83 protein-coding genes and 1 pseudogene (1 of these 84 cut by a window edge) are annotated in these 92850 nt (G+C 35.1%); 60 read left to right on the top strand and 24 right to left on the bottom strand.

Annotation, left to right across the window (positions count from 1 at the left end; genetic code table 11):
• Window positions 1-2917 (bottom strand): Cna B-type domain-containing protein (locus ATN92_RS04480; RefSeq protein WP_158106625.1); only part of this gene is annotated, 2917 nt, incomplete at its 3' end.
• Window positions 2918-3326: 409 nt separating this feature from the next.
• On the opposite strand from ATN92_RS04480, the gene ulaG reads away from it, so the two are divergent.
• From ulaG to ATN92_RS04440, 8 genes are read left to right on the top strand one after another with little or no spacing between them, the layout of a single operon-like run.
• Window positions 3327-4400, top strand: coding sequence for an L-ascorbate 6-phosphate lactonase (gene ulaG / locus ATN92_RS04475; protein WP_056955007.1), 1074 nt, complete (start codon window positions 3327-3329; stop codon window positions 4398-4400).
• A gap of 25 nt (window positions 4401-4425) precedes the next feature.
• Entirely contained in the window at window positions 4426-4875 is a 450-nt protein-coding gene (locus tag ATN92_RS04470) for a PTS sugar transporter subunit IIA (protein WP_056955005.1), read from the top strand.
• Between the two features lie 18 nt (window positions 4876-4893).
• Entirely contained in the window at window positions 4894-6402 is a 1509-nt protein-coding gene (ulaA, locus tag ATN92_RS04465; protein ID WP_056955003.1) for a PTS ascorbate transporter subunit IIC, read from the top strand.
• 24 nt (window positions 6403-6426) lie between these two features.
• Window positions 6427-6720, top strand: a complete 294-nt coding sequence (locus tag ATN92_RS04460) for a PTS sugar transporter subunit IIB (RefSeq protein ID WP_056955001.1) — start codon at window positions 6427-6429, stop codon at window positions 6718-6720.
• 11 nt (window positions 6721-6731) lie between these two features.
• Window positions 6732-7367 (top strand): 3-keto-L-gulonate-6-phosphate decarboxylase UlaD, encoded by a 636-nt coding sequence (locus ATN92_RS04455; RefSeq protein ID WP_056954999.1) that lies wholly within the window; start codon window positions 6732-6734, stop codon window positions 7365-7367.
• A 27-nt stretch (window positions 7368-7394) separates the two neighbouring features.
• Entirely contained in the window at window positions 7395-8186 is a 792-nt protein-coding gene (locus tag ATN92_RS04450) for a DeoR/GlpR family DNA-binding transcription regulator (protein ID WP_056954997.1), read from the top strand.
• A 12-nt stretch (window positions 8187-8198) separates the two neighbouring features.
• Window positions 8199-9065, top strand: a complete 867-nt coding sequence (locus tag ATN92_RS04445; protein ID WP_056954995.1) for an L-ribulose-5-phosphate 3-epimerase — start codon at window positions 8199-8201, stop codon at window positions 9063-9065.
• A complete protein-coding gene (locus ATN92_RS04440) occupies window positions 9065-9763 on the top strand; it encodes an L-ribulose-5-phosphate 4-epimerase (protein WP_056954993.1) in 699 nt (232 codons plus the stop codon). Before ATN92_RS04445 ends, ATN92_RS04440 begins: the two co-directional genes overlap by 1 nt.
• 59 nt (window positions 9764-9822) lie before the next feature.
• On the opposite strand, the gene ATN92_RS04435 is transcribed toward ATN92_RS04440, so the two are convergent.
• Window positions 9823-10416: a KpsF/GutQ family sugar-phosphate isomerase gene (locus ATN92_RS04435; protein WP_056954991.1), complete on the bottom strand. Its 594-nt coding sequence runs from the start codon at window positions 10414-10416 to the stop codon at window positions 9823-9825.
• 291 nt (window positions 10417-10707) lie between these two features.
• Between ATN92_RS04435 and ATN92_RS04430 the strand changes: the two genes are divergently transcribed.
• The 7 genes from ATN92_RS04430 (at window position 10708) to ATN92_RS04400 (ending at window position 17771) form a co-directional block, all read left to right on the top strand.
• A complete protein-coding gene (locus ATN92_RS04430; RefSeq protein ID WP_056954989.1) occupies window positions 10708-11175 on the top strand; it encodes a PTS sugar transporter subunit IIA in 468 nt (155 codons plus the stop codon).
• Between the two features lie 18 nt (window positions 11176-11193).
• Window positions 11194-11481, top strand: a complete 288-nt coding sequence (locus tag ATN92_RS04425) for a PTS sugar transporter subunit IIB (protein WP_056954987.1) — start codon at window positions 11194-11196, stop codon at window positions 11479-11481.
• Window positions 11482-11520: 39 nt separating this feature from the next.
• On the top strand, window positions 11521-12780 hold the full coding sequence (ulaA, locus tag ATN92_RS04420; protein ID WP_056954984.1) for a PTS ascorbate transporter subunit IIC: 1260 nt from the start codon (window positions 11521-11523) through the stop codon (window positions 12778-12780).
• Between the two features lie 12 nt (window positions 12781-12792).
• Window positions 12793-13686 carry a 4-hydroxy-tetrahydrodipicolinate synthase gene (dapA, locus tag ATN92_RS04415; protein ID WP_082604612.1) on the top strand — a complete coding sequence of 298 codons (894 nt, stop codon included), beginning with the start codon at window positions 12793-12795 and terminating at the stop codon, window positions 13684-13686.
• Between the two features lie 9 nt (window positions 13687-13695).
• Window positions 13696-14322, top strand: a complete 627-nt coding sequence (locus ATN92_RS04410) for a beta/alpha barrel domain-containing protein (RefSeq protein WP_056954982.1) — start codon at window positions 13696-13698, stop codon at window positions 14320-14322.
• 73 nt (window positions 14323-14395) lie between these two features.
• Complete coding sequence (locus ATN92_RS04405) at window positions 14396-16438, top strand: BglG family transcription antiterminator (RefSeq protein WP_056954981.1); 2043 nt, start codon at window positions 14396-14398, stop codon at window positions 16436-16438.
• Between the two features lie 193 nt (window positions 16439-16631).
• On the top strand, window positions 16632-17771 hold the full coding sequence (locus ATN92_RS04400; RefSeq protein ID WP_056954979.1) for an SLAP domain-containing protein: 1140 nt from the start codon (window positions 16632-16634) through the stop codon (window positions 17769-17771).
• A gap of 48 nt (window positions 17772-17819) precedes the next feature.
• Here ATN92_RS04400 and ATN92_RS04395 read toward each other — a convergent pair whose 3' ends face one another.
• The 3 genes from ATN92_RS04395 to trpX are packed head-to-tail and all read right to left on the bottom strand — an operon-like array spanning window position 17820 to window position 20460.
• Window positions 17820-18569 carry an ABC transporter ATP-binding protein gene (locus ATN92_RS04395; RefSeq protein ID WP_056954977.1) on the bottom strand — a complete coding sequence of 250 codons (750 nt, stop codon included), beginning with the start codon at window positions 18567-18569 and terminating at the stop codon, window positions 17820-17822.
• Entirely contained in the window at window positions 18566-19456 is an 891-nt protein-coding gene (locus tag ATN92_RS04390; RefSeq protein ID WP_056954975.1) for an ABC transporter permease, read from the bottom strand. Before ATN92_RS04390 ends, ATN92_RS04395 begins: the two co-directional genes overlap by 4 nt.
• Window positions 19453-20460, bottom strand: coding sequence for a tryptophan ABC transporter substrate-binding protein (trpX, locus tag ATN92_RS04385; protein ID WP_056954974.1), 1008 nt, complete (start codon window positions 20458-20460; stop codon window positions 19453-19455). The genes ATN92_RS04390 and trpX overlap by 4 nt, the downstream gene beginning before the upstream one ends.
• 377 nt (window positions 20461-20837) lie before the next feature.
• Between trpX and ATN92_RS04380 the strand changes: the two genes are divergently transcribed.
• From ATN92_RS04380 to ATN92_RS04370, 3 genes are all read left to right on the top strand, one after another.
• Window positions 20838-21908 (top strand): YibE/F family protein, encoded by a 1071-nt coding sequence (locus tag ATN92_RS04380; RefSeq protein WP_056954972.1) that lies wholly within the window; start codon window positions 20838-20840, stop codon window positions 21906-21908.
• A gap of 2 nt (window positions 21909-21910) precedes the next feature.
• Complete coding sequence (locus ATN92_RS04375) at window positions 21911-22672, top strand: YibE/F family protein (RefSeq protein WP_056954970.1); 762 nt, start codon at window positions 21911-21913, stop codon at window positions 22670-22672.
• 153 nt (window positions 22673-22825) lie between these two features.
• Window positions 22826-24496, top strand: coding sequence for a glycoside hydrolase family 13 protein (locus tag ATN92_RS04370; protein ID WP_056954968.1), 1671 nt, complete (start codon window positions 22826-22828; stop codon window positions 24494-24496).
• Between the two features lie 32 nt (window positions 24497-24528).
• Here ATN92_RS04370 and ATN92_RS04365 read toward each other — a convergent pair whose 3' ends face one another.
• From ATN92_RS04365 to ATN92_RS04355, 3 genes are all read right to left on the bottom strand, one after another.
• Window positions 24529-25386: an NFACT RNA binding domain-containing protein gene (locus ATN92_RS04365; RefSeq protein ID WP_056954966.1), complete on the bottom strand. Its 858-nt coding sequence runs from the start codon at window positions 25384-25386 to the stop codon at window positions 24529-24531.
• Between the two features lie 119 nt (window positions 25387-25505).
• Window positions 25506-26147: an FMN-dependent NADH-azoreductase gene (locus ATN92_RS04360; protein ID WP_056954964.1), complete on the bottom strand. Its 642-nt coding sequence runs from the start codon at window positions 26145-26147 to the stop codon at window positions 25506-25508.
• A 168-nt stretch (window positions 26148-26315) separates the two neighbouring features.
• Window positions 26316-27236: an aldo/keto reductase gene (locus tag ATN92_RS04355; protein WP_056954962.1), complete on the bottom strand. Its 921-nt coding sequence runs from the start codon at window positions 27234-27236 to the stop codon at window positions 26316-26318.
• 211 nt (window positions 27237-27447) lie between these two features.
• Here ATN92_RS04355 and ATN92_RS04350 point away from each other — a divergent pair, with 211 nt between their 5' ends.
• From ATN92_RS04350 to ATN92_RS04305, 10 genes are all read left to right on the top strand, one after another.
• Entirely contained in the window at window positions 27448-28341 is an 894-nt protein-coding gene (locus ATN92_RS04350) for an alpha/beta hydrolase (protein WP_056954960.1), read from the top strand.
• A 13-nt stretch (window positions 28342-28354) separates the two neighbouring features.
• Entirely contained in the window at window positions 28355-29800 is a 1446-nt protein-coding gene (locus ATN92_RS04345) for a PTS transporter subunit EIIC (RefSeq protein ID WP_056954958.1), read from the top strand.
• Between the two features lie 11 nt (window positions 29801-29811).
• Window positions 29812-30876 (top strand): MupG family TIM beta-alpha barrel fold protein, encoded by a 1065-nt coding sequence (locus ATN92_RS04340; protein WP_056954956.1) that lies wholly within the window; start codon window positions 29812-29814, stop codon window positions 30874-30876.
• Window positions 30877-30883: 7 nt separating this feature from the next.
• Window positions 30884-31774, top strand: a complete 891-nt coding sequence (gene murQ, locus ATN92_RS04335) for an N-acetylmuramic acid 6-phosphate etherase (protein ID WP_056954954.1) — start codon at window positions 30884-30886, stop codon at window positions 31772-31774.
• A 9-nt stretch (window positions 31775-31783) separates the two neighbouring features.
• Window positions 31784-32647, top strand: coding sequence for a MurR/RpiR family transcriptional regulator (locus ATN92_RS04330; protein WP_056954951.1), 864 nt, complete (start codon window positions 31784-31786; stop codon window positions 32645-32647).
• 163 nt (window positions 32648-32810) lie between these two features.
• Entirely contained in the window at window positions 32811-33854 is a 1044-nt protein-coding gene (locus ATN92_RS04325) for a LacI family DNA-binding transcriptional regulator (protein WP_056954949.1), read from the top strand.
• 129 nt (window positions 33855-33983) lie between these two features.
• Window positions 33984-35297: a PTS sugar transporter subunit IIC gene (locus ATN92_RS04320; RefSeq protein ID WP_056954948.1), complete on the top strand. Its 1314-nt coding sequence runs from the start codon at window positions 33984-33986 to the stop codon at window positions 35295-35297.
• 12 nt (window positions 35298-35309) lie between these two features.
• A complete protein-coding gene (locus ATN92_RS04315; protein WP_056954946.1) occupies window positions 35310-35753 on the top strand; it encodes a DUF3284 domain-containing protein in 444 nt (147 codons plus the stop codon).
• 34 nt (window positions 35754-35787) lie between these two features.
• Window positions 35788-38025: an alpha-galactosidase gene (locus tag ATN92_RS04310; protein ID WP_056954944.1), complete on the top strand. Its 2238-nt coding sequence runs from the start codon at window positions 35788-35790 to the stop codon at window positions 38023-38025.
• A gap of 15 nt (window positions 38026-38040) precedes the next feature.
• Window positions 38041-40080: a beta-galactosidase gene (locus ATN92_RS04305; RefSeq protein ID WP_234032530.1), complete on the top strand. Its 2040-nt coding sequence runs from the start codon at window positions 38041-38043 to the stop codon at window positions 40078-40080.
• Between the two features lie 302 nt (window positions 40081-40382).
• Here ATN92_RS04305 and ATN92_RS04300 read toward each other — a convergent pair whose 3' ends face one another.
• The gene (locus tag ATN92_RS04300) at window positions 40383-43004 is read right to left on the bottom strand and encodes a glycoside hydrolase family 38 N-terminal domain-containing protein (protein WP_056954941.1); all 2622 of its coding nucleotides are present in this window, start codon (window positions 43002-43004) and stop codon (window positions 40383-40385) included.
• A gap of 15 nt (window positions 43005-43019) precedes the next feature.
• Window positions 43020-44366 (bottom strand): PTS sugar transporter subunit IIC, encoded by a 1347-nt coding sequence (locus tag ATN92_RS04295; RefSeq protein ID WP_056954939.1) that lies wholly within the window; start codon window positions 44364-44366, stop codon window positions 43020-43022.
• A 157-nt stretch (window positions 44367-44523) separates the two neighbouring features.
• On the opposite strand from ATN92_RS04295, the gene ATN92_RS04290 reads away from it, so the two are divergent.
• From ATN92_RS04290 to ATN92_RS04280, 3 genes are read left to right on the top strand one after another with little or no spacing between them, the layout of a single operon-like run.
• On the top strand, window positions 44524-45240 hold the full coding sequence (locus ATN92_RS04290; protein WP_056954938.1) for a GntR family transcriptional regulator: 717 nt from the start codon (window positions 44524-44526) through the stop codon (window positions 45238-45240).
• Between the two features lie 24 nt (window positions 45241-45264).
• Window positions 45265-46557, top strand: a complete 1293-nt coding sequence (locus ATN92_RS04285; protein ID WP_411762957.1) for a glycoside hydrolase family 125 protein — start codon at window positions 45265-45267, stop codon at window positions 46555-46557.
• Between the two features lie 12 nt (window positions 46558-46569).
• On the top strand, window positions 46570-47943 hold the full coding sequence (locus ATN92_RS04280; RefSeq protein ID WP_082604611.1) for a glycoside hydrolase family 1 protein: 1374 nt from the start codon (window positions 46570-46572) through the stop codon (window positions 47941-47943).
• Between the two features lie 56 nt (window positions 47944-47999).
• On the opposite strand, the gene ATN92_RS04275 is transcribed toward ATN92_RS04280, so the two are convergent.
• Window positions 48000-48200, bottom strand: coding sequence for a hypothetical protein (locus tag ATN92_RS04275; RefSeq protein WP_056954934.1), 201 nt, complete (start codon window positions 48198-48200; stop codon window positions 48000-48002).
• A 236-nt stretch (window positions 48201-48436) separates the two neighbouring features.
• Here ATN92_RS04275 and ATN92_RS04270 point away from each other — a divergent pair, with 236 nt between their 5' ends.
• The 8 genes from ATN92_RS04270 (at window position 48437) to ATN92_RS04235 (ending at window position 55803) form a co-directional block, all read left to right on the top strand.
• On the top strand, window positions 48437-49132 hold the full coding sequence (locus tag ATN92_RS04270; protein WP_056954931.1) for a GntR family transcriptional regulator: 696 nt from the start codon (window positions 48437-48439) through the stop codon (window positions 49130-49132).
• 71 nt (window positions 49133-49203) lie between these two features.
• The gene (locus tag ATN92_RS04265; RefSeq protein ID WP_056954929.1) at window positions 49204-50481 is read left to right on the top strand and encodes a PTS sugar transporter subunit IIC; all 1278 of its coding nucleotides are present in this window, start codon (window positions 49204-49206) and stop codon (window positions 50479-50481) included.
• Between the two features lie 16 nt (window positions 50482-50497).
• Window positions 50498-50764: a hypothetical protein gene (locus ATN92_RS04260; protein WP_056954927.1), complete on the top strand. Its 267-nt coding sequence runs from the start codon at window positions 50498-50500 to the stop codon at window positions 50762-50764.
• Window positions 50761-51846, top strand: coding sequence for a DUF871 domain-containing protein (locus ATN92_RS04255; RefSeq protein WP_056954925.1), 1086 nt, complete (start codon window positions 50761-50763; stop codon window positions 51844-51846). Before ATN92_RS04260 ends, ATN92_RS04255 begins: the two co-directional genes overlap by 4 nt.
• A gap of 5 nt (window positions 51847-51851) precedes the next feature.
• Window positions 51852-52964: an amidohydrolase/deacetylase family metallohydrolase gene (locus ATN92_RS04250; RefSeq protein ID WP_056954924.1), complete on the top strand. Its 1113-nt coding sequence runs from the start codon at window positions 51852-51854 to the stop codon at window positions 52962-52964.
• A 1-nt stretch (window position 52965) separates the two neighbouring features.
• Window positions 52966-54063, top strand: coding sequence for a DgaE family pyridoxal phosphate-dependent ammonia lyase (locus ATN92_RS04245; RefSeq protein WP_056954922.1), 1098 nt, complete (start codon window positions 52966-52968; stop codon window positions 54061-54063).
• A 1-nt stretch (window position 54064) separates the two neighbouring features.
• Window positions 54065-54799, top strand: a complete 735-nt coding sequence (gene dagF, locus ATN92_RS04240) for a 2-dehydro-3-deoxy-phosphogluconate aldolase (RefSeq protein WP_056954920.1) — start codon at window positions 54065-54067, stop codon at window positions 54797-54799.
• Between the two features lie 11 nt (window positions 54800-54810).
• Window positions 54811-55803, top strand: a complete 993-nt coding sequence (locus ATN92_RS04235) for a sugar kinase (RefSeq protein ID WP_056954918.1) — start codon at window positions 54811-54813, stop codon at window positions 55801-55803.
• A gap of 52 nt (window positions 55804-55855) precedes the next feature.
• Here ATN92_RS04235 and ATN92_RS04230 read toward each other — a convergent pair whose 3' ends face one another.
• Window positions 55856-56275: a CPBP family intramembrane glutamic endopeptidase gene (locus ATN92_RS04230; protein ID WP_158106624.1), complete on the bottom strand. Its 420-nt coding sequence runs from the start codon at window positions 56273-56275 to the stop codon at window positions 55856-55858.
• Window position 56276: 1 nt separating this feature from the next.
• Here ATN92_RS04230 and ATN92_RS04225 point away from each other — a divergent pair, with 1 nt between their 5' ends.
• The 6 genes from ATN92_RS04225 (at window position 56277) to ATN92_RS04200 (ending at window position 63085) form a co-directional block, all read left to right on the top strand.
• Window positions 56277-56531: a hypothetical protein gene (locus ATN92_RS04225; RefSeq protein WP_158106623.1), complete on the top strand. Its 255-nt coding sequence runs from the start codon at window positions 56277-56279 to the stop codon at window positions 56529-56531.
• Window positions 56532-56798: 267 nt separating this feature from the next.
• Window positions 56799-57437 carry a PAQR family membrane homeostasis protein TrhA gene (gene trhA / locus ATN92_RS04220; protein ID WP_056954914.1) on the top strand — a complete coding sequence of 213 codons (639 nt, stop codon included), beginning with the start codon at window positions 56799-56801 and terminating at the stop codon, window positions 57435-57437.
• A 208-nt stretch (window positions 57438-57645) separates the two neighbouring features.
• On the top strand, window positions 57646-59136 hold the full coding sequence (locus tag ATN92_RS04215) for a PTS fructose transporter subunit IIC (RefSeq protein WP_056954912.1): 1491 nt from the start codon (window positions 57646-57648) through the stop codon (window positions 59134-59136).
• Window positions 59137-59149: 13 nt separating this feature from the next.
• Window positions 59150-59596, top strand: coding sequence for a PTS sugar transporter subunit IIA (locus ATN92_RS04210; RefSeq protein ID WP_056955192.1), 447 nt, complete (start codon window positions 59150-59152; stop codon window positions 59594-59596).
• Window positions 59597-59648: 52 nt separating this feature from the next.
• Window positions 59649-62282: a glycoside hydrolase family 38 N-terminal domain-containing protein gene (locus ATN92_RS04205; protein ID WP_056954910.1), complete on the top strand. Its 2634-nt coding sequence runs from the start codon at window positions 59649-59651 to the stop codon at window positions 62280-62282.
• Window positions 62282-63085 carry a MurR/RpiR family transcriptional regulator gene (locus ATN92_RS04200; protein WP_056954908.1) on the top strand — a complete coding sequence of 268 codons (804 nt, stop codon included), beginning with the start codon at window positions 62282-62284 and terminating at the stop codon, window positions 63083-63085. The genes ATN92_RS04205 and ATN92_RS04200 overlap by 1 nt, the downstream gene beginning before the upstream one ends.
• Before the next feature lie 32 nt (window positions 63086-63117).
• Here the strand turns inward: ATN92_RS04200 and ATN92_RS04195 are convergent, their stop codons facing one another.
• The 5 genes from ATN92_RS04195 to ATN92_RS04175 form a co-directional block, all read right to left on the bottom strand.
• The gene (locus ATN92_RS04195; RefSeq protein ID WP_056954906.1) at window positions 63118-64746 is read right to left on the bottom strand and encodes an HTH domain-containing protein; all 1629 of its coding nucleotides are present in this window, start codon (window positions 64744-64746) and stop codon (window positions 63118-63120) included.
• Between the two features lie 5 nt (window positions 64747-64751).
• The gene (locus ATN92_RS04190; protein WP_056954904.1) at window positions 64752-65918 is read right to left on the bottom strand and encodes a MalY/PatB family protein; all 1167 of its coding nucleotides are present in this window, start codon (window positions 65916-65918) and stop codon (window positions 64752-64754) included.
• 111 nt (window positions 65919-66029) lie between these two features.
• On the bottom strand, window positions 66030-67463 hold the full coding sequence (locus tag ATN92_RS04185) for a PTS fructose-like transporter subunit IIBC (RefSeq protein WP_056954902.1): 1434 nt from the start codon (window positions 67461-67463) through the stop codon (window positions 66030-66032).
• A 21-nt stretch (window positions 67464-67484) separates the two neighbouring features.
• Complete coding sequence (locus ATN92_RS04180) at window positions 67485-67931, bottom strand: PTS fructose transporter subunit IIA (protein WP_056954901.1); 447 nt, start codon at window positions 67929-67931, stop codon at window positions 67485-67487.
• A gap of 150 nt (window positions 67932-68081) precedes the next feature.
• On the bottom strand, window positions 68082-69860 hold the full coding sequence (locus ATN92_RS04175; protein ID WP_056954899.1) for a glycerophosphoryl diester phosphodiesterase membrane domain-containing protein: 1779 nt from the start codon (window positions 69858-69860) through the stop codon (window positions 68082-68084).
• 79 nt (window positions 69861-69939) lie between these two features.
• Here ATN92_RS04175 and ATN92_RS04170 point away from each other — a divergent pair, with 79 nt between their 5' ends.
• Entirely contained in the window at window positions 69940-70284 is a 345-nt protein-coding gene (locus ATN92_RS04170) for an ASCH domain-containing protein (protein WP_056954898.1), read from the top strand.
• Between the two features lie 20 nt (window positions 70285-70304).
• On the opposite strand, the gene ATN92_RS04165 is transcribed toward ATN92_RS04170, so the two are convergent.
• Entirely contained in the window at window positions 70305-71027 is a 723-nt protein-coding gene (locus ATN92_RS04165; RefSeq protein ID WP_199250836.1) for a GntR family transcriptional regulator, read from the bottom strand.
• 78 nt (window positions 71028-71105) lie between these two features.
• Window positions 71106-72815, bottom strand: coding sequence for an amylo-alpha-1,6-glucosidase (locus ATN92_RS04160; protein WP_143444191.1), 1710 nt, complete (start codon window positions 72813-72815; stop codon window positions 71106-71108).
• A gap of 156 nt (window positions 72816-72971) precedes the next feature.
• Here ATN92_RS04160 and ATN92_RS04155 point away from each other — a divergent pair, with 156 nt between their 5' ends.
• Window positions 72972-74897, top strand: a complete 1926-nt coding sequence (locus tag ATN92_RS04155; protein WP_082604610.1) for a PTS sugar transporter subunit IIABC family protein — start codon at window positions 72972-72974, stop codon at window positions 74895-74897.
• 45 nt (window positions 74898-74942) lie between these two features.
• Here the strand turns inward: ATN92_RS04155 and ATN92_RS04150 are convergent, their stop codons facing one another.
• Entirely contained in the window at window positions 74943-76097 is a 1155-nt protein-coding gene (locus ATN92_RS04150; protein ID WP_056954892.1) for an ArgE/DapE family deacylase, read from the bottom strand.
• Window positions 76098-76418: 321 nt separating this feature from the next.
• Here ATN92_RS04150 and ATN92_RS04145 point away from each other — a divergent pair, with 321 nt between their 5' ends.
• From ATN92_RS04145 to ATN92_RS04120, 6 genes are all read left to right on the top strand, one after another.
• Window positions 76419-77054: a pentapeptide repeat-containing protein gene (locus tag ATN92_RS04145; RefSeq protein WP_056954890.1), complete on the top strand. Its 636-nt coding sequence runs from the start codon at window positions 76419-76421 to the stop codon at window positions 77052-77054.
• A 292-nt stretch (window positions 77055-77346) separates the two neighbouring features.
• Window positions 77347-79557, top strand: coding sequence for an anaerobic ribonucleoside-triphosphate reductase (nrdD, locus tag ATN92_RS04140; RefSeq protein ID WP_056954888.1), 2211 nt, complete (start codon window positions 77347-77349; stop codon window positions 79555-79557).
• Window positions 79487-80068 (top strand): anaerobic ribonucleoside-triphosphate reductase activating protein, encoded by a 582-nt coding sequence (gene nrdG / locus ATN92_RS04135; protein WP_056954886.1) that lies wholly within the window; start codon window positions 79487-79489, stop codon window positions 80066-80068. The genes nrdD and nrdG overlap by 71 nt, the downstream gene beginning before the upstream one ends.
• A gap of 207 nt (window positions 80069-80275) precedes the next feature.
• Complete coding sequence (locus ATN92_RS04130) at window positions 80276-80647, top strand: cupredoxin domain-containing protein (RefSeq protein ID WP_056954884.1); 372 nt, start codon at window positions 80276-80278, stop codon at window positions 80645-80647.
• 15 nt (window positions 80648-80662) lie between these two features.
• Window positions 80663-80935, top strand: coding sequence for a cupredoxin domain-containing protein (locus ATN92_RS04125; protein ID WP_056954882.1), 273 nt, complete (start codon window positions 80663-80665; stop codon window positions 80933-80935).
• Window positions 80935-82860 carry a copper-translocating P-type ATPase gene (locus ATN92_RS04120; RefSeq protein ID WP_056954880.1) on the top strand — a complete coding sequence of 642 codons (1926 nt, stop codon included), beginning with the start codon at window positions 80935-80937 and terminating at the stop codon, window positions 82858-82860. The genes ATN92_RS04125 and ATN92_RS04120 overlap by 1 nt, the downstream gene beginning before the upstream one ends.
• An 89-nt stretch (window positions 82861-82949) precedes the next feature.
• On the opposite strand, the gene ATN92_RS04115 is transcribed toward ATN92_RS04120, so the two are convergent.
• The gene (locus ATN92_RS04115) at window positions 82950-84125 is read right to left on the bottom strand and encodes an NADH-dependent flavin oxidoreductase (protein ID WP_056954878.1); all 1176 of its coding nucleotides are present in this window, start codon (window positions 84123-84125) and stop codon (window positions 82950-82952) included.
• A gap of 114 nt (window positions 84126-84239) precedes the next feature.
• On the opposite strand from ATN92_RS04115, the gene ATN92_RS04110 reads away from it, so the two are divergent.
• Window positions 84240-84656, top strand: coding sequence for a winged helix-turn-helix transcriptional regulator (locus ATN92_RS04110; RefSeq protein WP_056954876.1), 417 nt, complete (start codon window positions 84240-84242; stop codon window positions 84654-84656).
• Between the two features lie 17 nt (window positions 84657-84673).
• On the opposite strand, the gene ATN92_RS04105 is transcribed toward ATN92_RS04110, so the two are convergent.
• Window positions 84674-85579, bottom strand: a complete 906-nt coding sequence (locus ATN92_RS04105) for a LysR family transcriptional regulator (RefSeq protein ID WP_056954874.1) — start codon at window positions 85577-85579, stop codon at window positions 84674-84676.
• Window positions 85580-85790: 211 nt separating this feature from the next.
• On the opposite strand from ATN92_RS04105, the pseudogene ATN92_RS04100 reads away from it, so the two are divergent.
• The 5 genes and pseudogenes from ATN92_RS04100 to ATN92_RS04080 all read left to right on the top strand — a co-directional run bounded on the left by ATN92_RS04100 (window position 85791) and on the right by ATN92_RS04080 (window position 90571).
• Window positions 85791-86641, top strand: a pseudogene (locus ATN92_RS04100) (sugar phosphate isomerase/epimerase family protein).
• A 24-nt stretch (window positions 86642-86665) separates the two neighbouring features.
• The gene (locus ATN92_RS04095; protein WP_056954872.1) at window positions 86666-87505 is read left to right on the top strand and encodes an SDR family NAD(P)-dependent oxidoreductase; all 840 of its coding nucleotides are present in this window, start codon (window positions 86666-86668) and stop codon (window positions 87503-87505) included.
• Window positions 87506-87561: 56 nt separating this feature from the next.
• Window positions 87562-88455: a shikimate dehydrogenase gene (locus tag ATN92_RS04090; protein ID WP_056954871.1), complete on the top strand. Its 894-nt coding sequence runs from the start codon at window positions 87562-87564 to the stop codon at window positions 88453-88455.
• Between the two features lie 3 nt (window positions 88456-88458).
• A complete protein-coding gene (aroE, locus tag ATN92_RS04085; RefSeq protein ID WP_056954869.1) occupies window positions 88459-89325 on the top strand; it encodes a shikimate dehydrogenase in 867 nt (288 codons plus the stop codon).
• Window positions 89326-89344: 19 nt separating this feature from the next.
• Window positions 89345-90571 (top strand): MFS transporter, encoded by a 1227-nt coding sequence (locus tag ATN92_RS04080; RefSeq protein ID WP_056954867.1) that lies wholly within the window; start codon window positions 89345-89347, stop codon window positions 90569-90571.
• A 72-nt stretch (window positions 90572-90643) separates the two neighbouring features.
• Here the strand turns inward: ATN92_RS04080 and ATN92_RS04075 are convergent, their stop codons facing one another.
• Together ATN92_RS04075 and ATN92_RS04070 are read right to left on the bottom strand one after the other, a co-directional pair.
• Window positions 90644-91147, bottom strand: coding sequence for a GtrA family protein (locus ATN92_RS04075; protein ID WP_056954865.1), 504 nt, complete (start codon window positions 91145-91147; stop codon window positions 90644-90646).
• A 413-nt stretch (window positions 91148-91560) separates the two neighbouring features.
• Entirely contained in the window at window positions 91561-92106 is a 546-nt protein-coding gene (locus tag ATN92_RS04070) for a hypothetical protein (RefSeq protein ID WP_056954863.1), read from the bottom strand.
• Window positions 92107-92298: 192 nt separating this feature from the next.
• On the opposite strand from ATN92_RS04070, the gene ATN92_RS04065 reads away from it, so the two are divergent.
• Window positions 92299-92850, top strand: partial view of a cation:proton antiporter gene (locus ATN92_RS04065; protein ID WP_056954861.1) — the 5' end (the start) only. 1041 nt of this gene lie beyond the right edge of the window; the window shows 552 of its 1593 coding nt (coding positions 1-552); its start codon is at window positions 92299-92301; the stop codon falls past the right edge of the window.

Here is a 92850-nt window from a genome sequence, read left to right as displayed (position 1 = left end):
CAGAAACATCATTTTCTTTAACACTATAAGTTACATCTTTATCGTTATCTTTTTTATCTAGATTTTTAAATGTATCGGTCCAATTATTACCCTTATTTAAGGTAATAGATTTACCGGTATCTTTATCGTTAGCTAGAAGTTTAACGGTGACACTAGAAGGTTGAAGTTTATCCTTATTATCTTCATCGTTCCAGCTCTTTGTAACGGTTAAACTAGTTTTTTCATCAGTAGTTGGTTTAGCAGTATTTGTAATTTGAACACCATCGTTAGTTGTATCAATGTTAGCGACATAACCATCGGGAACAGGATCTTCAATGGCTGAATATTCAATGGCTTTATCATCATTGTTGATTGCTAAATCATTCCAAGTGTAACTCCAATTATTATCTTTATTAAGTGGTACGGGTTCACCAGTTTTAGTACCGTTTTTAGTTAGATAAACTTCAACAGCGTCATGGTTAGTCTTGCCGTCAGCCCAAACTTTTTTAACTGTAAATGAGCGTGTAGTTGGAGTTGTCTGAGTCGGTGTGTTAGTGATCGTGAAATCATTTGTACCATCTGCTTTGCTAATTGCGGAATCATATCCGGTCGGTGTATCTTCCTTAACGGTATATGTAATATCTTTACCATTAGCTTGTTTGTCTAGATTAGTAAAACTATCACTCCATGTATTGCTATCACTCAATTTAACGGTCTTACCAGTATCTTTATCGTCTGCTAGTAAATGAACAGTGATAGGATCATGAGTTGGCTTAGTATTAGTATCCTTCCATACTTTATTAACCTTTACTTGAGTTGTTTCTGGTGTGGTTGATTTATAAGTATTGGTGATAGTTTCAGTTTGATGTGTTGTATCACTATCTTTAATTGAACTCGTAGATGAATATCCTTCTGGAACACTGGTTTCTTTGGCAGTATAAGTAATTTCCTTATCATTGTCATCGAATTTAGGGAGTCTAGAGAAGCTGTGCGTCCAGCCATTGGTAGAGTCTAATGTAACTGGATCACCAGAAGTCTTGTCGTTGGCATAAAGTTGAATCTTAATACTGTCAGGGCGAGCCTTTTTGGTATTGTTATTGTCGTCCCAAACTTTTTTAACAGTAAAGTTAGTGGCTAAGGTATTGGTTATAGTTTTTTCGTACTTATTACCAAGGGCATCTTGTGTTTTGCTGATGATATAAGGAGTATTTGTACTAGATTGATCTGGATCTAGTTCAGAAATGTACCAAATATCAGTGGGATTAGTGAAGCCAGTCCAAGTATGAGACCAGTTATTATCAGTAGCTGTTAAAGTAGCTTCATTACTCTGATTGTTAGCAAGTTTTGTTTGTTTATTATTGCTATCTCCATAGAGTCCGACCTTAATGCTATTTGGACGCATATTATATTTATTATTACCATCATGCCAAATTTTTGTAATTTTAATTGTTGAAGTATCTGGTGTCAAAATATTAGTAATATCGTGGTTACCAGTTGGAAGACCAGTAAAGCCTTTCACAGCATCTTCAGAAACTGTGTATTTAATTTCCGTTCCATTGCTATCGTACTTAGGCAAGTTATTGAATTCATAGAACCAGTCATTATCTTTAGAAACATTTTGGTGTCTAACAACTGTACCATTATTATCTAAAAGATTAATTGTAACTTGGCTAGGAATTACTGTCCCAGCAGGAACACTCCAAATCTTGTGACCTGTAATTGAAGTAATTGCAGAACCGGCTCCAGCATCACTACCAAGTTTATTGGTAGATATGTTAACTGGAACATTTTGGATTTCAGTTTTGTTTGAATACAAATCACCGGTATTACCGTAGTAATTTGAAAGGTTATCGTAATTGTCGACACTTGTGTAATAAACAATCATAACGGTGTGTGTGATAGTACCAAGATCAACTGTAAATCCGTCGTTTGTTTTAGTTATTTCTTTTCCAGCCATTAAATTATTCGAGTCCGCAGTTATTTCACCAGTATCATGATTAGCCGTGGCCGAATAAATTTTAACTGGATGTTCGGCATCATCTAAAAGTGTTTGATTTGGTCCGATAAAATCCTTATAGACAGCATTATCAATTGTATCGCCAGCATAGTTTATTCTGACGGTCCACTGGATTGTCTTATCTATGAAACCACCGTACTTATATAACTCTTCAGTAGCGTCAGGAACGGATGGCTTGATGTTAGCCGTGCCAGTTGAACCAGGATTATTTTGTGCAGATCCTTGATTAGTCCAATCTAAATCGATATCTTTGCCCACAGTCGTGTTGTTGACATCCCAGTTGACATTTACCCAGAATGAACCAGTGACCTCACTATTTTTAGATAAACTAGCGGCAGTATCATTGAAAGTTACAGTAATAGTACGATTATCCTTAGATAGATTAGCTGTTCCTAAGATAGTGGAAGTACCTTTTTGATAGACATTTGCTGAATCATTATTACTTAGAGCAATTTCTTTAGGAACAGAAACTTCCATTGTGTCACCTTTGTTAATAACATTGTTCTTACCATTTTTTGCGGTAGAAAATTCCCAGTAAGCTCGCATATTATCGTTTTGGTGAAATTCAGTCAATGGGTTACCAGTTGAATCTTGTAATTGAACTTCAGTAATCAATTGATTGCCCCAATCAGTTGTGCTGGACTGTTTGGTTGAATCATCGATTTTAGAAGTACTTGAATCTGTATCTGTAGTACTTTCAGTACTAGTAGGTGCAGTATTTGTAATACCTTCAGCATCTGTAGTGCCATTAGTATTTTCAGTGCCTGTAGTACCTGAATCTTTACTTGTAGTAGCAGTAGTCTGTGGAGTTGAAGCCCCAAGAGACGTACTGTCGGCGTTAACAACATTAGATGTACTAGTCATAAAAATGGATAAGATTATGACTAATAAACTAAATATGTTATTTCCCTTTTTAAACATATTTAATTCACCCTCAAAAATAAATTTATTGATATATAGTCATAATACTACTTTTAAAGGTGATTATTCGAACATAGAATAATTTTTTGGTTAAAATTCATATATGAATATAATCTTTTTTGACATTTGATATGCATTAAAGAGTTAAAAGTGATAATCAAAAGAAGTACTTGATTGATTCTTCAATCAAGTACTTCTTTTTTATGAATCACAATAATTGGAATAAATCATAAAAATTGGATGATAATTGATGTTTATGAGTTAAATAATGAGCATGATTCATATAATAAACATAAAAATCATAAAACTATACATAATGAACATAAAGCATCGTTGAAAGCGTATACATATGAACTTATCATAAAAAGTGTAAAGAGAAACAATTAAATTTATCGGAGGCAACAATAAAATGGCAAAAGCTACAAATATTAACGAAGTAACAAAAGAAAGTTGGATTTTAAATACATTCCCAGAATGGGGAACATGGTTGAATGAAGAAATTGAAAATAAGAAAGTTAAACCTAATACATTTTCAATGTGGTGGTTAGGCTGTACAGGAATTTGGTTGAAGACGGCCGAAGATACCAATATCCTAGTGGATATGTGGTGTGGAACGGGTAAGAGAACTCATGGTAATGGAATGATGCGTAAAGGACACCAAATGCAAAGAATGAGTGGTGTTCAAAAGATGCAACCTAATTTGAGAAATCAACCATTCGTTATTGATCCATTCGAAGTTAAAAATGTTGATGCATTGTTTGTAAGTCATATTCATTCAGATCATTTGGATATTAATACAGCTGCAGCAGTTAATAAGAATTGTCCAGATGCTAAATTCTATGGTCCGGAACAAGTAGTTAAAATTTGGCAAGGTTGGGGCGTTCCTGCAGAAAAGACAGTTGTTGTAAAACCAGGAGATACTGTGAAGATTGGTAAAACAACTGTGAAGGTTCTTGAAGGATTTGATAGAACGGCCTTAGTAACAGAAGATAACCCTGATGTAACTCTTAAAGGTAAGATGCCTCAAGATATGAATAAAATTGCTGTAAATTATCTGTTCGAAACAACAGGTGGAAATCTTTATCATGCAGCTGATTCACACTATTCAAATATGTTTGCTAAACACGGTAATGAAAATAAAGTTGACGTTGCCTTGGGTGCATATGGTGAAAATCCAAGAGGTATCACAGATAAATTGACATCTTCAGATATTTTGAGAATGGCCGAATCATTAAAGACAAAAGTTATTATTCCTGTTCACTATGATATTTGGACAAACTTTATGACAGATCCTAAGGAAATTGAAAATTTATGGAAGTTTAGAAAAGATCGTTTGCAATATAAATTCAAACCATTTATTTGGCAAGTAGGTGGGGAATTCACATATCCAGATGACAAAGACAGAATGGAATTTAATTACGATCGTGGCTTCTCAGATGCATTCTCAATTGATAATGACACACCATTCCCTTCATTCCTATAAAACAAAGAAACGCGGTGCAAATAATATGATGTTAAACGAAATGCTAGATAAAGATTTAGTTGAGATTACTGATAAAGAACCCCAAGACTGGAAAGAAGCATTAAAAGTTGCTGCTGGGAAATTAGTTGAACATGGTTACATCAAGGAAGCTTATACCGATGAAATAATAAAGAATGTAGAAGACAACGGTCCATACATTGTTATTGTTCCTGGTGTTGCTATGCCTCATGCTAACGCAAAAAGTGACAATGTTTTGGGTACGGCAATTGGATTCACAAAGTTTAATAAATCAGTAAGTTTCGGTCCAGACTCAAGTGCTAAATTATTCTTTACCCTAGCTGCCCGAGATCCAAATGAACACTTAAAAAATATTGGCGAACTATCTGACATGTTAATGACGGATGGTCTTATAGATAAATTGATGAACGTTGAAAGTATTGATGGTTTGAAAGAATTAATTGGATCTGACAAATAAAGGCAGGTGAGTATAAGAATGGATAATTTTTTTAGCATTCTTATGAAGATTTGGGATTACTTTGCTACAAATATTTTGACCCAACCAGCATATATGATCGGTTTTATCGTTTTATTGGGTTACATTTTGGAAAAGAAACCAATCTATGAATCAATTGCTGGTTTTATGAAAGCTGTTATTGGATACATGATCTTGATGGTAGGTTCTGGAGGATTGGTTAACAGTTTTAGACCAATTCTTACAGGATTAAAGACAAGATTTCATCTGACTGCAACGGTTATTGATCCGTATTTTGGACAAAATGCTGTTACAGACGGTGTTGTAAAGACTTTCGGGAGAACCTTTGGGGATGTAATGCTACTTCTATTGTTTGCCTTTGTCTTTAACATCATATTAGTAAGATTCCAAAAATTTACTAAATTACGTTCAGTATTTACTACTGGTAATGTACAAGTTCAACAAGCAGCTACAGCTTTTTGGCTATTGTTATTCTGTTTCCCTAAAATGGGTAGAATGGAAGTTTTGTTAGTAATGGGAGTTATCTTAGGATTATATTGGGCTGTTGGTTCAAATATGACTATTAGATATACTCAGGATTTAACCGATGGTGGTGGCTTTGCCGTTGCCCATCAACAAATGTTCGGTATTGCTTTGGTTTCTTGGCTGGCCGATAAAATAAAGAAACATGACGAAAAGACACAAAAGAAAGCCAAGAGACTTGAAGATATTGAGTTACCTGGATTTTTGAAGATCTTTAATGAAAATATGGTCGCTACCGGTATTTTAATGTTGTTCTTCTTTGGAATTATTATGTTGGTTTTGGGTCGTCCATATTTCAATGAAATTTATGTAACAAGCAAAGGTGCTTCAGGATTAGCACCTGGTGGTAGTTTCTTATTCTATATTTTGACTACATCATTAGGATTTGCTGTTAATTTGGCAATCTTACAATTAGGTGTTCGTACATTCGTTGGTGAACTAACAGAAAGCTTCAGTGGTATTTCAGATAAGTTATTACCTGGTTCAGTACCTGGTATTGATGTTGCCGCTACATTTGCTTTTGGTGAACCTAACGCCGTAACAATTGGATTTCTATTTGGTGCCTTAGGACAATTTTTGACAATTGGTGCTTTAATTGTTTTACATTCACCAACAATTATTATTGCCGGATTTATTCCATTATTCTTTGATAATGCAGCCTTTGGTGTATATGCTAATAAACGTGCTGGTGCTAAAGCAGCTATGATTCTTCCATTTATTAGTGGAGTGATTCAAGTTCTTGGTGCTGCATTTATCGCTAGTTGGGTTGGTTTAGCCAAATTTGGTGGTTACCTTGGAATGTTTGATTGGGATACATTATGGCCTGTATTCACAGCAATCATGAAGTACTTAGGTATAGCAGGTATCATAATAGTTATTATTATTTTGGTTGTTATTCCACAACTAGAATATAGAAAAGATCCTAAGAACTATTTCTTAATGGTTACTGATTATGATAAATATAAAGAAAGCGTTAGCAAAAAATAATTTATAATATAGTGGAGGCAAATTATGAAGGTTTTAGTATCGTGTGCAAATGGATCAGGAACAAGTTTAATGATGATGAGAAGCGTTAAGAAAGCTTTTGAAAGGTTAAATATCCCTATTACTAATATCGAGCATACAAGTATTGCCGAAGGTACAAGCACGGCTAAGCAATATGATGTTGTATTTACACCTATGAACTTTGTAAGTATGTTTGATGATGCAAAATCAAAAGGCGTTGTAGTCGTTGGCGTAAAAAATGTTTTGAGCGATAAAGAAATTGAACAGAGAGTTAGAGAAGAAACTGATTTTGTTAAATAGGGAGAAAAAACATGAAACCAAATTTACAAGTAGCTTTAGATAATAACACTTTAGAGAGTGCTTTAGCCGATGTTAGAGAAGTTGGAAGTATCGTTGATATTGTTGAGGCAGGAACAATTTTAATCCTTCAGGAAGGAACAAAAGCCGTTAAGTCATTGAAGGCTCTATTCCCTAACAAGATCGTTATTGCTGATACGAAATGTGCTGATGCTGGTGGAACAGTAGCTAAAAACATGGCCGACGCCGGAGCTGATTGGATGACTTGTATCTGTTCAGCAACAATTCCAACTATGAAAGCAGCTAACAAGGAAATTGATGAGATTCAAGTTGAACTATATGGTAACTGGACTAAGGAAGATGCTCAAAAATGGTTAGATGCCGGAATTTCACAAGCAATCTACCATCAAAGCAGAGATGCGCTCCTTTCAGGTGAAACTTGGGGCGAAAAGGATTTAAATAAAGTTAAGATGCTTGTTGATATGGGCTTTAGAGTTTCAGTGACTGGTGGATTAAACGTTGATACACTTAAATTGTTTAAAGGAGTAGACGTCTACACATTTATTGCTGGTAGGGCAATAACCAAGGCAGCCAACCCAGCAAAGGCAGCAACTGATCTCCAAAACGAAATCAAACGCATTTGGAACTAATAAAAAAAACGTTTTGAGGATGATCATATGAAAAATTCAATATCAAATGTACAGGAGAGAAGAAGCAAACTTCTAGAAATAGTTAACAAAAAGGGATCTATGTCAGTAGAAAATTTGGCAGAAAAACTTAATGTTTCTGAGATAACAATTAGAAGAGATTTGAAAGTATTATCAGAAATGGGGGTAATTGGTTGGAGAAGCGGTGTTGCTACATCCACATATGGGAAATCACTTTCTTCAACTTCACTAGATGTGAATGCAGGCAGTAGAGTTGATCAGATTAAAATGAAAATTGCTGCCGCCGTTCCTAGTTTTATATCCGAGTCTAGTACGATATTTGTCAATTCTAGTACCCTTTGTTGGATGGCGATTAATCAATTAGCGTCTAAAAGATTAACTATTATTACCAATAATGCACATGCGACTGAATCAGTACATCATCCTCAAACCATAATTATTTTAACTGGCGGGGAAATTAGGTATCCCAAAGAATCATTGGTCGGTGGAGTAGCAATCCAATTGCTATCTAGTATGCAGTCGGATTATACAATCATAGGGCTTGATGGTGTAAGTATAGATGGCGGGTTAACAACTCAGAATTTGTATGAATCTCAAGTCAATACAACGATGATAAAACGAACTAAAAAGAAGGTAATCTGTTTAGCAGATTATCGGAAAATAGGTGTTACTAGTAATTATCATGTGGCCGACATTGATGATATAGATATTTTAATAACCGATAGTTTTGCAAATGAAAAAGTAATTAAATCATTTCGTAAGCGAGGCATTGAAGTGATTCAAATACAATTGGGTCAATAGGGAGACATAATTATGAATTCATTAGGTATATACGAAAAAGCACTACCAAAAAATTTAAATTGGCATGATAGATTGGAATTAGTTCATGAACTAGGATTCAACTTTTTGGAACTTTCGATTGATGAAAGTGATGAAAGATTAGCTAGATTAGATTGGACTAAAGAACAACGTACAGAAGTTAGAGATGCAATTTGGAGTACTGGAACACGTATACATACTATTATGTTAAGTGGACACCGTAGATTCCCTTTGGGTTCATATGATGAGAAGACAAGAAAGTTATCTGTTGAAATGTTGTATAAGGCCGTTGATTTAGCTGTCGATTTAGGTGTAAGAAATATTCAAATGGCGGGATACGATGTTTATTATGACAAGAAGAGCGTTACTTCAAGAGAATACTTTGTAGAAGATTTAAAGAAATGTGTAGCTTATGCGGCCAGTCATGAAGTGATGCTTGATATAGAAATAATGGATGATCCTTTCTTGAATTCTATTGAAAAAGTTGTACATATGAAAAAAGAGATTCATAGTCCTTGGTTACAAGCTTATCCAGATTTGGGTAATATAAATGCTTGGCCTGAAAATGATATAGGATCAGATTTAGAAAATAATATTGATTCTATTGCGGCAATTCATTTGAAAGATACTTTGCCAGTTACTAATGATTTTGCAGGACAATTTAAGAATGTTTCATTTGGTAAAGGGACAGTCGATTTCAATGGTTGTTTAAAAGAATTAAAGCGATTGAATTATAATGGCGCCTATACGATTGAAATGTGGAGTGAAACCTCTGATGATCCAATTGAACAAGTTAAAGAAGCAAAGAAATTCTTTGATGACATTTTTACGGATGTTGGCATAGAACAGGAGGCTATTTAATGCTTGAATCTTTAAAAAAAGAAGTATATGAAGCAAATATGCAATTGTCCAAATTAGGATTAGTAACATTCACGTGGGGCAATGTATCAGGTATTGATCGGGATAAAGGATTATTCGTTATAAAGCCGTCGGGTGTGGAATATGATAAATTGACTCCTGAAGATATGGTTGTAGTTAATTTAAAAGGTGAAGTCGTTGAAGGAAAATTGAATCCTTCCAGTGATACGCCAACACATACAGTTTTGTATAATAAATTTCCAAATATTGGCGGTATAGTTCATACCCATTCACCATGGGCGGTATCGTTTGCTGAGGCGGGAATTGATTTACCTGCTTTGGGAACGACACATGCTGATACATTTTATGGTAAAGTTCCAGTTTCTGATGCTTTAACTGAAGAAGAAATAAAGACAGCTTATGAAAAAAATACTGGGGATGTTATTGTAAGAACTTTTAAGGAACGTAATATTGACCCAGAAGCTGTTCCTGGAGTTTTAGTAAGACAACATGGACCATTCACTTGGGGTGTTACACCTGATAAAGCTGTTTATAATGCTAAGGTTCTAGAAGTAGTAGCTGAAATGGATTATCATGCTTTGCAATTAACACGTGATAATATTGAAGTTCCACAATACCTATTGGATAAGCATTATTATCGTAAACATGGTGAGAACGCATATTACGGGCAAAAGAATTAATCTTAAATAAGACACAAAAAGAGCGGATGTTATATATATCCGCTCTTTTTGTGTCTTATTTAACTTATTAACTTCTTACCTAATGCTCCACCCGGATGAAAAATTGCAAAATCATCTCTGGTAAATTGTTTAGTTTCGGAAAGCGTACAAGCAATGGCATCCCCAACAACTAAGACCGCCGTTGAGCTATTTGTTGGAGCCAGATTTAATTTATCCGCTTCATTATCAACGTGAATTATAACTTTATAATCACAGGCCTTGGCCAAACTAGAAGACTCGTTACCAGTGAAGGCAATAGTAGTAACTCCGATAATATTTAAAGATTTCAGAGGAGCAAGTATTTCCTTAGTTTCTCCGCTATTAGAAATAAGAATGACGACATCATTTCTTTCGATCATCCCTAAATCACCGTGCACACTTTCAGTAGCATGGACAAAAAATGATGGTGTACCAGTGCTTGAAAATGTGGCTGCCAATTTTCTACCAATTAGTCCTGACTTTCCTACACCCATAAAGATCAGTTTACCTTTGTTATGTAAAAGAACTTCAATTACTGGATCAATTTGTTCAGAAAGATTGTCTCTAACATCTTTTAAAGAATCAATTTCATTTTCCATAAAACCGTAAATCATATTTGAATACGAATTAAGCATAGATAATCGTCCTCCTTAGGAATAATATCTAATGCTATTTTTACTTTGAGACCATATCTTAAGCAATGATAATTGGTTACAGATTATGTTCAAATCCTTATAAATTAGATTAGTAAGCGATTACAAAAATATCTAAAAATATTGATGTATAGGGCATTGGAACCAGTTTTAAGAAGAGCAAATCGTAAATATTGTGCGACTTGTAACAAAAGATGGAATCAATCACTATTGTAGCGCTTACAAACACGAATATATAATAACTCGTGTAAAAGAGATTAGGCGGTGTTGTCATTGATCGAAAAAATTATAAAAGAGAATTTAATAAAATTACATGTTAAATCACACGATTGGAAAGAAGCCATTAAATTGTCAGCTCAACCATTAGTGGACGATGAAATTGTTACCTCCAATTATGTTAATGAAATTATTAATTCTGTAAATGAATATGGACCATATTTTGTGATAGCACCACACGTTGCATTGGCACATGCGCCTGGTAAAGCTGGGGCAAAAGAATTAGCAATGGGAATATCTGTATTGGAGCCGGCTATTGAATTCAACAATGCGGATAATGATCCAGTGTCATACGTATTTACGTTAAGTGCACCTGATAGCAATTCTCATCTTAAGGCAATGCAGGAATTGGTCTATCTATTAACAGATGATAATTTTTATCAAGTATTATCGAATTCTCAAAAACCTAGTGAGATTTTACAGTATATAAAAGATTCAGTAGTAAAACAAAAAATCGGTAAATAATGGAAGGAAGTATTTATTATGGTTAAAGCTTTAGTAGCATGTCGTGCAGGTGTTGGTTCAAGTTTGATGTTAAAGATTAAATTAAATGAGGTCATTAGTGAACATGATCTACCAGTTCAAGTTGAGCACTCATCATTAGATGGTTTACCAAGTTTTGATGGACCAATTGTTATTGCATTAAGTGATGTCGCCGAAGAACTCCAAGAACAGGGAATCGATAAGGTAGTAGTCGGTATAAAGAATATTCTCGATAAAGATGAGATTTATACAAAACTTTCAGATGCATTGAAGCAACTGCAAGCTTAGTGATTTCTATCTATAAAAAAATCCGAGGGGGATAAATTGATGCATTTTACAGTTAGTTTATTATCTAATCCGGCTATCTTATTGGCAATTGTTTCTTTAATAGGTTTAATAGCACAACATAAGAAAACTACGGATGTTTTAAAAGGTACTTTTAGAACTGCGATTGGATTTTTAATCTTTGGCGTTGGTGCCAGTACAATGACTGCCTCACTTCAGAATTTTAACGCAATGTTTCAAAAAGGATTTCATTTAACGGGTGTTATTGCTTCTCCTGAAGCCGCTACAGCCTTGGCTCAAGGTAGATATGGATTTGTAGTATCAGTAACACTAATTGCTGGGTTCATTATGAACCTTGTCTTTGCTCGAATAACTCCATTTAAAAATGTTTTCTTCACAGGTGGTCACAGTTTGTTCTTTGCCTGTGTTCTAGCCCTTGTTTTGAAGGCTCATGGAATTGGTAATACTATGGCTATCATTGTTGGCGGAACAATTTTAGGATTTGTTTCAGCAGCACTTCCACAATTGTGTCAGCCATTCATGAGAAAGATTACAGGTGGAGATTTTCAAGCCATCGCTCATTTTAATATGATTGGATACGCTCTATCCGGTTTCATTGGCAATGTTTTCAAAAGCCATAAAGATGAAACAACAGAAAATATCAAGTTCCCAGAGTGGTTATCTTTCTTTAAGGATTTCCTAATGGGTGTTGCAGTTGTTATGATCATTATTTTTTATGTTGCTGCAATCGCTGCAGGTAAAATTGCCGTTACAAAGTTATCAGGAACAACTGATTGGCTAGTCTTCCCAATGATTCAAGCTTTAACATTTACAGCCGGTATTTCTATTTTGATGACAGGTGTTCGTATGTTCCTTGCTGAAATTACAGCAGCATTCGTTGCCATCTCAGAAAAATTCATTCCAGGTTCACGTCCAGCTTTGGATGTTCCAACAATTTTCCCATTTGCACCTACAGCTGTTTTAGTAGGTTTTCTAAGTTCTTATACAGCCGGTTTATTAGCAATTGTTGTAATGGTCATGTTGAAGTTCCCGATTGTTATCATTCCTGCCGCACATATTTGTTTCTTCTCCGGTGGTACTGCAGGTATCTTTGGTAATTCAACTGGTGGCTGGAGAGGCGCCATTCTAGGTTCATTTATAGTTGGATTATTATTAGCATTTTTACCTTTATTACTTTATCCAACATTTTCATCACTTGGCATTACTGGATCAACATTCCCAAATGTCGATTACAACATTGTAGGATCACTATTAAATTGGTTCTTAGGAATTTTTCATTAAGGAGGATATATTTTGACAGACGTCTCAGGGATTATTGTCGCAATGGTTACGCCATTAGCTGATGATCAAAAAATTAGTTATTCAAGAACAGATAAGTTGTTAGATAAACTTTTAACTTATAACATTAATGGAATCTTTATTTTAGGAACAAACGGTGAGGCGTATTCGTTAACTGAAGATGAAAAGTTTTCATTCGCTAAGCATGTTATTGAATATGTAAATCATAGAACTCAAATTTTTGTTGGAACGGGATTGAATAGTACGTCTGAAACAATTGCTTTTAGTCAGAGAATTGCAACTTTGAATCCGGATGCATTGTCAGTGGTAACGCCTTACTTTGTACCACCTACACAAGAAGAACTAATCAATCACTTTGAAAAATTGGCTAATTCAGTGAATGTTCCAATCATTCTTTATAACATGCCCGGGAAAACCGGCGTGAATATTGATCCTGAAACAGTTGCTGAACTATCAAAGAATCCTAATATTGTCGGAGTAAAAGATAGCTCTGGAAATATTGAGAATATGCGGGGTTATTTGAAACTTCGAGCTAATAAGGAATTTGGTGTATTGTCAGGCTCTGATTCGAAGATTTTGGCCTTATTAGAAGCCGGAGGTGATGGAGCAATTGCTGCAACGGCTAATTTATTAACTCAAAATGATGTGGATATCTACAAATATTATCAAGATGACAATTTGAAGATGGCTGAAAAATGTCAGAGCAGAATTGAACCGTTGAGAAAAATTTTACATACAAGAACGACCCCATCTGCGTTGAAAGCTACGGTAACTGCTAGTGGAATTAACGTTGGACCAGCTAAAGATCCTGTTATGATGCCAAACAGCGATGAACTTGAAGATATCGACAGGATGATCAGTTATTACAGAACTAATAATATTATTTAGAGGTGTCGTATGAAAAAACTTGATTATATGAATCGTATTTATGACAGTGGTGCATTAGCAGTTGTACGTGCAACGACTGATCGTGTTCTTGAAATTGCTGAAGGTATTGTTAAAGGCGGAATTGATGTAATGGAGGTCAGTTACACCATTGATAGTGCGGCTGATTCAATTAAAGCTTTAAAGGAGAAATTTGGGGATAAATTGTTAGTTGGTGCCGGAACTGTATTGGATGGAGAAACCGCAAAGGATGCTATTAAAGCAGGTGCGCAATTTATCTATTCACCAATATTTGATCAAGAGGTTGCCAAATTGTGTAATCAATACCAGATTCCATATGCTCCTGGATGTACTTCCGTCACGGAAGCTGTCAATGCCTTACGAGCAGGAGCTACTTTTGTCAAAATCTTTCCATACGGAGGAATCGTTGGCCCTGACTTAATTAAAACAATGAAGACTCCAATTCCTTATTTACCACTGATCGAATCAGGTGGTGTGACAGTAGATAACATTACAGATTGGTTAGAAGCTGGAACTGATATTGTCGGTATTGGTGGTGCCTTATCTAAAGGAACTGTGGATGATATTGCTCAGAGTGCCCAACAATTTAGAAATAAAATTGATGAATATCGTAAATAAAATCAACAAAACCAAAAGAGTGGAAGTAACGGCTCTTTTGGTTTTATTGCTAGATAATGGAAGGTGATTATACGTGCTAGATAAAAAACAATTGTTGATCATTGATAAGTTGATTCAAAATCCCGTGTTAACAAAGGATGAATTAACAAAAAAATTTTCATTATCAGATAGGCAGATAGAGTATTCCATTGATAAATTGAACCAATACTTAGATGAAAAAGGAAAAAAAGAAATTGATGCCGACGGAGTATATATCACTATTCCTAGTGAGACTTATGATTATTTATTGAATATTCGTGTGTCCGAGAATTTAATGTCTTTAAAAAGGTATGTATTAAGCAATGATGAGAGAAGACTATTCTTAACATTGTTACTTTCAACGAGCAATAAGTATTTATCATTAGTACATTTACAAGAATTGTTACGAGTTAGTCAGTCAACGGTTTCAAAAGACTTAAAACAATTGGAACTGGATTTGTTCTCTCAGCAATTAAAAATAAGTTATGATCGAAAAACAGGTTATAAAATAAATGGACGCGAAGATGCAATTAGAATGTGTTTAATTAAGAACGTTTCTAGTGAATTAATGGAGAACCGCGCTGAACTCTTAAATAACTTTATAGACTCTAACTGCCGTTATGGTCTAAATGAAATTTTTGAATTAGTATCAAACTTAAAAGAACATTATCAAATTAAATTTGTGGAGAACAGATTAAGGGAATTTTGCTACATACTGACAATTATTATTGATCGATTGTATATAAAGCCTAACTATGTTCCAACTAATGTAAAAAAATTCAATATCTGTGAAACTAATGAATATAGATTCTCTGAAGAGTTACTAGATTCTTTAGGAATTGAAAATAAAAATGCGGCTGAGTACATAGCTACAACCGTACTTTGTTTGAGTATTGGTGGAGAGAAAAATTTTGATATTGATAATTATATTTATAATATTACTGAAAAAATTGTTGATAAATTTTCTGATATATCAGGAATAGATTTTACGGATAATAAAAAAGTTATCGGACAAATTTTTACACATTTTAGATCAATGTACTTTAGACTCCAATTTAAATTTCCCATTACTAACCCTTTAACAAGGCAAGTTATGAAGGAATATAGTGAAATTTTTGAATTGTTGTCGCAAACCATAGCTAAATTTGAAAATGAACTAGGTAAGGTTCCTAATGAAGAAATTGCTTATTTAACAATCCATTTGATTGGTTTTATATATGATTCCAATCAGAATAAAAGAAATTATCTATCAGCAGCTATTGTTTGTCCGAATGGTATCGGAAGTTCTGCGTTAGCCTATTTGCAATTGACTAATATCTTTCCGAATATTAAATTTATGATGCCATTTCCTTATTCGGAGCTAAAGAATCATTTGGATGAAATTGATATGATATTCTCTACATTTTATAGAAGCGATTTGTTTACATTGGGTAAGCCGTGTTTTGTAATCAATCCAATTTTGACTGATGATGATAAGTATGCAATTGTGCAAAAGGTTAATAGTAATTTCTCTTCCAATAATTTTGTTGCTCCTACGTTGGATACAGTAATGAAAGTTATAAACAATAATGTTCGTAATACAGATATGTTGAAAAAGATTAGAAAAGATTTATCTGAAGATATATTTAGATCCAAGCCGATATTTAATGTTCATAAACTTTCAATAAAAGATGTAATTAAGCCAGATTATATCCAGTTGCACACTAGTTATCTTGATTATAGGGATGCTGTAGAAGCTAGTTTAATGCCATTTCTTAGGAATAACATTATTACAAAATCATATATTTCTAAAATTTTAAATCAAATCAATAATGGAATTGATTTTGTAATAGCTCCTAATATTGCATTGCCACATACGAATCCACATTTTGGAGCTAATAAAATAGGAATAGGAATTCTATCAGTAAAAGAACCCATTGTATTAACTGAAAATAAACGAGTTAAATATATATTTTCATTAAGTGCTATTAATTCAACTGATCATTTAAATGCATTGAATGATTTAATGAATTTAATCAGTGATGAAAAATTTATGAAGATATTAGATGATGAAAAATGCAGTTCACTAGATGTCATAAATTATATATACAAATATTGAAGCGTCTAAGAAAGTATCCACTTTCTAGACGTTTTTATTTCTTAAGTCATTGTTTGAATAATATGATAGCAGTTAAATAATTGAAGAAAATATTGTAAACGTTTTGATAAAATTACGTAATATAGCTTGAAACATATGTTTGACTAATCTAAGATTTAAAGTGTTTAGTATTAGACAATACGGAGGGGTTATTTTGAAGAAGAGTACATCATTACTACTTAGTGGAATTTTAGTTTCTGGCATGGTTCTAGGAACAATCGTTACTCCTGTAACAGTTAACGCTGCTACTCAAGCAACAACACAAGCAGATCAAACAGTTACAAATTACGTGACATTCGTTGACGCTGATGGTAATACCATTAGTCCAGCAAAAGCATATCAAGGAACAAAGGGTCAAAAGATCACTGTTGCTCCAGATGGCTACACAAGTTCTGACAGCAGTAAGGCTACTTTTGGTAACGATGGAGACAGCAAGTCAGTCGTAGTTACTAAAATGATCTCAGTTAAGGTTAATTACGTTGATCAAAACGGTAAATTGGTTAACTCAGAAACAGTTAACGGTGGTAACGGCAATGATTATAAGTTGACTAACTTACCTGCAGGCTGTACATGGGATAACGATACAGAGCAAACTATCAATTTAGTTGAAGGAAAAGAATATAACGTTCCCGTAACGAAGAAGGTTTCTAATACAGTTATCTTCAAGACAGCCGATGAAACTGAAGTTGGTAGAACCGAAATCTTTGGTGACAAAGCTGGAGTCAAAGTTTCATTAACAGACGCTCAATTGCCAGAAGGTTACACAACAACAAGTAAGGATTTAACTCTACAAAACGAGGGTAATACTCAATTTGTTACTGTAACAAAGAGTGCTGCCGATGGAATTATTCCTATTAAAGGTGTTGTAAAAGTTACTGTTCCTTTAGCTCATTTATATGACAAAGATGGTAAAGTATTGAGCCGTTCATTGAGCAAGGATTCAAGATGGCAAACAAATAATAAGATGGTTCTTAATGGAGTAACTTATTATCAAGTTTCTACAACTGAATGGTTGAAGTTATCAGACATCCTTGTTGAAGGTTCAACTACAACAAACGATAAAGATAACAACAGTTCATCAGCTGATACAACAGCTCAAAAATCTGATGTTAGAGCCGTAACAACTAAGAATACTGGTTTTGCTCAAATCTATGACGATAACGGTAAAGCTATTGTAAATCTTAAATTAGGACCTAACACACCATGGGCAACTGATTTGATGAAGACTCAAAACGGTGTAAAGATGTATCGTGTTGCTACTAACCAATGGATCAAAGTTAGTGAAATTATCTAATTAAATAGTACTCAAAAAGGACAATCCGTAATGGATTGCCCTTTTTCTTTAGAAATATTGAAGTAAATCTTTCTCTTTAATTTTATCCTTTTCAGTTTGATTCAAGTCGAGGATTATTTCACCCTTTTTCAAAACAATCAAGCGATTACCGTATTTCATAGCGTCAGATAAATCGTGAGTGATCATCATACAAGTTAGTTCTTTTTCAAGGATGATTTTATTAGTTAATTCCATCAAATCCTTGCTAGTTTGAGGATCTAAGGCAGCTGTGTGTTCATCTAAGAGCAGTAATTCAGGTCTTTGAATGATTGCCATCAAGAAACTCAAAGTCTGTCTTTGACCACCAGATAGCTTTTCAGTGAAAGTATTGAGACGATTATCCAAAGTAGGTAAGTTGGAAATCAATTTTTGAAATTCATTCATATTTTCTTTTAGATGGCGTAAATGTAATCTTCTAGGTAAACCACGACGTTTGGCTAACAATAAGTTTTCAGCTACGGTCATTCTGGGAGCAGTACCGGATTTAGGATCTTGATAAACACGGCTAATATTACGACTGCGTTTAGCTAAATTTTCGTCGGTAATATCCTTACCATTCAATAAAATTTTTCCAGAGCTTAATTCGTTGGTACCAGTGATGGCATCAAGTAAGGTTGATTTACCAGCACCATTTGTTCCTAAAACGACTAAGAAATCTTTAGGGTTGATTGTTAAATTGATGTGGTTAAGAATGTTTAGATTCTCGTCGTCGTTATAAATAGTTTTGACGGCATCTTTTATTTCTAGTAATGGTTTCATTTTGTTTTAACCCCGTTTCTCATAGTCTTTAGGAACTGTTCGCGAATTGTTGGTAGAGCAAGGCATAATGCCAAAATAATAGCTGAGATTAACTTCAAATCGTTGGTATTGAAACCTAACTGAAGAACAATCATCAAAATCAGGCGGTAGACGATACTACCAATAACGATGGTAATAAGACGGATACTTAATGGAACATCTGGATAAATGACTTCACCAATAATAATGGCTGAAAGTCCGATAACGATAACGCCAATACCCATGTTAACGTCAGCAAATCCGTTTTGTTGTGCGATCAAGCCACCAGTTAAAGCAACGATTCCGTTAGAAACCATCAAACCGATGAATTTCATGACAGTAGTGTTGATACCAAGTGAAGCGGCCATGGTCTCATTGTCACCTGTGGCGATAACGGCTTGACCTTTTTCAGTATTGAGAAAAATGATTAGTAAGAAAATAATCAGTGCAATAATAATAATTCCCAAGATAATACCATTGAAGTTAGTTGGTAGTTTATTTAATCCAAATTCAGTGAAAATATTTCTTGATTTAGTTAAAGACATATTAGCTTTTCCCAATATTCTCAAATTAATGGAATAGAGGGCGGTCATTGTCAAAATACCAGCTAAAAGAATAGGAACATTCAATTTGGCATAAAGAAAGGCAGTGGCAAATCCAGCTAAACATCCGAAGATAAATGCCATTAGTAAGGCAAAGAGTGTTGAGTGACCTTCTTGGATTAAACTGATAGCTGTAACGGCTCCGAGTGGAAAACTTCCCTCAACGGTCATATCAGGAAAATCGAGAATTCGGAATGTGATGAAAAGACCAATGGCCATTATTGACCAGATGAAACCCTGACTTATAGTAGATACGATTAGATTCATTTGATTATTTGTCCTTTCTTTTGAGCTTCTTTAACTAATGAGTCAGGAAATTGGATATTCAATTTCTTGGCCATTTTTTCGTTTAACATTAGATGACCCTTTTGCATAAAAGTAACTGGAGTTGTAGCAGTTTTTTCTTTACCTTGTAAAATTCTAACGACATGCTCACCAGTTTTTTGTCCTAATTCATATTGGCTTAAACCAACTGTAGCTAATCCACCATCTTTAACCATTGTGGTTGCGGCTGGGAAAACAGCGATGTTCTGCTTAGCGGCGATTGATGACAATAATTTCATACCGCTGGCAACAGTGTTATCAGTAGGAACGTAAATAGTTTGAACCTTTTGTGTTAAGGCAGTTGCGACTTGTTGTAAATCATTAACTGAGTTGATACTGGAAACTTCAACTTTCATACCATTTTGTTTAGCCAACTTTTTCATTTTTTTCATTTGACTAGTGGCCGAAGCGTCACTGGAAGTATAGATAATACCGATAGTGTTCAAATCTGGAACTACTTTTTTCATCAATTGTAATTGAGCTTTTAGTGGTGCTTGATCGGATACACCAGTAATATTGCCACCTGGTTTTTTATTATTAGAAATAATACCTGCACCTTCTGGATCAGTAACAGCCCCCATAACGATCGGAATCTTGTTGGTAGCATTCTTCAAGGATTGAACTGAAGGGGTCGCAATACCAACGGCTACGTCAACGTTATCCTGTACAAATTGTTTACTAATGGTTCTTAAATTACTCTGATCACCTTGAGCGTTTTGAAATTCGATTTTGACGTTCTTGCCGTCAATATAACCGTGCTTTTTCAAGGTGTCATCGATTCCTTTATTGATTTGGTCCAAAGCTGGATGTGACATTAATTGTAGAACCCCAACCTTTGGAATAGCATTCTGCTTACGGGCATCAGCGTGTCCGGTATAAAAGAATGCAAAGATTAAAAATGCTGCCAAGGCAACTAGTGTTGCGTAAAGTCTTCTCGTATGTTTCATCGTTAAATTCCCCCAAATTAAAAAGGCAACCCCAGAGTTTGTGGGATTGCCTAAAAAAACAAAATACCCACATGGTTTTTTTTACAAAATTCCATGTGGGCTCTAAAATTATCATAGTTTAATAAGCCGACATGGATACAATCCTTTCAGACTGAATCCATATCGGACCAATCTGAGTTATCGGCTTTGCCAACGAATATTCGCGATGTTGAGAGAGTATGTTTTGTTCATAATGAAATCTCCTAACGAATTTGATGTTTCAAATATATTTCATAACCTTAAAATTGTCAACCACAAATTATTCATAGAAAAGTCACAATTTTTTTTCTGAAAAAAACATATAATGTAGGCATAAGCAGAAATGCGAGGAGATTCCGATGAAAAAAAATATACGTTTACTCGTTATTGTGGGTTTGATTGTCTTATTGGCAACCGGATTAACTTATTTTGATAGTTTCTTATATCATGATCCGGTTGTAAAGGTTGAGAATGTTGCAATAACTAGTAAGCAGACTTCAACAGATGAATACAAGAATACCGATACTGAATATACCCAAAGGGTCAGGGCAAAACTATTGAATACTGATAAAAAAGGGCAGACGATATCGTTTAGAAATACTTATTACAATTCACAATTGACTGATACCAAGTATCGTGTTGGTCAACAGGTAATCTTAACTAAGAGTGGTAAAGGCTATACGGCTAAGAATGTAAAACGTGATACTCCGTTAGTATTTACTTTTGGATTAGTAACGTTCTTGCTGTACTGTATGAAATTTGATCGTCGAAAATTATTTATTAGTGTTTTGATCAATGTAGTAATTTACTTTGGTTATCTTCAAATAATTATTGGAACACACAACAGTATCTTACTTCCACTAACCGTTGTAACGGCGTTACTAATATCTGCAACGGCTCTATTAGTTATTTTAGGACCAACCTATTCAGCGTTAATGGCTTATTCAAGTACGGTCATATCAACAACAGCGGCAATTCTTTTGAGTGTCTTTGTTTTGAGTATGACTGGGTACAGTGGAATGCATTTGGAATTAGATGATTTTGAATTACAACCTTACTTGGGTGTTTTTCTATCACAAGTTTTGTTTGGTGTTTTAGGCGTTATTTTGGATGAAACAATGGATATTTCCTCATCATTAATTGAAATGAAAAAGGAAGTAGTTGATGTTTCAGCTAAAACACTATTTAAATCCGGTATCAATATTGGCCGCGAATTAATTGGTCCATTAATCAATATTTTGCTTTTTATCGTTATAGCGGAGAATTTAAATGTCGTTTTACTCTATTTGAGTAATGGCAATTCAGTTAGTTACACCTTAAATATGACTCTGAGTTTGGGGATAGCCCAATTGTTAATTAGTGCCATTGGTATTGTTCTAACTGTTCCGGTAACTAGTTTTATTTCAAGTAAAGTGATCACAAGGAGGTAGTCATGTTATATTTATTTGCAACTTTCGTTGTTCTATTACTGATGGTGACTGGTACTCGTGGTCTGACTTTGCTGTTTGGATTGGGAATCAACGTCATATCGGTAATAGCATTATTAGTTTTGATAGCCGATGGATTTAATATTTTAGTTACAACGGGTATTATTGCGATTGTGATATTGGTTGTTGCAATTTACATGAATGTCGAAAACGGCAATACCGCCAATACAGCTTTTCAAACCTCATTATTGATTATGGTTTTCATCTTATTGATTACGATACCTTTGGAGTACTGGGCTAGTGCCCAAGGAATGGGTCCTGAAAATCAAGATGAACTCGAATCGTTCTCTTTGGCGGCTGGAATCTCATTTCCACAATTAGCAATTGCCATCATCGTGATTAATAGTTTAGGTGTCATTTCGGAAACTAGTGTTGCTATCACTAGTGGTTTGAATGAAATTGTTTCAAATAAGCCTACGTTAACACCAACAGAAATTTTTAATGATGGTTTTTCAGTTGGAAATAAAATTCTTAACACGCAGACGAATACGTTATTGTTCAATTTCTTTTCAGCAACATTTCCTTTATTTTTTCTAATTCATTCGTTAGGGTATAAATTTACTGATATTTTGAATGATAAATTGGTCGTGGCCGAGATTTTGACTACGTTAATTTGTACAATTGGTGTGATTTTAACGGTTCCTATTACATCTTTTTTGGTCTATCACAAGGCTAATAAGGTTAAATTAAAGAAAACCGATAATTAAATTTTACACATATATGATAAAACGTTGCTATAGCTGGAAAATCATACCTTTGTTGGTATGATTTTTTTGTTTGTAATTGATTGCTGAAAAGCTAATTGTTTTAGTAAAATTCATCCATAATCTAAATGAATAGATAATTGAGGAGTATTTTTCATGGCTTACAGTGATTGGTGGAAAAAGACAGTAGTTTATCAAGTTTATCCGAAGAGCTTTCAGGATAGTAATAATGATGGGATTGGTGATTTGCCTGGTATCACTAGTCGCTTGCCATATATTAAAAAATTGGGCGCTGATGTTATTTGGTTGAATCCAGTTTATAAGTCTCCAGATAAAGATAATGGTTACGATATTAGTGATTATTGTGCAATTCAGCCTAATTATGGAACTATGGCCGATTTTGATGAAATGCTTGAGACAGCGCACTCATTAGGATTAAAGATAATGATGGATTTAGTTGTTAATCATACTTCTGATCAACATAAATGGTTTCAAGAAAGTAGAAAATCTATTGATAATCCTTACCGTGATTATTATATTTGGCGCGATCCAGTTGATGGTCGTGAACCAAATAATTGGGGTTCACGTTTTGATGGATCAGCTTGGGAATTTGATGAGAAAACAGGTCAATACTATTTACACCTTTATACTAAGGAACAGCCTGATTTAAACTGGGAGAATCCGAAAGTCCGCGAAGAAGTTTGGAATTTGATGCGTTTTTGGTTAGACAAAGGTATTGATGGTTTCAGAATGGATGTTATCAATTTGATTTCCAAACCCGAAGGTCTACCTGATGGTAATAAGAAAGCAGGAGCCAAGTATGGTGGAACAGGTTTAGTAGCTAATGGTCATCGACTAAATGAATTTTTAGAGGAAATGAACGATAAAGTTTTGTCTAAATATGATGTGATGACAGTAGGTGAGATGCCAGGTTCGACACCGAAAGAAGCAATTAAATATGCAGGATTAAACGAAAATAAGTTGAATATGGTTTTCCAATTTAACCATATGAATGTTTCTGGTAATCCTGACAAACGTTTAGGGCACTGGAATGATGAACCGATTGACTTAGTTGATTTAAAAAAGGTTTTGAGTAAGTGGGAAATTGCTTTAGATGGGAAAGGTTGGAATAGTCTTTATTGGAGTAATCATGATCAGTCTCGGGCAGTTTCTCGATTTGCAACAGATGATTCAAGGTACCGTGTCTTAGCAGCCAAAATGTTAGGGACAACTCTGCATATGTTGCAGGGAACGCCTTACGTTTATGAAGGTGAAGAAATCGGTATGACGAATGCACACTTCACTGAATTGTCACAGTATGAGGATATACAGTCTTTAAATGCGTATAAAGAACTTGTTGAAGTTGAAAAAATTGTCGATAAGGAAACAATGTTGAAATATTTAGCTTATCGAACACGTGACAATGCTAGAACTCCAATGCAATGGGATAGAGGAACTAATGCTGGATTTACAGAGGGACAACCATGGCTAGCAGTGAATCCAAATTATTCTCAAATCAATGTTGAAGAAAATTTAGAAGATAGCAATTCCGTTTTTTATTATTATCAAAAATTAATTGAGCTGCGTCATAATAGTGATCTAGTGGTTTATGGTGACTATGCGGTTATAGATATGGAAGATGAAGAAGTCTTTACATATCGTCGCCGTTATAACGATGAAACATTGCTAGTTATTAATAATTTCACGTCCCATGATGTAATTAGAGATTATGGACAAGAGAATGGAGCACTCCTAATTGGCAATTATGTGGATGATAAGAATACAAGATTACGACCATATGAAAGTAAAGTTTACCTGTTGAAATAAAAAAATCCGATATCTATGCGATATCGAACTCCTTATTTTGAATTCTTTTCAGATAGTTTTTGAGCTAATTCTTTATCAGGATCAACTGTTAAAGTGTCGGCTTTACCGTTAAACATAACTAATCCTGATTTGGCACCTTCAGGTTTGAATAATTGTCCAACTTTTAAAGCGTCAACAGGTACTTGTTTTAGTCCACGGCCTTTACTGTAATAAGCAGTCAAATTGGCAGCCTCCAATAATGTTTGTTTGCTGGGGTGGGCACTGTGAACGACCACGTGAGAACCAGCCAGTTCACTGACGTGCATCCAATAGTAATCTTTATTGGCGGTCAATGTTAAGTGGTCATTTTGATCGCTATTTTTACCAACTTCAACTAAAACGTGGTCGGTTGTGTAGAAACGACGTGGATGAGCGGGTTCTGGAGCTTTAGATGAATGCAAAATTTTAGTTTTTATAGCATCTTCAGCAATTAATTGTTCTCTGACCAGTTCGATTTGGTGAGGATCTGTTAGGTCGAAATCAGATTGACGTGTCATTTGTTTTTGAAGATTTTTCTCAGCATTATTCAAGTTATCTTGAATAGTTTTCAATCCACGTTGATCACGATGATATTGATGAAAGTAGTTTTCAGCGTTATCAATAATTGATTTCTTAGTATCTAAGTAGATGGTTATTTCCTTTTGGTCTCGGTAATCAGGTAAAATAACATAACCTTTTTTGGTATCAATTTGTGAGGCATAGGTTTTAAGCAGGGTACCTTTTACTTTTAGTTGTTCAACGTCACCGATACGTGTAATAGCTTTATGTAATGATTCAATTTGCTTCTTTGTGTGATGTATTTGCCATTTCATAGCTTCAATAACTTCATTGGCGTCTGATTCAGTTTCCATGGATAAACCTCGATTTGATTATTAATCGTCATAACGACATGCATCAATAATAACACTAACTAAATGTTAACAAAAAGGCTTCTATTTCCCAATTATTGGGCGATAGGAGTCTTTTTTGTCTAGAAGTTTTTACCAGCTTCTTCAGCTTTTTCGAAAGCCTGATTTAGAATCTTTTCAGCGTTTTGTGGATCGTGATCCATACCTTCAGCAAAGACACCTTGATAATCATCAACACCCATAATGTGAAGAATTGTACCAATGTATTGATGACCAAGATCTAAGGAACTTGCATCAGGAGCACCATTTGAACCATGGTAGTTACCACCGTTAGCTTGAATATGAATAGCTTTTTTATTGTGTAAGTTACCTTCAGGGATACCTGCACTAGTGTAATGGAATGTATCAGGAACTTGCATCACAATATCGATGTAACTTTTCATTTCTGCAGGAATAAAGAGATTGTACATTGGATTTACAAAGACATATTTATCAGCTTGAACGAATTCGTCGATCCATTTTTGTCTAGCCTCTTTAAATCTTTCTTCATCGGCATTGAAAGATTGGCGAGCCATCGATTTGTTATAAATGGAGATAGCAATTTTATTCAGAGGGAAAGGCATGTATTCTGAAACGTTGTGTTCAATAATTTTATCGTTAGGATGACTGGTTTTATAGGCATTAATGAAGTGATTGTATAGAGCTTTAGTAGATGATTCTTTGTCTGATTGGGGATGTGCGTAGATAACTAATACTGTTGACATAGAGAGGAACCTCTTTTCTTTCTTGATTATTACCATTATATAATTAAGCGGTTACAAAAGATGAAATCACACAAAGATATATAGAAAAATTTAGTAAATAAAACAAAAGATCGTCAATTCCCATAAGAGAGTCGGCGATCTTTTGTTTTATCTTAAAGTTATTTTATTTTAAGGCAAATCATTACCAGCGGCGAAGTAGATGTCATACCACTCTTGTTTAGTAAGATCGATATCTCCACCTTTAGCACTGTCAGCGATATGTTCGGGATTCATTGTTCCGATAATAACTTGAATATCAGCGGGATGTCTAAGAATCCAGGCTGCAGCAATAGCATTCTTACTTACACCGTATTTATCTGCTAATTCTTGTAGTTTCTTATTTAATTTAGGGAACTTGTCATTGTTAATGAATGTTCCGGCAAATGTGCCATATTGGAATGGTGACCAAGCTTGGAGAGTTACTCCCATACGTCTGGAGAATTCTAGAAGTCCACCATCATGATTGATTGAACGTGTATCTGTCATATTAGTATGTAAACCAAAATCAATCATTCCAGAATGCATGATACTGAATTGTAATTGACTGATAAGAAGTCTTTGATCAAGATTCTCTTGTAAGAACATAAATTGTTCAGGATTAAAGTTAGAAACACCGAAATGACGGACTTTACCTGATGTCTGTAATTCGTCAAATGCTTCAGCAACTTCATCTGGTTCCATTAATGGATCAGGTCTGTGAAGTAGGAATGAATCTAAATAATCGACACCTAAACGTTCCAAACAGCCATCAACGGCATCAATTAAATGTTTTTTAGAGAAGTCATATCTTTTTCCAGGTACGATTCCACCTTTGGATTGAATAAATAAATCTTCTCTTTTAACACTACTTTGTTTCAATGCTTGACCAAAAACCTTTTCAGAATCGCCACCGCCGTAGATGTCAGCGGAGTCAATGTAGTTAATTCCACTATCATAAGCGGTGTCGATAGCCTTAGCAGCTTGTTCAGGACTTAAACTATTCATACGCATAATACCTAGAGCAACTGCAGATGTTTGCCAGTTGGTTTCACCAATATAACGTTGTTTCATATGATTGCCTCCAATATTAAGTATCACTTCAATTATTGTTGGGACTTAGGTAGAAGTCAATAAAAAAAGATAACGTTTACAAAAAATATACTTTTTGTATTATGAAATATTATTTTATAATTTTAAAAATATTGATGAATATCTTGAAATTTTATTTTAACGAGGTATTATTTATCTGTAAGCGGTAACAAAATATTTGGGGGTAATTATTATGAAATCATGTGTTAAAAGATTTTTAGTTATTTTATCCGGCGTAATTGCAATGCTGGGAATAGCTACTTTTACCGGTTCTACTGCTCAAGCTGCTACTAAAGTTTCACCAATTAGTACAGTAACTACAACAACGATGTATTCCAAGAAATTGCATCTTGATTGGAATTACGACGTTTATCTACCAGGTGGATATAACCCTAGTAGTAATAAGAAATATCCAGTCGTTTATATGATGCATGGATTATATGGAAATCATAGAAATTTATTAGAAAGATTTAATTCTCAACAAATGCTCGATGGAGCTATGAAGAGAAATAATCAAAAGGCAATTGTGGTCTTTATCGATGGTTTTAACAGTTTCTATGTTAACCAAAAAGGTGGCATGCAAATGGAAAGTGCCATCATGAAAGATTTAGTACCAAAAATTGATTCAACATATAAAGTATCTTCATCAAGAAATGATCACGCTATTGGTGGTATTTCGATGGGTGGTTATGCTGCTGCAAGATTATCATTGAAATATTCTAAGTACTTCTCTAAAGCATTATTGATTTCACCATCTGTTTGGTACAGTTTACCAAAAGATAATCCTATCAGAATGAACATGCATGCATTTACTAATGGTAAGACTAATTGGTCTGACAAAGTTTATGACGGTTTGTTCCCAACAAAGTATATCAATAAAGATACAAAACCAGTTAAATTCTATGTTGAAACAACATCAGATGATACAACTGTTCCAATTAAGAATGTTAATAGATTCGTTAAGACTTTGAAGAAAGATAAATATTCAGTTAAATATGTTAAGGATACTGGGGATAACCACAATTGGACATATTGGACTAAAGCTACTCCAAAATCATATAACTGGTTGATGAAAGAATTCAAATAGGGGGTAAAAAAACATGGACGCAAAGAATACAGCTAAAGAAATTCTTAAAAATGTCGGTGGTAAAGAAAACGTCAGTGCTAACGTTGCATGTATGACTAGATTAAGACTAGGCATTAAAGACAACGATAAAGTTGATGTTGATGCTTTGAAACGTATTGATGGTGTCTTGGCCGTTGTTCAAGCTGATACGCTCCAAGTTGTCTTGGGACCAGGTAAAGTCAACAAGGTTGCAGAACCATTTGCTGAACTTACTGGAGTTGCTCTAGGTAGTGACAGTGACGATGGGGATACTTCATCTGATTCACAACTAGATCAAGTAAAGGATATCGCTAAAGAAAACAAAAAAGAGAATAAGGCTAAGCACGATAAACCTTTGCAACGTGGGTTGCAACATATCGCTAACGTCTTTATTCCATTGCTACCAGGTATTATTGCTGCTGGATTAATTAATGGCCTTGCTAATGTTATCGACTATCAAACTGGACAAGCTTTTGTTACTGATTGGTGGTACATGACTATTAAGACAATTGGTTGGGGATTATTTACCTTTCTACCAATCTTCGTTGGTATGAATGCTGCTCGTGAATTTAAAGGCAGTGCCATCCTTGGTGGTATCGGTGGTACTCTTTGCTTAGGCGTTACAATTACAGGTTCACCATTAAGTACACAAGCTATTTCAATGCCATTTACACATGCACCATATACAGTTGGTGTCGGTGGTTTGATTACTGCTTTACTAATGGGTATTTTCTTCGCATTCTTGGAAAAGAATCTTCGTAAGATTATGCCTAGTGTTCTGGATACATTCTTTACACCTTTACTAACAGTTATTATTGGTTCATTACTTGCCGTTGTCTTCCTACAACCAGTCGGTGCATGGCTAACAACAGCTATCTATCTTGTTATGGACTTCATCTACACAAAGTTGAGTGTCTTTGGTGGATTCCTTCTATCATCAACATTTTTAGCTTTAGTATCTGTTGGTTTGCATCAAGCTTTAACACCAATTCATGTTCTATTGAATGATCCTACAGGTCCAACAAAAGGTATTAACTACTTACTACCAATTTTGATGATGGCCGGTGGTGGTCAAGTTGGTGCTGGATTTGCACTTTACTTCAAGTCAAAGAATAAGAGATTCAAGAAAATGGTTATGAGTTCAATTCCTGTTGCTATCTTAGGTGTCGGTGAACCATTAATGTACGCTGTTACATTACCGCTTGGTAGAGCCTTCATTACAGCAAGTATCGGAGCTGGTTTTGGTGGAGTTGTTGCTTCACTATTCCATTTAGGTGCTGTATCGCAAGGTGTTTCAGGTTTGTTTGGACTATTGATCATGCAACCTGGACAACAATGGGTATATTTGTTAGCACTATTAGTAGCTTACGCTGGAGGCTTTATCGTAACTTGGTTCTTCGGTGTTGACGAAGATAGAATTAACGAAATCTATCCAGAATAAAGGAGAATAATATGCTAGGATTTTCAGCTTACTTACACAGTTCATTGACTAAAAAAGATATAGATATGTTCAATCGATTTGTCGAAGCCGGATTTAAAGGTGTCTTTACTTCTATTAACTTACCGGAAGATGATCCTAAAGTTTTATTGAAGAACTTAAAGACTTTGGGTGAGTTGTGCGATGAGAATGATTTGGAACTGACTCTTGATATTGCATCAAGTTCATTAAAAAGGCTTGATTTAAATTTAGATAGAGATTTATCAGTTTTTAAAGGGTTGCATGTTACCATGCTAAGAATCGATGATGGGATTGACAATGCAGGTATTGCAAGACTTTCCAATGGTATGAAGATTGCTTTGAATGCAAGCACTATTGAACAATCTGATATTGATGAATTGAAAATGGCTAACGCAAATTTTGCTAATTTGGAAGCTTGGCATAATTATTATCCTCGTGAAAATACAGGGTTAGATAAACAATGGTTTTATGAAAAGAACAAGTGGTTAAAGGATAACGGATTCACAGTAATGGCCTTTATTCCAGGGGATGCTAATTTGAGAGCTCCCGTTTATAAAGGACTACCAACTCTAGAAGAGCATAGATCCCAAAATCCTTTGTATGCTGCTTTAGATTTTAACAAGATGAATGTTGACCGAATTTATGTCGGCGATCCTGCTTTAAAGGATTTAACATTCGAACAATTTAGAAATTATTTTGTAAATAATATTTTGCAATTGAGAGTTCAACTAGATAATAATGCTCCAGCATATATCACCAATATTTTTCATCAAAGGGCTGATGTGGCTAGAGATGTTGTTAGACTTAGAGAAGGTAGACCGCTCAATAAGTCAGAGGTAGTACCTGATAATAATACTTTGAGAAAAGTTGGTTCTATTACTTTGGATAATAGTTTATCAGGACGTTATCAAGGTGAACTGCAATTAATTAAGTACCAACTTCCAGCTGATGCATCCGTGAACGTAATAGGAAGAATAATTGATTCTGACATTAAATTATTAAATTATTGTGAGGCTAATCAAGCAATTCAACTGGTTGATATTAGAAATAAGGAATGAGTTTAATATGGACATAAAAAAATTATCAACAGAGGGTCGTAATCCAGCAACAATGAATTTGGACGAAATGAGTGCCGATAAGATTGTTGCTGTTATGAATAGTGAAGATAAAAAAGTAGCTGTGGCCGTTGAAAAACAATTACCTCAAATATCGACAGCCGCAAATAAAATTGCAGAAGCATTTAAGGTTGGAGGACGCTTGTTTTATACAGGTGCAGGAACTAGTGGCCGTTTAGGTGTGCTAGATGCTGCTGAATGTGTACCAACTTTTGGTATCGAACCTGAAATGGTTCAAGGATTAATTGCTGGTGGTGCTAAAGCTATGACAATTGCTGTTGAAGGTGCTGAGGATAGTGTTCAAGAGGGTGCTGATGATTTAAAGAATCATAATTTGAGTAATAAAGATGTAGTAGTTGGCATTGCTGCTAGTGGTAGAACACCTTATGTTGTGGGGGCATTGGATTATGCTACCAAAGTAGGTGCTAGTACGATTGCTTTATCATGTAATGCCGATGCTATTATTAGTCAGCATGCGAAGACAGCAATTGAAGTCGTAGTAGGGCCAGAAGTGTTGTCAGGATCAACTAGATTGAAATCAGGAACAGCTCAAAAGATGGTTCTGAATATGCTATCAACAGCTTCAATGGTTAGAATTGGTAAAACTTATGGTAATTTAATGGTGGATGTCAAACCAACTAATAAGAAGTTAGTTCAACGTTCATTGAATATCATCACAGAAGTTACAGGAGTTGATGAAGATCTTGCTTTGACAACTCTCAAAAAGGCTGATTATTCAGTTAAAGATGCAATTGTCATGATAGCGACAAAGACTGGTAAAGAAGCTGCTCAACAAAAATTATCCGAAGCAGGTGGGTTTGTACGTCAAGCAATTAAGTGAGGGAGCAACATGACGAATAATACGATTTTACTAACAATTCGAACAAATATAGAAAATGCGAGTAAAGCAGAAAAAACTTTAGGTGAGTATATTTTAAAAAATGCTCAACAAGTTCCCAATCTCAGTGTGGCCGATTTATCTAAAAAAAGTGGTGTTAGCCAAGCTACTATTGTTAGATTTTCTAAAAATTTAGGATTGGATGGATTCAAAGGTCTAAAAGTTGAATTGGCACGTTCATCGAATGATGTTGATACTGGATTATATGATGAAATATCTCCAGATGATGGTGTCGATGAATTGAAGGACAAATTGGTTCTTCGGATTCAACACACTTTGGACACTACTAGTAGAGGTTTGAACCCCAAATATTTAAATCAAACCGTTGATTCATTTGAAAAAGCAAATGTCATCTTGATTTATGGTTTGGGGGCATCTCATTTAGTAGCTGAAGATTTTACTCAAAAATTCTCACGAATTGGTAAAAACGTAATTAATACGGAAGATACTCACTTATTAGTGTCAAATCTACTAACACAACAGAATAAACAAGTGTTATTTCTAATTTCTGATTCTGGTGAAACACAAGAAACTTTGACAATAGCCAAACTAGCCAAAAAGAATAATGTCGAAGTAGTTGGATTAACATCTAATAGTCACAGTCGATTAGCCAAAATTTCGGATATTAGTATTTTAACAAGTAACACAGTACCAAGAGATCAAGTAAGATCCGCTGCAACGACTTCTTTGATAAGTCAATTATATGCAGTTGATTTGATATACTATCTCTATTTGCAACGAGATTATGAAAGCAATATTCAAAAACTAAAAGAATCCCATCTTTTAGTAGAAAAGTATTTCTCCCCGAAAAAATAAAAATCCTATATAAGCAGACAAAATTAGGAAAACCTCTTAAAGATTCTAAGTGAAGATATAATTTTTTACTTAGGATCTTTTTCTGTCTAGACCTTTGAATATTATCCCCAATTAGTCTATAGTAAACATAACTAAACACTAAATGGTGATATGAGGTAAACAAATGGCAAGTATAAGAGATATTGCAAAAATGGCTGGGGTTTCGGCAGCTAGTGTATCGCGAATTCTTAATAATGATGAAAGTTTCAGTATTAACGAAAATACTCGTAAACGTGTAATTGATATTGCCAATCGTTTGCATTATTCAAAGGAAAAGAATATTCGTAGTCCCAGAAATGCCAATGCGGATATGTCGATAGGGCTGATTTTACGTCACAATAGTGATTCAGAATTGAGAGATCCATATTTCTTAGCCATCCATCGTGGAATTGAAGAAGAGGCGGCCGAAAGGCGATTACAGGTTACAAAGGTATTTGGGATGCGTGATGAAGGGAAAGATTGGGATCAACTGTCCAAATATGGCGCCATCATTATGGTGGGACAGATGACTGATACTGCAATGGATATCATCATGGGGAAGAATCCTAATTTAATATTGGTAGATAATTACATTAGTGATGAGAAATATGATCGGATTCAAACTGATTTTATTGCGAAGACCTACAAGGTTTTGGATCTACTTTACGAAAAGGGTCATCGTAATATTGCTTTTGTTGGTGGCCGCAGTAGTATTGTTGATGTCGATGGCAGTCGTATCAATAGTAGACATGAAGTTAGAGCTGATGCTTATAGTAGGTGGATGCAGCTTCATGATTTGACCAAATATACAGACGTTAATATTGGTCAATGGTCAGCTGAAGATGCTTTACAAATGACTAGTGAAATTTTACGGGGAGACGATTTACCAACTGCGATTCTAGTGGCTAGTGATCCGATGGCTATGGGTGTTTACAAGGCTATTAGTAATGCTGGTTTAAAAATTCCCGATGATATTTCAGTAGTTAGTTTTGATGATGTAGAGCTGAATCGCTATCTAACGCCAACTCTTTCAAGTATTAAAATGGATTCCGAAGAGATGGGACGTATTGCCGTCAAAGTTGCACGTGAGAAGATGATCGGTACCCGTAAGATGCCTATACAAATAGTTTGTTCTAGTGAGTTGAAGGTAAGAGATTCGATACGTGATTTAACAAAAAAGAATAAATAAATTAGAGATATCTGTTATTTGTAAAAAAAAATAATGGATATTTTTTATTTAGGGTTGTGTAAACGTTAACTAAACAGTTATAGTAATTCTTGTAAACGTTTACATAATAGTAAAGAGGGGAATCATGAAATGAAAAACTTTTTAAATGCATTTCAGAAGAAAATGGGACCAATTTCAGAACTAATTGGTGCCAATAAATATCTTCTAAGTTTACGTGATGGCTTTATGTTAGCCTTCCCAGCCACGATGTTTGGTTCTATCATGGTTATTTTGCAAAACTTACCTACAACGTTTGGTTTCGGAGGACTTTTACCAAAATGGTTTAATACTTTTTTGACTGACTTCTTTGGACCTGTTGGTAATGCAACAATGTCAGTTTCAGCACTATTTATCGTCTTTGGTATTGGATATCAATTGGCCGGACATTATGGTCAACAAAAGATTTTTGCTGGTGCTATTTCACTTTCCAGTTTTTTGATGTTACTTCCTATCGGTACTGATAAAAAGATGGGCGCATTCATTGCTATCAATGATTTAGGTGCTCAAGGTATGTTCGTTGGTATCATCGTAGCTATTATCGCTACAAAGATTTATTGTGCTATCAGTGCAGCGCATATCACTATCAAGATGCCTGATTCTGTTCCTCCTATGATTGCTGAATCATTTGTTGCCATCATTCCTGGTGCAGCTCCATTACTACTATTTAATATTATTCGTTATATCTTCACTTTCACACAGTGGGGAAACGCAGTTGACTTTGTTTATGAAATTTTACAACAACCACTTATGGGATTAGGTGGAACACTTCCAGCCGTCCTAGTAGCCGTATTCTTTACACAACTATTCTGGTGGTTCGGTGTTCATGGTACTTTGCTTGTTAACTCAATTATTGATCCTATTATGGGAGCTTTAGCTATTCAAAACTACAATGCTTATAAAGCAGGTGCAGCTCATCTTCCACATATTATTAATACAACATTTATGGGTGTCTTCGTTAACCAAGGTATGCAATTAGGTTGTGCACTTGTCTTTGCTTTCTTCTTGGCTAAATCAGTTCGTATGAAGACAACTATGAGAACCGTCTTTGCTCCAGCTATTTTCAATGTTTCAGAACCTATGACTTATGGTCTACCTATTGTTTTGAACCCTGTTTTATTAGTTCCATGGATCTTAGCACCACTTGTTTCAACTACAATTTCTTACTTTGCTATTGCTGCAGGATTAGTTCCAAGACCAATTGGTGCAACAGTTGTTTGGACGACACCTATCTTCTTAGCTGGTTGGTTAGGTACAGGATCAATTGCGGGTGCCATTTTACAAATTGTTGATGTTGTCGTTATGACATTAATTTGGATTCCATTCTTGAAAGCAATGGATAATGAATTCTTGAAAGAAGAACAAGCAGCAGCCAATCAACAAGAAGCTGCAACTTCAGATAAATAAGGAGTAATAATTATGAGAACTGATACGTTGAAATATAAATATTCATATAATGCTGATCAAGCGGATTTGTACCAAACCTTAGTCAATGAACAATTGAAGTATTTTCAACGTACAGATCCCAGAATTAGACACTTAGAAAAGGGCACAAGGATTCAGGCCCAATTAACTACAAAAATGAAGAAATTTACCACGACAAATACGATGACTGTCAAAGACATCGTGAAGAATAAGTTGTTTCAGTTTGAAACGAAACAACCTGATGGTGAAATTTTACAAACTTATGAATTTGAAACTAATAAACGTGGTAAAAAATTTTTAATTTATTCAGAACAAAATACTTTTAACAATGCACGTAATCAAACTAATTTTATCTTTATCGGAATGCTCTACAAATTCTTTTATAACCGCGGAGTTAAGAAAAGAATGCAATATTTAGACGATTTAGCTATTGGTTAAAGGAAGTACGCGAGTAGAAGGGGACGTTTCTCACATGATTGATGTAATCTCAAATAAAATATTTCATTTGCACAACGACAAAGTTAGTTACTTATTTAATGTTATGGAAAACAAGCAATTAGGACATCTTTATTATGGAAAAAGCCTAGGTAACCTTGAAGAAGATGATCTCAATTACTTATTGAAACATGACAGTAAATCGGCTGGAACAGTTAAATATTCTCCTGAAATTAAGAATTTTACCTTAGCTGATCATGAATCCGAGTATCCAGTTTATGGTTCTTCAGATTATCGTGAGGGTGCTATCGATGTTTATCGTGCAGATGAACCTTGGTATTTAGATTTTCATTTTGAAAATTACACAATTGAAAAAACGAAGACACGTGACTTAAAGTTTCCCACTAGTTATGCGCAAGGTGAGAATGACGCTGAAACTTTAGTGATTACTCTAAAAGATCAAGAGCATGAATTGCGTTTGATTGAGAAATTTACAATTTTTGCTGGCTATAGTGCAATTGTTCGTAGTCAGAAATTGATTAATTTGGGTGATACGACTGTCCAAATTCACAATATGATGAGTGGAGTTTTAAGTTTACCAACAGCTGGTTATGATTTTCTCAGTTTATCGGGTGCTTGGTTAAAAGAACGTCACATTAAACGCCGTCCGATTGAACAAGGTCTCACTTCAGTTGAGTCACTCAAAGGAGCATCTAGTCATCAACAAAATCCTTTTGTGGCACTTGTTGATAAGAATGCCGATGTCAATCAGGGCAATATTTATGCAGCTAATCTGATTTATTCCGGTAACTTTCTCAGTCAAGTTGAGGTTAATGAATGGGATAAAGCTAGATTGTCGATAGGTATCAATCCGAAGTACTTTGAATGGCAATTGGCTAAGAATGAAGAATTTACGACTCCAGAATCAGTCTTTTACTACAGTGATCAAGGATTCAACGGTCTGATTAAAGAGACAAATGGCTTCGCGGAAGATCATGTTATTGCTAGAAAATGGAAAGAAAATTCTCGTCCAATCGTCTTTAATAATTGGGAAGCTACTTACTTTGACTTTAATGAAGATAAATTATTGTCTCTAGCTCAAGAGGGGCAAAAATTAGGTATGGAATGCTTTGTGCTAGATGATGGTTGGTTTGGTCATCGTGATGATGATCGATCCTCTTTGGGAAATTGGGCGGTTGATCGTCGTAAATTCCCTAATGGTATGAGGAGCTTTGCCAAGAAAATACATGATATGGGTCTGGAATTTGGACTTTGGTTCGAACCTGAAATGGTTTCACCTGACACGGATATGTATAAAGAACACCCCGATTGGGTAGTACGTCACCCTTATAAACGTGTAGGAATTGGTCGTGGTCAATATGTACTCGACTTTGCTAATCCCAAAGTAGTTGATGCAGTTTATCAACAGATGAAACCTACGATTGCGGAAACAAATTTGGACTACATTAAATGGGATATGAATCGTAATATTACTGAGGCTTATTCACCATATTTAGCTGAAATTAATCGTCCACAAGGTGAATTTTTCCACCGTTACATCTTGGGAGTTTATGCACTCTATCAAAAAATACTCACTGATTTCCCTAACATTCTAATTGAAGGCTGCTCTGGCGGTGGTGGAAGGTTTGATCTAGGTATTCTATTCTATAGTCCACAGATCTGGCCTAGTGACGATAGTGATGCTATTGAAAAATTGGATATTTTAACGGGGACAACATTAGCTTATCCACTGTCTTCCTTTAGTAATCACGTTTCGGCTGTTCCAAATGATCAAGTTAAACGTAATACGCCATTAGCTTTGAGACAAGACGTTAGTGATTTTGGACCATTAGGTTATGAGCTGGATATTACTAAACTGGACGATGAAGAGAAACAAAAGATTAAGAGTAATATCGAATTTTACAAACAAAATCGACAATTGCTTTTGCACGGAAGATTGCAACAATTAGTTTCAGTTAATCCTGCCAGCAATGTGGTGTCATGGGGCGTAACAAATGATCAAAAGAGTGAATCTTTTATTGGTTTCTATCGTAAAGTTGCTCAACCTAATTCAGCAGTGGTAAGACATATTAAAGCTCCATTCCTGGACGAAATCAAACACTATGTAGTTGATGATAAATTTAGGGTTTCTGGTCGAATTTTAAAAAATATTGGACTCTTGGAACCATTCGAATTTAATGGAGCTAATTTAGAAACAGCTCAAATTAGTGGTGATTATCAATCCTGGATGTATCACTTAGTAGCTAAAGATTAACGAGAGGGTGAGTTGGTGAAAACCACAGATAAATTCTTATATGGTGGCGATTATAATCCTGAACAGTGGCTGGATCGGCCTGAAGTTTTAAAACAGGACTTAGAATTAATGAAAAAAGCCAAGATAAATACTGTAACGTTGGATACTTTCTCTTGGGCAACGATAGAACCACGTGAAGGTGAATATAACTTTGAATGGTTGGATAAAATTTTTGATGATATTTATCGAATTGGCGGTCACGTTATTTTAGCAACACCTAGTGGGGGACGTCCTCAGTGGATGAGTCAAAAATATCCAGAAGTTAATCAAGTAGATGAATATGGGCGAAGACATACGCACGGATTCAGACAGAATCACTGTTACTCGTCCCCAATATATCGTCAAAAAACGCGTCAGATCAATACAATATTGGCTAAGCGTTATGGTAAACATCCTGCCTTAATTATGTGGCACGTTTCTAATGAACTAGGTGGTCAGTGCTTCTGTAAATTGTGTCAGGATAATTGGCATCAGTGGTTACAAAAGAAATATCATACTCTCGATAATTTAAATCAGGCTTGGTACTTAAAGGTTTGGAGTGGCTTGTATAGCGATTGGAGTCAGGTACTACCACCTAATCCGCTTGGAGAAACGAAGGTTCATGGGATGGATTTGGATTGGAAACGTTTTGTTACCGATATGACGATGGATTTCTATGAAAATGAAGCTCAACCTTTAAAAGAAATTACGCCAAATATTCCGATTACAACTAATTTTATGGCCGAAGGTTTGGACAAAGGGGATTACTATCCAATTACTGGTTTAGATTACAGTCGTTTTGCTAAAAAGGTTGATGTAGTGAGTTGGGATAGTTACCCCGCTTGGCATAACGATTACGAAACGCTGGCTGATACAGCGATGAAATCAGCCTATACGCATGATTGTTTCTATTCATTGAAACATCAACCATTTTTAATTATGGAATCGACGCCAAGCTGTATTAATTCACAACAATACAATAAAGCTAAAAAACCAGGGATGAACATTCTCAGCTCGTTGCAACAAATTGCCCATGGATCGGATAGTACATTGTATTTTCAGATTCGACAGGCGCAAGGTAATTCAGAGAAATTCCATGGTGGCGTGATAGGACATGATGGTTCTAGCAAGAATCGTGTTTATCAAGAAGTCGCACAGTATGGTCAGAAGTTGGATAGTATTGCTGAAATCAAAGGTGCTATTAAACATCCTAAGGTTGGTATTTTCTATGATTGGGAAAGTAACTGGGCCTTCAACCGCGGTGGGGCTTTTGGACGTCCAACTAGATTGGGTATCCAAACTTTGCAGAAGCACTATTCAATCTTTTGGGGACAAGATATTGCCTGTGAAATAATCAGTGGAGACGATGACTTCTCTAAATATGACTTGATTGTGGCACCTATTCTGTACATGGCTAAGGATAAAGCTGTAGATAAGTTAACCGAGTTTGTAAAAGCTGGTGGCACTTTGATTTCTAGCTACTTCACAGGTATGGTGGATGAATATGATCGTGTGGTTTTAGGTGGCTTCCCAACTAAATTACGTACATTGTTTGGTATTAATACTAAAGAAATTGATACACTTTATCCCAAACAACATGGACATGTTGAGTTCAATCAGAGGTCTTATGAAACAAAAGATTACAATCAGGTAATTGAAGTTACGACTGCAAAAGCTTTGGCCAAGTATCAAGATGATTTCTACCAAGGCACGCCGGCAGTAGTAAGTAATGATTTAGGATCAGGAAAGACTTATTATTTAGCAACTAGGTTAGGGGACGACTTTTTAAAAGAGTTTTATCGACCAATTATTAATAAGTTACATTTGGTTAATGATTTCATCACTAAACCAATTTATGAGGTTTCCTGCCAGACTAGAGAGAAAAATGGTGTGAAATACCATTTCTTGATGAACTTTTCTGAAGAGGAACAGGAGGTTTTGACTAGTCGTGAATCGATCAATGTTGAGGATGGATCGACTGTGGGTAAGAGAATTGTTTTAGGTAAGTATGGAACTTTAGTTGTTAAAGAGAACTGAAATTTTGTTAGAGTTGATATTAACTGACTATATCCTTATTGTTAAGATTGCTGAGTAGAATTACAAAGTTGCAAACTTCTTAGTTCTGTATAATCAGATGATTTGTAATTAACAATTAAAAGAAAAATAAATTTTAAAATCAAAAAACGTTCATATCCTTTGTAGGTTGATATGAACGTTTTTTTGTTGAGATACTATTATTCTTAAAGATTTAAAAGGGTAAATATTTAATGGAACTACTATCTAAGCCCAAGACGATAATAATTACTTTGGAGGACAACATATTTAACTCCTTCAAAACGCTACTTAATAAAGTAAATTCCGTAAGTTCTAATTTCTCCTGGTTTGAAATCATTGAGTTCAAATTCAGTAGTTGATGTTTCCAAAGTATTTAGGACTTCTGAATTAAGATTTAAATTATCAACGGCTGCTTTCTTGGCAAGTTCAACAGTTCCAGCGTGTTCAATTGTTTCATTCGTTGGATTGTAAACTCTTAAAGCATATCCGGACGAATCTTTTGTCAGAGCTAAACTACTTAAAACTAATTTATCAGTATTTAAATTGATCAGTTGTTCGGCTTCATCCATGAAGTTAACGGCTTTATTCACCATGAAGTATCTTAAAGGATTAGTAAATCTGTTGAGTGACTGTTTTTGGTAAAAGAGGGGAGTCGTTGTTAACAGTAAGTGTTGTCTTTGTAGGTCGGCAACGTTGAATTCATTTCCAACGATGATACCACCTTTAAATGTATATTTACCTTGTAATTGACTGTGAGGAGTTTCAACATATTTTGACTCTAATCCAGAAGCATCTGAAGGGCGACGTAATAGGTCTGGTCTGCCTAAGTAACCAACGCCTCTGAACATTGTAATAGCTAGTTTATTGAAATCTTTGCCAACCACTTGGAAATCTTTGCTGCCTAATCCAATAAATGACCAACTAGAATCATCTGAGTGAATATTAGCAAAGTGAATCAAGGGTCTCATAGCAGTTGGTTCTTCATGATAACCAATGTTTTTCCAATCATTTAGATGTGGATCGACGACTGGACGACTAATGAAACCAAATGGTGTATCCGCAAAGGATGCTTTAGCATTTACATTAGTGTTGAGAATTAATCTTAAACGATGATCAAGAGTTTGATTGTCAGTATCTAATTGATACTTGATAGTCTCTGAACCTTTTTCCAAAGTTAGAGTTAGTTTGTACTCTAAAGTTGAATCAAGCATCTTTTCTTTTCTGGAATCCAAGTTGTGTGGAAGTTTCCACGAGCCCTTGAGAGTAATCTTATTTGTATATTTCCCAGAAACAACTTTTACATCAGCATCTGAGAAATCTAAATTGATAATCCAGTCTTGGAATGCAGGTGAATAATCATAAGTATCACCAGCATCTGCACCATCTTCGAAGGAAAGGAAGTTCTTGTAGACTTTGTGGTTTTGTTTATTGGTTAAGTCTAATTGATGATCTTTAAAACTGATTTGGTAAAAGTCATTTTCAATTAAATCTGAAGAAGATTTCATATCTGAATGATTGGTATTGTCAGTTTCTTCAATGTCAAAACCGACACAGCTAGTAGCCTTAATTGTAGTTTTGATTGAAATAGTTGAGATGTAATAAAGTTCTTGTTTTCTCTCTTCAGTGTTTCGACGAAGTGGAGCTGAATTTTGAATTTCTTGATTCAATAAATCATAGTCAATAGTTTGACCATTGTTATTAAGAATGTTGAAGTTCTTTGATTTAGTGGAAACTTGAATCGTTTGGACTTTATCCATTTCGATGGGAAGTGGATTCCAAAGATAAATATCGTATGGTGAATTTTTGGAGATACTTAATTTTCTAACTAAGTAATCGATAATTGAGTACGATAATTGATCAGCCACTTTTGCACGATGAAGGATATCGTCATTGGTCTTATCACTGTTGCAGCCCCCAGAGCTGTCATGGGCTTGTCCACGAAAAATGGTTTTCCAGATGTCATCGACAAGTCCTTGTTTTGGTTCAATACCGTATGACTTAGCTAAAGCCATTAATGGCTCTACTTGATAAGTCATACGACGTTCTAATCGGTCATAAATTTGTTTGAGATCAGCTCTTGAAGAGTAAATCCCACGATGAATTTTTGAAGCTGAAGGATCAATGAATTCGCCAGAGTAGTCAGGCAGATTTTTGACCTTTTTCAAGTTTTCGAAATATTGAGGATAGTTACTTTCACGAATAATGTATTCATCAGATAGTTTTTCATTGGCTAAATTTATTCTATCTTTAAGATTGTAATCGACGGAACGTTGATCGCCACCGATAGGTAGAACTAATTCGTCTGATTCAGTATCGGTACTAACACGGTCGAGTAAATCCTTAAAGTCATCATTCTCAACTAGTTGAACACCAGCGTAATAACCGTTCTTTATATTGGCAGTAAGAACTTTGGAACCATCGTTACTATTCCAATAGAAATAGCGAGCGTTTTTCTCTTTAGGCATTCCTCGCCAGAAGACAGCACTGTAAATATTGAATCCGTTGTAGATTTTAGGCATATCTTGACCTTGTCCAAAGGAGTCGGGAAGATATGCGACCTTCATCACGCCACCTAAATCATTGGCAATTTGTGAACCAATGGCTAAGTTATGGACAATTGATTCTCCAGAAGTAACCATTTCATCAATTTGTGTATACCAAGGTCCAATAAATAATCTTTTCTCGGTGACAAATTTTTTGATGGCTGTCTTTTTTTCAGGAAAACTACTCAAATAGTCGTCCACGATAGACATTTGGCCATCTAGTAAATAATAATTTAAAACATTGTTTTCTAAAGCATCTAAGACTTCGTCCATATGGTATGCGAACTGAACTCGGGCTTCTTGTCTAGTAAAATACCATTCGAAATCCCAATGTGTATGTGCAATTGCATAAACTTTTTTCATTTGAAATTAACTCCCTTAGGCTGCTGCAGGTTCAGCATTTTTTAGTGCTTGTTCACGTTCATTTCTTTGGTTGATAATTACAAATGGTGAGTAAATAATAACATCCAATACTACAAGAACAAACGTTAGAACAACTGGACTTAGATGGAAGGCACCTAAGATCCATGTACTAATGAAGATTGGTTCATTACCAGAATTTAGAACAACAAGTGGAACTACCCAACCAATTTTTGTTACTACATAAGCGATTACAGCATTGGTAACTGGAACAAGAATCCATGGAATGAACATAATTGGATTTAGAACGATTGGTAAACCGAAAATAATTGGTTCATTGATACCAAATAGTCCTGGGATAAGACCAAGTTTAGCAACTTCACGTTCTTTCTCACCTTTTTTGGCAAAAATCAACATAGCGATAATTAAACCAAAGGTTGCACCAGAACCACCGATCATGGCATAAACGTTAGTCATAGTATTAGGAGCAATAGAAATACCGGCGAAACTTTGTGTTTTAGCAAATTTAGCAACGTCTTGTAAGAATAGAGGTAGCCAGAATGCTGAAACAACACCCCAAACGATATTAAAACCGTGAAGACCAAGGAACCAAAGGATTTGTTCTAGTAAGATAACAACGATAATAGCAGGTAATCCAGTACCAACACTTAACATTGGTTTGATAATTACGACGGAAATCAATTCAATTAATGATGTGAAACCAAGGGATTGAATAGCAATTCTAACAACACCGAAAATCAAAAGTACTTCAGAAATTGGAATTAGTGAGAAGAAAGAATCAAAGACGTTCTGTGGTACGTTTCCAGGCATTTTGATAGTGAATTTACTATGTGAAAATTTGTTATACATGAATACAGCAAGCATACCGACGATTAGAGCTGTAAACATACCTTCATAACTGAAAAATGAAGTAGCGAATCCTTCGACAATTTTTGCTTTAGGATCGGCAAAGTTAATATTATTTGGAACCATGATGAAGTAAGCAGCTAAAGCTAATAATGTCGCTAAAATAGGGTTAAGGTTTTTGTTTGCGGGTTTGCGTTTCAATTCATTAGCATATGAGTAAGCTGATGATAGAACAACGATCAGTGCAACAATGCCTAACGTAGCAGTACCAAGATAACCAAATAGGTTACTTGTATTTGTTAACCAGATGTTGTCGATTTTCTGAGCCTTGATCAAAGCGTCAATTTGCATTTTGATCAAATTTGAGAATGAACCAACAACGGTAAATGGAATAGTTCTAATAAAAGCATTCTTTACGGCTTGAAGAATGGTATTTTTTTCTACCCAAGAAGACATTTTTAGCAATGGCCCTTGGAATTTATCAAGATCAAATTTCATGGTAGTAGTTCCTCCAATTTTTTTAAGTAAGCGCTAACTTTCAAAACCAATTATATATGCTAATTAAAATTTGTAAAGAGAATTTTATTAATTTGTATAATCAAATTATTGAATATGATATAATTTGGTTAAGCAAATTAGTGCAAGAGGTAGTTATATGTATAGATATAAAGAAATATATTCAGATATAAAAAATAATATTTTAACGAATCATTACAGAGCTGGTAAGCCTCTTCCTACTCAGGAAATTCTATCTGAGAAATATGACGTCAGCAGGTTAACTTTGAAAAAGGCTCTTAATCTACTTTTGGATGAAGGACTAATTGTCAGTAGACAAGGTTCAGGAACCTATGTAAGGAATCGACCCTTAAAAAAGAGTGATGAATTATTGCCCTTGGATATGCCTATCGGAGTTACATATTCCCATCGAGATCAAAAAGTAACTAGTAAGGTCATTGATTTTGGAGCACGGTTACCAACCGAAGAGGAAAGCAAAAATTTATCCATAAAAAGGAACGAACCGGTTTACGAAATAAAGCGAGAACGATTTGTAAATGAAAAGACATATAGTTATGAACATACGATAATGCCTACTAGTATCGTTCCACTGGATGAAAAGATCGTAGCAGGGTCTATCTACGATTTTCTGGGAGAACATAAAGTAGCAATGACGGATGCCCGAAGAATTGTGTATGCTCAGGGTGCTGACGAAGAAATAGCTCAGGGATTAAATATTAAAGTCAATGATCCAGTGTTAACGATTGAACAGATTGTCTTTGATCAAGATGGTAGAGCTTTTGAATATTCGCATTCCAGTTTCTTAAGTGAGAAGAGTAAATTTGTTTTTGATGTACACCGTACAGATCAATGGTGATTTTATTGTTTGGAGGATAAAATTTTGGAACAGAAAACTATTTCACCGGCTGTAAAAAATTTTATGGACGAAATCACAAAAAAAGCCAGTCAAAGTCATGCTGACTGGGCAAAGGTTTTTAATGTGACTTATGCAAATACTTTGGAAACAACGGTTAAAAAAATTTCTGACAATGACATATTTATTTTGACAGGGGATATTCCTGCTATGTGGCAAAGAGATTCAACTTGTCAGATACGTCCGTATCTGGTAATGGCACAAGCAATTCCAGAAATTTCTGATTTTATTAGAGGTGTAGTTAAGCGTCAGTTCTTCAATATGAATCATGATCCATATGCAAATGCTTTTAACAGTGAACCTAATAATGCTGGTCATCACAAAGATCATACTAAGATGACACCTTGGATCTGGGAGAGAAAGTTTGAAATAGACTCTCTCTGTTTTCCAGTTCAATTAGCCTATTTACTTTACAAAAATACTGGTAGAACGGATCAATTTGATGAAAATTTTGTAAGTGGAATTCGAAAATTATTGAATGTGTTTGAAACGGAACAACATCATACTAAAAAATCGGAGTATCGATTTGAACGTGATGAAGATAGATTAGAAGATACTTTAATTAACGATGGAATGGGTTCGCCTGTTGCAGAAACAGGGATGATTTGGTCTGGATTTAGACCTAGCGACGACGCATGTGTATATGGATATTTGGTACCTGCTAATATGTTTGCCGTCCTTATTTTGGACTATATTCAGGACATTTTCAGTACGATTCTTGATGATAAAAAGATTGTAAATCAAGCTAAGAAGATTCAAGTAGAAGTTAAGAATGGTATTGAAAAGTATGGTACAACGACAAATAAAGCTGGAGAGAGAATCTATGCTTATGAAACTGACGGCCTAGGTCATTATTTAATTATGGATGATGGTAATGTCCCTAACTTGTTGAGTACACCTTATTTACACTACACAGCCATGGATGATCCAACCTATTTGAATACAAGAAAAACAATTTTGAGTTCAGAAAATCCGTATTATTATGCTGGAAAGTTTGGCAAAGGCTTGGGTAGTCCTCATACACCCAAAAATTATATTTGGCATATTGCACTTGCCATTCAAGGATTGACGCAATCAGATAAAGATGAAAAAGAGCGTCTTCTAAACAATATGGTAGCCACAACTGCAGGTACTAACATGATGCATGAAGGTTTCGATGTTGATGACCCTAATAAATTTACTCGTGAGTGGTTCTCGTGGGCTAATATGATGTATTGCGAACTATTTTTGAATTATTTCGACTATAAAATTAAAGAATGATGAGGGATGATAATGCTTAAATTTCCTAATAATTTTCTCTGGGGTGCAGCAGCGTCCGCACCACAAACAGAAGGACATAGTCTTTTGAACGGTAAATCAGCGACAATTTGGGATAAATGGTTTGAAATGAATCCTGAAAAATTCAATAACAATCAAGGTCCAAGTGATACTTCTAATACCTATGAAATGTATCATGAAGATGTTCTCGATATGAAGAAAATCGGTATGAACTCATATCGAACATCGATTTCATGGGCCAGATTGTTACCAGATGGAAAAACATTGAATTCTGAAGCAATCAAATTTTACCGTTCGTACTTCCAAGATATGTTGGACAATGATATTAAACCAATAATTAACCTTTTTCATTTTGATATGCCTTGGTGGCTAATGGAAAAAGGTGGTTGGGAGAATCGTGAGTCGGTAGATGATTTTGCATTCTACGCTAAGACGGCCTTTGAACAATTTGGAGATTTAGTTCACGATTGGACGACTTTCAATGAACCTATGGTCCATGTCGAATGTGGATATTTGTATGGATTTCACTATCCAGCAATCGTTGATATGAAAAAAGCTGTTCAAGTTGGTTACCATACTTTGATGGCTCATGTTATGGCTACAAAAGCCTTCAGAGATAGTAAGGTTAAAGGTAAAATCGGAATAATTTTGAATGTGTTGCCAGCCTATTCAAGAAGTGAAAGCAGTGAAGATCTAAAAGCTAAGGCAGCCTCAGATTTGTTGAATACACGTAGCTTTTTGGACCCAGCCGTTTTAGGAAAGATTCCTGAGGAACTGGTTGATCTATTAAGTGAAAACGAGTTGTTGCCAGAAGTAGAACCTAGCGATCAACAAAATATTAAAGAAAATACCGTTGATTTTATTGGAATTAATTATTATCAACCTAGAAGGGTCCAAGCACCAACTAATCCTAAAGTTCCAGCCAAAATGCCCGAAGATTTATATGAACCATATGACTGGCCAGATAAGAAAATCAATCCATATAGAGGTTGGGAGATTTATCCTAAGGCACTTTACGATATTTCAATTATGATGCGAGACGATTACAAGAACATTCCTTGGTATGTCAGTGAAAATGGAATGGGAGTCGCCGATGAAGAAAGATTTATGAATGATGACGGTATGATCAATGATCAATATCGAATAGACTTTATCAAAGAGCACCTAGAGCAGTTACATAAAGGAATTGAAGCTGGAAGTAACTGCTTTGGTTATCATATGTGGACCTTCAACGATTGTTGGTCTTGGTTAAATGGTTATCGAAATCGTTACGGTTTTTATCGAGTTGATTTGAATAATCATTTTAAGAGAACTGTAAAGAAGAGTGGGTTGTGGTTTAGAGAATTAGTTGAAAATAATGGATTTTAAGTAAAAAAGATGTCAAACATATACGAAATGTTTGGCATCTTTTACTATCTTGAAGATTATTTAAGAATAATGATGGTCCCAATACCAGCAATAGCAAGGAAGATTGCAATTATGGTACTGGTCCACAAAGTAGGGAGCATAAAAGGTGAAGGATCTGTATAATTACCCTTTTTCAAACTCTTAAAGGATCGAGATGTTGCATAAAACTGATAAATTGAGAGCATGATTAACAATAGTCCAACGATAATACCAAGCACTCTAATCAGCCCCTTTTTAAAAATTTATTGATTTGATTTTAACTCCGATGTATCAAAAATACGAGTTGCTAGTTTTGAAAATGACCAAATGTAAACATTGACTTATGTAATTTAGATTGTTATTTTTAGAAAATACGTTGAATTATTTTAGAACACGCTTTCATAAATGGATGTAACTAGCATTATAATAAATACTATAATGAAGGTAGAAATATTAAAGATGGAGAAAAATTTATATGGCAATACAAATTTTGTATCAAAAAGTTGCCGACGACATTAAAAAAAATATCTTGTCAGGGAACTATGCAGTTGGATCTTTAATACCGACTGAGAATGAATTAGAGACTAAATATGAAGTTAGTAAAATCACCGTCAGAAAGGCTGTTGAACAGTTGGTATCTGAGGGTTATTTAATCAAAAAAAGTGGTATTGGAACTCGAGTTATCAGTAATAATCTTTTTAACAAGTTATCTAAAGCTAGATCATACAGTTCTATTGTCAATGAGCAAGGGATTCTGTCCAAGAAAATTCTTCAGGTTGAATTAATCAATGCAAGCGAAACTCCGTTAAGTGAATCTTTTAAGAATCAAAATATTTTATATATTAAACGTTTGTATTCATTGAATGACAAACCCTTTATCGTTGTTAATCATTACTTACCTATGCTGAAGGCACCGGATGAAATTGAAGAACTTGAAAATCAATCACTTTATACATTTTTAAAAAATAGTGGCCGCGAAATCAGTAGTTTTAAAGATGCTTTTAGTGCGGTTAATTTAAATTTAGAAGATCAGAGATTGTTGGGTAAAACTGAATCACTTGCTTTGAAGCGAATAAGACGTGGTTATGATAATAAAGGAAACTTAATTGAATATACAATTTCTATATATGATAGTAATAAAATGCCATACGAGATTGAATATGAAATTTAATTCTCTTTATTTAAGCGTTTACATCATAACATTATAATGTTATGATGTTTTTGAAAAAAGGAGGGTACGAAATGGATAACCTAGTAAGTTTTTTAAATGCTAAAATTTTACCGTTTGCCAATAAAATGGGTAACCAACGCCATATGACGGCTATCAGAAAGGGAATTATTTCCACACTACCACTAACTATCGTGGGTTCGTTCTTCACATTAATAAATAATATCCCGGTCGAATCAGTTGCTAATATGTTATCGCCTTATAAAGAAATATTAGATATACCTTTTCGATATACGGTCGGAATTTTAGCTCTTTATGCCACATTTGGAATTGCTTCATCACTAGCTGAAAGTTATAAATTGGATAAATTAACTAATGGTGTTTTAGCAGTTTTAGCATTTCTTGTTTCAACAGCAGCACCAATTCACGTTATAGACAATGTAAAAGGTGTAATTGATGCTGGTAGATATATCAATATCGCGAATCTCAGTGCTTCATCACTATTTGCTTCAATCGTTACAGGATTACTGACAGTCGAGATTTATCGTTTCTTTAAAGTAAAGAACATAACTATCAAAATGCCAGATGGAGTTCCACCTGAAGTTTCCAATTCATTTGTAGCATTAATTCCAGCTGCGTTTATCTTACTTTTCTTCTGGATCGTACGTTACTTGTTAGGTTTCAATATTGCAGAGTTCTTAAGCATGATTCTAATGCCACTAAAAGGGGTCTTAGTTGGTAACAGTCTTTTCGGTGGGTTACTAACAATCTTCCTAATCACAGGTTTTTGGACATTAGGTATTCACGGTGCCGCTATTATGGATCCAATTGTTAGACCATTCTGGGAAATGTCAATTGCTCAAAATATGACAGAATTTGCTTCAGGTACTAGTGCACATCACCTTTCAACAATCTTCACTGAACAATTTCTACAATGGTTCATCTGGATCGGTGGTGCCGGTGGTACTTTAGCTCTAGTAACATTGTTCTTATTCTCAAAATCAGCTTATCTAAAAGATTTGGGTAAATTAGCTTTCTTACCTGGACTATTCAATATTAATGAACCAATCGTTTTCGGTGCTCCAATCGTTATGAACCCAATCTTGGGTATTCCATTTATCGTAGGACCATTGGTAACCGGAACATTATCTTACATCTTAACTATTACCGGAGTTGTACCAATGATGATGATGAGATTACCGTTCACAGTTCCTGGACCATTAGGTGCTTTGATGAGTACAAACTGGAGTATTCCGGCGTTCATCTTAACTTGTGTCAACTTCTTGATTGATCTAGCAATTTACTATCCATTCTTCAAAGTCTTCGAAAAACAACAATTAGAAAAAGAATAAATTCAGAGGTGATTATATGATTATTTTTCTATTCCTTTTAATATTTTTTATTGCGAGTGAAGTATCAGTTCAAAAGGGCATCATGCCTAAATTTATAAAAAAATTATCAGCTGGAAAATTAATTTTATTTTCACTACTGACGATTCTGGGATTTGCGGTGATCAGTTTCTTCATTAAACAGACCGTTATCCTAGTACTTCTAAGTACGATTTACTTATCAATTGTGATTTCAAATTACTATATGAACGGATTTACCAAGATGGAAAGAGGGAAAAAGATATGACCAAACGAACTTTAGGCGTTTCGCTTTATCCAGATCATAGTGATTTGAATGAAGATAAGAAATATTTGGAATTAGCTAGTAAATATGGTTTCAGCAGAATTTTCATGAGTATGTTGGAAGTTTCTGAAGGTAAAGAAAAAGTGGCCGCCAAATTCAGTGACCTGATCAATTTTGCCAAGGGTTTAGGCTTCTCGACAACACTTGATATTGCTCCTAATATTTTCGATCAGTTAGGAATTTCTTATGATGATCTGTCATTCTTCCATGAATTAGGTGCGGAATCATTGCGTCTTGATCAAGGATTTGATGGGCAAAAAGAAGCATTGTTATCATTCAATCCTCAAAAAATGAATATTGAGTTAAATATGAGTAATGATGTTGCTTATCTAAATAATATTTTGAGTTATTCCGCTAACAAACCTTTTATCCAAGGATGTCATAACTTCTATCCTCAACGGGGCACAGGTTTGCCGCTAGATTTCTTCATCAGTGCTTCACAACGTTTCAAGAATCAGGGTATTGATACAGCTGCTTTTGTGACTTCACAAGCAGGTAAGATTGGACCTTGGGATATTAATGATGGCTTACCAACATTGGAAATGCATCGTGATCTTCCAATTGAAATTCAAGCTAAACATCTATTCGCAACCAACTTGATTGACTGCGTGATCATCGGAAACGCCTATGCATCAGAAGCTGAATTACAAAAATTAGGTGCTTTGAATCGTTATCAAATAACTTTCGACGTTGAATTGGCAGAAGATATCAATGAAGTTGAACAAGAGATCCTTTTGAACAATCAACACGTTAGACGAGGCGATATTACTGATTTAGTGATTCGTTCAACTGAAGTTCGTAAGAAATATAAAGATTATGACAATCCAGTCGTGGCGACTCATAAATTTGAACGTGGTGACGTTGTGATTGGTAATGATGATTTTGGTAAATACAAAAATGAGTTGCAAGTTGTATTGCAAGCTCACAAAGATATTCGTAAAAATAAAGTTGCTGAAATTTCCAAAGACGAACTATTCTTATTGGATTACATCGGACCTTGGGACAAGTTCCAGTTTGAGGGGTAGAAAAATTGACTAGTATATATATCAAAAATGGGAAAGACGTTGATAATAAACCACTAGAAGTGTATATCGTGGATGACAAAATTAAAGAGATTGGAACTCACTTGGATGTAGAGGCTGACTCAATCGTTGATCTAAAAGGTGAATCTTATATTAGTGCTGGCTGGATCGATGATCACACACATTGTTATGAAAAATTATCGTTGTACTACGATGATCCTGACAAAGATGGCTACACCACTGGTGTAACAACCGTTATTGATGCGGGATCAACTGGTGCTGACAATATCGGTGATTTTTATCAAATAACTAGAAGTAAAAAAACTAATGTTTACGCCATGATCAATATCTCAAAGACCGGTATCTTGGCTCAAGATGAACTAGGCGATATGAATCGGATTCAATTCGAACCCTTCCAAAAAGCAGTCAATGACTATCCTGATTTCATCATTGGCATGAAAGCCAGAATCAGTAAATCCGTCGTTGTTGGTAATGGGGTTAAACCTTTAGTTGAAGCCAAAAAATTTCAAAAACAATTGAATAAAGATTTGCCACTGATGGTCCATGTAGGAACTAATCCACCAGATTTATCTGAAGTCATGGAAATAATGGATAAAGGCGATATCATGACTCATTGTTTCAATGGTAAAGAGAATGGAATCGTAAGTTCTGACGATGCTATTAAGCCATTCGTCAAAGAAGGCTTAGCTAAGGGAATCATTTTCGACATCGGTCACGGAACTGACAGTTTTAACTTCCGTACTGCAGGAATCGCTACTGAAGATGGCATAATTCCACAAAGTTTGAGTACCGATATTTACCATACTAATCGTGAAAATGGTCCGGTTTATAACATGGCTACTTGTATCGAGAAGATGCTTTATGTTGGTTATCAATTAAAACAAGTTTTACCTATGATCACAACTGCCCCAGCCAAGAATTACAAGTTAACTTCTAAAGGCGAACTGGCTGTTGGTAAAGACGCTGATATCACAATCTTCAATGTGAAAAAAGGTAAGAAAGAGTTAACTGATTCTAATGGAAATAAACGTACGACTGATACTTTAGTAGAGCCAATTTACAGTGTTGTCGGCGGTCAATTATATTCAATAGGAGATTAAGATGGATATTTATGAGAAATACAATCTAAAACACGTAATTAATGCCGATGGGAAAATGACTATTCTAGGAGTCTCGAAAGTTTCAGATGACGTAGTTGCGGCTCAAAAATTGGGAGCCCAAAATTTCTTTGAAATGGCTGATTTGTCAGTCCAAACGGGTAAATATTTAGCTAAATTAATCGGCAGTGAAGATGCATTGGTAGTGAATTCAGCTTCAGCCGGAATTGCGGAAACTATTGCCGGTATCATCGGTCAAGGAAGTAAATATCACTTATATCATCCCTACACTGAAAAAATTACTAAACGTGAGGTAATCCTTCCTATGGGACACGATGTCGATTATGGAACGCCAGTAGATGTCATGCTTGGTGTGGCTGGAGCTAAGATGGTTCAAGCCGGTTATGCCAATATGTGTAAACCTGAACACATTGAGATGCAGATAAATGATCAAACTGCGGCTGTGTTGTACATCAAGAGTCATCACACGGTTCAAAAGAGTATGTTGTCGATTCCCGAAGCTATCGAAGTGGCACATCGTCACAACTTACCTTTGGTTCTGGACGCTGCAGCTGAAGAGGACATGTTGAAATATATCAAGATGGGAGCTGATGTGGTGATTTACAGTGGTGCCAAAGCTATTGAAGGTCCAGCATCAGGAGCCATCTTTGGAAAAGAGAAGTATATCAGATGGGCTCGCATGCAAGGTGCCGGAATTGGTCGTTGTATGAAGATCGGTAAGGAAAATATTATCGGATTAACTGCCGCAATCACCAAGTATCTTGAAGAAGGCACGGAAACAGGCAAACAGATGATTCAACGATTAGAACCATTTGTTAAAGATTTATCTGAGTTACCCGATGTTGAAGTTGAGATTGTTCAAGATGGAGCTGGCCGAGACATTTATCGTGCTGACGTCAAACCAGTTGGTAAATTAACTGCTAAAGAGATCTGCGACCAATTACGTAACGGTGAAATTGCTATTTATGCACGTGAATATCGCGTTAATGAAGGTATTATCGAATTTGATATCAGATCTGTTAATTCAGAAGAAATGAAACAAATTATTTCAAGACTAAAAGAAATCCTCGGAGGAAAATAAAATGACTTTACTACCAAATTATTTAGAAAACGGAATTTGTTTAAATGTTTTAGCTAATTCAGTTCAAAATGCCAAAGACTGTTATGAAGCTGCGCAAGGACACGTCGTTTTAGGAGTATTGACTAAAAATTATCCTAGTGATGAAGCCGCAATTGAAGATATGAAGTTGTATAAAGCTGAAATCAACAACGCTGTTTCTGTTGGTCTTGGTGCCGGTGATCCTAAACAAAGTGGCATGGTAACTCGTGTTTCTAAAGTTATTCAACCTCAACACGTCAACCAAGTTTTCACAGGTGTAGGTTCAACTAGAGAAGCACTTGGACAACACGAAACCATTATCAATGGTTTGGTTTCACCTACTGGAAAAGTTGGCGTAGTCAATATTGCTACTGGTCCTTTAAGTAGTCAAACAACGCCAACAGAAGTACCGATCGAAACTGCCATTGCTTTGCTAAAAGACATGGGTGGATCATCTATTAAATTCTTCCCAATGAAAGGTTTGGCCCACGAAGAAGAATTTAAAGCAGTAGCTAAAGCTTGTGCCGAAAACGACTTTGATCTTGAACCAACTGGTGGTATCACTTTAGACAACTTTGAAGAAATCGTTAAAATTGCAGTTGATGCTGGTGTAAAGAGAATTATTCCGCACGTATACAGTTCAATTATCGATAAGGAAACAGGCAATACTAGACCAGAGGACGTTGCTAAGCTCTATGAAATAATTAAGAAATTCTAAGAGGTTGAAAAATGCATATATTAGCTTTTGGTGAAGTCATGTTGCGCTTTACTGTAGCTGACAAAATGATGTTGGAGCAGTGTGATAATTTACATATAACCACTGTGGGAACGGGTGTTAATTTACTAAGCAGCCTGGCCCATTTCGGATATGATACTTCAATTTTGACGGTTCTTCCGGATAATCCGATTGGTAAAAAGGCCGCCGCAGATTTAAGAAAATTGGGTATTTGCGATAATAAAATAATCTATCAAGGTAAAAGTATGGGAAGCTTTTTCGTTGAATTAGGACAGGGAGCACGGCCAGAACGTGTCACGTATCAAGATCGATTGTCGAGTTCTTTCAGTCAAATGTCAGTTGAAGACTACAGTTTTGAAAAATCTTTAGCCGGAGTAGATATTGTTCATATTTGTGGGATAGCTCTTAGTTTGACAAAACAAACTCGGTTAGCAGCACTGAAACTTGCCAAAATGGCTCATGAAATGAAAAAAATCGTTTGTTTTGATTTCAACTATAGAATGAGTCTAAATGAGAATAATACACACGAAGCAATGAAAGCACGTTATCAAGAGATACTGCCTTATGTTGATACCATTTTTGGCAGTAAAAGAGACCTAACAGATCTGTTGGATTATCAAGAGACAGATGAGAAGAAACTCTATCAACAATTTTGCCAAGATTACCAAATTAGTTTTTTTGCAGGAAGTAGACGAACTTTTGTAGATGATAAGAAGTATTTTGAGGGCTTCCTATTTCATCACGATAAGATTTATGAATCATCTCCCAAGGAATTGAATATTCTGGATCGAATTGGCAGCGGGGATGCATTTGCCAGTGGAGTGATTACTGGTCTGTTGGAAAAATGGGATTTTGTGGATACTCTAGAATTTGCGATAGCCAACTCAGTATTGGCACAGGCTTCCATGAATGATTCACCAATCTTTGAAAAACAAGATATATTTAATTATCTCGATAATAAAGGAACTAATGATTTAATTCGCTAAAAAAGGCCGATGGATTCTAATGATTTAGAATTCGTCGGCCTTTTTTGGTACATTATTTAAAAATTGTTAGTAACAATAATGTAATACTTGCAATTATATCTGTGCTATTGAATAAAATATGAGCTACTATTGGAACCCAAATATTATTACTTAACAAATAACTGAGTCCTAGTATGGCACCAGCTACTACATATGGACCACTAGCTAAGAAACTGCCATTGAAATTGTAATAATGGGAAAATCCAAAAAGTATACTTGATACGATTAACATCAATATTAACAATAATTTATTAGATTTGAAAACGTACATACCTTCATGTCTGTAAGTTACCTCTTCAACGAAAGCAACCATAATATTGTTGGCACCTGCCAAAACTGAAAAAAGTAATCCAATAATTGATTTTGTTGAAAAAGCGTAATTAGTAATTGGTTTCGATGGAATGAATTGATTAAATATAGGATGTGTTGCCATAATGACTAAATATACTAATATTAGTGTCAATATAGATAGAAGAATGTTCTTTATCTTATTACTTTTAAATAATTTCCAATCCCTAAGTAATAAATCCCCCTTTGTTTTAATAATTATGAAAAATAGTAACAAAAACCAAATAATTGGAAAAACAATATATACATATGGATTTCCTTTGGATATAAATCGAGCAAAACTAAGTACTATTAGGGATAGTAAAAAAATAGAACAAGTTGAAAAAAATGATTTTATCTGACTGTTCATTGATTATTCCTCCTAATTTAAATTTAGTAAGATTATAGCAGGATTAAATAAGTTTTCTAGATTAATTTTTATAAAAATAATTCATTTCATTTACTAATTTTTTTCTATAATGTTGATTAATAAAAGTTTATCAATCATATAGACCTTGTTCTTTTATAGATGTAAATCATTGTTAATATGTTAACATCTAGTTTTAAAAACTAGATGATAAATTAATTAGATGCTATAATGAAGTTCATAAAATTGTTTAAGAGGATTTATGATGAAAATTTCAAGAAGATATAGTATTAGGAATGAAGTTTTTAGTGCATTAACGCATGGTATAGGCATTGTACTGAGCTTATTAGGATTTATTTTCCTTATCAGAAAGGCGAATGTAGACGGATCATTAATTGAGTATGTGTCCTTTATAATATATGGAATATCTTTGTGTACTTTGTACACTTTCTCAACCCTTTTCCACAGTTTATATTTTACGAAAGCTCGTGAGGTATTTAGGGTATTCGATCATAGCAGTATATACATTTTGATTGCAGGAAGCTATACACCCTTTAGCTTATTAGTTATTAAAGGTTGGTTAGGAATATCAATGATAATTGTCATTTGGATTCTAGCAATTATGGGTATTGTAATTAATTCGGTTTATCCAGGAAAATTAAAAAAAGTAGAAACAATAATTTACATATTCATGGGATGGTTGTGTATTTTAGGTGGAAAACAAATATGGAATAATCTTGGTAGTCAAGGTTTCTTCCTATTACTCTTTGGTGGTATATCATTTACATTAGGCGCAATTTTGTATAGTTTGAATGGCATAAAGTATGCACATGTAATTTGGCATATTTTTGTACTTATCGGAACAATGTTGATGTTTTTCTCAATTTATTTATATATTTAAATGAAGCAATTTGAAGGGCATGATTACAGAAATTTATATGTAATCATGCCCTTCAATATTTATGCATTAATTCAATTTCTATTTATTGTAATTTTTTTCATGAACAAACAATAAAGTGGTAAATAGAATCTAAAGGTTGAGAAAGCGTTTACGCTGATTAATTAATCCCTTATCATCGAAGTATAGAAAATGAAAAGGGGATAAGAGAATGGCTAAAAGAATTGTCGCTGTCACCGCTTGTGCTGCCGGGATAGCTCACACTTATATGGCTGCTGAAGCAATTGAAAAAGCAGCTAAAGCGATGGGTTATGAAGTTAAGGTAGAAACTGATGGTGCTATGGGTGCCGAAAATAAATTGACGTCTGAAGATATTGAGAATGCTGATTTAGCAATTATTGCCGCAGATATCAAAATAGATCCAATTCGTTTTACCGGTAAAAAGTTATTAATTGCTAGTTCTAATGATGCAATCAATGATGGAGAAGCCTTGATTAAGAAGGCCGAAAAAGAAGCTACTGTTTTTGGTAAGAAGGGTAGCAAAGTAGGTAAGATTCAAATCGGTAACAATAAAGAAAAAACAACTTTCTTTACACATGTTATGAGTGGTATTTCTTATATGATTCCTATGGTTATTGCTGCCGGACTTATTTTAACTATTGCGAACTTATATGCTTTCCAAAAAGATGATTTGGGAAGAATTGTTAAATGGGGATTTGATACAAAAACTTCAATGGGAATGTTAATGTCTAACCTATTCCAAGTTGGTCAGGTTGGTTTCAAATTAATGATTCCATTATTTGCAGGATTTGTTGCTATGTCAATTGCTGATAAACCTGCTATGGCCCCCGCAATGATTGGAGCCTACATTGCTAATGATGCTGAGTTATTACATGCAAAAGCTGGTGGTGGATTTATTGCTGCTTTACTAATTGCATTTATTGTTGGTTATTTTGTTAAATTATTAAAGAAAATCAAATGGCCTAAGATTATTCAGCCAATTGTTCCTATTATGATTATTCCAGTTATAGCGACATTATTTATTTCGTTAGTAGTATTTTATGTAATTGGTAAGCCAATCGCCGCGGGTATGGATGGCCTGTATTCATGGCTAAATTGGATTAATAAGAATTCAAGTAGTGCACCAATTATTTTGGGTGCTGTTATTGGTGCCATGATGGGATTTGATTTAGGTGGTCCTGTTAACAAAACTGCTTTGATTTTCGGGACGGCCGTATTTACAGATACAATGGCAAAGTATGGCCCCATGCATGCGAACTTCGTTCCACAAACAGCCTCACAAGCTGCTATTTCAGTTGCTCCATTGGGTGTTTGGTTAGCCTCAATTATTTGGAAGAATAAATTCTCTAAAGATGAAAAAACAGCTGCTAGTGCTGCTTTAGGTATGGGCCTAGTTGGAGTTACAGAAGGTGCTATTCCATTTGTTGCTGCAGATCCTATCAGAATGATTATTGCTAACGTTGCTGGATCAGCTGTAGCTGGTGGATTAGTTGCTGCAACAGGGTGTAAGTTCTATGGAGGAATTGGTTCTCCATTGGGAACATTTATTGGATATATTGAACAACCGATTCCGTTTATCACATGGATATTATGTGTATCTGCCGGAATTGCCGTAACAGCGTTAATAATTGGTCTTACTAGAAGTGATGCCGTTATTGAAGCTGCAAAGAATGCTGAATAGTGTAGGTGTAAGTATGGATAAAGAAATTTTTAATAAAGAAAATATATTTTATGATCAAAGTAGTACAACACAAGATGATGCCTTTAAAAATATTGGTAAATTTGTGGCTGAAAAAGGTTATAGCAATTCAGCAAATGCCTTCTATGAAGGTCTAAAGACACGTGAAGCGGAATCAACAACTGGTTTTAAAGATGGGATTGCTATTCCACATAGTAATGATGATAGTGTAGAAAAGCCAGGACTATTTTTGATCAAGTTTACTAATGGTATCGAATGGAATGCCTTAGATAATAAACCAATTAAGGTGGCCTTTGTCTTGAGTATTCCTAAAAACGGATCAACAGAACATTTAAAATTATTAAGCAAAATTGCTAGAAAATTAATGGATGATGAATTTAGACAAAATATTCTTGATAGTAATGATCAAGATGTTCTATCTGAAGCAATTAATCAAATTTAATTTCAAAAAGGGAGATTATTTGATTCTCCCTTTTTTACTAGGAAGGTAAATTATGAAAAGAGTACATGTAATTCAGCATACACATTGGGATTTCGAATGGTATTTCACTCGCAATGAAGCCATGGTTCAGTTTGTTTATCATATGGATGAGGTGTTTGAAGCCTTAAAAAATCAAGTCGTTGACTATTATTTACTAGACGGTCAAATGAGTATTTTAGATGATTATTTGGACGCATATCCAGAAAAAAAATCAGAACTAAAAAAATGGGTCAAAGCCAAAAGACTATTTATTGGTCCTTGGTACACACAAACTGATGAGCTTATAGTTACTGGTGAATCGATTATAAGAAACTTAAGTTTAGGTATGAAACTAGCCGATGATTTGGGTGGCAGTCAACGAATAGGATACTTGCCAGATTCATTTGGACAAGGCGCCGATATGCCTAAAATTTACAATGGTATGGATATTTATAATGCTCTATTCTGGAGAGGACTTCCTAAAGAGGAAACTAGTAATCGTGAATTTAATTGGCAGTCGGAAGACGGATCTGAAGTCACAACGATCAATATAAAAGATGGTTATTTTGTTGGAGTTGGATTAATTGATGATGATAATACCGAGAATGTGATGAAGACGGTTATCGCCGATGCGTCTCTGGATGATATTGCTTTGCCAGTTGGAGGAGATCAGAGATATGTTGACTATAATTTGAAAGATCGAATTGCGTTATATAACGATGAATTAAAGAACAAAAATGTAAAATTATTTGAAAGTAATTATCCTAAATTATTTGAAGCTGTGAATAAAAGTAAAGCTAAATTGGATAACGTTTCAGGTGAATTTATTACTAGTTCTGTTTCTAAAATACACCGATCAATTTATTCTTCACGTTACGACCAGAAATATTTGAACGATAAAGTAGAACGTCGCATGATCTATCAGTTAGAACCTTTAATGGCAATGGCAGACAGAATAGGAATACCATATAAAAAGTCATTATTGGACAAAATTTGGAAACTAGTTGTTCGAAATCACGCTCACGATAGCGCGGGTGGATGTAATAGCGATAAAACCAACCAAATTATTTTGGAGAGACTTAGAGAAGTAGACCAACTATCTTACTCCACAGTGGATTATTTAGTTCGTAAAATATCAGAATCAGAAGAAAATAAACAAGCTAATGATTTAACATTTTTCAATACCTTACCTTTTGCAGTAAAGAAAAATATTCATTTTAAAGTATCGCTAAAAGAGAAGAATTTTAGAATTATTAACGGCGATAAACCAGTTGATTGTGATGTAGTAAGGATTACAAGAAAGTATTGCGGTCAAATAAAACGTGATGAGAGTCAGTATGAAGATAAGGATTATTACCATGTTTTTGATTGTGTAGCAAATATTGAGATACCTGCTTTACAGTGGACTAAATTATCCATTGAGTCCTTAGATGATGAGCATGATTTAGTAACTGAAACTACAAAAAAGAAGATTGAGAATGACGCTTTTCAAATAGAATTCAGTAACGGAACTTTGAATCTAATGAATAAAAAAACACATGAGAAAATAGTGAACTTCTTAGAGGTTGTTGACGATGGTGATGAAGGTGATACTTATGACTACTCGCCAGCTTATAATGATATGACGCTTGAATTAGATTTCAAAGATGCACAAGTGACATGTAATAAAGGGAAACAATTTCAATCAATGCAATTAACTGGTGCTTGGAATTTACCAGTTGATCTAAAAGAGCGTGCTACAAAAGAGTTAAACGGTAAAGTAGCGTACAAATTAACTTTGACCTTAGATAGGAATGATAACCTGATTAAGAACCATCTGTTAATCGACAATAAGGTTAAAGATCACCGCATGCGCGTGATTTTTAATTCTAATATGAAAACACAGAAGTACTCATATGCAGATACAGCCTTTGGTTATATTCAAAGACCAGTAGTAGATAGGCATCTCTCCAATTGGAAAGATGCTGGATTACATGAAGAACCAACTTCGATATATCCAATGTTGCATTGGACTAATCTGCATGACGACCAACAGAGTTTTACCGTTATGTCTAAAGGTATCAAAGAATACCAAATGATTGGCACAGGGTTTAATAAAGTGGCATTGACTCTGTTTAGATCAGTAGGATTCTTGGGACGTCCTGATTTAATTAGACGCCCAGGTGTGGCTTCAGGAAATCAATTCACATATATCCCAACACCCAACAGTCAGTTACAGGAAGAATTACATTTTAAATTTGCCGTTTCTTGGGATGAGATATTTGAACCTGCTCAAATAATGAAACAATTTCAAATTTATGCTATTACTAATCCTTATTATCAAGTACAAGGCATCAATCAGTTTACTAATACATTAAAATATTTTGTTATGCATCCTTTGAATAAACAACTTCAAAGTAAACCTTTCTTAGAAATTAAAAACGATCAGTTAATATTTAGTAGTTTAACGGAATCTAAAGACAATGCTGGTTGGTTATTACGTGTTTACAATCCTAATAAATTTAAAATTCAGGGTGATAGTATAATTAAATTAGATAGTGAAAGCACTATCAGTTTAACTAACTTTACCGGTGTATTAATCGAAGATTTAGGACTACAAAGGGACGTTTCTGTGGGTAAGTTTGCACCAGGTGAAGTTAAGACTATAAGGATAGAGAAAGGATTTTAATGTCAGATAAAGTAGATGATTTATTTCTTTTAATTGAATCAAAACGCAATACGTTAACAGCAGTGGAGCAAATTATTGCGGATTACTTTATTAGTAAAAGAAAAATTCTAAGTATAAGTGAACTGGCACGAAAAATATCGGTATCACCACCATCGATTACTAGGTTTAGTAAAAAGTTGGGTTTGAATAATTATAAGGAATTAGTTTTCTTATATAAGATGTCTTTGAGTGATCAAACCCAAGATGCTAGCTTAATTTCTACTCCCGTAACGGCCAGTTACCACGCATTGGCTACCCGTAGTGATGCTTCATACAGGAGTGAAGCAGTTAAAAATTTTTGTGATATGATTTACTCCACTAGAATTATATTATTCTGGGGATTAGGATTTAATTCCTTTGCAGGACAAGATTTTGAGTTTAAATTTACACGTTTAGGAAAATTTATTCAGGTGTATAGTGATCAACACTCAATTTCGCTTTCAGCAAGTTCACTAAGAAAAAATGATGTTGTATTGATATCTTCTTTAAGTGGTGAAGATCCTGATATTTTGGAGGCTATTAAACAGGGAAAAGAGAAAGGTGCTCATTTTTTACTGATTACAACAAATGAAGATTCACCATTTATAGATTATTGTGATGAAACAATTTATGCGGCCAGTTTTTCTTCGAATGAAGCCCTAGGAAATATTTCTCCACAAATTCCAGTATTAATCCAATTGGATATTATTTATTCAAAGTACGTTAGTATGCATCGAAAGAGTGTTAATAAATGGCTAGTATCTGAGAACATCTTAAAAGGGTAAAAAACATCAAAGTCAATCGGCTTTGATGTTTTTTATTCTGTTCTGAAATATTTGAGAATATTCGTATAATTTTTTTCGATGTCGGCTTGATAGACTTGCTTCTTGTTGAGAATCTTATATAAGTAGTTGAAAAGTTGTTTGTAATCATCGTTTTTGTCGTTAACTATGACTATTAAAATAAGGTAAATATCCGTTTTATTTAATTTTAAGGGAGTTTTTAGGTCAACAGCAAACATTCTACTAAAATCAGTTTCGTTAACTGCGTGAGGTAGAGCAACGTGATTGATCATAAGTTGATTGCCTTCTTCTTCACGATTCAATAGTTTTACAGACATCTTTTGATCTAGTTGTCCTTCGTCAATAAAGTACTTAAGAACATTCTTTAGTACTTTGAAGTAATTGTCGGATCTATTCTCATAGAATAGATAATTTTCTTTAGGCAACATTTGGGTAAGATTATTGTGAAAATAGTTATCACTAACTAGTTTTTTAAGTCGGAAAATAGTTGCTTCATCAATTAAACCATTGATAACAACATCTGGGGTATGTTTAAGACCATCATTAAAGCCATTGGTAACTAGAATATCATACGATTCACTTGTAACTTGTTTATTGAATTCATCAATATTGAATACACTAGTCATAGATATATTACCGACGGAATCGGTAATTAAATTTTCATTGATATATGCAATTGATCGTTGTGCCGTATACATTAAAATTCTTACGGGTTTAATGGATGTCCTAATTTCCATGCAGTTAATAATGTAAAGAGCTAGAAAATCACTATTTATTAAAATTGATGGATCATCCTTTTTTATCTCAGCTTGTAAATTTTGAGCCATTTCGAAGGCAAAAGGTTCTTTTTGTTTTAAATCGCTCATTTGTTTCAATAAAAGATTGGAAATAAACGTTGGAAAAAGATTGTATCTTTTTAAATGTGTCGCAATATTTTGAGCCAAACGTTTTTTGGAAAGTTTGATAGAGAAATTCTTTGAAACTAATTCAATTTGATTTTCGATAGTTGATTCTTTAATATTTCTGAGTAAATCCCGTTTATGATTGTAGAAATCGTCAAAATTAGCTGAAGAAATTAATGATATTGCCTGTAATTGTGCAGCTGATTGATTATCGGTTAGATACTCTCTCAAATCTTTTGGAAAAGTATTCTTTAAAATGTTCGAGTCGGTGTCTTTAGGGATTACTGATATTAAATAGGCTAATAAATCAACTTTAGTAGCAAAATACAAATCGACAGAATAACCTAAGCCTACTTTGGATTTTATCTCAAGAATGTCTTTATTGCGTTGATTAATTCTATCAATACTATTGGTAATATCAGTTTTTGATAGAAACGACTTGTCCATTAATTCATCAATACTTAGAAAGTCATTTGTCAGCAAATAATACAGAATGTTGCGTTCTTGATTTTCAAATTGAGTAATTAGTTCCTGAAATTGAGAATAATTATGAATTTCTAAGCTGTATTTTCCCTCAGAATTGATAACAGCTGTATTTTTAACAGATAATTCCTGATTTAATGCGCTTATATCTCTAATTATTGTCCGTCGAGAACTATTGACCTCTTTGGACAGATATTCTCCACTATGATCTTGATTCCAGAGCAGTAGCAATATTTGTACTTGTCTAGCATTAAGCATAATTTTTAGTTGAAACTATTCTTCAACCGTTTTAATCCCTCCTCTAGTTTTGATTTAGGGCATGCGATGTTCATTCTAAGGTAGTTGGAGTCACCATAAGTAGAACCGGGCATAATTCCAACTTTTCCGACATTAATCATTTTATCTTGTATTTCTTTCATACTCATATCCACTTTGGAAATATCGATCCAAGCTAAGTAAGTTGCTTCAGGTTTAGTAAATTTAAAGTCGGGTAAATTCTCAACCAAAAAGTTTTTTACTAAATCCATATTTTTATCTGTATAAGCAACTAATTGATTTACATAATTGAGTCCATCTTCACTGTATGAGGCCATTTGAGCATACATACCTAAAATACTAACTGACGATAGGGCGTTTTTAGATTTTAATTCAACAAGAAATTGTTCTCTTAATGTTTTATCGGGAACTAAAATATAAGAACCAATTAATCCAGGGGTATTAAAAGTTTTTGAACCTGAACAACATAAAACGGTATTTTCTGTTGTGATGCTGGTAATTGGTGTGTATTGAGCTTGAGAATAAACAATATCTTTGTGAATATCATCAGATATTAAGAATACATTGTTTCTTTTACATATGTCATTAATTCTGTTCAATTCAGTTTGAGAGAAAACTTTACCAGTTGGATTATGTGGATTAGTTAGTAAAAAAATCTTAGTTTGTTCTTGTGATAAAACTGTTTCTAAACTATCCCAATCAATTTGATAATCTTGCTGTACACTACCTAATCTGACGGGAGCCAAATTACGTTGATTTGATTCAATTACCTTGTAAAAAGCATCATACATTGGCGTAAATGTAGCTACGGTTTCGTTAGGCTTTGAGAGCATTCTGATAAAGGTACTAATACTGAAAACGACACTAGGACTATAAACAATCCATTCTGGATTGATGTCTACATTATTCATTGTTTTGAACCAGTAGACAATACTGTCTTTATAGTCGTCATGGTTCCAACGGGAATAACCATAGATGGGATGTTCAATACGTTTTTTGAGAGCCTCTTGTACGGAATCGGGAACGGCAAAATCAGTGTCGGAAATTGAGAAGGGAAGTATATCATTTCTGCCAAAACGGTCGGCAATATAATCCCATTGGGTACTGTAAGTGTTCTTTCTATCGATTACTTGATCAAAATCGTACTTTTTCATAATTTGTTCCTTTCAAAAACCTAATTAATAATAAAAATCCCATCAATTCAAACTGCGAATTGATGGGATTTTTTTCATTTTCAAAATGATATTATCCCTTTGAAACTAATACTATGCAGCTTGTTTTTCTTTTTCTTCTTTACGTTTTAACCAAATACCTTTAAAGATAATTATGAAGGAAACGTTTAAAACTAAGCCAATAGCTACACATAGATAGAACCAATACCATGGTGATTCAAGACCTAGTAATGGATCAAAGATACCAATACCAGGAGCAGTACGTTCCACGTTTAAAAGAATTGTTATAGCACCAGTTATACCACCAGCTAATGTATTTGCTGTGATCATTGGAAGCGGGGCAGCTAGAGCATACGGAATTGCTGGTTCGGTGGCAACAGTACTACCAACAATAAAGGCACTCCAACTAGCAGCACGTTCTTGTTTAGTAAATAGATTTGGTTTGATCCAAGTGGCAATGGCAGCAGCCATAGGTGGTAGCAAAGTTACAACACCAACAATACCGTACCAGTTGAAAACATGTGAACTTAGAAGTGAAAAACTAAAGAACCAAGCAGTTTTGTTGATAGGACCGCCCATATCGAAAGCCAACATGGCACCTACGATAAATCCACCGACAATCTTCATTGAAGTAGGAATATTTTGAAGGAATGATAGTAGAACAGACATCAACCAAGCCATTGCTGGACCTAATAGGTAGTAGGTTAATAGTCCGAATATTAATAGCGTAACGAATGGAATAATCATAAATGGTAAGATGGATTGGAAATTCTTACCCAATTTAATTTTCTTAAAGTATTTAACAAAATAACCAATAGATAAACCGATAACGATAGCACCTAAGAAACCAGCACCTGATTTTGTACCAAGCAAATCGGAATCATTTGCTAAGAAAGTTACAAGGAAAGCCGGAGCAAATGCTGGCTTATCTGAAATAGCGTAAGCAATATAAGCACCCATGATTGGAATCATGAATTGGAAACCTAAATTACCAATGCTAGTGATGACCCAAGCAATTGATGGAGATGTACCCTTTGCTAGTGGTGTATTTGGCATTCCGAATTGAACCATCAAACTACCAATAGCGATAAGAAGACCACCACCGATAACAAATGGCAATGCTGCAGATACACCGGCCATAAGATAACTCATAATACCTTCGGTAACTACTTCTTGATCTGCTCCTAATTTAACTTTGGAAGATGTCATTACATGAGAATTACCTTCCAAATCATCAAATAGTGTATCGATATGTTTTAGAGCTTCAGAAACGGGAAGTTCTACTACTTTCTTTTGATCGAATCTAGCTTTATCTGAATCAGTAAGTCCTTTTCCAATTGCTAAAATTACATAATCGGCTTCAGCAATTTGTTTAGATGTTAGTTCATTTTCAACACCACTTGCACCTTGGGTTTCAACGTGTACTTCATATCCAAGTGACTTAGCTTTTTCTTCAATTGCTTCTGCAACCATGTATGTGTGAGCAATACCGGCTGGACAATTAGTTACGGCAACAATTTTGGTCATAATTTAATCCCCCTTACAATTTTAATTTTCTAGGACATTGTTAATAGCTGCGAAAACTTCTTCTTTAGTACCGTTCTTTAAAATTGATACGAAATCTTTATGTACTAGTTGACGACTTAGCTTTGCTAATAATTTTAGATGTGTATCGCCTTGGTCGTTAGGGACTAATAAACTAATGAAGGTATTAACAGGTTTCCCATCTAATGAATCCCATTCGATATCTGAACTACTTCTACCAAATAGAATAGCGGTAGCCTTTACGTTATTCGTACGTGCATGAGGAATTGCAACACCATTACCAAATCCAGTTGTGGATTCTTTTTCTCTTTCTAAGTAATCTTGAACTAGAGTATCTTCATCTGAAACGATATCTTGACTCTTTGCAAGAGAAGCAAGTGAAGAAAGTATTTCCTTTTGTGTATTACCATTTAAGTTCATATTTATGTGATCGATGTTAAACATAGTCATTTTTTGACTCCTCTCATCTTTTATTTCAAATAGAGTATATGTGAAAACGATTACAGTATTAATGATCAATTTGTCACATAAGAGTGACAAAAGCCCACATTCCTAATTTTAAGAATGTGGGCTTTTTTAAAATGTGATTAGAAAAATATGTTAATTAAAAGGATCCTGCATTTGAGTAACGTAAATAGTCATACGTTCTGAGTAACTGGATTTATTGAATAAACGGTGAATTTCTCCATTCAAAAGGCTTAAATTATCCGTTATGACGCCGTCAGAACCTATGAAAATCATATGATCCATTGATTCCTCATCGTTTGCTGTCCAAGCGTAGACCTTTTTGTTTTGCAAATGAGCGCCTTCAATGAATCTGGAATTTAAAGTCGTATATTCCATAGTGAAAGCATTAGCTTTTGTGATTGGAATTCCGGCTAGATTGAATGACAAGATGTAACTGGCCTTAACTTTAGGCATGTATTCTTTACTTTGTTCAATATATTTGTAACTAAGTGAGTGAACCATGTCTTTGTCTTGATACAAGCGTGCGCCATATTTTTGAAAAAAACGTTTAACGAAATCTTTACTGTTACCAGAAACTGACTTGAATTCGACTAGTAATTTTTGATTCAACTTTTCTGAAGTAGCAAGGTAATCATCAAAACTGGCAATATAAGCTGTTTTACCATTCTCATGAATCTTAGTTGATGTTAATTCGTCCAAGGTCATCTGACTAGGTTTCTTATTAATTCCAGCTAGATTACTCAAGGTATTATCGTGGTAAACGACGAATTGGTGATCTTTAGTTTCTTGAACATCCATTTCAATGTAATCAGGCTTCTCTTTCGAGGTAGCTTGCATGGCAGAAACAGTGTTTTGAATGCCGTTACCATCATCAACACCACGGTGTGAAATTGTAACAGGTGGTTCCAATAACCAATCGTTAAAGTAAGTAACATTGTAGGTCACAAAACTGGTAACAACGACCACAGCCGTGATACCCCAGAACCATTTATGACCACGATGTTCCCTTTTTGGATAAAAGTAATGAGTATGCGTGTGACTCAACATAATTAAAACGGCGACACCAGAAGCATAAATACTGATAACGATGTTAATGAATTGAATTAACGTCATGTTGATGACAGCCATAGTGAAATCAAGTTTTCCAAGGAAAGCTGCCTGGTCAATTAACCATTGGAACATAATTACGATACCAATCAAAACGGTTGCCATAATTGATACGACAGCGATTAAGATAAGAAAAATTCCTAAGTAGTGTAAGGCTTTTCCACGTGTCATTTCCCAACTGCGGTTAAGAGCCAACTTAATAGGTTTATTTTCAAAAATCATAAGTGGTAAGACGAAGAGCCAGCGAAGGCCGATATAAAGAACTACCAGATAGAGAACTCCCAATAGAATAGCTAAAGGAAGATGTTCTTGTAGTAGCCAATCCAAAATGAATTGTGGGATTTTTACCTTGTTCAGTAAGGTAGAAGAAATACCTAAACTTCCAAAAGGTGTGATGATTAAAAAGTAAAGTAAGAAGAAACCGAAGGCTTTAAAAGGCAAACCTAAAACATTTTTAGAAACACGTTTCAAGTAGTCCCACCAGCTCAAACTGGCCTTAGACTTGATAGCTTGAAAACTGATTAAGAGCAAAGTAAATTGCGTGAAGACTAACAATAGTATTAGTAGAAGAATAACGATTAAGCCAATGACAACCAGTGGTTTCTTGGTAATAAGGTAAGGTACATTGGTGTAAGAAAGGTATTTAACATTTCCTAAAAAAGTTATCCCGTTAGCTAAGTAGTTGAGAATTGGCACTAAAACGTAGGTAATCATCAATTGAATCAAGATGATGATTTGACTGTACTTCCAGAAATAACGCCAAAAGTTGCTATTTTGTTTCCGAAATTCGGAAAATATCCCCATATTATTTTTCCCCCAAAGATTTGTTGTATACCTCGTTATTATATAATTATTAATATTAATTGAAAGAAGGAATTGTGATATGCAAATGGGATTATACGATCAACCGTTTGAAGCTATCAAATCAGGTGAAAAAACGATTGAGGTTAGATTAAATGATGAGAAACGTTCACAATTGCGAGTTAATGATTTCATAGAATTCACAAATCTGACAACAGGTGAAACTTTAAAGGTTAAGGTATTAGGTTTGGAGAAGTTTTCAACTTTTAAAGATCTCTTTGCTAAGTATTCTGGGCCAATCATTGGTGCACCTAAGAATGAATCAATTGAAGAGTTGGATCAAGAAAATCAGGAAATATATTCACGCGAGCGAGAACAAAAGTACGGTGCATTAGCTATTAAAATCGAAAAAATCACGAATCCATAGGAAAATGAATTCGTGATTTTTTATTTGTCTAGCATAAAGGAAACTGGGTTAGTCTGATTTTGATCATAAAAAATGAATTTGTCAGGACGATGATGAGAAATGGTGTATTCAAACATAGTTCCGTCATTTGTAAATGAATAGTTTGTTACAATCGGAACGGCGTTATAACCATTCAAATCTAAATATTTTTTATCCTGATCAGTTGCTATACCAAAGGTTAAGATACGCTTGGTGGTAGCAATTGGTTCGTTTAGAACATCGTTCAGATATTTATAAATCGAATCTTGAGCGATACCGATGGTCAAATCTTTAACGACTTTGCGCATGAAGTAGTTTTCTTCAATGATGTAATTGTCATCACCGATAGAACGAAGTCTTTTAATATAATAAACTGGCGTACCAACAGGAAAGGTACTTTCCAGAGCTAGTTTCTTGTTGATTTCAATTTCATCGAATAACAAAACACTAGTTTTAAATTTAATTTTGTTACGGTCAGCCATTTGACTAAATGAATGACTGCCTTTTTTGATTAAAGTATTTTCTAAATTGGCGTTATAAAGAACTATAACGCCTTTGCCACGGATACTTTGGACATAACCATCGGCACCTAGTTTCTTAATTGCCCGACGAAGGGTATTGCGGGAACAGTCATATTCTAGAATCAAATTGGTTTCTGAAGGTATTTTTTCTTGGTACTTGTATTCTTCATTCTTAATTCGCTTTTTTAAATCTTCGTAAATCACATCGTATTTATTATTTGCGATAATATCACCCCTCCAGAAATCATCTATATCTATAATTATTACTGTTTTGATTTAATTTTACAAATGCAATTCGTTAGCAAAATAGAGAAAAGCACTGGCCGTCCACGAAAATGATTTATCACGTAAACCAACGCCAGTTTTGGCATTGAAATTTTCAGCGAAACCATAGGTTTTTACAGTTTTACAGAAACTATGGGCAATTTGCTGAGCTAATTTCACCTCACCAGCATCTTTTAGTGCTTCATACATGATTACAGATGAAGGTCCCCAAATGGGACCACGCCAATAAGCATCGTCTTGATAAAGCGGGCTATCAAGAGCTTCAGTTGCGATACCAAATTTGGTAATGAAGTGTTGTTTGATGTTTTTGGTAATAGCTTCAATTTCTTGTTGATTCAAATCTTTACTAGCAACTAATGAAATAAGGGGCAAGAGTCCCTGAGACTCTATTTTTTTGCCAGTGAACATTTCTCTAGCGGAGGGAAGATTATTTTCATCAAAGAAATAACTTTTAAACTTGGCAACTAGAATGGTTTTTTTCTTAGCCCAATATTCCATCTGTTCTGGTAGGTTGAGTTGTTTGGATAGTTTAATTAAATAATCCATAGCAAAAATCAAATAGGCCGAAAGATCAGGTGAGTCGACGACGGTATTCTGAGCAAAGACGGTACTGTTATCTTGACCGCTATCGTTACCATGATCGTATTCGCAAATACCGTCTTCATTGGAGTCTTTATAATTCAAATAGAAATCAACTTGTTTGCTGATCCAGTAGTGAATTTCAAATAATTGTGTGTCTGTGAATGTCATTTTCTGTGCCATTTTGGCAAAAATATAAGCATGAATTGGCGGTTTGGAAAAGTTCCATCTGATAGTCGAGTCGCTAACTGATCCTGGTAATTGCCCAGCTTTATCTTGGTGGTGGAAAACTACTTTCATCTGATCCCAAGCTAATTGATTATCTACTCCCGCCAAAGCTAAAGCCATGAAACAATGATCCCAACTCCAAACGCCGGGGAACTTGTTATTAGACGCATAGATAGAAGCAAATTCTAGATTACCTTCAGGAAAAACAGTAGCGGACCAGAGGGTATAAATTGCATCTAGTTGAATATTTTTATAACTTGGTTGAACAAGTTGAAATTGCTGAGCAAAACGATCGAAGTTTTGTTTAGCAATTTTTTCGATTAAAGAGAAGTCTAGTTTCTCATTGTCGGGCTTTTGCATATTAGTTGGTATGTCTTGAACAACAGCAATAGTAGACGAATTGTCTCCCTTGGGGAATATATCAATAAACGAACTATTATTAGCTGTCTTATTGCTTCCAGTGGTATCCACGGTTAGTGATTGGGATAGATGGGAAGAACAGTTAGTAGTGTAAACCAAATATTTGGTGAGATTCTTGTAGCTGTTGACTATGTAATAGGGAGCTTCCTTTTTACCTAAATGAAAATTGTATTCAAAATTGAATTTAGGGTGTGATGTAAAGCGGACTCCTAAGCCATCAGTACTATAAAAGACAATTTTTTGAGCAGTATTAAAACATATTCTGACTTTACCAAAATCGGAAACTAGCTCTAATAAAGTGTAGTTTTCTACTACCTTGAAAGGAACGGGACTACCATTGTGGGTAACTAGGATCTCAATACTATCCATATTTCCTTTAGATTTACCATGCAGAGATTGAATCCATAATTTACCATCATGCTTAAAGATGGACATGTATGAACCGTAATAGCTAAAAGGTACCGAATTAATATTCATCATATTTCTCACCAACTAATTTAAACATATTTTTATATTTATACCTAAATAAAGGCATTTATTGGAACACATATAGTATAACTTGATAAACTAGTTTAAACAAGATATACTAGCTTTGTTCTTTGGAAGTATATAAATAATTTTAGGGGAGATGATCTTATGGCTGATATGAAAGGTGATGTTACCAAAATCATCGATTTGATCGGTGGTAAAGATAATATCGAATCAGCAACTCACTGTATTACCAGATTAAGACTCATTCTTAAAGATCAATCAAAAGTTAAAGATAAAGAATTAGAGAATGTTGATATTGTTCAAGGAACTTTTTTGGCAGGTGGACAATATCAGATCGTTATTGGACCAAGCGTTCCTAAAGTTTACGATGAATTTATTAAACAAACAGGCGCTCAAGAAGCATCTGTCGAGTCGATTAAACAGGAAGGCCGTAATAAACAAGGTGCGTTACAACGATTAGTAAGATTACTAGGTGATATCTTCATTCCTATCATTCCAGCTATCGTTGCCGCAGGTCTATTGATGGGTATCAATAATGTTTTGAGTAATAAAGGAATCTTTTATCCCAATGCATCATTCATTCAAATGCATACAGAATGGAAAGGTGTTAATGATATTATTCAATTGATTGCACAAACTTCATTTTCATTCTTGCCTGCATTGATTGGATGGTCAGCTGTCAAAAAATTTGGTGGGAATCCATTATTGGGTATTGTTTTAGGACTAATTTTGGTCAATCCTGCTTTAACAAGTGCTTACGATTATGCTTCACATCCAGCCGCAACTCCAACTTGGAATTTGTTTGGTTGGCACGTTTCCCAAGTCGGTTATCAAGGACAAGTTATTCCAGTGTTGGTGGCCGCGTGGGTATTGGTCAAACTGGAAAAATACTTTGAGAAACATCTTCCCGATACACTGCAATTAATTTTAGTAGCTCCCTTAACACTTTTAATTACTGGATTTGCTTCATTCTTAGTTATTGGACCTGTTACTATGACTGGTGCTAACTGGATTACTAAAGGTGTTGTTTCAATCTTTAATGCAGTTCCTGTTCTTGGTGGTGCGTTGTATGGATTTATCTGTGCACCATTGGTTATTACTGGGATGCACCATTTATTCTTGGGTGTTAATTTGCAAATGGCCGGAACTCTTGGCTATGTAACACTTTGGCCAGTCGGAGAACCAGTTACAATGGCTCAAGGTGCTGCCTGTCTGGCAATGGCTTATATCTTTAGAAAAGATGCCAAGAAGAAGAATGTTGCCTGGTCTAGTGGTTTATCTTCATTCTTAGGTATTACAGAACCAGCTATTTATGGTGTTAATTTAAAAAATAGATATCCCTTCGTTGCTGTTATGTTAGCCGGTGCCTTTGGTGGTGCTTGGATGGGATTTTGGCAAGTACGTTCATCAAGTGTTGGTGTCGGTGGTGTATTGAGCTTTTTGAGTGTCTTTCCTAAACAATGGGGGTTCTACCTTGCCGGTGAAGTCATGACATTTGTTTTAACTATTGTTTTAACATTTGTTCTTTCTAGAACTAAATTGAATGCGGATAGAAATATTGGTAACAATGAAGTGGCACATGATTTAACAGCTTTTGCTACTGGTAAAACTGAAGCCATTGAAAATGTTCCTGATGAAATGTTCTCTAAGAAACAATTGGGTGATGGTATCGCCATTAATCCTACAAGTGATAAATTAGTTGCTCCAGCTAATGGTCAAGTTACAGTTGTTATGCAAGGAAGTAACCATGCCGTTGGTTTAACTTTAAATGATGGAACTGAAGTTTTACTTCATATCGGAGTTGATACTGTTGATATGAAGGGTGATGGCTTCAAACCATTAGTTGAAGTTAACGATCATGTTAAAGCAGGACAGACTTTGATCAAATTTGATAGTAAAAAGATCAAGGCTGCCGGGCACAGCAATATTGTAATTATGGCGATTACTAAACAAGGTGACGATATTAAATCAATTACTTATATGAGACCAAATCAAGAAGTAGTAGCTGGTAAGAGTGTTGTGGGTGACATTGATTATCTAGCTGATGTAGCGAAAACTGTTACTGCTTAAAAAAAATAAGTCCAAACTCGAGTGTGAGTTTGGACTTATTTTTATCTATTTTGCATTATCAAGAAAATCAATGAAGAGTTTCTCATAAATATCAATAAAATTGAGATACATCTGTTTATCGACATGCTCGTTGATTTGATGAGGCGTATCGTTACCTGGTCCAGCAATCAAAAATGGTAAATCATTAGGTTTCTTTTGAACTAGATTGGAAGCATCGGTGACAGCTGAAATTGGTGTAACATGAACTTCTTCATCGGTGTATTGTTCCATTAGTTTTTTCATAGGAGCAACAAGTGCATTTTTAGGGTCCATCAAAACAGGTGATTCGTTCATGTAGGCGTCAAAACTAATTTGAGCACCTTGATCGTTATATTTCTTGATCAAATCATTTAAAACTTCGATAACTTTTTGATTATCATATTCGGGAATTGTTCGAGCATTAATTTCAGCCTCAGCATGATCAGGGATGGAATTAACTTGTGTACCACCATTGATCAAAGTTGTATTGAAAATTAATGGACCAATTGAATCATGTTTGATATTTTCATCACGGAATGTATTATTGGCATCAATTAAAAGATTCATCAAAGGATCAATTGCATTGAAGCCCTTTTCGGGCATGGAGCTGTGACTAGCTTTACCTTTGGAAATGAATTTGATATCCATTGAACCTTTTTCGGCGTAACCAATATTATAACCAGAAGGTTCACCAATAACTAGACCGTCGACATCATCCATTGAACCATCTTCCAAGAAGTAGCTTGATCCTTCCTCGCCAACTTCTTCACCCATAGTAGCCATCAAACGAATAGTACCTTGCTTAGGGAGACCTTGATGATGTAATTCAATCATGGTAATAACTAGAGCTGCCAAACCAGACTTCATATCGGTAGCACCACGACCATAAAGTTGACCATCTTTTTCGGTTAATTGATAAGGATTACTGTCCCAGTCGTCAAGATTACCAGCGGCAACAACATCCATATGTCCTGAGATGCCTAAAACAGGCTTACCATGACCGATTTCAGCAACTAAGTTAGCACGGTTGCCACGAATAATTTTGATTTCTGATTCGATATCGTATTTAGCCAATAAGTCCTTAAGATAAGAAGCAACTTTTAATTCATTGTCGTTATCCGATTTAATTGCGACCAAATCTTTTAAAACATCTAAACTTTGTTCCTCAGTAAAGAATTTCATGCCATTTCCCTCCAAATTATAATTTGCTCAATAATATCGATATATTTTTCAATATCTTAATCATTTATTGTAACTATAAATTCATAGTAACAGATAATTGTGTCAAAAGTTTGAAGGAAGCCTTTGATAGTGGGATTCTAAAACTAAATAATTAATTTTAAATTAGATTATTTAATTTATATTGTTGAGGAGACGGATTCTAAGTTTAAATTACGAGAAATTAATGATATTGGGTCCGAAAAGATTCGAATAGGACGCTTTTCTCTCTAATTTTTTCAGAAGAGATATCTGGTAAGATGCTAGTTGAAAGAGGTGTAGTCGATGATTCAGCCCAAGATTGTAGAAGATTATTTAGAAAAAGGATCTTTCTTCGATATTTATGAAGAGGAAGATTTTTATTTGACCAATCGATTGTTAAAAGGTGAGTTCTTAGAAGATCAAGAAATCAGACATCCAATGATTGAAAAAACTGTTTTTGACCATATGACTTTTAGCAATTGCCAGTTTGAAAAAATTGAATTAACCGATGTGATTTTTAAGGGATGTGACTTATCCAATTGCACACTAGATGAGGCTAGTTTGTATCGAGTCGAGTTTAGTAATTGTAAGTTAATTGGAACTAATCTCAATCTGTCGTATTTGAACAATGTCGAATTCAATAATTGTTTAATGGATATGTCAGTTCTTAATCGAATGAATCTGAAAAGTACCAGCTTCATTGATACTAGTTTAAAAGATGTTAGTTTCAATGAGAATAAATTGAAGAAGATTGTTTTTGATAATTGTGAGCTGAATAAAATGAATCTTTTAGGGACCGAACTTAAAGGAATTGATTTTAGCAGTTGTCGTTTTGAATCAATCGATATTGATGAATTTTCGGCCAAAGGACTCAAGGTTAATAGTGATCAAGCTAGTTTCTTTGCCCGCTACTTTTTAGGATTAGTGATCAAATATTGAAAAAAATTTATTAACCACTATGAGGCTAATAAAAGTAACCACTACAACGCTATATATCTAATATAGGAATATTTTATTGAACAAATACAAACGTTTGAGCTAACAATCATTTTGATTAACGTAACGACGATTTGTGAATGGATTAAAATGACGATTTTTTTAAAATAGAAATAAGACTACCAGATGTTGTAATGATATGCTATATATCACAACATCTAGTATTTGGTAGTCTTATTTTTTTTATTATAATTTTGTAGAATGATATCAGTATTTAATAACTAGGGGGAAGAATATGACTACCGAATTAAAAAAATTAGTTTCCATACCTGTAGAAAAAAGAAGTGGAGCAGTAACTAGTTTTTATCCCTATAAAATAGAATTTGTGTTGGATCAACTCCGACTAAATTCTCAACAAAAAGAGATAGTAGTTTCTGAATTAGTCTCTCACTTTGCTGGTTCAGAACGTCTGACGACTACTAAAATCCATGGGCTTATTTTTGATGTTTTGAATGATAATGAGATGGAAGAGCAAGCCGAAGAGTACGAACGTTATTTTCAAGCAGATCAAGATAAGTTTTCACGTGCAACTAATGTTCAATTAAATATTGAACGTTTATTTAACCGTAATGAGGATGTTGTGCATGAAAATGCTAATAAGGATAGTAATATTTTCAATACACAACGTGATTTGGAGGCCGGTGTTGCCAGTCGTGCTATGGGATTAAAAATGTTACCAGAATTGGTCGCTAAAGCACATTTACGTGGCGATATTCATTGGCATGATTTGGATTACTCACCGGTCACTCCTGAGACTAACTGCTGTTTGATAGATTTTGATGAAATGTTGAGTAATGGTTTTAAAATTGGAAATGCTTGGGTATCATCACCACGTTCTATTCAGACGGCGACGGCCCAGATGTCTCAAATTATTGCGAATGTAGCCTCACTACAATATGGGGGATGTTCGGCTAATCGAATTGACCAATTGTTGGCGCCATATGCGGAAATAAATTATCAAAAACATCTTAAAGATGCGCGTAAATGGATTGCTGAAGATAAGCAAGTTGAATTTGCCCAAGAAAAGACACGTAAGGATATCTATGATGCCATGCAAGCCTTGGAATACGAAATCAATACTCTTTACTCATCTCAAGGACAAACTCCTTTTACAACGATTAATTTCGGTTTAGGAACGAGTTGGATCGAACGTGCTATTCAAAAATCAATTTTGGAGATTAGAATTAAAGGTTTGGGTAAGGAACACCGAACAGCCATTTTTCCTAAGTTAACTTTTACGATTAAACGTGGTTTGAATTTGAATCCTGGTGATCCTAATTACGATATCAAGACCTTAGCATTAGAATGCTCAACTAAGCGTATGTATCCGGACTTGTTGATGTATGACAAGATCAAAGAGATCACTGGCAGTTTTAAAACTCCAATGGGTTGCCGTTCGTTTCTACAAGGCTGGAAGGATGAAAATGGCAAAGAGGTTAATTCAGGTAGAATGAATCTCGGCGTTGTAACGGTTAATTTACCTAGAATTGCTTTGGAATCTCATGGCGATTCTGATTTGTTCTGGGAAATCTTTGAAGAGAAGATGCAGATTTGTCATACTGCTTTGGCCTATAGAATTGAACGTACTAAACAGGCTAAACCAGAGAATGCACCGTTATTGTATATGTACGGAGCTTTCGGTAAACGATTAAAGAAGACTGACAGTATTGATGAACTGTTTAAGAACGAACGTGCAACGGTATCTTTAGGCTATATCGGTTTGTATGAAGTATGTACGGCCTTTTTCGGTGATAAATGGGAAAGCAATCCAGCAGCACATGACTTTGCGGAAAAAATTGTTAAAGCGTTACACGATAAATGCGCTCAGTGGGCTAAAGAGAGTGGCTACCATTACAGCCTTTACTCCACGCCGGCAGAATCTTTGACTGATACATTTTGCCGTGATGATTTGGAGAAATTTGGTTCCATTCCTAATATTACAGAGAAAGAATACTATACTAACAGTTTTCACTATGACGTGCGTAAGCATCCTAATCCATTTGAGAAATTAACTTTTGAAGAAGTCTTTCCTAAATATGCTTCAGGTGGATTCATTCATTACTGTGAATATCCTAACTTGCGCCAAAATCCTAAAGCACTCGAAGCAGTCTGGGATTGGGCTTATGATCATGTTGGTTATTTGGGAACCAATACTTCAATTGATCAGTGTTTTAAATGTGGATTTAAAGGCGAATTCAATGCGACCGCCCGTGGCTTTGTTTGTCCAGAGTGTGGTAATCACGATCCTCAATTTTGTGATGTTGTTAAGAGAACTTGCGGTTATCTAGGAAATCCTCAACAACGTCCAATGATTCACGGACGTCACATTGAAATAGCTTCACGTAGAAAGAATATGACTTCGGAGATGATAAAACATGCAGCAAAATATGAGAGAGCCAAACAATCCGACTCCCAAAGAATGGTTAAGCAAGGACCACAGTCTTAAGAGAATTGCTGACTACAAACCATTTAATTTTGTTGACGGTGAAGGTGTTAGATGTAGTTTATACGTATCAGGATGCATGTTCAGATGCCCTGGTTGTTATAATGTAGCCGCACAAGATTTCCGATATGGAAAACCGTACACAAAAGAATTGGAAGATAAGATCATCGCTGATCTTGGACAAAGTTATGTACAAGGACTGACCCTATTAGGTGGAGAACCATTCTTGAATACAGAAGTTTGCCTGTCATTGTGCAAACGAATCCGAAAAGAGTACGGACATACCAAAGATATTTGGTCCTGGACCGGCTATTCTTGGGATGAAATGATGAAAGAATCAGATGATAAGTTGGAACTATTGTCGTTACTTGATATTTTAGTTGATGGTAGATTCTTGTTAAGGAAGAAAGATTTAACCTTACAATTCCGAGGATCATCTAATCAGAGAATTATAGATGTACCCAAATCATTAGCCAGTGGAGAAGTAGTCATTTGGGATAAGTTAGTGAAATAAAGAACGGAGCAAGAGTTGTCCTTGTGAGGTTCGTTTTCACTATAAGATATAAAACCACGATTATTTAACAATAAGGAAACACAGCAATCTAACAAGGTTGTTGTGTTTTTTAAATCTTCTAGTTGACAAATGTAAACTTAGAGAATAACATAGTATTTGTAGTTTACAAGTGTAAACATAAATTGAGGAATTTGAGGAGAGATATTTATGACAAAGGTGATCGTATTAATCGTTGGTTTAGCAATTATAGGGTTTATTCTTTGGTGGTTCTTCGGCAATCATCAGGTAGCTCAAACAACGGCCAATGTAAAAGATAACAATCAAAGTGTCGATGTTGAGGTTAATGGTGGATATTCACCTGAAGTTATTACTTTGAAAAAAGGTGTTCCCGCCACAATCAATTTTACGAGAAAAGATGCTTCTAGTTGTTTAGATCGCGTCGTCTTCTCAGATTTTGGTATTAATCAAGAATTACCACAAAATAAACAACGAACAGTTGAAATTGATACTAGCAAGTCAGGTGAATTTAATTGGGCTTGTGGTATGGACATGTTTCACGGCAAAGTAATCATTAAATAAAGAGGAGAAATTATTATGGTTGAGAAGGTACAGAAGGTTAACGTTACAGTTGCAGGTGGATATGATCCCGCAGTTGTTAAATTGGAAAAAGGTATTCCCGCAGAACTTACTTTTACCAGAACTAATGCACAGGGATGTTTGGATGTTGTTCATTCTAAGACAATGAATTTTGAAAAACAGCTACCACTAAATGTTGCTCAAACTGTTTCAGTTTCAACTGATAAAATAGGAGAGTTCGAATTCAGTTGCGGTATGGATATGTTCTCTGGAAAGGTAGTGATTCAATAATGACAATTACAAAACGTTTTTGGATTGCTTTAATCTTTTCATTACCAATGTTAGTAGGAATGATTCTGATGCCCTTTGGTATTATGATTCCCGGTGGCGAATGGACTCAATTTATTTTAACAACTATCGTTATGGCCGTGGCCGCACGTCCATTTCTACAGAGTGCTTGGGCTTCATTTAAAAAACATCATTCCAACATGGATACTTTAGTAGCTATTGGTACTGCCACAGCCTATATCTACAGTATTTATGCTATGATTACTCATCAAAGTGTTTTCTTTGAAAGTGCCGCTTTCGTTGTTACTTTCGTTTTACTAGGACAAGTTTTTGAAGAAAGAATGCGTAATAACGCTTCAAATGCGATTGAAAAATTGGTTGATTTGCAAGCTAAAGAAGCCGAAGTTATGCGTGATGGCAAATTGGTCAAAATACCACTAGCCGAAGTCGTTCAAGGCGATTTAATTAAAGTTAAACCTGGTCAAAAAATTGCAGTCGATGGTGTCATTACTGAAGGTAGTTCAACAGTTGATGAATCAATGGTTACTGGTGAAAGTATGCCCGTAACTAAGAAGATTGGCGATAAAGTTATTGGTTCAACTATCAACAGCAATGGAACTTTTATGTTCAAAGCTGAAAAAGTTGGTAGTGACACAATGTTGTCACAAATTGTTGAACTAGTTAAGAAGGCTCAAAATAGTCATGCTCCTATTCAAAATTTAACTGATAAAGTTTCTGAGGTTTTTGTACCAGTTGTCTTGATCCTTTCAATTCTAACGTTCTTAGTTTGGTACGTTTTCTTGGGTGCTACAATTGCTCAAGCTCTGATTTTTGCAGTTTCCGTAGTCGTTATCGCTTGTCCATGTGCTTTGGGATTAGCAACACCAACTGCCCTAATGGTTGGAACTGGTCGTGGAGCTAAAATGGGTATTTTGATCAAGAATGGTGAAGTTCTTGAAGAAGTTAACGATGTTAAAACAGTTGTAATGGATAAGACTGGTACTATCACAAATGGTAAACCAGAAGTTACTGATATTGTTGGTGATTCACAACAAGTTTTGAAACTCGCCGCCGCTTTGGAAGAATCATCTGAACATCCTTTAGCTACAGCCATTCTGGATAAAGCTAAGGCGGATAATGTTCAAGCAGACAAGGCCGATTCTTTCCAAGCCATTGAAGGTAAGGGTGTTGAAGCTATCGTTAATGGTCAAAAAGCCTTTGTTGGAAATGACAAATTATTGAACGATGTTAAGATTTCCGCTGATTTAGAAAACAAAATGGTGCAATTACAAAACGAAGCCAAAACGGTAGTCTTTGTTGGTTTGAATCAAGAAGTTATCGGTATGATTGCTATTCAGGATGCTCCTAAGGCTACATCTAAAGAAGCTATCGCTACTTTGAAAGCTCGTGGATTAAGAACTGTTATGTTAACAGGTGATAATGAACGAGTTGCTCAAGCTATTGCTCAAGAAGTCGGAATTGACGAAGTTATCGCTGATGTTCTACCTGGTGATAAGGCTGATCATGTCGAAGAACTACAAAAGAACGGAAAAGTAGCGTTTGTTGGTGATGGTATTAATGATGCACCAGCTTTAACAATGGCTGACGTTGGTATCGCCATGGGTTCTGGAACTGATATAGCAATTGAATCCGGTGGAATTGTTCTAATGAAGAATGATTTGAGGGATGTTGCTAAAGCTCTTGAATTGAGTAAGAAGACCTTTAATCGTATCAAACTCAATTTGTTCTGGGCCTTTGTCTATAATGTTTTAGGAATCCCCGTTGCAGCTGGGTTATTCTTTGCTGTCGGATTGACATTGAGTCCTGAATTAGCCGGATTAGCTATGGCTTTTAGTTCCTTGTCAGTTGTAACTAGCTCTGTCTTGTTAAATAAGGCTAAGATTGATACTAAAGTTAAAACAGCATAAGATTTAAAATAAAAAAACGACGTCTATTAGATACGGTATACACTGTGCCGAATCCTGAATAGATGTCGCTTTTTAATTATATTTTTATTCTAGTTGCCTTCAACGCCGCCAAGTTTTTTATCGAAATCATCTTTAGGTTGCTCTTGATCAACCCAATGTAGATCGGCATGTAGGTCATATAAGAAATCTAAGAAGGCGGAATTAATACCAAGTGAATCTAATTCAGTCGCAGATAGTGTGTAACTGATGGAATCTTCTTGATTCAATTCAATTTTTTGAACCCAATTAGGTTCCCTGATTGATTCACGTCCGATAGCAGCAAAGTCAATGCCTGCATCCATAATTTTTTCTGCATCGTCAGGTTTTTCAATTGAGCCAACGGAAATTAGAGGCAGACGATTATTTACCGTTTGTTTGATTTTTAGAATAATTGGTTCTTTATCAGATTTGTCGTTCAGTGAAGTTCTCCAAGCGTATCCCATTGAAACATGAAGATAGTCTATTGGTTGATCGGCTAAAAGGTCAATGAATTTCAAAGTATCGTCTAAACGAATACCTGGTTCTTCAATTTCCTCAGGAGAAATCCGATATCCAATGATAAATTTGTCATCAGCGTATTTTGAAACAGCTTCATTGACACTCTTGATGATTTCTAAAGCAAAGCGAGTTCTGTTTTCAAAGTTGCCACCCCATTTGTCTGTGCGACGGTTAGAATGGGGTGAGAAGAATTGTTGCATCAAATAAGTATTTGCACCATGTAATTCAATTCCATCAAAACCAGCTTGAATGGCACGACGAGTAGCTTCGCCAAAATCTTTAATGATTTGTTCGATTTCTGATTCTTTTAGTTCACGAGGCGTTTCAGCGTTAGGGCGTAAAGCAGCCACAGCACTAGCTGAAACAGGTTGAACCCCACGTAAAATCTTAGAGTTAGACATTCTACCAGCATGAAAAATTTGAAGAATTGCCTTAGTTCCATTTTGCTTCATAGTATGAGCCAATTTGGTTAGACCGGGCATGAATTTATCACTGGCAACAGAAGGTTCACCCTCAAAACCTTTACCATCGTCTGAAACGTTCATGGTTGGAGCGATAAACATGCCGGCACCACCAGTATGAATATCGAAGTAATGTAACTCGTCACGAGAAATAGCACCATTTTCTAAAGCAGCAGCTTCAGTCATTGGTGGAATCACGATACGATTTTTCACTGTAACGCCGTTTTTAAATGTATAAGGCTTCAAAAATTTATATTTTGTTGTCATAAGTAGGACCTCACTTTTATAAGTTTTAACAAAATCATTTTAAAGTCTTATGTGCTAGAATCATAGTACGCACTTTTTAGTAACTACAAATAAATTCGAATGAGGAGTTTGGAAATGGCGGAGAAAAATTATCATATGAGTCTTGACCTTACAATGTCAATTATCAATGGAAAATGGAAATCCTTAATTCTCTGCAAATTAGGTATGAAATCGCGTCGTAATGGAGAATTATTGCGAAAAATTCCTGATATTAGTCAGAAAGTTTTAACACAACAGTTAAATGAGTTGATAGATGATGGGGTAGTGAGACGCGTTAGATTTCCAGGCTTGCCTTTACATGTTGAATATTCTTTAACGGATGAGGGTAAATCTTTGCGAAAGGTTTTGATTGATATGTCAATTTGGGGAGAAAAGCATGCCGCCAAATTACAGGAGAGTGGTCAAACGGTATCTTTTGTGTCTGATAACTTCAATGGGTACATTAAAATGAATCAAAATAAGAAGGATGTTAATCAACAATTAGTTGAATAACATCCTTTTTTTAACTCTTAAATATTATTGATTGAAAGTTGTTTACTCTGTGATTTGACAAAATTAACAAAACTAGCGATGGCTGGTTGGTTCTCAGTTCTTTTTAGGGTTGCCATATAAAGGATTCGTTGTTTATTAGGAAATGAAATTGGAATTATCTTAACCGGCATAGTTTGCATGATCGACATATTAGGGACGATGGCGATACCGAATCCATTGGCAACTAAACCAGCAATTGCCTGATCCTCTTCAACAGAGTAGGCAACAATCGGATGCCCCCCGACTTCATTGAACAACTTATTCATAATGGAATACAAACCACTGCTTTCTGAAAAGGTGACCTGAGGATAGTTTAAGGTCTCTGACAGATTTACGCTGGAATGATTGGCTAAAGCATGATCAATTGGTGTGATACAAACCATCGTTTGTTCAGCCACAGGGAAGAAATTCAGATCAGGATAGTTGTCCAATCGAGAGCAAAAAGCTACATCGTACTTTCTGGAACGTAAACCATTGAGAATATCTGGCGAGAGTCCTGTGTCAGTATTGAATTGAAAATCAACCGTTGGATTTTCAGTAGATTTCAGAAAACGTTGAGCCATGTCAGGTAACCATTTAATGCTCAAAGTACGCAAGGATGCTAAATGGATAATCGTTTTTTCTTCATTAAGACTTTTAGCCTCGGCAATGCTTTTATCCAGTGAAATCAGTGATGTAGAAACACTGTTAGCAAACAATCTTCCTTCCGAGGTAAGGGTAACACGGCGACCTTCCCGTTGAAATAAAGTTAAATCGAGTTCTTTTTCTAAGGAATGCATCGCTTTAGTTAAACTTGGTTGTGTAATATGTAACGTTTTTGCCGTCTGAGTGTAATTCTCAGTTCTAGATAAAGCTACAAAATAACGTAGATGATCTAAATTCATAACAAAATATCCCCTTAAAAAATTAGATTTGTTCACCGTTGAAACCGTTTTATATAGCCAATATAGCAGAATCAATAACTTTTGGCTATAGATGACTGCGATAAAGAGTAATTGGACGATTATTCAGAAAACGATTACATTGAACTCGTAAACAAATATGTGAATTAAAGAACATGCATGCTAAATCCACAAACTTTTGGAGGAGTTAATTATGACAAAGACACATCCCATTACAGTTAGTTCTTGGACGTTAGGTGATAAATGCAGTTTTGAAGATCGTTGTAAAGCCGCTAGTGAAGCAGGTTACGATGGAATTGGACTACGTGCCGAAACTTATGTTGATGCCTTAAATGAAGGTTTAACAGATAAAGATATTCTCGATATTCTTGCTAAATACAATATTAGATGTACTGAAGTTGAATACATCGTTCAATGGTGTGAAGAGCCAAGAACTTATGAACAAAAGTATAAGGAACAAATGTGTTTCCATATGTGTGAATTATTCGGTGTAAAACATATTAATACCGGATTGATGGAAGACTATCCAATTGATTACACAGCTAAGAAACTTCAAGAATTAGCAGCTAGAGCGGGCAAGTGGATCATTGCACTAGAACCAATGCCATACAGTGGTTTGCCAAACTTGGATAAAACGTGGAAAATCATGCAAAAAGCTAATTGCGACAATGTTTATATGCTTTTGGATATGTGGCACTGGGTTAGAGCTGATCAACCATATAACATGTTGACAAAGGAGCAAGCTAAACGTGTTATTTCTATTCAATTGATGACGCTTATACAAGACCATACGCTAAATCAATTTTGCGTGATGAATCAATGCATGACCGTCTAGCTCCCGGTACTGGAGATTTGGATACAGCAGGATTCGTTAAGATGATCAAAGATGCTGGAGTTGATCCAAAGGTTATCGGTGTAGAAGTGATTTCTGATGCATACATGGCTAAAGGAATTGATTACGTAGCTGATTACACATATAAAAACACCATTAAGGTTATGGAAGAAGCATGGCCTGAAATTTTGAAAGAAACAGTTACAGCATAATTAGCAATTGGGGGGTACAAAAATATGAGTGATACATGGTTAGGATTAGAAGGAAAAGTCGTTGTTATTACTGGAGCCGTTGGTGGAATGGGAACCAAGTTTTCCAATGATTTTGCCCAACAAGGTGCCAACATTGTTTTGGTCGACTTATTAAAAGGTAAAACAGAAGCTTTAGCTAAAGAAATTTCTGACAAATATGATGTTAAAACTTTAGCAATTCAATGTAATACCACTGATGAAACGGAAGTTGATGCAGCTGTCAAAGAAGTTGTTGATAAATTTGGAAAAGTTGATGTCTTGGTTAATACTGCTGCTATTTTGAGATTCTCACCATTAGAAGATCTACGTTTAGACGAGTGGCAACAAGCTTTGAACGTTAACATTACAGGTTACTTTTTAATGTCGCAAAGATTTGGAAAAGTTATGATCAAGCAAGGACACGGTACTTTAGTTCACATCTCAACCGCTGCTTCACTATCACCAGAAACATATAGTGGTGCCTATAGTACAACCAAAGCTGCTGTTAATATGATGTCCAAACAAATGGCTGCTGAATGGGGACAATTTGGATTACGCAGTAATTGCGTTCTCCCATGTTTAGTTAAGACACCATTATCAGAAAACTTTTACAGTGATCCTAAAGTTGAAGATGGTAGAAAACGTTTAGTTGCCAGCAAACGAATCGGTAACTTGACCGATATTTCTAATACTGTTCTATTCATGGCCAGTGATCGCTCGGATTATACAAATGGTAGTGAAGTTATGGTCGATGGTGGAATTCATATGATGATCTCAGATATGATTCCAAAACCAGGTGGCCGTCGTCAATATGCTATTGATCATCACCAACCAGCTAAAAAATAAATTTAATTAAGAGACTGAGACGAAAGTCTCAGTTCTTTTTATAAGGAGTGCTTATCATGGAAAAACGTATTTCGGGAACAACAGGTTTATTTACATTATTAGGTTCACCTGTAGGACATTCGGGATCGCCAGCAATGTATAATTTCAGTTTTCAGAAACAAGGGCTGGATTATGCTTACTTAGCTTTTGATGTTAAAAAGGAACAAATGCCTCAAGCAATCGATGCACTCAGGCTATTTAAGGTTCGTGGTAGTAACGTTACGATGCCATGCAAGAGTATTGCTGCAACTTTAGTTGATGATCTTTCTCCAGCAGCTAAAATTATTGGAGCTATCAATGTAATCGTGAATGATAATGGCAAATTAACAGGTCACATTACTGATGGAATTGGGTTTGTCCGTAATCTGAAGGAAACTGGAGTTGATATTAAAGGTAAGAAACTAGTTGTATTAGGTGCTGGTGGTGCCGCAACTGCTTTGCAAGTTCAATGTGCTTTAGATGGCGCTAAGGAAATTTCTATTTTCAATCAAGATGATGAATTTTATCAAAATGCTGAAAAGACTAAAGAAAAGATTGGACAAGCTAAACCAGAAGTAAAGGTTAATGTTTATCCACTTGCTGACCAGGCTAAATTGAAAGCAGAAATTGCTCAAGCCGATATTTTAGTTAACGCAACTATCGTAGGAATGAAGCCATTGGATGGGCAATCATTAGTTGATAAAAGTTATTTACGCTCTGATTTAGTCGTTGCCGATACGGTTTACAACCCTCTTAAGACAAAGTTAATTGAGGACGCTGAAACTTTGGGATGTACAATTGCTCCTGGTAAAGGAATGCTGTTATGGCAAGGTGCTGCAGCTTACAGCTTGTTTACGGGTAAGGAAATGCCAACTGCAGAATATCAAGCTTACGAGCAACAACAAGCTAAAGAAACAGTCAAAGAAGGCTAAATTATGGAAGCAAGAATTGATGGTCATACGACAATGTTAGCTTTATTCGGTTCACCAGTAGGACATTCAGGCTCACCAGCGATGTACAATTATAGCTTTGAACAAGTCGGAATCAATTATGCCTACTTAGCTTTTGATATTAAAGAGAATGAAATGGCTTCAGCTTTGCAAAAAATGCGTATTTTTAATATGCGTGGTGCCAATGTTACGATGCCTTGTAAAAAGATTGCCAGTGAATTAGTCGATAAACTATCGCCAGCTGCTCAATTAATTGGAGCTGTTAATACGATTGTAAATGATGATGGTATTTTGACAGGTCATAATACTGATGGGGCTGGATATGTGGCAAACCTTCGCCAGCACAACGTTGAACCGGAAGGAAAGATTTTGACTCTATTGGGCGCTGGTGGTGCTAGTACCGCAATAGCTGTTCAAATGGCATTGGATGGTGTTAAAGAAATTCATATCTTCAATCCAAAGGATACCTTCTATCATAATGCTGAAGTCATTGCCGAAAAAATTATGAAAAAAGTACCTGATTGCAAAGTTACGGTCGACGATATTAATGATCAGATAGCTTTGAATTCAGCAATTGAAAATAGCGATATTTTGGCAAATGCTACTAAAGCAGGTATGGCACCAAATGTTGAACAGACTAATATCAAAGATACTTCTGTTTTCCGTCCAGGATTAGTTGTCACCGATACAGTCTATAGTCCCGCTGTAACTAAAATGTTGCAGGATGCTAAAGACCATGGCAGCCAAATTATTGGTGGAAAAGGTATGTTAGTTCAACAAGGTGCTGCTGCTTTCAAACTTTACACTGGTGAAGATATGCCGGTAGATGATGTTAAGAAATTGTTCTTCTAAATCAATGGAGGATAGTAAAATGGTGAATAGTCAGAAAAAGTACTACCCAACTGCTTTTGCTCTATATTTTGCTTATTTTATTTTAGGAATTGCATTATCGATCATGGGACAATACAAAGCTGAATTTGCGAAGGCTTGGGGAGCTTCAACACTCTCTAATGGAGCAATAGATGTTTCGATGGTTGTCTCAGTAATTGCCGCATATGGTTTAGGTAGATTGTTAGCTTATCCATTTGCCGGTCCCATTTCAGATAAAGTGGGACGCAGAGTTAGTGGCTTAATTGGTATTTTCTTATATGTAGTGTTTTTCTTTGGTGTGATTTCAGTACATCAGTTATGGATTGCCTATGCTATGGGAATCATTAATGGCGCCGCTAATTCCTTCTTGGATACGTGTATTTCTCCAAGTGTCATGGAAATTTTTCCTAAGTCAGCTTCAATCGCTAATCTTTTTACAAAATTCTCAATTACAGTAGCTCAATTCCTCTTACCTTTCGTAATTGGATTAGTAGCCAGTGCCCATTTATCTTATAAAATTATTTTCATTGGTTGTGGTATTTTGATGTTAGCAGATGCTTTCTTAGTAATGTTTTTACCATTTCCACAGCAAGAAAAAGTTACTACAGGTAAAAATAAAATTACGGTAAAACATCATTTTTCAGCTGCTGCGATTGCTTCTATTTTAATTGGCTTTACAAGTTCAACAACTTTTATGATTTGGTTAAATTGTAACCAAGAATTAGGTGCAAGTTATGGCGTTAAGAATCCAAGTCTTCTACAATCTTTCTACGCTGTAGGTGCTACAGTAGCAGTTTTACTGACAGCTCGCTTAATCCATTTGGGATTGAAAGAAACAACTGTATTAGTTATTTATCCAAGCATTTCCGTTATTATGTTATTGCTTTGTTACTTCATTACTAGTCCTGTTATTCTTTATATAGGAAGTTTCGTAATCGGTTATGCTGCTGCCGGAGGTGTTTTGCAATTGGCAACTTCAACAACCATCAGTTTCTTCCCCGAAAGCAAAGGATTAGCTACGTCATTGGTTATGATAGCTTCCAGCACTGCCAATTATGCCGTTTTATCAATTGCTGCTTATTTGACAAAGATGACCGGTGCCGATGCTCCAAGAATGATAATTCTTTTAAATGTGGTTATCACGATTATTGGGATTGGTCTGGCTTTGATTGTTAAACGCCATGAACGAGTGAAAACTGATGCACCAGCAGTTAACTTGGAAAATTAAATGTGAAAAATAAAAAATGTCCATATCGACCAATATATCTGGTTGATATGAACATTTTTTGATTTAAGCGAATTACTTACGATTTTTAAAAATAAAAAATTTGGAAAGAATGTAGTTACCGACGATAGCCAATATTTGACCAACTACTTTAGTACCGGCACCATTGGCACTCATCAATGAAATACCAACCCAAAGAGTGGCACTTTCAATTAAGAAAGTTAAAATACGTGTACCATAGAAAGCCAACATTTCCTTGAAGGCGGTGCTTGATTTGTGACGGAAAACAATAACTCGATCAACCCAGAAACCAACCTGAACACCCAAGAACCAGGCAACAATGTTAGCAACTTGATAATTAGCTTTGAGCACTCGATAAAGGATAAAGAAAGTACCAAAGTTAACTACAACAGAAAGTAGTCCCCAAAGTAGGTAACGAACTGCTTGTTTACCATTGCTTTCAGATTCGGCATAATCCTCAGTTGAAAATACAGGACCAGCATCATTAATACCCTCAGAAACATCGTCGACAATTTTCGTTAGTGAATTTTCTTCTTCTAAATCAGTTTTTTTGTTCATATGTGTATCAACTTCCCCTAGAAATTGTGAATATAGTTCTATCTTAAACCTTTTTTAGTGTAGAGAAACAAATATTAAAAGTTTTAAAAAATTAAATATAATTTAAATTATTTTATCAAAAGATTGCAATAGTAGGATTAAATATCATGGTGTTTTAAGATTAAAACAAGGAGGATTTTCAAACACAAGATATAGTATTTGATGAGTGACCAAACACCATATGTTCCATGTGAAACATTTTAATTCACTTTAAGGTTATTTGATAGAAACGGCCAATCTTAGAAATGGAAATGCTTACACGACATTAGATAATTTACATGCCACATCGCAGTCACAGCCAGGCGGAGGTCTATTTGGTATTAATGAAGATATGGTCGGCATTAAGAAGTTGTTAAATAAATAAATCCCGTCTCTTAATTGAGATGGGATTTATTTGAGTGATGGCCAGCTGTGACCGCCAGTTTATCATAATTTTTTTGAAGATAATTATAGATCTGGGTACGATCCGTTAAGTTCATTTCGGCAATTTTGAAAGGGTCCTCTAAAGGAAAATCATGATCCTTTAATAACTTGACGTAATCAAAATAATGCTGCAATGAGTTATCAACCATACCTAATTTAATAGACTCTTTTGTTTCTATATAAATTAAGAGGTAGTACATATTAGTTGGAACGGAACTGACAGAACCTAAAAGACGGAGAATGCCAAACTGGATAAATTTAATTTCATTAAAGGGAATATCCAGAACGGTTTTTTCTACATCGCAGATGTGAATGTCATTATCAATGTGAACATTCAATTTGTAGGTCATGCCAACAATCTCATTGGAGTACTTATAGATGGTATCACGTAAGGGTTGGCTGTTGTTGAGTCTAACTTTGAATATTTTATTTTTGACGTTAAGGTCATCTTTGTAAAAATTATCAGAAGCTAAAATTTTTGAATCGACTGTATGCATGAATAACACCTCTTTAGATTCAAATTTGTGAACGCTTTCGTTATACTACTAATAATTATAAACGTATCATTTTGTAAATTGGTAAATAAACGATATAGTAATAAATCGATAGAGATTGCGTCTAAAGGCTATTCTGAATAGGGATGTGCTATATTTAATTTGATTAATTGGAAACATTAAGGGGAAGATTTTATGAGTTTAATGGTTTCGACATTTATTTTGATATTGGCATCGGTTGTTAGTATCTTTTTGGCTCAAGTTTTTTCGAAAATATCAGTCAATTATATCAGTATGATCATTGGTGCCCTGATTTTCTTTATTCCTATCATGGGTAAGAACGTGATGACCTTTAATTCCGATATTTTTATTGGCTTGATTGTTGCACCATTGCTATTCTTTGAGGGTCAGGCAACACGATTGAATGCAGTTGGGAAAGAATTGAAACACATTATTCAGACGACTGTCTTTTTAGTTGTTATTTGTATGATATTAGCCGGTTTCGGTGTTTGGGAAATTGCCGGAATCAGTTTGCCACTAGCTTTCATTTTGGCAGCTATTAGTACACCGACTGATGCTACGGCAATGGAGTCGGTCACTAATGGATTGAAGATGCCTAAAAATGAAGGTACTTTTTTAAAAATGGAATCGTTATTCAATGATGCTTCCGGAATTATCCTACTTAATATGGCAATTCTTTGGTACATCAACGGATACATTAATTACGGAGAAACCTTGGGTGACTTT

Source organism: Companilactobacillus bobalius (genome assembly GCF_009764355.1).
This window is presented reverse-complemented; position numbering and strand designations above follow the sequence as displayed.

What these genes read in the sequence shown, in the direction of transcription:
- ATN92_RS04160 (WP_143444191.1), bottom strand. Translation starts at nt 72,815, where the DNA reads ATGATGAATATTAATTCGGTACCTTTTAGCTATTACGGTTCATACATG.
- ATN92_RS04190 (WP_056954904.1), bottom strand. Translation starts at nt 65,918, where the DNA reads ATGAAAAAGTACGATTTTGATCAAGTAATCGATAGAAAGAACACTTAC.
- ATN92_RS04440 (WP_056954993.1), top strand. Translation starts at nt 9,065, where the DNA reads ATGCTTGAATCTTTAAAAAAAGAAGTATATGAAGCAAATATGCAATTG.
- ATN92_RS04260 (WP_056954927.1), top strand. Translation starts at nt 50,498, where the DNA reads ATGATTATTTTTCTATTCCTTTTAATATTTTTTATTGCGAGTGAAGTA.
- ATN92_RS04290 (WP_056954938.1), top strand. Translation starts at nt 44,524, where the DNA reads ATGTATAGATATAAAGAAATATATTCAGATATAAAAAATAATATTTTA.
- ATN92_RS04235 (WP_056954918.1), top strand. Translation starts at nt 54,811, where the DNA reads ATGCATATATTAGCTTTTGGTGAAGTCATGTTGCGCTTTACTGTAGCT.
- ulaA (WP_056955003.1), top strand. Translation starts at nt 4,894, where the DNA reads ATGGATAATTTTTTTAGCATTCTTATGAAGATTTGGGATTACTTTGCT.
- ATN92_RS04280 (WP_082604611.1), top strand. Translation starts at nt 46,570, where the DNA reads ATGCTTAAATTTCCTAATAATTTTCTCTGGGGTGCAGCAGCGTCCGCA.
- ATN92_RS04370 (WP_056954968.1), top strand. Translation starts at nt 22,826, where the DNA reads ATGGCTTACAGTGATTGGTGGAAAAAGACAGTAGTTTATCAAGTTTAT.
- ATN92_RS04070 (WP_056954863.1), bottom strand. Translation starts at nt 92,106, where the DNA reads ATGCATACAGTCGATTCAAAAATTTTAGCTTCTGATAATTTTTACAAA.
- ATN92_RS04095 (WP_056954872.1), top strand. Translation starts at nt 86,666, where the DNA reads ATGAGTGATACATGGTTAGGATTAGAAGGAAAAGTCGTTGTTATTACT.
- ATN92_RS04225 (WP_158106623.1), top strand. Translation starts at nt 56,277, where the DNA reads ATGACTAAATATACTAATATTAGTGTCAATATAGATAGAAGAATGTTC.
- ATN92_RS04195 (WP_056954906.1), bottom strand. Translation starts at nt 64,746, where the DNA reads ATGCTTAATGCTAGACAAGTACAAATATTGCTACTGCTCTGGAATCAA.
- ATN92_RS04180 (WP_056954901.1), bottom strand. Translation starts at nt 67,931, where the DNA reads ATGACTATGTTTAACATCGATCACATAAATATGAACTTAAATGGTAAT.
- ATN92_RS04170 (WP_056954898.1), top strand. Translation starts at nt 69,940, where the DNA reads ATGCAAATGGGATTATACGATCAACCGTTTGAAGCTATCAAATCAGGT.
- ATN92_RS04090 (WP_056954871.1), top strand. Translation starts at nt 87,562, where the DNA reads ATGGAAAAACGTATTTCGGGAACAACAGGTTTATTTACATTATTAGGT.
- ATN92_RS04310 (WP_056954944.1), top strand. Translation starts at nt 35,788, where the DNA reads ATGATTGATGTAATCTCAAATAAAATATTTCATTTGCACAACGACAAA.
- ATN92_RS04470 (WP_056955005.1), top strand. Translation starts at nt 4,426, where the DNA reads ATGATGTTAAACGAAATGCTAGATAAAGATTTAGTTGAGATTACTGAT.
- ATN92_RS04295 (WP_056954939.1), bottom strand. Translation starts at nt 44,366, where the DNA reads ATGAAATTTGATCTTGATAAATTCCAAGGGCCATTGCTAAAAATGTCT.
- dagF (WP_056954920.1), top strand. Translation starts at nt 54,065, where the DNA reads ATGACTTTACTACCAAATTATTTAGAAAACGGAATTTGTTTAAATGTT.
- ATN92_RS04200 (WP_056954908.1), top strand. Translation starts at nt 62,282, where the DNA reads ATGTCAGATAAAGTAGATGATTTATTTCTTTTAATTGAATCAAAACGC.
- ATN92_RS04115 (WP_056954878.1), bottom strand. Translation starts at nt 84,125, where the DNA reads ATGACAACAAAATATAAATTTTTGAAGCCTTATACATTTAAAAACGGC.
- ATN92_RS04145 (WP_056954890.1), top strand. Translation starts at nt 76,419, where the DNA reads ATGATTCAGCCCAAGATTGTAGAAGATTATTTAGAAAAAGGATCTTTC.
- nrdD (WP_056954888.1), top strand. Translation starts at nt 77,347, where the DNA reads ATGACTACCGAATTAAAAAAATTAGTTTCCATACCTGTAGAAAAAAGA.
- ATN92_RS04080 (WP_056954867.1), top strand. Translation starts at nt 89,345, where the DNA reads ATGGTGAATAGTCAGAAAAAGTACTACCCAACTGCTTTTGCTCTATAT.
- ATN92_RS04365 (WP_056954966.1), bottom strand. Translation starts at nt 25,386, where the DNA reads ATGGAAACTGAATCAGACGCCAATGAAGTTATTGAAGCTATGAAATGG.
- murQ (WP_056954954.1), top strand. Translation starts at nt 30,884, where the DNA reads ATGGACATAAAAAAATTATCAACAGAGGGTCGTAATCCAGCAACAATG.
- ATN92_RS04215 (WP_056954912.1), top strand. Translation starts at nt 57,646, where the DNA reads ATGGCTAAAAGAATTGTCGCTGTCACCGCTTGTGCTGCCGGGATAGCT.
- ATN92_RS04345 (WP_056954958.1), top strand. Translation starts at nt 28,355, where the DNA reads ATGGACGCAAAGAATACAGCTAAAGAAATTCTTAAAAATGTCGGTGGT.
- trpX (WP_056954974.1), bottom strand. Translation starts at nt 20,460, where the DNA reads ATGAAACATACGAGAAGACTTTACGCAACACTAGTTGCCTTGGCAGCA.
- ulaG (WP_056955007.1), top strand. Translation starts at nt 3,327, where the DNA reads ATGGCAAAAGCTACAAATATTAACGAAGTAACAAAAGAAAGTTGGATT.
- ATN92_RS04315 (WP_056954946.1), top strand. Translation starts at nt 35,310, where the DNA reads ATGAGAACTGATACGTTGAAATATAAATATTCATATAATGCTGATCAA.
- ATN92_RS04230 (WP_158106624.1), bottom strand. Translation starts at nt 56,275, where the DNA reads ATGGCAACACATCCTATATTTAATCAATTCATTCCATCGAAACCAATT.
- ATN92_RS04150 (WP_056954892.1), bottom strand. Translation starts at nt 76,097, where the DNA reads ATGAAATTCTTTACTGAGGAACAAAGTTTAGATGTTTTAAAAGATTTG.
- ATN92_RS04325 (WP_056954949.1), top strand. Translation starts at nt 32,811, where the DNA reads ATGGCAAGTATAAGAGATATTGCAAAAATGGCTGGGGTTTCGGCAGCT.
- nrdG (WP_056954886.1), top strand. Translation starts at nt 79,487, where the DNA reads ATGCAGCAAAATATGAGAGAGCCAAACAATCCGACTCCCAAAGAATGG.
- ATN92_RS04450 (WP_056954997.1), top strand. Translation starts at nt 7,395, where the DNA reads ATGAAAAATTCAATATCAAATGTACAGGAGAGAAGAAGCAAACTTCTA.
- ATN92_RS04125 (WP_056954882.1), top strand. Translation starts at nt 80,663, where the DNA reads ATGGTTGAGAAGGTACAGAAGGTTAACGTTACAGTTGCAGGTGGATAT.
- ATN92_RS04155 (WP_082604610.1), top strand. Translation starts at nt 72,972, where the DNA reads ATGGCTGATATGAAAGGTGATGTTACCAAAATCATCGATTTGATCGGT.
- aroE (WP_056954869.1), top strand. Translation starts at nt 88,459, where the DNA reads ATGGAAGCAAGAATTGATGGTCATACGACAATGTTAGCTTTATTCGGT.
- ATN92_RS04255 (WP_056954925.1), top strand. Translation starts at nt 50,761, where the DNA reads ATGACCAAACGAACTTTAGGCGTTTCGCTTTATCCAGATCATAGTGAT.
- ATN92_RS04300 (WP_056954941.1), bottom strand. Translation starts at nt 43,004, where the DNA reads ATGAAAAAAGTTTATGCAATTGCACATACACATTGGGATTTCGAATGG.
- ATN92_RS04265 (WP_056954929.1), top strand. Translation starts at nt 49,204, where the DNA reads ATGGATAACCTAGTAAGTTTTTTAAATGCTAAAATTTTACCGTTTGCC.
- ATN92_RS04075 (WP_056954865.1), bottom strand. Translation starts at nt 91,147, where the DNA reads ATGAACAAAAAAACTGATTTAGAAGAAGAAAATTCACTAACGAAAATT.
- ATN92_RS04245 (WP_056954922.1), top strand. Translation starts at nt 52,966, where the DNA reads ATGGATATTTATGAGAAATACAATCTAAAACACGTAATTAATGCCGAT.
- ATN92_RS04210 (WP_056955192.1), top strand. Translation starts at nt 59,150, where the DNA reads ATGGATAAAGAAATTTTTAATAAAGAAAATATATTTTATGATCAAAGT.
- ATN92_RS04205 (WP_056954910.1), top strand. Translation starts at nt 59,649, where the DNA reads ATGAAAAGAGTACATGTAATTCAGCATACACATTGGGATTTCGAATGG.
- ATN92_RS04330 (WP_056954951.1), top strand. Translation starts at nt 31,784, where the DNA reads ATGACGAATAATACGATTTTACTAACAATTCGAACAAATATAGAAAAT.
- ATN92_RS04460 (WP_056955001.1), top strand. Translation starts at nt 6,427, where the DNA reads ATGAAGGTTTTAGTATCGTGTGCAAATGGATCAGGAACAAGTTTAATG.
- ATN92_RS04105 (WP_056954874.1), bottom strand. Translation starts at nt 85,579, where the DNA reads ATGAATTTAGATCATCTACGTTATTTTGTAGCTTTATCTAGAACTGAG.
- ATN92_RS04410 (WP_056954982.1), top strand. Translation starts at nt 13,696, where the DNA reads ATGAAAAAACTTGATTATATGAATCGTATTTATGACAGTGGTGCATTA.
- ATN92_RS04380 (WP_056954972.1), top strand. Translation starts at nt 20,838, where the DNA reads ATGAAAAAAAATATACGTTTACTCGTTATTGTGGGTTTGATTGTCTTA.
- ATN92_RS04375 (WP_056954970.1), top strand. Translation starts at nt 21,911, where the DNA reads ATGTTATATTTATTTGCAACTTTCGTTGTTCTATTACTGATGGTGACT.
- ATN92_RS04185 (WP_056954902.1), bottom strand. Translation starts at nt 67,463, where the DNA reads ATGACCAAAATTGTTGCCGTAACTAATTGTCCAGCCGGTATTGCTCAC.
- ATN92_RS04360 (WP_056954964.1), bottom strand. Translation starts at nt 26,147, where the DNA reads ATGTCAACAGTATTAGTTATCTACGCACATCCCCAATCAGACAAAGAA.
- ATN92_RS04390 (WP_056954975.1), bottom strand. Translation starts at nt 19,456, where the DNA reads ATGAATCTAATCGTATCTACTATAAGTCAGGGTTTCATCTGGTCAATA.
- ATN92_RS04435 (WP_056954991.1), bottom strand. Translation starts at nt 10,416, where the DNA reads ATGCTTAATTCGTATTCAAATATGATTTACGGTTTTATGGAAAATGAA.
- ATN92_RS04350 (WP_056954960.1), top strand. Translation starts at nt 27,448, where the DNA reads ATGAAATCATGTGTTAAAAGATTTTTAGTTATTTTATCCGGCGTAATT.
- ATN92_RS04425 (WP_056954987.1), top strand. Translation starts at nt 11,194, where the DNA reads ATGGTTAAAGCTTTAGTAGCATGTCGTGCAGGTGTTGGTTCAAGTTTG.
- ATN92_RS04110 (WP_056954876.1), top strand. Translation starts at nt 84,240, where the DNA reads ATGGCGGAGAAAAATTATCATATGAGTCTTGACCTTACAATGTCAATT.
- ATN92_RS04445 (WP_056954995.1), top strand. Translation starts at nt 8,199, where the DNA reads ATGAATTCATTAGGTATATACGAAAAAGCACTACCAAAAAATTTAAAT.
- ulaA (WP_056954984.1), top strand. Translation starts at nt 11,521, where the DNA reads ATGCATTTTACAGTTAGTTTATTATCTAATCCGGCTATCTTATTGGCA.
- ATN92_RS04120 (WP_056954880.1), top strand. Translation starts at nt 80,935, where the DNA reads ATGACAATTACAAAACGTTTTTGGATTGCTTTAATCTTTTCATTACCA.
- ATN92_RS04340 (WP_056954956.1), top strand. Translation starts at nt 29,812, where the DNA reads ATGCTAGGATTTTCAGCTTACTTACACAGTTCATTGACTAAAAAAGAT.
- ATN92_RS04395 (WP_056954977.1), bottom strand. Translation starts at nt 18,569, where the DNA reads ATGAAACCATTACTAGAAATAAAAGATGCCGTCAAAACTATTTATAAC.
- ATN92_RS04455 (WP_056954999.1), top strand. Translation starts at nt 6,732, where the DNA reads ATGAAACCAAATTTACAAGTAGCTTTAGATAATAACACTTTAGAGAGT.
- ATN92_RS04130 (WP_056954884.1), top strand. Translation starts at nt 80,276, where the DNA reads ATGACAAAGGTGATCGTATTAATCGTTGGTTTAGCAATTATAGGGTTT.
- ATN92_RS04175 (WP_056954899.1), bottom strand. Translation starts at nt 69,860, where the DNA reads ATGGGGATATTTTCCGAATTTCGGAAACAAAATAGCAACTTTTGGCGT.
- ATN92_RS04355 (WP_056954962.1), bottom strand. Translation starts at nt 27,236, where the DNA reads ATGAAACAACGTTATATTGGTGAAACCAACTGGCAAACATCTGCAGTT.
- ATN92_RS04320 (WP_056954948.1), top strand. Translation starts at nt 33,984, where the DNA reads ATGAAAAACTTTTTAAATGCATTTCAGAAGAAAATGGGACCAATTTCA.
- ATN92_RS04270 (WP_056954931.1), top strand. Translation starts at nt 48,437, where the DNA reads ATGGCAATACAAATTTTGTATCAAAAAGTTGCCGACGACATTAAAAAA.
- trhA (WP_056954914.1), top strand. Translation starts at nt 56,799, where the DNA reads ATGATGAAAATTTCAAGAAGATATAGTATTAGGAATGAAGTTTTTAGT.